This window comes from Mobiluncus holmesii ATCC 35242, from assembly GCF_000185445.1.
Classification (GTDB): Bacteria; Actinomycetota; Actinomycetes; order Actinomycetales; family Actinomycetaceae; genus Mobiluncus; species Mobiluncus curtisii.
Window position 1 is genome coordinate 1,000,731 of the sequence record NZ_GL622346.1, and the last position, 115,343, is coordinate 1,116,073.

Here is a 115,343-nt window from a genome sequence, read left to right on the forward strand (position 1 = left end):
GTAGTGTTCGTAGGCATCCATTTAGTTCACCTGCTCGTTGAATAGTTTGGCGATGGAGGCTTGGATTTCGGCTCCGAGGGTTTGGATTTCGGCCAGGGTTTGGGTGGGGTTGCCGAGTTCTTCGTACTGGTAGAAGTAGCGGGTGAAGGGGATCTCGTAGCCGATCTTGGTCTTGTCGGGGTCGACGTAGGCGTCAGCCGCGTAGGGGATGACTTCGCGTTGGATGTAGGCGTCGATGTCTTCGGCGAGCGGGATCTGTTCGGTGTCACGTAGCGCCGGGTCAGGTTCCGGGTTGCCCTTGGCGTCGCGGCAGATGTCTGCGGTCGGATCGGTTTCACCCAGGGCCGTCACGATTGCTTTTAGCAGCGGGGCACGCACAGCCAACCCAGCGCCCTTGAAGGCACTCTTGAGTACGGCCGTGAACTCGTCTCGGTTCTTCCACACCTGCTGCCCGTCGAGGGTTTCGAGGGTATCGATGATCGCCTGTTGGGTCTTCTTGCCGTCCTTGATCTCTTGGCTACGGGCGGGTTCGCTGCGTTTCTTCGAGGTGGCCAGATTCTTGAACGGGGTCTGCTCCCAGAGTCGCTCGATTCGTTCGGGTGTGGCGGTGAAGTTCAAACGTAGCGGACGTTCCACCGTGACTTCATGGAAGCCGAACTCGCAGGTGTCAAAGATCTTGGAGTGCTCGTCCTCGGTGAAGTCGCCGTAGATGCGCGCGATCTGGGCGATGTTGTCCTCGGTCAAGTATTTGCGTTTTTCGCCGAGCGGTTTGCGCATCCTGGCGAAGAGTCCGGTGGCGTCGATCAGTTGCACCTTGTTTTTGCGGATTGACGCTTTACGGTTGGAGAGCACCCAAACGTAGGTGAGGATACCGGTGTTGTAGAACATCTGGTCAGGCAGGGCGATGATGGCTTCCAGCCAGTCGTTTTCAAGAATCCAGCGGCGAATGTTCGACTCACCTTGCCCAGCCGAGCCGGTGAACAGCGGCGATCCATTGAACACGATCCCGATCCGAGTGCCCGGCGCGTTCTGGATATCAGCCGGATCGTAGGGCTTCATCTTCGAGATCATGTGTTGCAAGAACAGGAACGACCCGTCCGAAATACGCGGCAGACCGGCACCGAACCGGCCCTTCCACCCTCGCTTCTCGGCTTCGTCTTTGATCGGGTCGGCGTACTTCTTCCATTCCACGCCAAAGGGCGGGTTGCACAGCATGTAGTTGAACGTTCGTCCAGCTGTTCTGTCAGCGGTCAGCGAGTTGCCGAAGTAGATGCGTTCGGCGTCGTCACCTTTGATGAGGATGTCGGACTTTGCCACCGCGTAGGTTTGCGGGTTGAGTTCCTGCCCGTACACCTCAATCCGCGCCCCTTCGTTGAGCTCGTGGGCTCGTTCAATCGCGGCAGAAAGCATGCCACCGGTGCCGACCCCTGGGTCATACAGCGACGCCATGAAGCCGGGCTCGCAGATCGCGTTCATGTCTGGGTCGAACAGCACCTCGACCATGAGCTGGATGACTTCACGCGGGGTGAAGTGCTCACCTGCGGTTTCGTTCGACAGTTCGTTGAAGCGCCGGATCAGTTCTTCAAAGATCGAACCCATATCCTCGTTGGAGACCGCTGCAGGTGAGAAGTCTACGGCTGGGTCGGTGAAAGCATCGACGATTTGGTAGAGCAGATCGGAGCGATCCAGCCGATCGATCACGGTGTAGAAGTCGTAGGACTTCAGCACGTCGCGGGCGTTCCGCGAAAAGCCCTCCACGTAGGAGCGTAGGTTGCCCTCCAGGTTGTCAGGATCGTTCTTGAGCGTGTGCAGCGTGAACCTGGAGGCGTTCCAGAACGGATAGCCGGTAGCTCTCGCGTATTGGATGCGCTTGACCTCAGCCGGGACACCCTTCTGGTCACGGATTGCAAGCACGTCGGTCTTCGTGTCAACGAGCACGGAGTCGAGTCGGGTGAGCACCGTGAACGGCAAGATCACGTCTCCGTACTCGTGCTCCTTGTAGTCACCGCGCAGCAGGTTGGCGATCTTCCAAATGAAGCTGACATAGTTCGTTGTTTTCTCAGTGCTCATTCGGGTCAACTCCATCTTCCATCAATCGCTCGTAACGCTCATGCGACATGACCACCACGAGAGGCTTTCCGTAACGCAACACGTAGGCCACATCGTCACCATCAGCCACTTCCTTGAGCAGCTTCGATGCCTGACCACGTCCAAGGTCGCCGATGTTGATGTGCTTCATCGACTTCTTCGCCGTACGCTTCCGCACCATCGCCTCCTTCACCACGAGTTACCGTCAACGCCTCATTTTACCATAAATGCATGCAAAATATCTTCACAATATGCGCGAGATACTACATGTAATTTTGCATGTGATTCTTCGTGAAGATGGAGACATGCGCGCGAGCCAGGACGCCCCACAAGGTCGAAGGTGGGAACGGTCTTATCAATCACAATTGAGGGCACGCCCCCTCGCCAGATATCCGCTAACGCAAGCCCACCAGCAGACCCCCTCAACCAGAAATATGCACCAATCCAACGGGAAGATCGGGGACGAGCACCCGATTACTGAACCTCCAGCACGCCAGCGAACAACCCCAGAAACGACAAAACCCCTGCTCAACAGGGATTCAAGGGCTAAAGTGGTTTTTATCATTTTCGACGTCTAAGTATCTGTTGAAGATGCCGAGCTTTTGCTCGGCATCTTCAACATTTAGCGGACCACGACGGGAATCGAACGGGTTCGCTCAGCGGCAGCGACGCAGTCGCATGAGCCGCTGAGTAAAACGGTGGAGGCGTTAAAAAACGGCACCAATGTGCCGTTTTAGCCGAAACACCCTAAAAACCTCCGTCGCCCGCTCCACAAATATGCCCCAACGGGAATCAAACAAATTGCGCGACGGCATTGAGCGTAGCGAGAATGAGCCGTCGCGAAAACGGTGTAGGCGGCATAAAAGCAATGCCCAGTGGGCATTGCGCCGCCGAAACACCAAATAGAAAGCGGCAGCGATGCAGTCGCATGAGACACTGAGTAAAACTGTGCTGATACCAAATTTCTGCACTTAAAACCCCAGGTGAACCAACACTTTCAAATTTAACACGGTTAGGCTAACCTAATTAACGCTTTTTGTTATTTCATTGTCTGAGAAGGTTTTGTTAAGAGCTATGACTGAAAATATTGAGGAAACAACAGCAACGGTGCACACTTCATCCAGAAAGGGGTTGGCAAACTCCGTACTTGGAACCCGGAACTTGATGACCGTAGCTGCATTAGCAGTGGTTGGGCTAATTATTTTGCTCCCTCTGAACTACATTTCGCCACTGCTCGCCACTTCCCCGCGGGGCGTTTTGATTGGCTGTTCTATCATGGGGTTTTGGGTTATCCCCTATCTGTTGCCTTCGACTATTGTTCGCCGTCCGGGTGCCACCATGCTAGCCTCCCTCATTATCGGCGTAATTTGTATCTTCGTCACGCCTACCGGTCCCATGGCTATAATCGGAAATCTGATAGGGGGTCTGTACATCGAAGTTCCCCTCGCAGTAATGCTTTACCGCCAGTGGAAGACCTGGGCATTCATGATTTCTGCAGGAGTTTTTGGTCTGTTGAATGGATTCCTCTACTTGACCATGCTCAAGGAAGCTATAGGGATACCGTTTGGCACGGCATATGTGGTTACTTCTATCGTTTCAGCCCTGCTGGGCGGGCTGGTAACTGTAGGCATTACTCGCCTGTTGAACAAGGCAGGCGTGGGTGTGGCTAACCGTGCTTAATCAGACATGCAATCAGGTTAAAGAGAGCCTGAAAGTTCGGGGGCTTAGTGTCCACTATTACGGTCAAGAAAAGTGGGTTCTGTCTGATGTTGACCTGAGCTACCTGGAGGGACAAGTTTGCGCTGTCATTGGTCCCTCTGGCTGCGGTAAAACCACTTTGGTCAGGACCATCTGTGGATTGATACCGCATTGTTTACCGAGTGAATATTCAGGCTGTGTCGAGTTGCGTGGGACACAAATCGCCGATGCCAGTGTAGAGTTTATCGCCCGGCAGGTTGCCTATGTGGGGCAGAACCCCGATGCTGCCGTAATCACGCGTAGCGTGCATGATGACATCGCGTTTGCACTACAAAATCTCTGTCTGGATCCAGATACGATTGAATCGCGGGTAGTACAGGCTGCTGCGCAGGTCGGCTTGGGCGAAAAGCTGCATGATAGTCCTTGGACCTTATCCGGTGGACAACGTCAGCGTCTGGCAATAGCTGTGGTGCTGGCAATGCGTCCGAAGTTGCTGGTTCTAGATGAACCCACTTCAACTATTGACAGCCTTGGAAGTAGAGATTTTTATGACCTAATTGAACAGCTGGTTCACCAGGGCATCGGAGTCATCGTGATTGACCATGATTTAGATCCGTTGCTGCCAATCTGTGATTCCGTGCTTGCGTTGAACGAAAAAGGTGAAATCATCGCGGCGGGAACGCCACGCGAAGTGTTCTTAAACCACACCCAGGAATTAGCGCGTTGCGGAATCTGGTTGCCGCGAGCGATCCGTTCGGGGTGCAAGGAAGCGCTGACTTGCTCCGAAGCCGGCATTGAATTGCCACAGCTAAACGAGTTTTGTGACAGTCAAGTTAAATACTGGATGAGGGACGACTCGGGATGGCACGAGACCGGAGAGTCGGTATCCGCGCGACCGGAGGCACTGCTGAAGCTAAATGACTTTTCGGTACCGCGCCGCTGTCCAAGCATCAGCGCAGAGTTCGCTGCTGGCGATTTCGTCGCAGTAATCGGACAAAACGGTGCCGGAAAATCATCAATGCTCTCTGCCCTTGCCGGTCTGCTGCGTTTCGAGGGCAATGCTTCGGTTACGGGCATCCCCCTAAAAAAGGGCAATCACCAGGTGGGTTATGTGTTTCAGAATCCTGAACACCAGATGGTGGCAGCCACCGTACGCAAAGAACTGAGCGTCGGAAAGGTAACGGATTCCCAAATCAACGACCTTTTGAATCGTTTCCATCTGCAAGCAGTCAGCGAGCAACATCCACTAACGCTTTCTGGTGGTCAGCAACGGCGGCTTTCCGTAGCCACGATGGTGGCGGAGCAACGCAAAGTAATCGTTCTCGATGAGCCGACTTACGGACAAGACTGGGCAAACACTTGCGAGTTGATGGAGTTCATCCAGCAACTGTGCTCTACAGGGCACCTGGTCATTATGGCTACGCATGATTTGGAGCTCGCCAAAAAATACTGCTCACACATAATCGCACTGCCATTTTCCCCACAGGTTACGGCTCCGGCTGTCCTCCCGCAGCACGAAACTCGCGGTCTTTTCGACAGCTTCAATCCCCTGACTTTGTTTATCGCACTCGTGCCACTCATGGTGACGATATTCGTCCTCAAAAATCCGGTGGTTAATTTTTCGCTGCTCTCCGTGTCCAGCCTGGCGATGCTGCTGGCAGGAGCAAACCGGACACGTACCTGGGGAAGCATCCTCGGTTCGTGGCTGGTTGCTGCTTTTATGATTTGGATGTTCTCTGACAACGACGTTCTCTCTATGGCGTCAAGGCTAAACGATGTTGGCACGAACTATGCCGCCGGCAGCGGAATTGGAGCCCTGGTAGCTTTAGTTCTGCTTTCGGGCATCTATAGCGACCCGACAAAGATGCTGGTGAGCTTAAACCAGACTTTTAAAGTGCCCTACCGAATCACTTCCGCCGGTATCGCGGCGGTGAGTTTTATTACCCGCTTCCAGAACGACTTCAAAGTACTGCGAACCGCAAAAGCCCTGCGTGGAGTCGGGCAGCGCTACGGGATTTTTGCACCGGTAGTGCGTTGGGCAGGCTCGCTGGTTCCGTTGGCGATTCTCGCCGTTCAACACGGTGAGAGAGTCGCATTGTCGATGGATTCCCGTGGCTTCGGCGCTTTTCCTAAACGTACCGAATTAATTTCCGCCCCTTGGCGAGTACGCGACTGGGCGCTGGTGGTCGCAATCTGGATTGTGACCACCATATTGTGTCTATTTTTCTGAAAGGCTCTACATGAAAAAGATGTCTGTTGCAGACTTAATTAAACCCGCAAGAACGTCGATGATTGTCTCCGGTCTGCTCACCGCATGCGGGGCAATACTAGGCATAATGCCCTACATCTCGCTGCACCAAATGGCTCTAATCTGGCTACACGATGTTACTCGAGACGGTCTGACCGGAAACATCTGGTTCTGGGCTGCAAGTGCCTTCATCTCACTTTTTATCGGACAGTCTCTCTATGTAGCAGGTCTGGGCGTTACGCACCTCTCCGAAGCAAAACTTCGCCACAAGATGCGTCAACAAGTCGTCGACGCATTAGCCAATTTGCCCTTGGGTCAGGTAAACGCCTACTCGCGCGGGCAAATCAGAAAGATGGTTTGTGACGATACCGCGGCCGTGCACACTATGGTGGCGCACCTACCTGGAGATGCCACGAATGCGGTTATGTCTCTGGTCGCGGGGTTCGGCTACCTGCTGTGGGTGGATTGGCGATTGTGCCTGGTGCTGTTTGGTCTCTGGATTGCCGTAATTTCATTAATTTACGTACTCAATATGCGCGGGTACGGCGACTTAACCGCGCGTTTTGGGGAGGCGCAAACCGGTCTGGCTAATGCCACCGTGGAAATGCTGGAAGGCATCAAAGAGATTAAAAACTTTCAAGCCGTAGACGCCACAAAAACAAAGTTCAATGAGGCCAGAGAAAAATTTTCCAGCATCTCGTACAGCTGGGTTTCACAATCAGGTAAAGCCGTTTCTAGTATCGGTGCGCTGCTTCGTCCCGCAGTGATTTTTGTGACTGTGGCACTGTTGACAGTTATTTTCGTAAAGAACGGTTGGATGCAGATTGCCGATACTCTGCCGTTCTTTTTGATTGCACCGGGTGTTCCCGATGGCTTAGCCACGCTAATCAGTCTGTTACAGCATCTCTACGAAGCGAGACTCGCTGCGCAGAGTACTGTCAAATTACTTTCTCTGGAACCAATGAAATTCGGTAGCCAAACTACGGGTGATGCCTCTGACATGGGCAGAGTGGAGATGCGCGACGTCACTTTTTCGTATGAACCAGACACGCCAGCTGTCAAAGAGGTTTCCTTTACCGCCCAGCCGGGCACGGTTACCGCCCTGGTAGGTCCCTCAGGTGGCGGCAAGTCAACGTTGGCAAAACTGATTGCCCGGTTCTATGAAGCGGACAGCGGGACAGTTTTGGTCAATGGGGTTGACGTGCGCGATGCCAGTAATACTTTGTTGCTCGGTTCTGTGGCAATAATGCTGCAAGATGTGGCACTCGCTCATGACAGCGTATTTAATAACATTGCGCTAGCCAAACCTGACGCCAGCCTCTCGGAAGTAGAAGCAGCCGCGAAAGCCGCCTGTATTCACGAGCGCATCATGCAGCTACCGAATGGCTATGACACGATTCTGGGTGACGAGGGCGGGTTCCTCTCCGGTGGTGAAAAACAGCGTGTGGCTCTGGCACGGGCATATCTGCAGGATGCTTCGATTCTGATTCTTGACGAAGCGACAGCCCAAGCTGATCCCCGCTCCGAGCAGCAAATACATGAAGCTCTCGCGAAGTTAACCACGGGTAAAACGGTAATTGTTATTGCGCATCGTCTGGCGACAATCCGCAATGTGGATCAAATCTTGGTAATCGAAGACGGTCAGATTGTTGAGCGTGGTTGCCACGACGAATTAATGGAAAAAGACGGGCGATATGCCACTATGTGGCGGACTCAGATGGTGAGGTAGGTCAGGATATGTGGAAATCAATGACTAAAATCGCTGACGGTGCACAGCTTCGCACCATAATTTCGTGGTTCGTAGCCTCAGCAGTGCTGCAGGGGTTGACGCTTTCGGTCACAATCTGGTTCATGCAGAGTTTCTATTCCGGTTCAGACCAGACTGTGTTTTGGCTAATTGTGCTGACAGTTCTGGGTCTGGCAACGTTTATCGTCGACGCGGTTGCCATGTTTTCATCGTATCGAGTGAGTGTCTTTGTAGTTTGCGACACAATGATTTCTCGTATCGCTGAGCACGTACTGGGACTTCCGCTCGGTTGGTTCAACGCAAAGCGAGAGGCGGCAGTCGCCAATGCGACTTCCCGAGAGGTGAACACGCTGTCACACTTTGCCTCAATCGTGATTCCAACGCTTTGTAACTCATTCATCGTGCCGTTGGTGATGATTATTGCCACCGCATTCATTTCTTGGCCTCTGGCATTAATCATGACCGCGGTAATCATCCCGCTCTATCTCATCTGGCGAGGTATGCAAGCTGCTCTCACCAGGGCAAATGAGCTTGAAAATCGTTCTGCGCAGCAAGCCGCTGGTCGACTGATTGAATTTGCCCGGCTTCAGACCGTCCTACGAGCGACGGGCAGGTCCAGTTCTTGGGATCCGGTTACTATCGCACTGAAGGCAGATTCGAAAGCAACTCTCGACGGGCTGAGAATCAAAAGTCGACCGGGGCAGGCTTTTACCTTTGTGGTACACACCGCTTTTGCTGCCATAGTGTGCGTGGGAGTGTGCCTGGTGAACCAAACCGCCCTTACCCCCATCACGTTTTTAGCGATTATGGCGATTACCGCCCGGATGCTATACCCCTTGACGAAAGCTGCTTTGATTGCCTCTGAGCTGAATAACGTAAAGGTAGCCCTCGACTCCGTAACCGAGATTATAGATGCCAGACCACTTCCCGAGCCGAGCACAACTCAACAGAAGCTGCCTCAGGGCGAAGACATAGAGTTCGCGGGAGTTTCTTTCCGCTACGTGGATAATTGCCCGGTCTTGAATGACATCAGCCTGGTGGCGGAACAGGGACAGATTACGGCTCTGGTGGGTCCCTCGGGTGCTGGTAAATCAACCATTTTGCGTCTGGTGGGCAGGTTCTGGGATGCCAATTCCGGTTCCGTGAAAATCGGTGGCGCAGATGTACGGGATATTCCCACCAAAGACCTCATGGAAATGATTTCGTTCGTGTTCCAGGATGTCTATCTGTTCGATATGACTATTGCGGAAAACCTCAGGATAGCTAAACCCGATGCGAGTGACGCCGAACTTGAATCGGCTGCCAAACGTGCGCAACTGGACAAAGTCATCGAGGCTCTGCCCCATGGTTGGCAGACAAATGTCGGACCAGCTGGTCAAAGCCTTTCCGGTGGGGAGCGCCAGCGGGTGGCGATTGCTCGCGCTTTCTTGAAAGACGCCCCGATTTTGTTGCTAGACGAAATCACTTCCGCATTGGATAGCGAGAATGAATCAGCCATCACGAAAGTAATTAGTGACCTGGCTGTGGGGCGAACTGTAATTGTTGTCGCGCATCGACTTTCGACCATTCGCGATGCTGATAAGGTCGTATTTTTGCAGCCCGACGATTCTTCAGGGGCACAGGTCATACAAGCTGGTTCGGTAGACGAGCTAACGGCTGAGGAAGGTCCGTTCCGTGATTTCCTCGCAGCTTCTAACGCCGTTTCGAGCTGGCAAATTAGTTCCCACCAACAACAGTAATGACAATATCCGGTAAGTCACCATGACTTCTGGCTGATTGTTTCAGCGATTACATTTCCGGGCAGCGACGGCATATTCCGTGTATTCTTTATTGGTATGCGCGCTCAATCACTTTGGGCGCAGAAAGTCATGCCGGAGGCAAAGGGGATTCCGCTGACAGAAATCTCTAAAAACTAGGTGCGGAGTAGTAACCATGGCAAAGATGAATTCAACGGGAATGCCGGTACTGTGTTTAGGTGAAGCACTAATTGACGTCATTGAACGTGCCGGCGAGGTTGAAGAAAAAGTGGGCGGTAGCCCCTTGAATGTGGCGTGCGGTTTGACCAGTTTGGGACATCCCACCGCACTCGCGTCTTGGTGGGGTGATGATTCCCGGGGCAACCGCCTTGAAGCTCACTTGCTCTCTGCCGGGGTAGAGATTATCGCGGGCAGCGACCATGCTGAAAAAACCCCGATTGCTAACGCCCATATCGACTCCGCGGGTCGGGCGACCTACGACTTCGAGCTGGATTGGCAAGTGCCACCGCTGCCGGACGCAACTCAGATTAGCCATCTGCATACCGGCAGTTTCGCCGCAACGCTCGCGCCCGGCGCTGGTGCAGTGGTGGCAGCAGTAAAGTCGATGGCGATTCGGGGAACCGTCAGCTACGACCCAAATGTGCGTCCTTCACTGATGGGTACACCAGAGGAAGTCCGACCTCAGATTGAAGAAATCATCAGGCTCGCTGATGTGGTGAAAGCCAGTGATGAGGATATTGCCTGGCTCTACGGCGAGGGCGTGCCCCTCGAGTCGGTGCTGCACAAATGGAAAAGTATGGGACCTGGGCTGGTCATTGCCACTCGCGGACCGTGGGGTTCCTATGTGCTGTGCGCGAACGACCGGGACATGCTGGTAGTAGATCCGCTCAATATAGAGGTCGCGGACACTGTGGGCGCCGGAGATTCTTTTATGGCGGGGCTGATTTCTGGTTTGCTCGACGCGGGGTTGCTTGGCTCAGGAGCAGCTAAAGCCCGGCTACGGCAAGCGCGTCTGGGTGACGTGCAACCAGCTTTACACCGAGCCACTATCAGTTCGGGACTCACGGTCAGCAAAGTCGGAGCCTACTCCCCTACTCGCTCCGAGGTTGCCGAAGTCCTCGCTGCCGACCCCACGCTTTAAATCGTCGCCGTCTCCGGGCACAGTGGCAGGTTTAGCGTGTAGCGTGTGGCAGAACCCATGAAATTAGTCGAGTTGCGCTGCTGCTTCCAGCATCCGCTCTACCGGCTGGCGGTATTTGCCGTTCTCGTCACGAGTCTCGGCGCTGTCTCGCAAATAAGCATCCAGGAATTCCCGCAGCGCGCTGCCTACGCCCAGACCGGAAAGCTCACCGGTTTGATGGTCAATAGCGCCGTGTGCCCGACCGGCAAAACTCACTAGCCACATGTCCTCGCCCACCGGTACATTCGGGCTGAGTCGGGGCATCTCGAAAGGAAAGTCCAGATATTTGGCACCCAATCGTTGATAAAACGCCCACCGTCGACGCGGATCGCCATGCTGTTCAGAAGCTACGTGCAGATGAGGATTTTCCACTTCCCCCAAAATCAAGAGTGGGTTGTGGCACAATTCCCACTGCGAGATAGCCCGGTGAAACAGCTCAGAGCCGACGCCATGTCCGCGAGTCAAGGGACTAACCGCCAGCCAACTGAGCATGGTAATTTCCGGGGTGGCAAGCCAACCGATTGCCGCCCCTAATGGTCGTGAACCGTCCCATGCTGAGCATACCTGGAGTCCGCTGCCCGCTAGCTCTGTAATCAAATCATCAGGGTTTCCCAGTTCTTCGGGTCCAAAAGAGACTTCCAGCAGGTCACGAACCAAAATTTCGGCTTGACCGGGTTTTAAATCATTTTGATACTCAATGTGCACACTTACACCCTAGCCCAAGACCAGATTGAAGCCTATTCCCTCAAAGCGTGATCCGACCTTATGCCCCAGCCAGTAACTCGGCTGTGGATACCCCTAACGGGCTTTCCCGCGCAGCATTGCGCCAGGGGGAATAATCTGCGTGCATGGGAAAGAAAACTCGTGTGCCGGGTGATTAATTTCATTCACCATTTCCCCCGTTTCGTCACGTATCCCCGCAGAAGGTATCTGGAACGGAATTGGCTCAGCTCCTGGCATCAGGAACTCTACTTGCTGTCCTGGCACCATCTTATTGCGAGAAAGCACCGTCAGGCGCTGCGTAACCGTGTCATAATCTACCGCAGTGCCCAACCACAGCCAATCACTAATATACCCGCCTCGGGTAATGCTTTCGCCGACTGTTTTTTCGGGGTAAAAGAAGCCGGTACTGTACTCTCGGTGGGTTACTTTGTACGGTTCTTGCAAGACCCATTCAGGCAAGGCAAAAGTATCGTCACGTGCCAGGTCAGTCGCGTTTTCCTTTCCGTTCAGATACGTAGTGACCGCGGTTTTATAGGCATTGGTGAGAGCCGCGACGTAATACTCACCCTTGGCACGGCCTTCTATTTTCAAGCTGGTGACCCCAGCGGCAATAACCTCATCCAGGTGTGCCAGCATGTTCAGATCCTGAGAATTGAACAGGTAGGTGCCATTATCCGTCACCTCGACGGGAAAAAACTCACCGGGGCGTTTTTCCTCGACCACATGATATTTCCATCGACAGCTTTGGGCGCAGTCTCCATGATTGGCATCCCGTCCCGTGGTGTATTTTGAAATCAAACAGCGCCCGGAAAAAGCCATACACATGGAACCGTGTACGAATGCCTCAATCTCTAAGTCACCGGGAATTTTCGCACGCATTTCTCGAATCTCCGGCAAACTCATCTCCCGGGCTAAAACGACCCGTTTTGCGCCCAGCTCATGCAAAGCGGCTGCTGCCTGATAGTTCATCACCCCGGCTTGAGTGGAAATATGCAGCTCAGTATGCGGTGCAATCTGTCGAGCTGCCATCAAAACACCAATATCCGTAACAATGAGCGCATCCACTCCGATTTCCGCCAGTGCCCCCAAGTAAGCATTCATTCCCGCAACTTCTGCGTTGCCAGGAATGATATTCACGGTGGCATAGACCCGGACATCGTGAGCGTGGGCATAGTGAATACCCTGTTCAATATCCTCTAACGTGAAGTTTTTCGACGCTGCGCGCATCCCGAATTCTGCCCCGCCGCAGTACACCGCATCCGCGCCGTAATCCACCGCGGTCTTTAACACCCGCAAGTTTCCTGCTGGCGCTAACACTTCGGGACTGCGTCTCCGGGTAATCTTTGGTACTTTCACATTCACGAAGCGAGCCTTACTCTGAGAGATACTCCACTGAAATGTTCGCCCGACTTAACCGGCGACGCATAATCTCAATAGCTTCCGGGTTTTCATCTATTAATACGAAACGGCGCTCAAGAGTGCCCGCGACTGCCCCGGTCGTGCCGGAACCTGCAAAAAAATCTAATACCCAGTCCCCCGGACGGCTCGAAGCCTGGACGATGCGCCGCAAAATACCCTCGGGTTTTTGGGTGGCATATCCGGTCTTTTCCTTTCCGGTAGGGGAAACTATAGTGTGCCACCACACGTCAGTCGGAAGTTTGCCCCGTGCCGCCTTTTCCGGAGTGACCAAGCCGGGAACCATATAAGGTTCACGATCCACTGAATCGGAATCAAAATAATACTGTTTTTGGTCTTTAACATATACCAGGATATTGTCATGTTTGGCGGGCCATTTTCGCTTGGAACGCCCTCCGTAGTCATACGCCCAAATAATCTCATTCAGGAAACAATCCCGCCCAAACAGCGCATCCAACAACACTTTTGCGTAGTGAACCTCACGATAGTCCAAATGCAGGTATAACGTCCCGGTGGGAGCCAGTAAACGCCAGGCTTGCTCTAAGCGAGGCTCTAGGAAACCCCAATAATCAGAAAAACTATCATTATAGGCGGTAACTTTCCCGCGCACAGTCTCATAAGTTTGCCCCTGAAACCCCACCCGTGAACCAGCAACCGGGGCATCGGAACGCACGGTTTTAAGGGACTGACGCGACTGCACCTTTCCCGTATTAAACGGTGGATCTATATAAATGAGTTGAAAAGACTCGTCTGGTAGCTGCTCCAGTACGGGCAGGTTATCCCCCGCTACCACCAGATTTGATCCGGTGAAATTCCAAGAGCTGATAGACATCTGTTGAGTTGCCACGCCGGTTAGTTCTTTCCCGGATGGACGCCCAAAGCGCTCAGCAGCTCGGCAGGGGTCGAGACGACCTGGACAGCCCCGCGTTCTTCGCCTGGTTGAGTCGTATCGCCCCAGGTAGTCAGAATTGCCGAAATGCCATTAATCTGAGCACCCTCGATGTCATAGAACCGATCCCCAACCATCACAACACGCCGCTTGTCCTGTGGTTCCTCCACGCCAAATTGTTGCAAAGCCCAGGCAATTACCGCAGGTTTGTCCACCCGCGACGTGTCCGGGATCACCCCCGAAACGACCTCAAAGAAATCTGCTATGCCTAAGTGCTGGAGAATCTGCAAAGACATCTCTTGAGACTTGGTGGTAGCCAAGCCCAGGCGGTATCCCCGAGCGCGCAGCTTTTCCAGCATTTCCCGGATACCGGGATAAAGCGGCACATCAATAGCATTGGGCCAATACATTTCACGATACCGCGCGACCATGAAAGCCACTCGTTGCTCGTCAGCATCCGGTTCCATATCCCGCATCGAATCAGCGAGAGGCGGACCCACATATTTCTTGTAAGCGTCGGGCGAAAGCATCCGACCGTGCAGCTCCAAATCCAAAGCTGCAAAATACTCGGTAATACGAGACACGGAATCTGTCAAGGTGCCGTCCATATCCAACAAAACGATTTCGACTCTGCTCAAGTCCACCACGGTGCTGCCTCCATCTCCGAGCCTTACCCGGAAACCTGCCCGAAATAACTTTTGAGATGCTTAAACACGTAACGCCCAGCACCGGGGCCGGGCGTCGCGAATATCGACCTTGTTAGTCTTCGACGGTCAAACGGCCAGTCTGGTAAGCCTTCACCAGGCGACGCGGAATCGCGACTTCCTGACCCTGAACCTTAACGTTATCAAGCTGCGTCAACTTAGCCGTCCAAGCAGAACGACGTGCACGAGTGTTGGCGCGGGACATTTTGCGCTTGGGTACTGCCATTGCCCTGCGCTCCTTTCAGTTGGTGATTGTTCACAAGACATACAATGTTAGCAACAATTTTATATTTTTATCAAACTGAACCACCGTGAGGTAAAAGGATGAGGCATCGTTACGTGACCATCGCCGAGGACGCACCGGGATATTTCGAGCTGGAAATTAAACGGTCGCGTTTCCTGGGAGTGGCACAAGGTATCGTGGATGAACCCACCGCCCGTCAGGTAATCGAAACCGAACGGAAACAGTATCCCGATGCGCGCCATCACTGTTCAGCTTTTACTTATTTGCCTGCAGGATGGGAACACGGTGTGCAAGCGGTCCAGCATTCCAATGACGACGGGGAGCCCAGTGGAACCGCCGGGCGTCCCATGCTCGATGTGTTACTGGGCAGCGAAATGCAAAACGTTTGCGTGATAGTGACACGATATTTTGGCGGGATAAAGCTGGGAACTGGCGGCTTAGTGCGAGCCTACAGTGAGGCAGCGCAGGGCGCTATTGCGGCTGCGGGAAGAATTGAGGTCAAATCCGCACCTGTGGTGTCCTTTGACGTCGCCGCTAACCGCGCGGCTGCCCTGGAATCTTGGCTACACTCGCGAAACTGCAAACCCCTGAGTGTAACCTGGTCAAACCGGGTCACGTTTGAACTGGCGGTGGAAGGCTGCACCCAGGACGAACTCGCCGCGTCTCTCGCCGCCCAGCTCGGCGCGCCGGTAACTTTTGGCGAGGCGGGAATAAAAGTAGTGCGCTCACGGTTGTAATAGACTGCACTGTCAGGAAAACGAACAGAAATACCGAAAAAGAGATTTAAGGGATTAACAATGAGCTATGCGAACGACGTCACGGCAACTATCGGACACACTCCTCTGGTGAAGATTAATCGGATACTACCCGCGGGAACCGGCGCAAAGGTGCTGGCAAAAATGGAGTTCACGAACCCTGGTGGTTCGGTAAAAGACCGACCCGGCTTGGCGATTATTCGCGCTGCCGAAGCCTCGGGTGCGCTCCAGCCCGGTGGCACTATTGTGGAGGCTACCAGCGGTAACACCGGGGTTGCCCTGTGCATGGTGGGGGCTGCGCTGGGGTATCGGGTGGTCATCTCGATGCCATCCTCCATGAGCGTGGAGCGTCGACAGCTGATGAAGGCTTATGGGGCAGAGTTGCTGCTGACCGACCCCGCAGGGGGGATGGCAGCCGCAGTTAAAGCTGCCAAGGACTACTTAGCGAACCACCCCGAAGCTGTATTCGCTGGGCAGTTCGATAATCCTGCCAATCCTGAGATTCACTACCGCACCACCGGTCCCGAAATTTGGGAACAGACTGAGGGACACGTTGACGCGTTTGTGGCTGGAGTGGGATCCGGCGGCACGGTTTCCGGGGTTGGAAAGTTCCTCAAGGAACAGAACCCAGAAGTGTGGGTCGTGGCAGTAGAACCGGCAGAATCGGCTCTGCTGTCCACCGGTCAGGCAGGTGCCCATAAGATTCAGGGGATTGGCGCCAACTTTGTGCCCGATAACTACGACCGTGCAACCGTTGACGAAGTCATAACGGTGACCTCTAACGATGCCATCGAGACGGCGCGGAAAGCCGCCACGCAAGAAGGTCTTTTGGTTGGGATATCCTCCGGGGCGAACCTAGCGGCAGCCGCTGCCCTCGCCGCACGACCTGAATTTGCCGGCAAGACCGTGGTGACTTTGCTTCCCGACACCGGCGAACGCTACCTGTCCACGGTACTGTTCGCGCACTTGGGCGACTGAGGAACCGCGACAACCAGGCTGATTGAACCCACCGCCCTGGTGCAGTTTCGGCGAATGAACGGGGATGACCCGACCCTCCCGGGCTGGCTCGGACCGGCTCGGGCGGACTCAAGCAGAGCACTTTAACTTGCCGGACAAGCCGCCCGAAACGAGCCTCGGGAACGATAGCCTAGAATAGTTAGCGTCCGGTCGTTCAACCAACCAGAGGAAGTACCCGTCCTGATGACTTTCGTGAGACACACCACCCCGCCACGGCATCTGCCCGCCAATAAACTCGGCGTGCGGGACTTGCTGTTGGAGGACTTGGACACAGCTTTGAAACGTGACCCCGCCGCACGCGGACGCTTAGAAGTCGCGCTCACTTATCCGGGAGTTCACGCTCTGTGGGCACACCGGCTGTCCAATCGGTTTTGGGTCAATGGTTTTAAAATGATTGCGCGTCTGATTCAGGAATTCGCCCGCCTCATCACGGGAGTAGACATCCACCCGGCCGCGACCATCGGACGCCGACTCTTTATCGACCACGCAACCGGGGTGGTCATCGGAGAAACCGCGGTTGTTGGCGAGGACTGCCTAATTTTTCACGGGGTGACCCTGGGCGGGCAGTCCATGAACCGGGGCAAACGCCACCCGACCTTGGGTAATGAGGTCATGGTGGGTGCCGGCGCAAAAGTCCTGGGCGCCATCAACATCGGAGACGGCGCCAAAATCGGCGCCAACGCCGTAGTCGTCAAGGACGTTCCTGCCGGGCGTATCGCCCTGGGAGTGCCGGCGAAGCTGCGCAATCCCAAGAAACCGGTCAGTCCCGATATGAACATCGATCCCTCGCTGTTCATCTAGGCTGTTTATCTAGGCGCTGCGGGTTTACGCGAGTTTGGGCGCTGGCAAACCGATATAAATCGTCTCGAGGTATTCCGCAATCCCCTCGGTGGAGCCTTCACGCCCCAGCCCGGACTGTTTGACCCCGCCAAAAGGTGCTCCGGCGTTGGAAATCGTGGCGGAGTTGAATCCAATCATTCCAATTTCGATGCGCTGTGCCAGGCGCAAAATGCGCTCCCACGAGGAAGTATGTACGTATCCGCCCAAGCCCATCCGGTCGGCGTTGACCAGGCGCACCAGTTCCTCTTCCGTGCGGAAAGGCACCACGGGTGCGACCGGCCCGAAGATTTCCTCGGTGACGATTTCACTGTCGGGGCTGACGTTCGTGAGTACCGTGGGTGGGTAATAGAATCCCCCAGGGTCAACGGTTTGGTGGTCCAAGTTGCCGGTTCCACCGACTTTTTCCGCCCCTTGGGCGAGAGCCTTGTCAACCATGGCGCGAACTTTATCAAGTTGGCTGCGGTTGATGAGCGGACCGACATCCACACCCTCGCTCATCCCGTCGCCAACCTTTTGCGCCCGCATCGCGGCGGCGAACTTCGTGACGAACTCGTCATAAACTCCCTCTTGAATAAAGAAATGATCCGCCGCGTTGCAGGCCTCACCCATGTTGCGCATCTTGGTGATGAGGGCGGCGTCCACCGCTCGATCCACATCCGCGTCATCAAAGACCACAAACGGCGCATTACCCCCGAGCTCCATAGAGGTGCGCAACACGCTGTCCGCCGCGGTCTTCAGCAAAGCCTTACCAACTTCAGTCGAACCGGTGAACGAAAGTTTCCGCACCCGTGAGTCATGCAGCCAGGGGTCGCTGACTTCCCCGGAGTGCAGGGTGGGAACCACGGAAAGCACCCCGGCGGGCAGACCCGCCTCTTCCAAAATTCGCGCCAGGAACAGCGCCGTCAGCGGGGTATCTCGCGCTGGTTTCAACACGCAGACGCACCCGGCTGCTACAGCAGGACCAATCTTGCGAGTTCCCATCGCGAGCGGGAAATTCCACGGGGTGATAAACACGCAGGGTCCCACCGGGCGTTTGATGACCATCGCCTGCAGGCTACCTTCCGGTAAGCGGTAGTAATCCCCCCGAACCCGGCAGGCTTCTTCGGAAAACCAACGGAAAAACTCCGCGCCGTAGGTGACTTCCCCGTTGGCTTGGACCAGGGGTTTACCCATCTCCAGGGTAATCGTTACTGCCAGGGCGCGGCGATATTTGCTGTCCATTAGCTCAAAGGCTCGCCGGAGGATTTCGCCGCGTTCACGAGGCGGGGTCGCGGCCCATTCTTGCTGGATCGCGCAGGCTCTGTCTAAGGCGGCTTGGGCGTCCGCGGCGTTGCCGCTGGCGACCTGCGTTAAAGCGATGCCAGTTGCGGGGTTCAAGACCTCGAAGCGCTCGCCCGCCGCGCCGGGTTCCCAGTTACCGCCGATAAAGAGGTCTTTGGGCAGCCATTCCAGAAGTTTTTTCGGGTCGATGACACCGTCAGTTTCAAAAGGTAAAACGTCGTTGCTCATACTTTTACCTTACCGCTCGTTGGCGTTACCGTGCCGCGGTTAGGAGTCGGGAAAACCGGGGTTCAATCTGGGACAAGTTGTGCACGAACGACCGATTTCAGACCCGGTTTCCCAAATTCGGGGTTCGGCGGAAATTCATTACCGCAGGTTGAGGGCTTTTGAGAATGGTTCGCGCTTAAATTTCGCGTTGAAAACGGTCATTCGTGCAAGACCCACCCGTTGCACTTGGATTAATCGTCACTGCGGTCTATCAATCGCCCCGCCGAAGCGACGGTCGCGGTGCTGGTAGGCCAGCAAATCCCGCCACAGAGCCGCCCGACCGTACTCGGGCCACGGCTCGGGGGCGAAAACGAGCTCCGCATAAGCTGCCTGCCACGGCAAAAAGTTGGAAGTGCGCTGTTCCCCGGAAGTGCGAATGAGCAGGTCAACATCCGGTACATCCGGCAGATACAGTTCCCGAGCGAAAGTAGTCTCGGTGATACGCTCGGGATTTAGTGTTCCCGCTGCGACTCGCTGGGCAAGTTTCCGAGCCGCGTCAGCGAGTTCCGCACGCCCCCCGTAATTGAGACACATAATCAGCTGAGTGCCGGTGTTTCCCCTGGTCAAGGTCTCTGCCCTCCGCAGTTCGGTGAGGACCGATTTCCACAAGCGCCCCTCCCGCCCACTCCACCGCACGCGAACTCCCCAAGCATTCAGTTCATCGCGTCGATCTCGCAGCACCCGGCGTGAATATCCCATCAGGAACTTCACCTCTGCCGGACTGCGTTTCCAGTTTTCAGTAGAAAACGCGTACACACTTAAGAATTTCACCCCCGCCTCGACAGCTCCCGCAATGGTGTCCATCAGGGCGTATTCCCCTGCCTCGTGACCGGCAGTGCGGTTCAAGCCCTGTGCGTTCGCCCAGCGCCCATTCCCATCCATGATGATTGCCACGTGTGAGACAGCCCCGCGTGACAATCCAGACGGCAACTCAGGATTCTCCCGCGGCGGAGTGATGCTACGTACCCAGGATTTTTCCACGTCGTAGCCCTAAGCAAGTTCCAGCAGGGACATGGATTTCAGACGACGCTCCACGTGCCATTGCACGAAGGTCGAAACTAAAGCATGGGCCTCGGCACGTGCCTTCCATCCGCTTTCTTGGGCAATTTGCCAATCTCCGGTAGCCAACGCTGCCAACAAGCGCATCGTCTCAGAATCAACCGGGCGCGCCCCGGTTAGCTTGCAGTTTACGCACATCGCTCCGCCGCCACTGGGATTAAAGTACTCGTGCGGTCCCCTGGCTCCGCAGGATGCGCAATCCCAGCAGCTTGCCGCCCAGCCCGCCAATGACATGAGACGTAACAGGTAAGAATCCAGAATCAAAGACGGCTCATGACGCCCCGTCGCGAGAGCGTGCAAGGCCCCAATAGTTAGGTGGTAGTACCTCTCGTTAGTCCAAGAGTCTTCGGTGAGACGTTCCAGGGTTTCCACCATCAGGTTGGCAGCGGTGTAGCGAGCGTAATCGTTAGCGAGACTGCGACCGTAGGGTGCCAGGATTTCTACTTGTTCGATATGGTGCAAGTTGGACTTGCCCCAGCGAATCTGAATGTCGACCGTCCCAAAAGGTTCCAGTCGCGCGCCCAGGCGCGAAGTGGTCTTACGTACTCCCCGCCCCACGCAGCGCAAAAGCCCGTGTTTCTCAGTCAGCAGGGTCACGATGCGATCAGCTTCTCCCAAGTCCTGGGTACGCAAGACAACTGCCGCATCTCGAAACGTTCTCATCAAGAATCATTATGCCACGTCTGGCTTTAGAGATTAGCCAAAATTCGTGGAAATAGGGCATTACGCGGCGACAAGGAACAAAGCTAACAGCACCGTAACCGCCACCGTGCCAGTCGAAACTGAGACCTGTTCCGGGCATGTCGCAGCAGTCAGGGCGATGCTTAAAACAAAGCCTTACTCGTATTTGAACTGTTCCAGCTGAGACTTCAGACCTTCCCCTGCCTGTTTCATACGTAGGCTAGTGTTCGCCAATTCTTGGATTGGCTGTTGGGCATTAGCAGCTGACTCTGCATATTCATTAATCTTTGCCGCGATATCAGACGAGCCGGTAGCAGCCTCAGAAATAGACCTTGACATGTCATTGGTGACCGTAGTTTGTTCTTCTACTGCTGCCGCAATAGTAGTTTGATAATCATTGATCTCATTTACAATCTCGCTAATACGGCGAATCGCTTCAACTGCCGATTCAGTGTCAGCCTGAATCTTTTGAATCTTATGGGTGATTTCCTCGGCGTCTTTGGCAGTTTCGGAAGCTAAATCCTTAACTTCTCCTGCCACGACGGCAAATCCTTTTCCGGAATCTCCCGCTCTCGCAGCTTCGATGGTTGCGTTCAAAGCCAGCAAATTCGTTTGTCCGGCTATCTCGGTAATCGTGCGCACCACGTCGTCAATCTCTCGAGAAGACACACTGAGTTCTTCCACAGTCTTTCTGGTGCTATCAGCAATCTTGGTCGCCTCTTGAGCTACCTTTGCAGCTTCAATCGCGTTAGAGCTAATCTCGCGAATAGCGCTGCCCATTTCTTCAGCTCCTGCCGCAACCGTCTGCACGTTAAATGAAACCTGCTCGGCTGCGCCTCCCACCGCGTGCGCCTGCAAGTTCTTTTCCCCCACTACCTGGGCTGCTTTAGAGGTGCGACTCTCCACGTAAGATGCCTGTTGTGCAACGGTAACGGCAGTCTGATGCGCTTTACCAAATATTTCACGCAAACGTATCTGTGAAGCATTGAGCGAATTCACCATGTCAGAAATTTCGTCATCAGTGTGGCTCACGGCTGTTACCGTCAAGTCTCGCTTTGCCATTGCCTGAAGAGCATGTTGCATAGAATCTGTCGAAGCGCTCATCCGTTTGCGCAGCCTCGCCGTCAATATCACCACCAGGACGGCAATAATGACTACCATGACCAGCTGCGACAGAACTGTCAGCCAAGTGGTAGAGACTGCAGTCTCTTGAGCGTCAGCGCGCTCCTTGTGCAACAGGTCTCCTAGAGTAGAGATTTCTCTTTCACTAGAATCTAGGTTCTCCAATAATGCTGCTTTTAATCCGGATACATCTCGATCTTTATCAGCTTGCAACTGATTAACAATGTCTTTACCTATTTTGATGTTTTCAGATTGCAGCGCGCCGACCTTGTCAATTTGCGCATCAATCTGGCTACTTTGAGACAGTTTCTTAAACTCATCCAAGTATTCAGTAACCTTTTGAGCTGCAGTTTCACTATTTGCCTGAGACTCTTGGGGTGACCGTCCAGCTTCCAAATCATTTGCCGCTGCGAGCTGATATTTCGTCACTTGTTTAACTTCCGCGTGCATCACATTCAAATTGACGCTGACACTGGACAGCTCCATTGAGGTGTTGACTTTCCCATCGTAGAGGACGGAGATTGCAGCGGACATGAGCAGGATTACCAGCATTGCCACGATACCTCGCAGCGCCACAGCCAGGAATTCCTTCCTGAATGAGCTGCGCCGATTCTGGCGATCAGTCGGGGAATTATTGACTTGCGGAGATGCGGAGACAACGGAGTCTAGCGATTCTTTAGTATTCACTGTTTCTTGGCTTTCCATAGATTGTCACGTTCCCTCTAGTAAACGAAATTACTCATCTCCGCGTCCAGAGATGCGGTTTCTGCGGACACAGATTTGGCTCGTTTCACTGAATCTTCCAAATCATTTGTAGAATCCCTGGTTGCGGATGCGATGTCTTGGATATTGGAAGCAATCTCGGTGGAACCATTTGAGGCCTCCGTAATCGATTTAGACATTTCGTTTGCCGTGGCAGTTTGTTCTTCCACCGCTGCTGCGATAGTCGTCTGGAAGTCATTGAGTTGAGAGATAATATCGCTAATCTCCGTAATGGCTTTGATGGCTCTGTCCGTGTCTTGCTGAATCTTTTCAATCCTCGTGGCAACTTCAGCCGTTGCTCTGGAAGTTTCAGCAGCCAAGTCTTTGACTTCACTGGCGACCACGGCGAATCCTTTCCCCGCTTCTCCGGCACGGGACGCCTCAATCGTCGCGTTCAAAGCCAACAGATTGGTCTGTTCGGCTACTGCGGTAATAGTTTCAATAACTTCACCAATCTCTTTCGAGGACGACCCGAGCTGTACCATCGTTTCGTTCGTCGATTGAGCGACTTCAGTAGCTTCTGTCGCCACCTTCGATGCCTCAGCTGCGTTAGTGGAAATTTCTCTAATGGAACTGCTCATTTCCTCTGCGGCGGCCGCCACTGAAGAGATAGAAGCCGAGACTTGTTCAGCCGCGGCTGCCACTGAAATCACCGTTTCGGAAGCCTTCCGAGCTTCGCCAATAATCGCCGCTCCATCAGCGCTCATCTGCGCTGTAGTGGTGTTAACATCCCGAGTCGTGTTCACCACATCCGCGGTTACCTTGCGCAGCTGCCCCACCGCAACTGTGAATTGTTGAGTTAAATATCCCACTTCATCATTGCTGAAACGTTGTGGCTTTGCGGTTAAATCTTCACGTGCTAAAGCGTCAAGAGCCGCTACGTTTTGGGCTGCCGAACGACTCACTGCCTTTGACAAGAACAAGCCGAGCAAAATCATGACGATGAAACCCAAAGCGCTAACCACAATCGTGAAAGTACTGCTGAGAGTAGAGCTTAAGGCGATGGCTCGTTTATCAGACTGTTTATCTGTCGCAACTTGAGAAACCAACTGGTCCATAGCGGCATTCATGGATTCAGACGTGGCTGAAAGCTCTGCAGCGTGGTTGCGCATTGCGTCGGCTACTCCCCCAGGTAATTGAGGAGCCTCCTGTTGCATGGCAGCAACTAAATCATTGTGATTATCAGCCAGATTCTTAATCTCTTGATATAAGTGAAGCATTGCCCCACTCAGTTTCTCAGTCTTGACCTCTGAAACGCCTTTCGCGAATTGGTCATTAGCCTGGAGGTAGGTGTCAACTGTCTGTCCCAACTCGCCCGTTGACTCGTGGGTAAGGCGCGCTTCTAGAATCTCCAAGGTATTCCACTGATTAAGCAACGATGCCAGCGATTCATTTGCGTTTGCGCGCTCAATTGATTCGTTCATGGTTCGGTTACCCACAAACATTCCCGCCCAAGTGGCGCCTAATGCAAGCACTGCCACCACCGCTAACAGGACGTTTACTAGAGTCAACTTCGCACGTAGATTTACTGTCTTTTCCGTATTCTGCGACTTCATCATCTTCCTGAGGGAACAACTGTCAACTAACCACACTATGGTATCTGTTTAACCAGGCTAATGGCGTACATTGAAATTTTTTTCCCGCAAAAAGCCTCCAGCGCTGATTTCCGGTTTTCCCGCGAACTGACCCAAAGCAACAATGTTCATCGTTGCAAGAGCATCAGACCTCAGACGAAACAGATAAAGCCGGCAACAGGTTATTCCCCGCCACTGCACGAAATATGGAGTAGCTCAGTTAGTCTGCGGTATCAGCATCGCTAGCCAGCCTGCAACGTTAGTTAAACCAGTAACGAAAACCTCACCACGGTCGCCTTCTGACCCGTCATCACGATACGTTGCACTTTCAAGAACACGTAACCGAACCGTCCTCTTGGGATTGGCGCTGCGCCCGATTAATCGCCGAGATTACAGCCTTATAGGCAGCGCGGATGGTCGAGGAATCAATGCCGACCCCCCACAGCACCTCGCCGTCTACCACGGCCTCGACGTAAGCCGCAGCGGTCGCATCCCGGCCGGCGCTCAAAGCGTGCTCCACATAATCCAAAATTCGCACTTCCATGCCCATCTGTTCGAAAGCATGGACGAAAGCGTCAATAGGACCATTACCAAAAGACTCCAACTGCAGCTTCACACCACGGTCGTTGAGGGAGATCGAGACTTCCGTGTCCCCACCCGAAGGCGCCGGAACGGAGGAAACATGTGCCCCGTCAAGCAAGAAACGCCCCCAGTGACGCGAGTCAATCCCCGCTTCTGACGCCGGCAAGTATTCATCGGCAAAAATTTGCCACAGGTCGTTCGCCCCCAGTTCCCCACCGAAGCGGTCGGTAGTGCGCTGCACAATCTTTGAAAACTCGATTTGCAGGCGCCGTGGCAGGTCGAGGTGATGATTCTCTTTCATCAGGTAGGCGATACCGCCCTTGCCGGATTGCGAGTTTACGCGCACAATAGCTTCGTAGTTGCGCCCCACATCGTGAGGGTCAATAGGCAGGTAAGGTAGTTCCCAGATAACTTGCTTTTCGTCTCCGCCCGCGTCCCGGACCTTCTGTTCGCGTGCAGCGAAGCCTTTCTTAATCGCGTCTTGATGGGAGCCGGAGAAGGACGTATAGACCAGTTCCCCCACGTAGGGCAGCCGCGGCGGGGTGGTCATGCGTGTGCAGCTCTCGACGATAGCGCGAACTTCATCAAGATTGGACAGATCCAGTTGCGGGTCGATGCCCTGGCTAAAGAGGTTCATCGCCAGAGTGACCAGGTCAACGTTGCCAGTTCGTTCACCTTGACCTAACAGGCATCCTTCAATCCGGTCTGCCCCCGCCATCTGCGCCAGTTCAGCGGTCGCGATACCGGTGCCACGGTCGTTGTGGTTGTGGGCAGAAACGCAGACATGTTCCCGGTGCGAAATGTGGCGGCAGAAGTACTCAACTTGGTCGGCGTAAACGTTGGGGGTGCAGCGTTCCACAGTGGTAGGCAAGTTGAGGATGATTTCCCGCTCGCTGTCGGGCTGCCACACTTCCATGACAGCTTCGCAAACCTCCAGGGCAAAATCGATTTCCGTGTCTACGAAAATCTCCGGGGAATACTCGTATCCAAAAATCGTGTCCTCCCCCAGGATTTTTTCAGCTCCGGCGATGACCTCACGAGTACCGGACACTGCCATCTCGATGGTTTGCGCTTTATCGTTATGAAACACAATTTGGCGAAAGACCGGGGCGGTCGCATTGTAAAGATGTACGGTCGCGCGATGGTAGCCCATAATGGCTTGCAGGGTGCGTTCCAGCAGCTCCGGGCGGGATTGCGAGAGGACTGAACAGGTCACGTCCTCGGGTATAGCGTCGTCCTCGACCAAGGAACGTACAAAGTCAAAGTCGGTTTGGGATGCGGCCGGGAAACCAATTTCGATTTCTTTGAAGCCCAGACGCACCAGGAGGTCAAACATTTCGCGTTTACGCGCGGGATCCATCGGCTCGATGAGGGCTTGGTTGCCGTCTCGTAAGTCGGTGGATAACCAGCGTGGGGCTTTGGTGATTCGGTTGTTGGGCCAAGTCCGTTCCGGAAGTGAGATGGGGTTGGTGTCCAGGAACGGGCGATATTTGCCGTGAGGCATTCCGGAGGTTTGCTGACGATTGGTAAATCCAGAGGTACGCATGATGAAAATCCTTTGCTGTTGTTGCTGTTATCTGAGTCGCCAGGCGAGCAGAAAACTCCGCGCAGGGGGCCTGGCCGATTCAGAGCCCTACGCGGTTAGGCAACAGCAGCATGGTTTGCGACACAGTCTCATCGTACCACTGGTTTCAGTTTACGAAATTGCTGTCTCAATATGAGAAATTAGCGCAGTTCACGCAGGAAGTTGTGATCGAGGTACCAGCGCAGGGGCTTATCCAAAACCACTATTGCCCCGCCCCCCGGATTGCTGGCAGTTTTCGCGGTAAGCCCCTCTAAAACTGCCAGGGGCAGAGGTGCCATGACTTCAAAAACCCGGTAGGGCTTCTCGTTCTTTAAGCTAATTCCCCGCTGCGCCAAGGGGGTGCCCAGTGCAAACAAGAACTGGGCTTTGTCATCGTCAAAGCAATCCAAGAGATCACCGGGACGCAGCTCATTCGAGCCAGGTTTCCCCCCGCGGGAAATCGTGCGGGCATCAATTCCGATGGCGGTGCGGTGACCACGCTCGGCAGCGTTGACCGGCAATTCACCAGTTTCTGGTTTTTCCCGCACCAATCGAGCGACCAGGGATACTGCCGATTCCAAGTCAGGCAGCACTTCGTAGGCGGCGAACTCGGCACCACGCTGCGAACCTACCACGTATCCCTCTTCGCCCCAAGGAGCGACTACCCACGGCTCTTCTGGCGCCAGCGGTAATTGGGGGTCACGAGGATCAAACCCGCGCACGACTTCGTTCTCAGTCAGTCCGCGTTGCGCACACAGTTCGTCAAAATATGACTTGTAACGAGATACCTCGCCGTTCTCAGATTCAGCGTTTCCCGGCGGTTGAGGGACATCCCACGTGACCTCGGGACGCCCGGAATGCTTGCCGGCACGTTTTTCTGCCCGCTCGGTCCACGCCAGACTCGCCAACTGGGCAATTTCCTCGTTCGCATCTTTACGCAGTTCAGCAATGACTTTCAACGGTGTCAGTTCATTAGCGACCGCCGCCTTTTGCACCCGACTATCGCCGTCCTTGGCGAGTTTAGCGAGCACATAAGCGGGAGTGCGTTCCTGCATCGCGACCAGGTAACGAGCCCGCCACGGGGCAAATAGTGCAATCGTTTCAAACACGGTGTCGGGCAAATTCTGTGATTGCGCCACATACTCAGCCAAATCCGGGCGGGTGCGAATGATCTCCTCCCAGATGAAAGTCGGCGCCACGTCCGTCATTGCCCGCATGAAGTCCTCTTCATCATCCGAAGTACACAGGCGAGCGAACTCCTGGACCGAACCAATCACGTCGATGCCCTCCTTTGGCAACAAGAGAAGATATACATCTAAAGTTTAAGCCATAGGAGGGCACCAGCGTGAGCTTTCATCTCAGTATTGAGTTGTGTCGCGGATCGAGAGGACCATTCAGCCGCATTTATTCATATTTGAATTTGCCCAGTTCATCGCGTAAAGCCTCCGCTTTGGACTGCAAATCCGAAGCGGTCGTCGCTAGAGCATTCAACGGTTCTATCGCTTGGCTGGCGGCGCCGGCAAACTGACCTATGTTCGTGGCAATCGTGGAAGAACCGGAGGCTGCCTCCGTCACGGAACGCGCCATCTCATTAGTGGTGGCAGTCTGTTCCTCGACCGCAGCGGCAATGGTGGTTTGGAAGTCGTTAATTTGAGAAATAATCTCGGAGATGCGTCGGATGGCCCTCACGGCGGAATCCGTGTCCTCTTGAATCTTGGCAATCCGTCCCGTGACGTTGTCCGTGGCTTTAGCCGTTTCCGCAGCCAAATCCTTGACCTCGCCAGCGACTACCGCAAAGCCTTTGCCCGCTTCTCCGGCGCGCGCTGCCTCAATGGTGGCGTTGAGTGCCAGCAGGTTAGTTTGCTCCGCAATAGCGGTGATGGTGTGGATGACGTCATCAATTTCCTTCGATGATCTGCCCAGTTTTTCAACAGTCTGGGTGGTCGCCTCAGCGGCGGCGGTAGCCTCCTGGGCGACTCGCGCTGCCTCGTTGGCATTGGACGAAATCTCCCGGATAGCCGAGCCCATCTCTTCTGCGCCCGCGGCAACGGTCTGGACATTAAAGGAAACCTGTTCCGCCGCCCCCGCAACCGCATTGGCTTGTAATGCCGAATCAGCTGCTGCTTTGGCAGTCTGGGAAGTCAGGTTGACCACTGTTTCCGACTCGGAACGGACCGTCTCGGAAGTACGCGCCGCTGCCCCAAATGCCTCTTGCAAGGTGGTGTTGGAAAGGTTCACTGCCCGTGACATGTCTGCCAGCTCATCATTGGAATTAATGACTGCGCGACGCGTCAGGTCGCCTTGGGACAAGCCTTTCACCACGGTTTCCACAGATTCTACGGAATTCGTGATGGAATGGCGCACTCTACCCATGAATATTGCTGCCGTACCTGCCAAGAAAGCCAAAAATACTATCTGGAAAATCGACGCTTGGATGCGCTGTTCATGCATCTCTTTTTGAGACTGGTTCACTTCTTGGCTGAGTAGCGATGTCAATTTATCCTGCTGGGCAACCATATCGTTGACAGTTTGGGGAATGACCGTGTTCAGGATTTCGGAATTCTGTCCCTGATTGGATTGCAGTTCGGAAGTGGATTGGGCAATGACCTCGCGCAGGTTATCAGCAGATTTCATAATCTCCTGAGTCGCCTCTCGAACCTGATCGGAGTGCGTGGTGTCAATAATGTTTTGGAGGTTCTTTTCCAACACATCTTGGGCTGCTTCCAGCTTCTTAGCCTGTTCCTCATCCGGGTGGCCTTCCAAGATGGAACGGGCGTACGCGTACTGATGTTGACCAATCTCGAGAGTCTCGGCTTCCATCAAAGATAATGTTTCCGCATTAGCAGATGCGTTCAAATACCCTGTGGTGCTGTGGTTGGTCTGAACCACCGTAAAGAGGGCGGCAATCCCGATGATGAGCACTCCCACAAATCCTGGCAACGCTCCTCTAAACAGTCGCATCATCAGGGTGGTGCGCTTGTATACCTTTTCTGGTTTCGTCGTGGTATTCGATTGAGTCTTCATTTCCTGCTCCCCTAGCTGTGTGACCGGATTAGTCTGAGTCATACTTCTCACTGTCCTTCCCGGTAGGTAAATTCGCTAAGTTGCTGGTTCAGATCTTGTGTCTGGTCCACCACGCCTTCTGCCCTGCTGACGGAATCACGGAGGTTATCGGCGCTGGTGTTGGTAGTTTGGGCTATCTCGTTAATATTTGCTGCAATCTCGGTAGAACCGGAAGACGCTTCCGAAATAGACTTGGTCATTTCATTAGTGGTAGCGGTTTGCTCTTCCACTGCCGCCGCAATAGTCGCCTGGAAGTCGTTGATCTGAGCGATGACGTCACTAATCTGGCTGATAGCTTCCACCGCCTGACTGGTGTCAACTTGAATCTGTTCAATTCGCGCGGCCACATCAGCGGTAGCTGTAGTAGTTTCTGCCGCCAAGTCCTTCACTTCGCTAGCCACGACCGCGAATCCGCGACCGGCATCTCCGGCACGAGCGGCTTCAATAGTAGCGTTGAGAGCCAGCAGGTTGGTCTGTTCCGCCACCGCTGTAATCGTTTCGATAACCTCACCGATTTCTTGGCTAGATTCGCCCAGCTTAGTTACGGTTTCGTTTGTCTGAGACGCTACTTCGGTGGCTTCTTGTGCAACCCGGGCTGCCTCATTGGCGTTTGACGAAATTTCTCGAATCGAAGCTCCCATTTCTTCCGCAGCTGCCGCTACCGTGGCAATACTGGTAGAAACTTGCTCGGCGGCAGCCGCGACGGAGGTAATCACATTACTGGCTTGTTCAATAGTGCCGATGAGGTCATGACCGTCACCCACCATCTTTTGGGTAGTGGTGTGTACTTCTTCAGCTGTTGTCACGGTTTTACCGAAAATGTTACGCAACTTTTCGGCTGCAATCTCGAGCTTGTCCGCCAGACGCCCAATTTCATCATTTGTATATTTAACCGGGTGAATAACCAAGTCTTTGCGGGACAGTTGATTCAAAGCTGCGGAGCTTTCTTGAGCAGATTTCACAAAACCACGCGACATCTTTAGGTTCATCAGCAGCATAACGAACAAAATCACCACGCCGGCAACGATAATCGCTGCCACCATCAGAGGCTGAACAATTTTTATTTTGTCGCTGATGGCTTGGTTTTGAACGCCAAGATCCGCGCTCAACGTTCCGATGTTATCGCTAATCGATGTCGAAACATTATGAATATTTTCCGCATTAGCGCCCACGGCACCGCGCAGGCTATCCAGAGAAGTCGCGGACCCGCTGACCTGTGTCAACATGGAATTCAGCGATGCCGCATCTGATTTTATGTTATCGAAAGTGGCTTGATTCTGAGCTTTAAGCTGGTCCGTGGGGAAACTCTCCACATGCTGATTGAAAGCATCCAAATCCTGGAGATACTTCTCAAAAGTCTGCAACGCGTTCGGATCGTTGCGCAGAGCGGTATAGGTACCTTGCGACCAGAGGAATTCTGCGGAGTGCCATTCCTCTGCTAACTTGGTGATTTCCTGTGCCGTCTGCGAGTTAGAGGCTTTTTGGGAAACGTCTGCATTCGCAATGCCGAACCCAATCCATTCCACTATCAACAGCAAAACTGCTGCTACAGCGGCAAACGTATTTACAAGGACCATCTTTTTCCCGAGAGAGATTTTTTTGCCGCCAGTCTTCAGGCTCTCGCCGACCTGTACGGTAGCGCCAGTCTGTGCTGGTGCCGCCTTTTTCTTCGACATCTAAGAACGCCGCCTTCCATAAACGTATCCGTATCCGATAAACCGAATCATCCTACATAGAGCATAATCGCTGTTCATCGCTAACATTTTAGGCTTTTTCCCATTTTTTGTGTGCCATTGCAACGAATTTACCCAAAATAGGTTTCCCCAACCGGAAAACCCGGTCGGGGAAACTTGTGAAATATTGGGCAAAAAACCTCTCGAACTACACCTTCGGGCGCACCCCGAGATGCATCAAGCCCCAGGTCAGAGACTCGACGAGGGCTTCCCAGGATGCTTCAATCACGTCCTCACCCACCCCGACAGTGGTCCATTGGATGTCTCCGTTCGTGGTGGTAATCAGCACCCGCACGGTCGCGTCCGTTCCGGAAGTCGTGTCTAAAATCCGCACTTTGTAATCTACGAGTTCAAAATTCGTGATGTCCGGGTAGGTCTGGGACAATGCCTGACGCAGCGCGTGATCCAGCGCGTTGACCGGACCGTTGCCTTCCCCGGTGACAATTTTGCGACCGTCACGAGTCCGCAGCTTGACGGTGGCTTCGGCTTCCGCTTCCCCGTTTTCGCTGAGAGACGCTCGACCAGCCTGGACCAAAGTCCGCCACGTCTCGACCTCGAAATAGGTCGGTAAGTCCCCGCCTTGTGCCCGCACCAGTAACTCAAAGGAGGCGTCAGCCGCATCAAAGACGTAACCGTGGGACTCCTTTTCCTTCACTGCTTCTACAACACGACCGGTCAAGTAGGGTGTCCCGGATAGGTCAATGCCCAGCTCTTTGGCTTTCAGCTGCACTGATGCCCGTCCTGCCATCTCAGAAACCAACATCCGCATATCGTTGCCGACCGTCGTGGGATCAATGTGTTGATACAAGTCTGGATTCACGCGGATAGCCGAAGCGTGCAGACCTGCCTTGTGCGCAAACGAAGAATCCCCCACGTAAGGCAGTCGCTTAGACGGCTGTAGATTCGTGATTTCTGCTACGCGATGCGAAGTGCGTGTCAGCTCCGCGAGACCTTTTTCGTTCAGCAGGGCGGGGCGACCCAGTTTGATTTCAATGTTGCCGGCAAGGGTGAGGATGTCAGCGTTACCGGTGCGTTCCCCGTAGCCGTTCACACAGCCCTGGACCTGCGCCGCCCCGGCTTCAATGGCAGCCATAGCGTTCGCCACGGCACACCCCGTGTCATTGTGGGTATGAATCCCGATTTTTACCTGAGTCAAGCCGTTTTTATCCAGGTAGTCGCGGGCTTCCGTGACTTTCGCGCCGATGCTAGAGGGCAGATTGCCACCGTTGGTGTCGCACAGCACGACCGTTTCCGCACCCGCTTCACCGGCGGCTTTCAGCACTTTCAGCCCGTAGTCGGCATCGTGGGTCAAGCCGTCAAAGTAATGTTCGGCATCCAGGAACACACGCCGACCTTCCTTAACCAGGAATTGCACCGTATCGCGCACCATCGCTAAGTTCTCTTGACCGGTAGTTTTTAGAGCATCCGTAACATGGCGCAAATCGGATTTTGCCACCAGGGTAATCACCGGCGCCCCGGACTCTAGCAGTGCTAGCACCTGGGGATCCTCGCTGGCTTTAGTTCCCACCTTACGGGTGGCGCCGAAAACCGCCAGAGTCGCGTGGCGCAGCTGCAGTTTCGACAACGCCAGCGCAAAAAACTCGGTGTCTTTCGGGATCGCACCGGGCCAACCGCCCTCAATAAAGCTAACTCCTAAATCATCAAGGGCTTGGGCAATATTGAGCTTGTCCGCTACAGACAGCGAAATGCCCTCCATCTGGGCACCGTCACGCAAAGTTGTATCGTATATCTCTATCGGCTGAGTCGTCGTTTTCATGCACCCATGTTACAAAAGTCCCCCGCAAGAAATTAATTGAGCTCCATTTCCACTGCATTAATTTCATTGATTTAAATTACGTGTCCCTGAGAGAGTACTATTGCTACTACCATGCCGAAACCAATAGGTAATGAATCGCGCTATAACCCAGGCATCGATGGCTTGAGAACTCTCGCTGTCCTCGGCGTAATTTGCTATCACCTCGGCTTCAAATGGATGCCCGGAGGCTTGGCTGGTGTGGGCGTATTCTTTACCATCTCGGGTTACCTCATCACCGGTAACCTCATGCGTTCTTGGTATCACCACGGCAACCTGGGGCTAAAAACCTTTTGGCTGCGCCGCCTGCGCCGCTTAATGCCCGCAGTCATCCTCACGGTGCTGGTCATCTGGGCACTCACGCCGTTTTTTAAAGCTGAAAACTGGTCGGACTATCGTCTCGGCGGGCTTACCACCATTTTCTACGTCAATAACTGGGCCACTATTTTCTGGGGCGATTCTTATTTTGACCAGTTCGCCCAGAGCCCCTTTGAGCATATGTGGTCGCTGTCGGTCGAGGAACAGTTCTATCTGTTCTGGCCGCTGGTGCTGCTCTTGTTCTTGGTCATCAGCCGCGGTCGCCGTATCCCCCTCCTGGTCCTGACCTCAATACTCACTGTCGGTTCCTTCGCGTGGCTGGCATACGGATACTCTCTCGGCATGGATGCCACCCGCCTTTATGAAGGCACCGATACTCGCGCGGGCGGTCTGCTGGTGGGGGCTATCCTCGCCATTGCGATGATTCAGCCCACTGATCCCAGCGCGACACGCCCCCTCATCGGCAGGGTCATCTCTCGAAGGGATAACTACCCGGCGGAAGCTTTGGGATGGCTCGGTCTGGGCGCGGTGCTGGTCATTTATTTCTTTATTCCAGATTCTTCACCAGCCTTGTTCAACGGCTTACTGGTGGTTCTCTCGCTGGCTACCGCGGCATTGCTCTTTGCTGTCTCGAACCGCTACACGCAGATATATCAGCTCTTTGCGCTCCGCCCCCTCGCCTGGATTGGGGAGAGGTCTTACGCCATGTATCTGTGGCACATGCCACTTATTGCTTTCCTTTACACGCCTCTGCAGGTGATACCGGTCTTTGCCCGAGCCTTGATTATCATCGGAGCTACCATTGGTCTGGCTGCATTGTCTTGGACCCTGGTCGAGGATCCCATTCGTCGCAACGGCTTCTTTGTCCCTCTGTGGCGGTGGCTGGCTCGCAGAGGCTCCCTACCCCGCGCTCTGTGGTCTTTCCCTCTCGCTTTCCTCCTCATCTTTGCCCTGGTCGGCGTGCCAACCAATGCAGCTACGAGCTATCACAATCAGCTCGAGGCAAAACAGGCAGCCCTGGCAAAGGCTCAAGCGGAACGGGAACGTAAAGCGGCTCAGGCACGCGCCCTCGCGGCGACTCACACCCGATGCCACCAAATCATTCACGTGGGAGATTCCACCTCCCTGGCAATGTTCACCGATGCCGGAGTGCTCAATCCGGCTGACAATGCTGAGAAAACCTACGCGGACACCGGCGCCACGAAGGTTACCAACTCTAGCTTCGGGGCGCGTGCCACCAATCAGGGGTTTAAGGATTTTCCGTCCGGTAACGACTCTATCCGCGAAATCCTCGCCGGTGGGATTGATAAAGATTCATGCTTTGTGATTGCTTTGGGAACGAACGATGCCGCGAATATGAACGTCTATGGCGGCACCGACTACGACACTCATATTCGCACCACCATGGACATCATCGGACCGAACTACCCCGTGCTCTGGATTACGACTGTAGTAAACCCGAATGGGTCGCCCCGGTGGTACACCAAGGATGTTATGGACGCTTGGAATGCAGAGCTTTACCACCAGCAGCAACGCTACCCCAATATGTGGGTCTATCCGTGGGATCGGGATGTCCGCCCCGAGTGGTTCCTCACCGGTGACGGGGTACACTACAACACCATTGGAAACTCCGAACGTTCCCGGCGCTTTGCGCAAGCTGTGATCAACGCTTGGCCGCTGACCTTGGAAGGGGACAAAGCGCCGCTGCTACCCAAGAAACGGCTCACCCCGAAACAGCGTGTCGTGACGGGAACACCTCCCCAATAGACTGCCACCAGCAGGTTTTTCCTGGCGCCTAGCCCCAACCTCCGAATTATTTTTAAGGTGTCGGTGGGGAGATGATTCCGGATCAGAGAATCGGGTTTCCGGTTGCAGATAATCTCAGTGTCATGAAAAATAAATATGTGAAAGAAAATGAACGTATGTGGGCGATGTTCGCTCATCTCTCGGTAGTTATCGCTATGGCGGTTTCAGCAGGCTGGCTGTCCTTCCTCGGACCGCTCATCGTCTGGTTGGTGAAAAAGGACAGTTCCCCAGCCGTGCGCGTTGCCGCTGCCGGAGCGTTTAATTTCAACGTCACCATGTGGCTGGCCAGCATCGCCGGGTGGATTGCTTTCTTTACCATCATATTAATTCCGCTGTCTCTGATTCTGTGGCTGACGGTGTTCGTGCTGACCTTGTGGCACAGCATCCGTGGCGCTATAGCCGCCTCTAACCAGCAGGTCTACCTCTACCCCTGGCAGCTGCCCATTCTTAATTGATTGCTAACTTTGTGGTTTCCAGATAGACGTCGTTCTATCTGGAAACACTTCGTTACCATAAGCTCAGACACGAAAACATTAGTTGTAGCCTAGGGGCTAGCATTTTTCAATGGTCATGGTTAGAGGATACGAGATGTGAGCTAAGTGCAGGGCTTGGAAAATAATCCGCGTTAGCCTGCCGATTACTATGGGATTCCAAACGTCCACTTTGACCTGTCGTGAATCAGATTGTCTCGAATTCGGGCTGGTCTGACGTGGTGTGCTCGACGCCGCCTGATTGTATGAGGCGGTTTCGGAACCATAAAATATGTGCTTTTCCTGATGTTGGACAAGTTCGGAAAATATATCCCAAAATGGTATAACATTTTGGTCGGCATATTCGATGGTTACCGTCGCTTGTTGTGGCTTGCGGAAGTTCTCTGCAATGATTTCGAGATACGATTCTCCCCTGACATCTGGAAAAATCACCCGCGGAATAACCTCACCGACGAACCGCTGCAGCCGGGACATTGCTGAACTCGTCTCAACGGATGGTTGCCCATAGGACACGATTTGCTTGCCGAGGGAAAACTCAAACGAACCAACCCTTATGAATACTCCATCGACGGTGGCAGGCTTCACCAGCCGCACACAATGCGACATCGCCGCGAACAGCAGCGCGAACGGAGGCTTTTGCGATTCTGGGAAAGATACATAAACCCATGAAAGCAAGTTAGGAATGTCTCGTGGCCAAGGTTCCTCCGGATAGTAGTACCAAGCGGCACACCGGTTCTCCTCGAAGTCCAAGCATTCTTCACTCCAGCCAGTAAATAGCTCGACAAATTCCTGTCTCTCGGAATCGGACAGGATATTCCCCTGGCTGGCGCCAGAATGCGAAATAAATGCGACCTCTAAGGTACTGTCCATATCAACCTTTTAGGCTACGACACCCGGTAACACCAGCCGTGGGAGTCCTCGCGGCGTCCCCACTGAATGCCGGTGATGACATCGTGCAGGTGCTTGGTCATCGGACCGGTAGGAACCTCCAACTCAAAGTCTTTCCCGCCGAGTTTGCCAATCGGGGTCACGACCGCGGCCGTCCCGCAAGCCAGGAACTCGGCGACCTTACCGGCGCGAATATCATCCAACAGCTGGTGCAGGGCGATACGTTCCTCACTGACAGTAATGCCCTCGTCAGCCAGAACCTGAATAATCGCACCGCGGGTGCCGCCCTCCAAAATACACCCGTTGAGCTGCGGAGTTGCCACCTTGCTGTCACGGTACACCACAAAGACGTTCATGCCCCCCAGCTCGTCGATATAGGTGTTCGTTTCTCCGTCCAGGAAACACACCTGCGCGTAGCCCTTTTCTGCGGCAATCTCTTGAGGTTGCAGAGATGCCGCATAGTTACCGGAAGTCTTAGCTTCACCGGTACCGCCCGGTCCGGCACGATGGTAATCTTCCGATACATAAATCGACACCGGTGAAAAACCATTTTTAAAATAAGAGCCCGAAGGCGAACCGATATTGAGATAAGTCACCTCATGCGCCGGATGTACCCCCAGGAAAGACTCCGAGGCGTACATAAAGGGACGCAGGTACAGGGTGGCGCCGTCTTTGACGGGAACCCAGCGGGCGTCGGCGCGCACCAAATCCACACAAGACCCCACGAAGTCCTCAACCGGGATTTCCGGCAGCGCCATGCGGCGTGCGGATTGATTGAACCGGTTTGCGTTGAAAGCGGGACGGAACAGCCAAATCGTGCCATCAGCGCGGCGGTACGCCTTTAATCCCTCAAAAACCTCCTGACCGTAATGCAACACTGAGGTTCCCGGATACACGGGCAGTGGTCCATAAGGACGCAAGTCTTTTTCTTGCCAGCCGCCGTCCTTGGTCCACCGCGCGTGCGCCATATAATCACTAAAGGATTGACCGAAGGCAAGTTTTTCCATTACCTCTTGGTAGGTGGATTCAGTGGCCTTGTGGTCGTGTGGCTGGGCAGGGAAACGTCCCGCTAGTTCGTCAGCGTCAGGCAACGGTTTTTTAGCAAGTTCTTCGAGGTTACTCATGTCGTTCTTCTTTCTTTAGGTTATTGACAGGCAAAAGTCGGTTAGGGGACGTAATGTCCAGGATTTTCAGCGTTTACGGGGATTGGCAGTCACTAGACCTATAGATAGGCAGCTATGGCGTCGCCAATTTCGCTGGTAGTACGCGCTAGCGGAGTTCCTGTCGCAGAGGCTTCAGCACGATGAGCCATGTCCGCGTCAATAGCGCGTTGGATATGCGCTGCCAACTGGGGATAGTCCAGATGGTTCAGCATCAATACCAGGCTCGCAATAGTGGCGGTCGGGTCGGCTTTGCCTTGACCCGCGATGTCTGGGGCGGAACCGTGGACGGGTTCAAACATGGACGGGAAAGTTTTTTCCGGGTTGATGTTTCCCGATGCCGCCAAGCCAATACCGCCGGTGACTGCTCCCGCTTCGTCGGTCAAGATGTCACCGAACAGGTTGTCGGTCACAATCACGTCAAACCGGGATGGGTTCGTAACCAGGAAAATCGTGGCAGCATCGACGTGCAAATAATCGACTTTGACTTCTGGAAATTCCTTCCCGACTTCCTCCACGCAGCGGCGCCACAGGTGTCCGGCGTTAACCAGCACATTGTGCTTGTGGACGTAAGTCAGATGCTGGCGCCGGGACTGAGCCTGGGCAAAAGCGTAGCGCACGACACGTTCCACGCCGTGACGAGTGTTCACGGACACTTCGGTAGCAATCTCTTGTGGCGTGCCCTGACGCAACACCCCACCGTTGCCGCAGTACAGGCCTTCCGTGCCTTCGCGCACCACCACAAAATCAATGTTGCCTGGATTCGCCAACGGAGTCGGCACCCCCGGATAGTATTTGGAAGGGCGCAAATTCACATAGTGGTCAAAGTCGAAACGCAGCTTCAACAGCAGCCCGCGCTCTAACACCCCAGACTGTACGGAGGGATCACCGACTGCACCCAGCAAAATTGCGTCGTGCCCGCGCAAGGATTGTTCCGTGGCTTCATCCAAAACCACCCCATCGCGATGGTACCGTGCTGCCCCTAAATCGTAGAGGGTAGTTTTCAAGTCAACGCCTGCCCCGTCCAGGACCTTTTTGAGAACCTTCACGGCCTCGGGAACGACCTCGTGACCGATGCCATCCCCCGGAATCAGAGCCAAATCAATGCTCGTCATGATGTCATGCCAACTTTCTTTTTACTTCTAACTTTGTCAGTTTTTCCGGTCAGATTCGCAGTTTTTCGGGCAGCTTCGTGGTTTTTGACCGGAACTGGCTCAGCTTCGTCGGGATGAACCCCGCTCAGCTGAGCCGCCACTATAGCCACCATGATGAGGCTGCCACCCACCAGGAGCCGCCAGGTCAAGGCTTCGCCGCTAAACACCACCGAAAAGAGAGTGGCAAAAAGCGGTTCACACGCCATAATCAAAGCTGCCTCGGTAGAGGACATCCGCGCTTGTGCCCACGTTTGGACGAACAGAGTGCCCAGGGCACAAACCAGAGCCATATAAACCAAGTCAGCCCAGACGATAGCGTTGGGTGGCAAGGTAAGTTCCCCATCCGATAGCGCCGGAACCACGTTCACCACCGCGGGTCCTACCATCTGCATCGCCGCCAGTGCTCCTGCCGAGCGTCCCGGCGAAATCACACCGAGGGAGGCCACGTGAGCCGCAAAGAACACTGCTCCCAACAGGGTTATAAGCTCCCCCAGACCGAAGGACCATCCCCGCAAGGAAAGCGCCGCCAAACCGAGCGTAGCCAGCAACATCCAGAGCCAGGTAATCGGTTTGAAGTGTTCCCGGAACAGAATCATTGCCACAAAAGGTACCAGGACCACAGACATGGCAGTGATGAACCCTGAAGTCGCGGCGGTAGTCATGTTTAATCCCCACGTTTGTGACAGTTGCCCCAAACCGTGAAGAACCCCTGCCCCAAAGCCCAGCGCCAGAGTCTTCCAACCTGCCGTACGCAGTTCTCGAAACCACAGCAGACACGCCACTACAGACGCAAGCGCAAAGCGCACAGTCAGGAAGTCGGCTGCCGGAACCTCAGTCAACACATGATCCTTTACCATGAAAAAAGTTGACCCCCACGCAGCGCAAGCTAAAGCCAACGCAAAAATGGGGATTAATTTTTTCATCACGAGGTCCTTATCTGTGCTGGGCGATTAGCGGGCGGCGTGACCCTCCACATAATCGGTGTCTTTATTGGTATTCCAGGTAAACATCTGACGCAGCTGAGCACCAACTTTTTCAATCTGGTGACCTTCACCAGCGGCGCGCAGACGCTTAAAATCAGGAGCTCCGGCAGCTTGATCATCCATGAACCGCTTGGCGAAGCTGCCGTTTTGAATGTCTGCCAAGACGTCCTTCATGTGGGATTTAACATCAGGAGTAATGACGCGCGGACCGGAGACGTAATCGCCATACTCAGCCGTATCAGAGATAGACCAGCGCATCTTGGACAGACCGCCTTCGTTGATGAGGTCCACAATCAACTTCATCTCATGGCATACCTCGAAATAGGCGATTTCAGGCTGGTAACCGGACTCAACCAGAGTTTCAAAACCGTACTGGATGAGCTGGGAAATTCCGCCGCACAACACGTTTTGTTCGCCGAACAGGTCAGTTTCGGTTTCTTCGGTAAAGGTCGTCTTGATGACACCCGCACGGGTCCCTCCGATGCCTTTCGCGTAGGACTTCGTCAGCTCCCAAGCGTGACCGGAGGCGTCACGCTCCACGGCGATAACGTCGGGGACGCCCTGACCGGCAACGAAAGTACGGCGCACCACGTGACCCGGACCCTTGGGAGCCACCATGCATACGTCGTGACCGGGACCGGGCTGGATGTATCCGAAACGGATGTTGAACCCGTGAGCAAAGAACAGGGCAGCGTTTGGCTTCAAGTTCGGCTCAATTTCAGCTCGGTAGACAGCGCTTTGCACCTGATCCGGCAGCAAAATCATGACCACATCGGCGTCTTTCACCGCCTCTGCCACGGGCTTTACCGACAAGCCCTGTTCCTCAGCTTTCGCCCAGGACGAGGAACCTTCACGCAAGCCCACGACCACATCGACCCCGGAGTCACGCAGGTTCAGCGCGTGGGCATGCCCCTGCGAGCCGTAACCAATTACGGCTACCTTTTGAGACTGGATGAGCGACAGGTCAGCGTCGTCTTCGTAATAAATTTCTGCCATGATTATTCTCCTTAATAATTGTAGAGGTGTTTCATTGAAAAAGATATAGGGCTCAATCTGTGCAAATAATAAGCAAAATCCTGTTAATCTGCGCCTAAATTTGATCGGTGATAGATTTCGAGCCGCGCCCTATCGCGACATTGCCCGATTGGACGATTTCCCGAACTCCGTAAGGCTCCAATTCACGCAGCAGCGCCGCATGTTTCGCTGGGGAGCCAATAGATTCGATGACCAAGGTGCTTCGCGCCACGTCCACGACATGTGCCCGGAACAGTTCTACAATCTGGAGCACCGCGGTTCGATTCGTATCGTCAGCTGATACTTTAATCAGCACCAGTTCCCGCTCGACTGCCCGTTCGGGATCCAACTCCACGATTTTCAGCACGTTGACCAGCTTGTTCAGCTGTTTGGTGACCTGTTCCAGGGACACTTCGGACACATCAATCACGATGGTGATGCGCGAAATCTCCGGTTTCTCAGTTTCCCCCACCGCGAGGGATTGAATATTAAAGGCACGGCGGGCAAACAGTGCCGCCACGCGCGCCAAAACACCAGGCTTGTTTTCGACAAGCACCGACAGGGTATGCGTCATGTTCATGTTTAGTCCTCCCAGGTCACAGTCTTGTCAGGGGCATAAATGACTTTATCGTTGGTCTGCCCGGCGGGAACCATCGGGAATACCATAGCGTCGGGGCTGACCAGCACCTCAACCACGACCGGACGGTCGTTAATCTGGTGAGCCGTTTCCAGAGCTTTTCGCAAATCCTTCGGATTGGTTACTCGGATTCCCTCGGCTCCGTAGGCTTTCGCCAACAGCATGAAGTCGGGGATTCCCACCCGGTCAGCCTCGGCGAAGTTCCGGACCCCATCATGCAGATCAGTCTGAGAATAGCGCTGGTTATAGAACAAGGTCTGCCATTGACGCACCATCCCCAGCGAGGAATTATTAATCAGCATCACCTTTATCGGGATATTCAACTGTGTGCAGGTAGCCAGTTCCTGATTCGTCATCTGGAACGAGCCGTCCCCGTCGATGAGCCAGACTTCCCGATCCGGATTAGCGACTTTCGCGCCCATCGCGGCAGGAACCCCAAATCCCATCGTCCCCAGACCGCAGGATGAAATGTAGGTGCGCGGGTAACGGTAGGTCATGAACTGGGACGCCCACATCTGATGCTGTCCAACGCCGGTGACCACGATTGCGTCCTCGTCACTGACTTCGTCAAGCACCTTAATCGCCTTTTGGGGACTGACCAGTCCGTCCAAGGTATCGTCAAAGTAGACGGGATACTTGTCTTTGAGTTTAGTCAAGGACTTCATCCACGGAGTCAGGTCCGGTCTGCCGTACTGTTTGTAGGCTTGGGGCAAGGCTCGCAGCAGGGCTGCCATGACGTCTTTGAGGTTTCCCACGATGGGAACATCAGCGTGACGAATCTTTGAGATTTCCGCCGCATCAATATCAACGTGAATGACTTTGGCGTGCGGCGCAAAGCATTTCACATCCCCGGTAACCCGGTCATCAAACCGGGTACCCAGCGCAATCAACAGGTCAGCCTGTTGCATAGAGAGCACCGCGGACACGTGTCCGTGCATCCCCGGCATCCCCATATGCTGTGGGGAGTCATCCGGAAAAGCACCCCGCGCGGTCAGGGTGGTGACCACGGGCGCCCCCGTCGCATCCGCAAGTTCCCGCAGTTCCGGAGCGGCATTGGCGCCAATCACACCACCGCCGACATAAAGTACCGGACGATGCGCCACCGCGATTTCGGTCGCGGCTGCCACGATTTGCTGCTTGGAAGGTTTACCGGGCAGTTTATATCCGGGTAGTTCCATCGGCGGGGGCCAGGTGAAAGCCATTTTTTTGTTCTGGGCAGTCTTCGTGACATCCACCAGCACCGGTCCGGGACGACCGGAAGTTGCAATGAAAAAAGCCTCGGCGAGGCGCGAAGGAATGTCCTCGGGACGCGTGACCAGGAAACTGTGTTTGGTCAGGGGCATTGAGGCTCCCACAATGTCGGATTCCTGGAATGCGTCGGTACCGATTGATTCCGCTCCGACCTGACCAGTTATCGCCACCATCGGAACCGAGTCCATCATGGCGTCAGCCAGACCGGTCAGAAGGTTCGTGGCGGCAGGTCCCGAGGTCACCAAGCAGACCCCGGTTTTCCCGGTGGATTTCGCGTAGCCTTCCGCGGCGTGGGCTGCGCCCTGTTCGTGGCGGGCAAGTACGAAGTTTAGTTTCTGGGAGTCATACAGCGGATCAAAAGTGGAGAGAATCGCCCCACCGGGGAGTCCGAAAATATCGGTCACGCCCAGTTCCTCCAGGGTACGAATGATTGCTTTCGCACCGGTCATGACTTCCCCGCGAGCTGCGGGATCAACTTCATTGGGGGTCTCCTCCGGGCCATAGGCGCCCATGGATTTCTTTTCTGGTTCGCTCATGCCCTCAAATGTAACTCTGGGTCAAATGAGAGCGAAACTCGCAAGGGTAAAATCTCACTATGTGGATTTCCGACCGAATAGTGAGACGGATGAAGCCGGGGAAGATCCCGGTCCCCACCCCAAAAATATAGCTTCTATGTAGGTCCTAAAACCGGGGAAAACCAAATTATTTTCTCCAGCTGTGCCCTTAGTCCTGATTAATGGCGTCCACCAGATGGTTAAATCTTTTTGTGTCATTGAATCTAAATTTTCCCCGACGCGTGAAAGAGCAGACCGCAATGTTTCTGTCAAAGCACTTGGAACGACTGCGTGGCGAGCGCGACCACGCTTTTACCCCCAAGCCAAAATCGACCGACACCCCTATTGAAGTCAGTACGCAAAGTGTGGTGGAGTACGAAAAGATTCGTATCCAGCTCACAGAAGTGTCCCGCACAATTATGCGCTTAGGTCACATGCTGCAGTCCTGCGGAGCTTCTGCCTACCGCATTAAGATTTCGATGGCTCGCTTAGCTACCGCGTTGGGCGCCGATGAACACCATGTTCAAGTTACCTTTGGCGAAATCAGCTCCACCGTCTATCTGCGTCCCTTTTCCCGTACCGAAATCTCAGAGCAGAGGGACTTTGGAACCAACGCCGCGAAACTCGATCGGCTGCGGCTATTTATTCAAAACATCAAGCCGGATACCCCCGTCAGCGAAGCAAACCGGCTCATGGATCGCATTGAGTCCTACAAACCTGAATTCAATAAGATTGCTAATACATTGGCAGCAGGATTTGCCTGCGCCTGCTTCTGTTTCCTGAACCGCGGCGGGCTCATCGAGTGTATATTGGCAGGTTTAGCTGCGGGATTCGGGCAAAGCGTGCGCCGGATGATGATGGCAAAGAAAACGAACCATTTTGCAGTCTGGATGACTGCCGGTTTTGCCGCCTCAGTGGTTTATATTTGCTGCGCCGAGCTCCTGGAAACGTGCTTGAGGAGAGTCTATTCATCCGCGGTCCTGGCAACCATACCGCCTTGGGTTACTGCTGATCCTCTCGGATTCCGGGTGGGAGTGGTGTCTGCGGTTCTATTTTTAGTTCCCGGTTTCCCGCTCATTACCTCGATGCTCGATTTGGTGCGCATGGACCTTTCCGCCGGGATACCCCGCCTGGTATACACCTTGATGCTGATTATTTCCGCCGGCGTGAGCGTGTGGATCGTGTCCCTCACCTTCCATTGGGCAGTTGATCCCGCGGTGAACCCGCCTCTGGAGGGAAACTGGCTCTACTTGACTCGCACGGTCTGTTCATTTGTGGCCTCTGCCGGGTTCGCCATGCTGTTTAACTCGAACCGGCGCCTGTGCGTTTATGCCGGTCTGATATGCGCCCTGGTCAATCCGCTGCGTTTTTTCGTCGTGGAATCAGGGCTAAATTGGCAGTTTTCCGTAGGACTGGAGGCGCTGGCAATCGGGCTGCTGGCAGACTTTATCTCTCGCCTGTCAAACTTTAACTACTCACGAGTCTCGTTGTCCGTGCCGGCAGCGGTACTGATGGTTCCGGGGGTTCCCCTCTATTCAGCCTTGGTACACCTCAATGAGGGGAATTTTATGGGGGCTATTGCCTCCCTCACCGAGGTGTCTATAGTCATTTTGGCGATTGGTATCGGACTTTCCACAGCCCGGATGCTAACGGATCGAAACTGGCTGCAAGACAAGGAAATTGTTGATACCCACCCCGTCCTCCACGCCGACGCTGACGATTCTTTCAGTATGCGTTGATAGACTGACTTTGTTGGTTTTCCCGACCACAAAGTTGATTTATCACGATGTCTCTGGAGGGCATTTTGTTCGAATTTTTCGCAGCTCACCCCATTGTCCTTTTAGCTGCTTTATTGGGTATAGGCATGGCGTTTGGACACATCAAGGTCAAAGGTGTTTCCTTGGGCGCAGCAGCGGTACTGTTCCTCGCGATTGCCGTCTCGGCGTGGGCCAGTGCATCGGGCATAAAGCTCATGATTCCAAAAGAAATCGCGGTATTAGGGCTCTCACTGTTTGCGTTTTGTATTGGTTCAAACTCTGGTTCGAACTTTTTTGCAACCCTTCAGACTGCCTGGAAATCCATCCTCCTGCTGGTCGGTGTCTATGTGGGAGTCAGCGCTGTCGCGGTGGGTATCGGCACCCTTCTGGGAATGCCTGTCAGCCAAATTGTGGGTACCCTCTCGGGGGCACTGACTAACACTCCGATGCTCGAAGCAGGAGGGGAAACTTCTGGAGACAATGCCACCGCCACGGTCGGTTATTCTATTGCTTACCTGTACGGCGTCCTGGGAATGATTTTTTTTGCCTCGCTGGCACTGAAAAAAGGCAAAAATGACCGCGATGCGCCCAGCCCCGTCGTGTCCAAAACAATCCGAGTGGAAATCGACACCCAACCTCGCTTGGGAGAAATCTTCGAGCGTTTCGACGAAAAATTGGCTTTTTCACGTCTGCGCCGCGGTGAACAGGGACCCATCACCCGTCCCAACATGTCGGATACGCTCAACCCCGGTGACCTGATTACCATTGTGGGTGAAGCCTCAGCGGTCCACACCATCATTGAAGAATTGGGGCACTCGTCCTCCCATTCACTACAGACCGACCGCACCTACCTGGACTATCGACGCATTACCCTTTCCGATGCCACCAAAGCCGGCAAGACGATTGCAGAGCTAAACATGGGCGACCGCTTTGGTGCCACTGTCTCTCGCGTCCGTCGCGGCGATGTGGATATGGTAGCTTACCCGGATTTGACCTTGCAGTTAGGCGACCGGTTGCGCGTGGTAGCACCAAAATCTAATATCGCTACCATCACCAAATACTTGGGTGATTCCACCCGCGGACTCACTTCCCTTAACCCGGTGGCACTGGGAATTGGGATGACCCTGGGGTTCCTCATCGGCGAAATTCCCATCCCCAATCCCGGAGGCGGATATTTCAGCGTCGGGTATGCCGCTGGAACCATCATCATGGGACTGATTATGGGACGCATCGGACGTATCGGTCCCTTTGTCACCACCCTGCCCTACACGACGGGTCAAGTCTTGGGCGAAATCGGGCTGCTGCTGTTCCTAGCCCAAGCTGGCACAAACGCCGGAGGTTCCATCCAAACCGCGTTCACCGGTGGAGATTGGTGGAAGATTCTGCTTCTGGGCTTCATCATCACCAACATTTTTGGACTTGCCCTGTTTATCTTGATGCGTGTGGTAGCCAAGATGGGGGGCACGAAACTCTCCGGCTTCATGGGCGGCGCCCAAACCCAGCCGGCGGTGCTGGGATTCGCTAATGATCAAACTAACACCGACCCGCGGGTTTCCTTGGGCTATGCCATGGCTTATCCCGTCGCGATGATTACCAAGATTCTGTGCGGCACCTTCGTCGGGATGATTTAACGCGGCTCTTACTGATGGTAGCGGGAGACGAGCTTGCTGAGCTGGCTGGATGAGTCAGCGACCGCCTGACCGGCTTCCAGAGTCGTGCGGGCGCCCGCAGCGGACTTCTCAGCCTTAGCCGAAACCGTCTCAATCGTGCCCACGATGTCCTGAGTCGTCTGTGCGGCGCCACTAACGACACCAAACATCTCATTTGTCGTTGCCGTCTGTTCCTCTACCGCCGAAGCAATCGTCTGTTGGGAATCGTTGATTCGCGCGATGACCTCACTGATTTGCGCGATGGCCTCAGCTGCCTTCGTGGAATCCTCCTGGATAGAATTGACCCGCTCGGAAATATCTGCCGTCGCCACTGCGGTCTGCGCAGCCAAATCTTTTACCTCACCAGCAACAACCGCGAAGCCTTTACCGGCGTCTCCGGCTCGTGCTGCCTCAATCGTCGCGTTGAGCGCCAGCAGGTTCGTCTGTTCTGCAATCGAAGTAATCGAATTGGTAATCTCTCCGATAGACTGCGAAGACTCGCCCAGGGTATCGATAACTTTCGTCGCAGAACCGACCGACTCCACCGCTTCTTCTGAAATCCGCGAAGCCGATGTGGCAGACTCAGAAATCTGGCGGATAGCCGCCTGCATTTCTTCCATCGCCGTGCTCAAAGTATCCATATTGGTCGCCAGCAGCTGCGCCTGTTCAGCCGCGCCCGCTGCCTGAGAACGAGTGTCCTGAGCGGTTTGGTCTAGCTCAGCAGCCGTATCTGCCAGATTACCCGCATGTTCATGCAAGCCTTTGGACGTTCCGCTAACTTCCCCAATCAGCTCGTTGACCTGGTCATTTTGCCCATTGAAAGCCTTGGCCAAATCCCGAATCTCCGGCACTCCGGTATCGTCACGCAACCGGAAACTCAAATCATACTGGTCGTGATTCTGCAAAGCCTCAGTATGCCGTGACAGGGGCAGGCGAACAGTGCGCAACGCGGCGAGCAAGAACAGCAACACCGTCACTGCCAGAACAATGAATATCGCAATCAGAATATAGATGGTGACCTTTTGTAGGGAGGCCGCCCGCCCCATTTGCGTATCCGCGGCATTAGCAGAGCCGTTTTCGATTTGATTCAACCTGTTTAATGGCGACATTACAGACTTGTACGAATTGGAATAGATTTCCCCGAACACCATGTCTGTAGCAGTTTGCAGCTGTGTCTTGGGATCCATAGCCCGTTCCTCTGCAGAGAACTGGAAATTTTCCAAATCCGCAGGCAGCGTACTAAAGTCAGTGCCACGGCTCAGAGCTGCCAAAGCCATCGCGTGTATTTCAGTGTCTTGGGCAGCTTTTGCCGCTTCCAGAGACTGCTGCACCAGTTTGTTTTCATCTGCCGTACCGTCGTTATCGGCGATGAGATGGGCTCCGTACTCAGAATCACGATTCACATAAATCTGGTTGAAGTAATCCATCATGGCTTCTTCCAGACCGGAAACCACAAAGTCCCGCGCATTGTCAGCCAGGTTTGTCCGGGCATTCTTAATGTAGGTAATCCCGTTATTGCGCTGGTTCGATTCTTCTTGCGCCTGATTGACCTGACCGGTCGTGACAATGGTGCCGATTTGGGCGATGAGACCGAAAACTACCAACGCCATCACCACAATCATGGTGAATTTAATCATTGCTGAAAAACGCATTTTATTTCCTCCCTGACCTAGGCAATCGGCGGATTCAAGGTCGCATAGTTGAGTGCAATGAATTCCTCACCCCACGGCGCGAGGACTTCCTTGAGCATTCCCGTGTCCATCATTTTTTGCAGACCGGCCTGCACGGCTTTCGCCAATTTCGGGTTGTCTTTCGCGGTCGCCGGACCCTGCGGCGCCACCTGGAAAGCCTCACCTGCGGTGGCAAACTTTGGATTTCGCGACTCGGCATAAGCCATAATCGGGCTTTCCCCAATAATGGCGTCCAAAGTTCCCGCCGCGACCTGCTCTATCAACTTTTCCTGATCTTCGTCAGTAACAACCTGTATCGCCGGTTTTCCGGCTTTCACGCATGAATCACTGTTCGCCTGTAAAGTTTCAGCCTGTGTGGTGCCTGACTGGGCGGCAACTTTCAATCCGCAGGAATTGGCAGGATCAAAATTTTTAGGATTGCCCGCCTGGGTTCCATAGATGTACCCGGACTGAATGTAAGTAACCATATTGACCTGTGACATCCGCGCCTTCGTGGCGGTCATAGATGTCACACCGACATCATAGGTACCATCGTTAACCTTGGGAATAATCGCATCGAAGTCTTCATCACTAATTTTGAGTTCCGACACCCCCATCAGCTTTGACAAGGCTTTCATAACATCAACCTCGTAGCCGACAGGCTGTTTGTTACTATCCAGGAACTCCGCAGGGGAATAAGGAATATCCATCACTACCCGTAACGTCTCCCGGTTTGCCTGCGGAACCATCGCCACAATCTCAGGGTCAGGTTTAATGGAATCAAAATTATATGATTTAACGCCAGCTGCACTGGTCGAACCCGCACAGGATGCCAGCGTTCCTGCCAACAGAACAGCACCCGCTGCTGCCGAAATTTTTTTCAGCGAGGGCCACATTGCCTCTGCTCTCCTTCCCAGAGAGGAAACCACCTAAACTTTACTAGCCTATAGTATCCCAAAGTATGGAATATGAATTTGAATTCACGCAATTGGCGGGTTTAGCGTCGCATAGTGCAGTGCAATGGATTCTTCCCCCCACGTGGAAAGAACGTTATTTAACAACCCCGTATCAATCATCTTTTGCAGACCGGCCTGCACGGCTTTCGCCAGTTCTGGATTATCTTTCGCAATAGCCGGACCCTGGGGAGCCACGTGGAAAGCCTCGCCCACGGTGGCAAACTTTGGATTCCGCGACTCGGCATAAGCCATAATCGGACTCTCCCCAATAATGGCATCCAACGTTCCCGCCGCAACCTGCTGTATCAAATCTTCTTGATTATCACTTGAAACAATCTGTATAGCTGGTTTTCCAGCCTTTAAACATGATGCGCTTACATCTTGCAGTGCGTTTTCTTGGCTGGTTTCTGATTTAGCGGCTACCTTGAGTCCACAGGGATTCGCGGGATCGAAATTCTTAGGGTTTCCCCCCTGCGTGCCGTAAATAAATCCCGCCTGAATGTAGGAAATCATATTAACCTGAGCCATCCGGCTCTTCTTAATGGTGATGGATGCCATACCAAGGTCATAAGTTCCGTCATTAACTTTGGGAATAATCGCATCGAAGTCTTCATCACTAATTTTGAGTTCCGACACCCCCATCAGCCTTGACAAGGCTTTTAAGACATCTACCTCGTAACCCGTAGGCTGATTATTGTCGTCGAGAAACATAGCGGGGGAATAAGGAATATCCATCGCTACGCGTAACGTCTCCCGGTTTGCCTGCGGAACCATCGCCACAATCTCAGGGTCAGGTTTAATGGAATCAAAATTATATGATTTAACGCCAGCTGCACTGGTCGAACCCGCACAGGATGCCAGCGTTCCTGCCAACAGAACAGCACCCGCTGCTGCCGAAATTTTTTTCATTACAGACCTCATTATCTTTATTCTCCTCCCCAGGGGAAACAGTCTACGATGTTTACATTAACATGGTACCGCTGGGGTGGAAAGATAAGAATATTTTCAGGAATTTGTCCGGTCTAAAATCTCCAAGACATGCCCCAATACCGGTGTGAGGACCTCTATCGTGTCCCGCACCGCACCCGGAGAACCGGGGGCGCACACCACCAGTGCGGCTCCCGCCTGCCGCGTGGAAATCCCCACCACCGGACGAGACAGCATCCCCAGAGGCGCAGCCTGCCGATTACGTTCCAGTAGCGCGGCTTCGGCGCCGCTTAAACGTGCTACCACCAGGCTCTCCACAGCTTCAGGAGTGAGGTCACGCGGGCTAATCCCCGTCCCTCCCGTCGTAAAGACTAATCGCGCACCACTGTGGCACGCTGCCGCTACGGCCTGGTGCACAGAATCCACACCATCAGGAACCACCATCGGCCCGCTCACCACAAATCCCAGTTCAGACAACATTTCTACCGCCAACGGACCGGACCGATCCGAGTTCACACCCGCAGAAACGGAATCAGAAACCGTAATGACGTAAGCCGGTGTCTCCGGCGGTAACGATTGGGCAGCATGAGTCATGATTCTCGCTCCCAGGTCCCCGAACGACCGCCGGACTTATAAGTCACGAAGGCTTCCCGTAAAGTAATCTGGCGATCTACCCCTTTTAGCATGTCCACCAGCGCCAATGCTCCCACGGTTACCGCGGTCAGAGCCTCCATCTCAACTCCGGTACGTTCTACGCACTTCACCGTAGAACGCAGAATCACCTCGTTGCCTTCCGAGGTGATGTCTAGGGCAACATAGGTAATCCCCAAGGGGTGTGCCAGCGGGAGCAGCTCCGGGGTGCGTTTCACCGCCTGGATACCGGCGATGCGCGCCACCGCTAGGGCGTCTCCTTTCGGGACACGATTATCGCGTAAAGCCGCGGCTACCTGGGGCGACACGCTGACTATGGCTTGCGCACGCGCTTCGCGCAACGTTTCATTTTTCGCTGACACGTCCACCATCCGAGCCTCGCCGTGTTCGTTCAGGTGGTTCATGGGTAGGGTATTTTCCATCACAAGTCTCCCCGTAGACACCCCGGTTCGGGGTCTGTTTCCTCATCTGACCCTTTTAATATATGCAGGAAATTGTTTCCCTGACTAGAATTGTCACGTGGAATTTTTTGGGATAAGCGGTTCGGAGCTGCTGCTCATTTTAGTCGTAGGCGTCATCGTCATTGGTCCACGGAACGCGGCTCAGGCTCTGCTCTGGTTCAAAAAAGTCATCGAGTGGTTGCGGGAATGGTCCGCTCGGCTACGCGAAGAAGCAAATTTCACCAAGTCCGGCTTGAGCGTTGACTTAAGCAGCTTTGATCCACGAGAATACGACCCCCGCAAGATGATTAAAGACGCCGTCGCCGAAGAAATGCAGCTGTGGATGGAACAAGTCGCTGACATAGAAAAAGCCGCTAGCACCGAGAAAACCGTCACCACTGACCTTGTGACGAAAAAATCCACAGACACCCCCAAACCATCGATTGACTCTGCCCCCGGCGATTCCCCCACGGAGCCACCAGCTGCCCCCCGGCAAGAAAAGCCCGCGTAAACTGGTAAGCTGGTAATGATTTAGCCAGTTAAAAAGGAGAAACTTATGGTTCCGGCGCATGTGATGTTGTTCAGCGTAAGCCCCTTGGTGTGGATTACTGTCATCATTATTTTGGTCGTGGTTTTTGGTGCCTCGAAGCTGCCGGAGATTGCTCGCAACGTAGGCAAGTCTGCGAAAGTCCTGAAAGAAGAACTCAACGATTTGACCGAGGACACCAAATCTGACGGCAGAGTAATTGAGGGTCAGAATGACACCACTGCGGACAATTCCGCGAAAACTGACCCGACTTCTGGCAACGGTGCCGCTCAGTAATCCCGCGCGTGCCTGCTGAGAAATTACCTGACAAGAAACGTGATGCCCGCTCTGAAGGCGTCATGTCAGTCACCGCTCACCTCGCTGAGCTGCGCAGACGTCTGATTTGGTCATTTGTGGGCATCGCCCTGGCGACAATTGGGGGATGGTTTCTCTACGAATTCGCGCTGGCGCACATCACTGCCCCCATGAAAGACGTCGCTGGCGCGAACCTAAACTTTCAAACTATCGGCGCGGCGTTTGACCTGAAAATCCGCGTGTCCCTGTGGTTGGGGGTGCTGCTGGCTTCACCGTGGTGGATTTTTCAGCTAGTGGCTTTCATCTGGCCCGGTCTGCGACGCCGAGAACGCCTGTGGATGTTGATATTCGGTGTCGCTGGTGTCATCTTGTTCGCTGCCGGAGCAGTTTTCGGCGATTGGACCGCACCGCGAGCCGTGTCGATTCTGTCCTCGTTCACTCCCCCGGATTCGGCGATGCTGCTACAGGCAGATTCCTATATCAAGTTCTATATTCGCCTGGTTTTAGCGTTCGGGATTTCTTTCCTGATTCCCGAGATTTTGGTCATGCTGAACTTCCTGGGGGTGCTCAAAGCCCGCACCATGTTAAAGGGCTGGCGTTGGGCAACCATGGTGGCGTTTATTTTTTCGGCTATCGCCAACCCACTGCCAACTCCGTGGCCCGTCATTTTGCAGGCCTGCGCCCTGCTGGCACTGTATTTCCTGGCGGTTGGAATCGCGGCGCTCCACGATTGGCTCCGTTCCCGGAACGCTACCTAAGTCCCACGGTTCCACGCCTCTCCGAGGTTAAATTTCGATGACTTTCACAATCGACCACGGCGCCACAGACTCAACATCCCGGTCAATCAGCATCAAGGCGTTCGCTTTATGCAGCGAAGCCACCAAGTGAGACTTCGACCCCAAGCGGTGAGTACGCTGCACCGTGGGGGTTTCCCCCGGCTGTCCCGGCGTCAAACGGACGGGCACCACCTGGACTTTCCCACGTGGCGAAGTCCACTCCTCCACTACGGTCGCTTCCCGGCAGACATGCGCCTGGTCAGGATCCCGACCACTGAGTTTCGCCAGAACTGGCAGCACAAACAGATGCCAGGAAACAAAAACCGAAACCGGGTTTCCCGGCAGGGTCAACACCGGGACGCGGCGCCCCCCACTTACCTCGACGAAGCCGTAACCTTGAGGTTTGCCCGGTTGTAAAGCAACTCGTGCAAAATGGAATCCCCATTCACTGACGCCCTGTTTCACCACTTCATACGCGCCGGCAGAAACCCCTCCCGAAGTCACGACCAAGTCGCTCGTCTCTGCAACCTGGCGCAAGGTTTCTCTAAACTGTGCCACATCATCCCCGCATTGTCCTGCAAAGCTCACCTCCGCCTGGGCCACACGTGCCAAGGCTGCTGCCAGAGACGAGTTAGAATCCGGAATCATCGACCCTTCCAGCGATGCCCCCGCCCCTGCCAGTTCAGAACCGGTGGCAATAATTCCCACCCGCACTCGTGGGAACACCGTAACTTTGGCATAGCCTCCCGAGATAGCCGAAGCAATCGCCCCCGGACTCATGACCTCGCCAGCAGCCAGGACTTCGCTGCCCACCGGCAGGTCCTCACCTGCCCGACGCACGTTCGCCCCAGCTCGCGGAACACGATGAATAGTGACCTGTTCCGGTAGCGGAACCGGACCGGGCTTTTGATCCGTGTCCTCCACTTTCACCACCGTGTCCGCCCCCGCAGGCATTTTTGCGCCGGTCATAATCCGCCACGCCTGACCCGGCTGGCAATCCGCGCTCGGATCTGTGCCCGCCGGAATATCGCCCGCCACCGGCAATGTTACAGAACCGTCAACCGGCAGCCCCGCACTGTTGAAAGCGAAGCCGTCCATCGCCGAGTTCGTAAAGGGCGGAACCGACAGCCGGGAGATGACGGGTTCTGCCAAAGTCAGCCCCAAAGAGTCGCCCACGGGAAGCTCCCGCGGGGCTAGGGGAACGATTTCAGCCAGGAGACTCGCCAAAAAGTCTTGGTAATCAAGCAATTTTTCGGTGTTACTCATGATTTCTCTCCTTTACGGTCACCAGTCTCACCGGACAGGGTTTCGGAATAGTTTGGGTTCGGGAATTGGGCAGCAGCGCGAGTCGAATAATCCACCACGTTCCATTTGCCCCTGCGGGCATCCCCAATAACCAGGCGTCCGATGAGGGGCTCCCCCCAACCGGCAACCATTTTGAGGACTTCGGTAGCCATCAGCGACCCGGCTTGCCCGCAGACCGGGCCGAGAATACCCACTGTAGCCGAGTCTGGAGTACTCGCGGGCGGGGGCTGAGTCGGATACAACGTGCGCAAACACGTCCCGACCGCTGGGGAAAACACACTGACCTCGAAGTTTGTTCCGACTGCGGAGCCCCACACTAGGGGGCGGGATAACTTCGCGCAAGTGTCAGAAATCAGGTATTTCGAAGCAAACGTATCGGTGGCATCCACCACCAGGTCATATCGAGAGATAATCGCGGCGGCGTTCTGTGCATCCAACGAAGGCTCCGCACTGACATTCACTTCGGGATTCAACGCGCGGACGGTGGCAGCGGCAGAAGCCGTTTTTAGCTCGCCTTGGCGGTTAAACGGGTGAATGACTTGGCGCCCCAAGTTGCTCAAGCTCACCGTGTCACCGTCAGCAATCCCCAGGGCTCCCCCCGCTGCAGACAGGCCGACCCCGGCAGCAGCGAGGTAAGCAATGATGGGTGAACCCAGCCCGCCAGCGCCAACCACCAGGACTTTTGCACTCATAACACGATCCTGACCGGACGCCCCAAACCCCGGAATCGCACAGTGGGCAGCGTAGCGGCTCTGGGGCTGAAAGTCCGTATCGACGTTCGACCACACCGCATCACCCTCGGAAAAAACCTGTTTCTTCCAAACAGGAACCCGGTCTTTAACGGCATCAATCAGCCAAGACACCGTAGAAAAAGCAGCCCGTCGGTGCGCGGCAGAAACCCCCGCCAAAACAGCTACTTCACCAATCGACAGGTGCCCCACGCGATGCAGCACCGCCACCTCCTGGACACCAGGAACCGCGCTGGCCTCACTGGCGATCTGTTGCAATTCGCCGGCAGCATCCGGGTGAGCGCTATAGGTAATCGCCTCCACCCCGCGCCCCTGGTCATGGTTGCGCACCCGACCGATGAACACGAGCTGGCAGCCTGCGGTAGGCGCGGTGAAGTTCGCCTCGAACCGCGCTGGATCTAAAGGCTTATTGGTCAAGTCCGCTTGCAGTATGGTCGCCAAAGAGTCTCCTATGAATTGATTTTTGCGTTAGTTGGATGTGCGGTTCAGGGGCACTCCCTTTTTAAGGAACGCTCGCTGCGAATGCAAACCATTGCATTCGCACACCGCGAGCGACTCCAACGGCTAGCTCACGAGCGCTCCGCGCTCTGCTTTATATTTTATTAAGGAACGCTCGCTGCGAATGCAAACCATTGCATTCGCACACCGCGAGCGACTCCAACGGCTAGCTCACGAGCGCTCCGCGCTCTGCTAGCCGCCAGCAAACGGCGGTAAAACATCGATGGTGAGGTCGGTGAGATCATCGAGGTCCGCGAGGCGCTTCTGTCCCGATTCGCGCAGCCCCCCCACCAGGTATGACGAAATGGAAAGCACCCGATTCAAGTCACTGCCGCATCCGCCAGCCTGAGCCGCTGTCTCCGCCACACTCAAATCCCGCGCTACCTGTACCGTCGCCACATCAGTACCCGCCGCTTCCGCCGCGGCCGCGAAAAACCGCACTTGCACCCCAACCGTGTCACCGTCATTTTCCCGCATCTTTACCCCCCAATCTGAGCCATCGGAATCGTGGGAGAGTGAAAATCCTGCTGTCCCAAGCCGTGTCCGGAAGGTTTTTCCCAGGTCACCCCAGCCCACGCTTGAGCCAGTTCATCATCGCTAGCCCCGCTGCGCAGCAGCATCCCCAGGTCACAGCTCAAGTCAGAGAACAAACAGGGACGCACTACCCCGGTCGGGGAAAGTCGGGTTCGATTACAGTTTGCACAGAAAGGCGCCGAAACTGAGGAAATTATCCCCATCGTCCCCAAACGTTGGGTGCGGGCGGAGTTAAACACGACAAAACGAGTCGCCGGGGCGTGAATATCAACGTTGTCTCGCACCGGCTCCAGGTGAAACTCACGTTCCAAAGTCGGACGCAGTTGAGAAAAATCCAGCTGTTGCGTGGAGTCGACCCGAACCGCGTGTGGACCAAATGGCATGTATTCAATGGCGCGCCACTCGATACCCCGCTCCAAACAAAATCGCAGCAACTCCGGAGCTTCCCGCAGACTGACGCGGTCCAACATCACCGTGTTCATTTTCACCGTCTGAAAGCCGGCGGACAGGGCAGCATCTATCCCTGCCAGAGCCTTCGCGAGCTCATCGCGCCCGGCAATTTGGGCAAACCGGTTCGGGTCGAGCGTATCCAGAGAAATATTAATGCGCCGGATTCCTGTCGCCCGTAATGCCGCGGCCAGCGGCGCCAAGCTACGTGCATTCGTGGTCAGTGCCAACTGGGGATCCAGACCTGCTGAGACGAAAGACTCACGAACGCCAGCTGCAATCTCTAACAAATCCGGTCGCAACAGGGGCTCCCCACCGGTCAGACGAACCTGAGTAATCCCCAAACGGTGTATTGCTATACCCGCTAAACGCAAAATTTCCGAGGCGTCCAGCAGCTCCCGGCGTGGCACCCATTTCACACCCCCGCGCGGCAGGCAATACGAACAGCGCAAGTCGCAGCGATCAGTCACCGACAAGCGCAAGTCACGCGCCGTCCGTCCCCAGCTGTCTCGCAGTGGCACAGTCCGAGCAGAGGTCAGCGGAGCCACCTGGCTCACACGATTGACTCGCGTTAGCGTCTCCGTCAAACCTGCCTACTTCCTCAGCGATGGGTGTATCAGGTCATTCTATCGCGTCGCCATGATTATTCCAGTTCACTAGGCATTTTCGGTTCGTCCTCGCTCCCTGTTGCTTTTACCATTATGCTGAAAGGTGCGAGCCAAACGGCTCGGCATATTTTTAACCACATGAGTCGAGGAGCAGACATGGCAACAGAAAATCGCAAGGACGACCCAGAAAAAATGGCAAAAATGGCAGCGTGGCTACAAGCCGCCAGCCGAGAGCTCCAGCTGCCCGGAGAGACTATTGCCCCCGTCCAGGAGGAACTGCTGAATCTCATCAGCGAAGTCGCACATGGACCGTCTCGTCCGGGGGCTCCCCTGACGGCTTTCCTGGTCGGATATGCCGCGGGTGGAGATATAGAGAAAGCGGCTGTGAATGTAGCCAAACTTCGCGACCTGGTCGCCCAGTACCCCGCGGATTGAAACTACACAGACACTGTCAGCCACAAGGCGGTTTCCGCAAATTCTGGTCAAACCTCGGAAAATATCCGCAGAATTTAAGATAAGGTGGCAAGTATGTCTCAGTTACGGATTAAGGATGCCGCGAATTTACTGGGTGTCAGCGATGATACGCTGCGACGCTGGATAGACGCCGGTCATCTCAGTGCCGGAACCGATAGCGCGGGACGCAAGGTTGTAGACGGGGCTGAACTGGCGATACTAGCCCAGGATAAAGCCAAAGATTTCGGTGACACGGATTCCACGGGTTCCATCTCTGCCCGCAACCATTTCCGCGGTCTGGTCACCAAAGTTGTTTCGGACAAAGTCATGAGTCAGGTGGAACTGCAGTGCGGTCCCTTCCGCGTGGTGTCCCTCATTTCTACCGAGTCGGTGAAAGAACTCGGACTGGTGCCCGGCGCGGTCGCCACCGCCCGAGTCAAAGCCACGAATGTCGTAATTGATGCATCTTAGGGAAAACCTAACGACACCCTAGGCTCACCACGATGAAACTGCCGGAACCGGAGAATCGCCGAACCGGCTATTGCGAAAGGAAAAATGTTGAAAAAATTCGCACGTCTCGGAGCAGGCTTGGCAATCCTCACCCTGGCTGCAACCGGTCTCACGGCTTGCGGTTCGGACAACTCGAAACCTGCAGACTCCGAACCGAGTAAAACCGCCGACGCCAAGATGATTCAGGTGTTTGCTGCGGCTTCTCTCAAGGCCAGTTTTTCTGAGCTGGGGGAAGCCTTCGAAAAGGAAAACCCCGACATTACCGTAAAGTTCAACTTCGACGGCTCCTCCTCTCTGTTCGATCAGATGCAAGGTGGCGCCAAAGCGGACGTGTTCGCCTCCGCTGACGAAAAGAACATGAAGAAAGCCACCGACGCGGGTCTGAACGCCGGCGAGCCCAGCATTTTTGTGAACAATACCCTGACTCTGGCAGTCCCGAAAGGAAACCCAGCCGGGGTCACCGGTCTGAATGACTCTCTCAACGGCAAGAAGCTGGTAATTTGCGCTGACGGGGTTCCCTGTGGCAATGCTTACCGTGAACTGGCGCAAAAGGTCGGTTTCACCGGTCAAGCCGTGTCCGAAGAGACTTCGGTCAAGGACGTGATGGGTAAGGTCGTCAGCGGAGAAGCCGACGCGGGCGTGGTGTACCAGACCGACGCTTTGGCAGAAAAGGACTCGGTGAACACTATCGAGATTCCTGGCTCTGACACCGTGGTCAATGCTTACCCGATTATGGTCACCAAGATGGCTGCAGAAAATGGCAACGACGCTGCAGCGAAAGCGTTCGTGGACTTTGTGTTGTCTGATGCAGCGCAAAAGGTCTTTGCCAAGTACGGGTTCATGAGCCCCGCTAAGTAAGGTTTCGCGTTGAACGCTAATAACCACGGTTTTCCCCGCTGGCTGTATTTGCCAGCGGGGATAGCCTTACTGTTGGTCGTTTTGCCAATTTTGGGGCTCATGGTGCGGGTGCCGTGGATCCGTCTGGCAGAAATCCTGACCCGCGACGAGTCCCGTGATGCTCTGCTGTTGAGTCTGCGCACCTGCCTGGTGTCGCTGGTTCTGGTGCTGATTCTCGGCACGCCCCTGGCGTTGTTGATTTCGCGCACCGAGGGTTTTTGGGCGTATGTGTGGCGCACTTTTGCAGTCCTACCCATGGTGTTGCCACCGGTCGTAGCTGGTTTAGCGCTCTTGGTGACACTGGGACGGCGCGGTGTAGTAGGTCAATATCTGTCTCTAGCTGGTATTGAGATTGGGTTCACCACCATCGCCGTGGTGCTGGGACAAACATTCGTGGCAATGCCTTACTATGTGGTGTCCTTAGAGTCCGCGCTGCGCACTTTTGATTCCGGTTATGAGCGAATTGCGGCGACTTTGGGGGCGTCTCCGACTTATGTCTTGCGCCGCGTTACGTTGCCCTTGCTGACCCCTGCCATAGTCGGGGGCGCCACCATGGCTTTTGCCCGCGCCTTGGGCGAGTTCGGGGCGACCCTGACTTTCGCGGGCTCTCTGCAGGGGGTGACCCGCACCCTCCCCCAGGCAATCTATTTGTTGCGCGAGGACGACTCTGACCTGGCTTTAACGCTGTCTGTAGTGCTGGTACTGCTGGCTGCTACCATGATGGGATTGTCTGCCATTTTTACCACTCGCCGCACCAAACAGCTCACCATGCAACTGGAAAATGGTGATGACCAGTGATTTCTAGTTCTGAGACCGCAGCAAACTCTGCGAAGCACCCCGCTGCCCCCATGGCCGGAGGAGAAGTCCTGGTGAACGCGGGCATCACGGAACGCAATGTCACCGTACAGTGTGCTTTTCCGGCGGGGCTGATTACCGCCATCGTCGGACCGAACGGAGCCGGCAAGTCCACTATTTTAGGGATGATTTCCGGGCTGCTGACTCCCGATTCGGGCGAGGTTCGCAGCGGAGAAACGGTATTTGCTGATGCCACCCAATCTCTGCCGCCCCATCAGCGTCCCGTCGCGATGCTTACCCAAAAGCCTCTGTTGTTTCCTCACCTGAGCGTGCTGGAAAACGTGGCGTTTGGTCCCCGCGCCCGGCATCTGTCACGTTCTGAATCACGGCGTATCGCGCGCCAAGAGTTAGCGGCGGTAGGCGCTTTGGAACTGGCGGATCGTCCTGCCACGGCTCTGTCCGGAGGGCAGTCGCAGCGCGTGGCTTTGGCTCGTGCTCTGGCGACGCACCCGCAAGTCGTGCTGTTGGACGAACCATTTTCCGCCCTTGACGTTGAAACTTCTGCGAAAATGCGGGAAGTTTTGTCAAAGCGGCTGCGTCAAGAGCCGCGACCCACGGTGATTTTTGTGACCCACGATCCCCTCGATGTATGGATGCTGGCTGATCACGTAGTCGCCATTGAAAACGGGCATTTGATTGGGGAAGGCACCGTGGTAGAAATGCTGGGTCAGCCTGCCACGAAGTTCTTGGAAAATCTGTCCGGAATGAACCTGTTGGCTGGGGTCATTGAGGAATCCGACGAGGTCGCCACCGTTAATGCCAATGGGGTGGAACTGATCGGACTGTGGCAAGGAAACAGTCATCCGGGTCCCCAAACCCCAGCTCTCACCGCTTTTGCCCCGCAATCTGTGGCTCTGTTCGACACACCCGTTTCTGGCTCTCCGCGCAATACCTGGCAGGCGCGCGTCACGGACATCACGCCGCGATGTGCGGTGCAGTGGATCAGTTTGAATCTAGCAGGGGGGCAAAGCATTCAAGCCGTGTTGACCCCACAGGCAGTCAATGCTCTGCATCTGGCTCCCGGTTCACCCATTTATGCTGAGGTCAAAGCCACGCAAATTACGGTGTATCCGCGTTAAATTTTTGAGAAGCGGAAATATAAGGTGAAAATAGCGCGGTAGCTGTCATTATTGGCAGCTACCGCCCAAATCCCACCTTATAATCCCCAATCTCAGTTTGATATCTATGGAATTGGCTCCCGGGGGCACTCTTTCAGCACCCCCATCATGGCCTGTTTCTCTGCCGGGGTCACCCACAGTCCGTATTTCGCTTTCACCGCAATCTGACGCGCCACGTAAGCACAGCGGTAATCTCGCGCAGGTGGCAGCCATGCAGCCGCATCTTGAGATTGTTTATCCTGGTTTACCTGACCTTTTACTGCTTCCAAGTTCAGCGGGTCGTTGGCAATAGCCTCCCGTTCCTGCTGGCTGAGCTGCTGTCCGCCGGTACGCCACACGTTACCCAACGCCACCACGTGGTCAATCTGGACCGCGTCGGAGGTTTCCTGTGACCGCCTAAAATCAATAGTTTCCCCGGTGTACTTGTCGTGCAGGACGCCACTTTGCACCACGCAGTGCGCGGGGGTGGTGGGCGTAGCCGCCCGGTATTGCACATTCTCTAGGTCGCGAGCCAGCACCTCGTTGCGGGTATTACAATCGTTGCCGTCGAGGTCCAGCCACCCCTTGCCGAACAGTCGCTCGCGGTCAAAATCGTGGAAAGGATCTTTGTCACGTACTTCCAGTTTGTCCAACACGTCCCTGGCGAGGGTTCCCGTTGTTTTCCCGGCGGCGTCACGAGTTCGTTCTCCGGCGTTCCCGGATTGGCTGGTGGAATGGGTCCGGTCACCGCCGAGGAGCCCGAAGAACCAGCCGTCATCCCCGACAAACTGGGTACCCAAACCGGTCACTGCCACCACGGCGAACGCTACCAGAGCCAGGCTGCGTCCGCGCTGGTTACGGTTCGAGCTCTTGCCGAACCACCCGTCCCACGGTGCGACCTGCGGAGTTTCCGGTTCCAGACCGGGATTTTCCTCCGGGGTGAAGCCCTGACCGATTTTGTCCAATTTGCTCATGTTTCCAGCCTAACGAAGTAATCTTGTCCGGTCACATCTGCCACCAGCGCCACCCCACGAGCATTCTCCCCACAGTCGGCGAAATCGATGACCGCGTCTCGTGACGGCGCCATCACGGCGCGGGGAACGAAAACACCATCGGAAAAACCGGCAAAATTCGGGTCAATAGCTGCCCAATCCACCAGCTCTATCCAATCCAGTTGGTCGGAATTTCCGGTTGTTTCGACCTTAGCTGGGGGCTCTGTTACCGTGGTGGCGTCCAATTTTGCGACGCTGGTGGCAACTTCTCGCCCCAGCAATTCCAAGTTCTCTACGATTCGGTGCGCATTCCAGGACGCAGTTTCCCGCCAAACTCCAAAGCCAACCCCGGTTTGCACCAGGCGCCGCCGCGCCAAATGCACCCCCAAACTATTGCGTTCTATCCCCAGGAAACGTCGTCCCAGCTGAGCTGCTGCCACCAGGGTGGAACCGGAGCCGGCAAAGCAATCCATCACCAGTCCCCCCGGCGGACACGCCGCGTCAATAGCGCGTTGCATGACTTCCAGCGGTTTTTGAGTTGGATACCCTACCCAGGTATCAGAATGATTTGGCGGCCGGGGAATCTGCCAAACATCGGGTGCAACCATGCCCTGCGGATTAAACAGCTTGCGACGCTTGGGAGAAATGGCAGCGTTATACGCTACACGTACCGCATCGGGGTCAAAATAGTAGCGGCGCCGGTCGCGGGCATAAAACAGGATAGTGTCGTGTTTGTGACCGAAAGCCCGCCGCGACCCCCCGCCCGAAGCGTAAGCCCACACAATCTCATTAATGAGGTTGCTCCCCCCGAATACCTCATCCATGACCAAGCGCAGCGCAGCGGAGGAATGCCAATCGCAGTGGAGAAATATCGTCCCCGTTGGCGACATGAATTGGCGTAGCAATGTCAGTCTCTCGTAAAGATTTTGTATGTAATCTGCGGTTTGCCAACGGTCGCCGTATTGTTTCACGGTGATGGTGCGTTTCGAGTCACCTCGATGATGGGTCCGAATTCGTTGCACATAATCTGTCCCGGAGTTAAACGGTGGATCAATATAGATACAGTCAACGCTGCCCTCATATTGGGGCAGCAATCCACTCATGACCTGCAGGTTTTCCCCGACATAAATGCGATTTTCGTTCCCTGATACCGCCGTTTCAATCCCTAACATTTCCCGATACCGTTCGGCAGGGACGTAAGGTCGAGGTGTCACCAGTTCCACTTCGTGTTTTCCGCGCCATGTCAAAGCCAGTTCCGGGGATTTTTCCTGCACCATTCCATCCTACTGTGGGCAGGTCAGCCGGTAATAACCAGCCGAAATCGGGTGTCTCGGCGCTTTCACCTCCAGTGAAATTTCACGCCCGGACCTGGAGCAGTCGGCTAAAATGGAAGCTGCAGCCATACAGGAGGAGGCGAATCATGAGTGGGGATAGCGGGAATCTTTTCGATAATCCTTTCGAGTCTCCTTTCGACAGCGTGCCTTTTTCGGTTAATCGGCTGCCCAACCTGACCCGCGACCGGGTTAAAAAAGTCTTGGAAAGTCATAAGTGGAGCTACCAGGTCAATCATGACGGGGATGTGGGCGGAGCCTGGCAAAACGGTATCTATTATTTTCAAGTCACCGGCGAAAAAGACACCATCCTCTGTGTACGCGGCACTTGGCGCGGGGAACCGGAGCTGGACGACTTCATCCTGATTAACTCGATTTGTAACCGCTGGAACACCGAGTATTACTGGCCGAAAGCCTACGCACGGGTCACCGAAGACCGCGAAGTCTATGTGCATACGGAACTGCCAATCAGCTGGCGCAACGGCCTGACAGATGCGCAGCTGGACGAACAGGTTCGCTGTGCACTGGAGTCCAGCGAGGATTTCTTTGAACAGCTGGAACAGCAGCTACCCAACGCAATGCCTCAACCGGACGAAGATTCCGAATAAACGTTAGCTGGGCAACATCCACCATAGGGCGCGACCTTTCGCCCGGTAACGTTCCAAGAAACGTTCCGTCCGTACCGCCCAGTATGGTCCCAAGCCGTGACGCACTCGCAATACCTGTCGCGCCGCGTCACTGCTTTTCTTTGGGTAGGTCAGCTCGGCATAAAAGCCTCGCGAGGAAATCAACCCGTAATCCCAACATAAGCTCAACACCGTCTCGATTTCTTCCAGAGTTTCGGGCAAAACTTTGTTTTTTTGACCTGTCAGTTCTTCGATAATCAAGTCCGAAACCTGTCGGCTCATTAAATGCGCCATATCGCGGGTTTGCATGGGGACAGGTGTCGGGGCAGAATCTTTACCTTCCACAAGTTCGCGCGTGTCCATCGCAATAGCCGAACCAATTCCGAAAATATTGCGATGAGTAGGATTGCGGAAAGTCCGCGGCAGCAGAGTCACCACCTGGCCGGAACCGTTCTGCTGGGTTTTGGCATCCACCCGCAGCCGCCCCCAGCCATCGTACAAGTCACCACGCAAATCCGCTCCGTTGGCGTCATACACTGACAGGGGGGTGAGCACCCGCGCTGCCTCCACCGCCACCAAATCGCATTCCATTTCTCCGGGCTGACCCTCGCCATGCACCGGAACGAAACGCACCCTCCGCCCATTTATCGATGCTAGGCGCATATCTTGGTGCAGAATCAGGCGGTGAGACTCAATGAGATGCACCAGCGCGGTCTGCATGTCTTCTTCCATCTTCGGTTCATCGGTGTGACCGTACATCCAAGGTCGCCCAGCATCGAAAAAGTGCAGTTCCACCCGCGAACGCAGAAAAGCGGCTCGCAGCACCTCGTCCACGCACAGAGCATATTCCAGCGCCCCGTAAAACCCACCCATACCGCGGGCGGAACGACCGATAGCAATCACTTTCGGCTTGTCGTCCACCGGGGAATCCTGCAGTTCAAACAGCAAGCGGCGAAGCTCCGCTTCCCCCGCGATGGCGCTATCCAGACGATCCAGGACACAGGTCGGCACCGTGGTGGCTTCTGCAGGAATGCCTGCCACCCGATCAATGTCATGCCCGGTGGCAATGACCAGGTAATCGTAGGGCACGCGCGCGACCTGCCCCTCGAGGTGCGAGCCGGTAAAAGTCATCTGGACTTGAGGACGCGGGTCGTCCCGGTAGCCCTTGGGGTAGACCGCGGTAGCCATGCCTTGATGGAAGATGATACCTTTGCGCCGATAAAGCGGACCGAGCTGGACAGTTTGACGCTGCGCCAACTGCAAGCCGGAAGCAATCTGCGCCATGACATCGGGATTCGTCCAGGTTGAACTCGGACTGATAACGATGACGTCATGATCGTCTTTCAGGCGGTGTTTTAAGCCGAGGGCTGTCGAATGACCTGCCATTCCTGCGCCTATGACAACTATCCGCGCCATCTTAATATCCTTTTCTTTTCAGGAGTTCCGCCGAAAACGTTGCCCCGCAACGTTTTTTCATCGGCTCCACCCCACCACGCGCCGACACACACTCGCTACGCTCGCTGTCGGCACGCCAACCCGCGCCTATAACTACAATCCGCGCCATGGTTCACTTAGCCGGTTTTTCCAGTCGAACTTTGATAGTGCTGGTAGCTTGTTCCACAGGTTTGATTTTAAGCTGGTCGATATTCACGTGCGCGGGCAGGCTTAGGGTCCATTCAATAGCCTGGGCAATGTCCGCCCCCACCAGCGGATAATCCACTCCGCCGTACACCCCTGCAGCTTGTTCCCGGTCCTCCAGACGAGAGAGGGAAAATTCCGGGGTTTGTACCAACCCCGGCATAATCTCGATAATGCGAATCGGTTTCCCCACCAGCTCTAGGCGCAGCGTCTCGGGCAGCATCGCCTCGGCGTGTTTGGCGGCAGTATAGCCCGCCCCTCCCGGATATGTCTCGTGACCGGCAGTTGAAGTGACGAACACTAAATCCCCGCCCCCGTGAGCCAGCATGTGTGGCAGGAAAGCCTGCGTAACCTGCAGGGAAGACAAAACATTGATGCTGTACATGGTTTTCCACCGCTCCAGCTTTGCCTCCATCACGGTGTCAGTGCCCCTGGCTCCCCCGGCATTATTGACCACCGCGTCCACGACCTGTCCCTCTGCCGTAGCCCACGCAAACAGCGCCTGCACATGCTCAGGGACAGTTAGGTCGGCAGCAAAAGCCGCGCAACCCGTCTCATGAGACAGCGCTGCCAGCCTTTCGGCGCGCCGCGAGGTTGACAGGACGTCCCACCCAGAGGCGCACAGCCGCTTCACGGTTTCCCACCCGATTCCGGTAGAAGCCCCGGTCACCAGCACTCGTCCCGGCTGACGAGCCGGGCGGGTCTCGGGGAATGCGATTCCAAAACTTTGAGGGTCAAGAGTCTGTGCGGACGGCTTTACCGGTCCGGGTGTGAAGCTCATTTTCGCTCACCTTTCCAGAATTTTTGGCTACGGGGGCACGCTATAGACTTAGCCTATAAGAAAACGACACCAGCGGTTCCTTTCCAACGCGGGGAATAAACCGCGGACACCAGGAAAAGAGGCAAGATGAAACTCGGTTTTATTGGCATGGGTGCCATGGGCTCTGCAATTGCGGCGGGAGCCCTGCGGCGCGGCTTCGTCAAAGCCTGCGACCTGAGTTTTTCTGATGCCAGTGTGACTCCGGGATCGCATCCACTGACCAAAGAGTTTGGAGCCTCACAAGCGGCTTCTAACCGGGAACTGGTCGCGGCGGTTGACGCGGTGGTCGTCGCCGTGAAACCGAAACACATCGGCGCAGTCCTCACCGAAATTGCCCCGGAGCTGGGAGGAAAGCTGGTCATTTCCATCGCCGGAGGGGTCGGGCTGGACCATCTGGAGGGCCGGCTGTCCCCGGACACCCCCATTGTGCGGGTCATGCCAAACCTGAACGCCCAGGTCAACGCCGCCATGTCGGCCTTGTGCGCGAACGCGGCGGTAACCCCGGAACAAAAGCAGTACGCCCTGGGGCTGTTCAACGCGGTGGGCCGCACGGTCGAGCTGGAAGAATCCTTGTTCCCCGCATTTACCGCTATTGCTGGTTGCGCCCCCGCCTGGACTTATACCTACGTGGAAGCCTTGGCAAAAGCCGGTGTGGCGGCGGGTCTGACGAAAGCGGCGGCCATCGAATCCGCGACCCAGATGCTGTTAGGCTCTGCCCTCATGCTGCAAGATGGTCTGGAAAAGGGCGCTCACCCCGGTCAACTGATCGATAGAGTGTGCTCCCCTGGCGGCTCCACCATTGCCGGTCTGCTGGCAGGCGAAGACGCCGGATTCTCCCGGGCCGTAGCACACATGGTTGAGGGCGCGATGGCAGGAGATGCCAAAGCAACCCAGAAATAATCCCCACCCCGCCAAATGCGTTAGGGCAGCAGGAACGCAAGCGGGTAAACTATTGCAGGTAAATCACAACGATAAAAGGAAAACGATGACCGAGAGACTGAAAGCTCCGAGAGTACCTGAAAAGACAACCCTGGACGGCATTGAGGACAAATGGCGCGAGGTATGGACACAGAAACAAACCTACGCTTTTGATCCCGACACCAAGCGGGAAGCCGTTTATTCTATCGACACCCCGCCCCCCACTGTCTCTGGCTCGCTGCATGTCGGTCACGTGTTTTCCTATACACACACGGATGTGGTGGCGCGTTATCAGCGGATGCGCGGCAAGAACGTGTTTTACCCGATGGGCTGGGACGACAATGGTCTGCCCACCGAACGTCGGGTGCAAAACTATTTCGGGGTCCGCTGCGACCCATCCTTGCCCTATGTACCCAATTTCACCCCACCGTACGAGGGCGGGGAAGGCAAGTCCATTAAGAATGCTGACCAGGTGCCAATCAGCCGCAAAAACTTCGTGGAGCTGTGTGAACGCTTGACCTCTCAGGACGAAAAACAGTTCGAGGAGCTCTGGCGCACGCTGGGACTGTCAATCGACTGGTCCTACACGATGCAGACTATCGGCAAGCCTGCGCAAAAGGTGGCACAGACGTTTTTCCTGCGTAACTTTGCCCGTGGCGAGGTGTACGCTGCCGAAGCGCCAGGTCTGTGGGATGTCACGTTCCAGACCGCGGTGGCGCAAGCTGAGCTGGAGGCGCGTGACTATCCCGGTTCCTACCATTCTTTTGCGTTCCATCGCGAAGACGGCAAGGGCGACATCGTGATTGAAACGACCCGTCCGGAACTGCTGGGGGCGTGCTGTGCGCTGATTGCCCACCCTGATGACGAACGCTACACCGATTTGTTCGGCACCTACGTGACTTCACCAGGGTTTGATGTGCGGGTTCCCGTATTGGCTCACCCCGAGGCGGAGATGGACAAGGGTTCCGGTATCGCCATGTGCTGTACTTTCGGCGACCTGGTGGATGTGGATTGGTGGCGGGATTTGCAACTGCCGACCAGGGCTATCCTGCGCAAGGACGGTCGGATTATTCCTGACGTGCCAGACTGGATAACTTCCGAGCGCGGTCGGGCGCTGTATCAGGAAACTGCTGGAAAAACGACGTTCTCTGCCCGCAAAGCCATCGTTGAGGCGTTGCGGGAATCCGGGGAAATGCTGGGGGATCCGAAACCGACCCAGCGGATGACGAACTTTTACGAAAAAGGCGACAAGCCCCTGGAAATCGTGACTTCACGCCAGTGGTATATCCGTAATGGCGGTCGTCCCTATTCCCGCACCGCGGGGGGCACAGATTTGCGCGAGGAACTGTTGGCGCGCGGTCGTGAACTCGACTTTGTGCCTGATTTCATGCGGGTTCGCTACGAGAACTGGGTCAACGGTTTGAACACCGACTGGCTCATTTCCCGCCAACGTTTCTTCGGGGTGCCGCTGCCTCTGTGGTATCCCGTTAAGGATTCTGGCGAAACAGACTTTGACCACCCGATTTTGCCCAGCGAGGATATGCTGCCCATCGATCCCACCACGGATACCCCCACCGGATTTACTGAATCTCAGCGTGGCGTGCCGGGCGGTTTCGTGGCAGAAGTCGACATTATGGACACTTGGGCTACCTCCAGTCTGACTCCCGAAATCTATTCCGGTTTTGGACGCGATGAAAAGCTGTTTGCCGCGACTTTCCCGATGGATTTGCGTCCTCAAGGTCAAGACATCATTCGTACTTGGCTGTTCTCTACCGTGGTGCGGTCGCATCTGGAGTTTGATACTCTCCCGTGGCGTCAAGCCGCGATTTCGGGCTGGATTTTGGATCCTGACCACAAAAAGATGTCTAAGTCCAAAGGCAACGTGGTGACCCCGATGGCACTGCTGGAAAAACATTCTTCCGACGCGGTGCGTTATTGGGCAGCCTCAGCCCGGTTAGGGACGGACGCGGCCTTTGACGAAGGCGAGATGAAGGTCGGACGGCGTTTGGCTATCAAGCTGTTGAACGCGTCGAAGTTCGCGCTCTCCATGGGCGGGGACGCCGACCTGGTCTTGGATCCGGCGCTGGTAACCGTCGAGGTAGACCGGTCTTTAATTGCTACCTTAGCGGAAGTTATCGCGTCTGCTACCAAGGCTTTTGAAGAAATGAACCATGCTCGTGCCCTGGAGGTGACCGAGAGTTTCTTCTGGACCTTGTGTGATGATTACTTGGAGCTGGTAAAGGATCGCGCTTACGGCAAGGATCCGGCGGCCGACAGCGCCGCGGTCGCTTCCGCGCGCACGACCCTGGCACTGGCTATTGATAGCGTGGTGCGTCTGCTCGCACCGTTCTTGCCTTTCACGACGGAGGAAGTGTGGTCCTGGTATCGCACCGGATCGGTGCATCGAGCAGCTTGGCCCAGCACTGACGGCTTGGATAGCGTGAGTGGCAATCCCGAGGTGCTGCAGGCAGCCGGCGGGGCACTGTCGGTTCTCCGTAAGGTCAAGTCGGATGCCAAAGTGTCTCAACGCACCCCGTTCTTGCACGCTACAGTGACTTTCCCCGCCTCCGCAGTTGCCTGCGCCGAGGCGGCTCGAGCTGACCTTATGGCAGCCAACCACGTGGAGGGCAATCTGGAGTTAGTCGCTGGCGAGGTTGAATCCCCGCAAGTCAGCGCAGCTGAGCTGGGCGAGCCCCCGGCGAAACCGACAAAACCGGCGAAGTAACTGAGACCCGACCCCGCTGATGAAGTCACGACGCAGCGGCGCTATTGACCCTCCCTGCTGACCTCTGCAGGGAGGGTCAGCGGGTAGACTAAGCCCCGTAAGAGTGTGAATCTCGCGGTTGCGGGCGAGTCGTGACGGGTTTCCAGCCGCGCGGGGTCTTTGCTCCCCGTATCCCTTCCTTGCGGGAACGATAGACCACGTAGGGACGCGTTGGGTACATAACCGGAGCGGAAACTACGTGAACAAGCCTGGTGAACGGCCAAATCGCGAACAGCAGGAGCCCGGCGATAATGTGCATTTTGAAAGAGCCAGGTACCCCCGCAAGCAGCTCCGGCTGGGGTTGGAAAGTCAGGATTGAGCGCAACCAGGGGCTGATAGTTTCCCGGTAGTCGTAGCCATTCGCCCCGCCCAGCACCTGATTTTGCAAAGTGGCCCAGAAGCCCAAGACAATCGGGAGGCACAGCAGAATGTACATGAAAATGTCGTTCTTCGTGGTGGCGAAACGCACCGATTTATTGACGACACGCCGATAGAGCAACCCCAGCAGGCCAACGACCGCGGCTACCCCCGCCGCCATGCCGCCAATGGTGGCCATCAGGTGATATCCGTGCTCGGAAACCCCTAAGGCAGTGGTCCAAGACTTGGGGATAAGCAACCCCATCACGTGTCCCGCCCCCACGAACAAAATTCCGAAGTGGAACAACGGCGAAGCCCACCGCAGCAAAGCCGACTCGTGAAGCTGGGAGGAACGCGAGGTCCACCCAAACTTGTCGTAGCGGTAACGCCAAATCAGGCCTACAATCAGCAAGCCCAATGCTAGATACGGGAACCCTGCCCACAAGAAAAGCTCAAAGGGATTCATCAGCGTGCCTCCTGTTTCGGTGCCAAAAAGAACGGTTGTGACTGCACGCCGACCATCTCGGCGGGCGGACCTTGCAAGATAAGTTTACGGAACGCTGCTTTTGCCTTTTCGTCCAGCGGGTCTAGCGTCAAAATCAGCCCCGCAACGACAGAGGACCAGGGACTTTGCAAGGATTCCAAGGCTGCCCGGAGCACTTCCAGACCGTCGCGGTGGATATTGATCAGATGCTCAGCTAGCTCATCGCCGCTGCGGGCGGCTAACTCCAGCACAGCGGGCAAATAATCCGGCAGTTCTCCCCCACAGACTTTCCAGCCCATCGCCTCAAAGGCCTGTTGAAAAGCCAAAATAGCGGAGCCGCGCATCCGGGTGTCCCCGGTGGAATAGTAAGAAAGGTACAGATTGCATTTGCGTTTCTGGTCAAACGTTCGCACATACAAATCCTCGATTTCGCGCAGATTGTGCGAGTCTGCCCAATCCAGAAAGGCTTGGAACTCATCGGCAACTTCCGGCTCCACGTTGTCCAGCTCCAACCGAATGATGGACAGCTGATTATGGTAGTCCTCACTCGGATAGTCCAACAGGACAGAGGCTATCATCTGGGCGGTCCGCAACCGTCCCGCCTCCGTTGAATTTAGAGCCTCCCGGGGTGGCAGGTCCGACTGCACCTGGCTCATTTATGAACCTCCAGTGGGACGAATGTCTTGGTGGAGCCGGTTTTGCTGAAGGCAGGGATGCCCTCACCACCCCGACCAGGCCCACCCAGTACGTCGAGTGAGCAGCCCAATTCGCGCAAGCCTCGCGGGGTTTCCGCCCCGGCGGTAGGCACCACAAAACGGTCATCGTACTTGGCGATAGCCAGGAGCCGGTACATTTCCTCCATTTGTTCCCCGGTCATGCCCACGGCCTGTGCTCCCGTGGTATCGGGTTCTTCCCCGAGGTGGCGCCCACGCATATAACTGCGCATAGCCGCCAGGCGACGCAGGGACTTTTCAACCGGCACGGTGTCTCCCGCTGTAAACAACCCAGCCAGATATTCCAGGGGAATCCGCATGGTCGCGATAGAGGTCAGCAGGACTTTGGCGTCCTCACCATCGGCACCCGCAGCCGTCACCGCATCGACCACTGGGGACAGCGGAGGAATGTACCAAACCATCGGTAAAGTGCGATATTCCGGGTGGAGCGGCAGAGCCACCTCATATTCTGAAATGAGCTTATACACCGGCGATTCTTGAGCTGCCTGAATCCAGGAATGCGGCACCCCGTTTGCCTCCGCAGCGGTCCGCACCTCTGGGTCAAAAGGATCCAGCAGCAGGCTACGCTGGGAATGGTACAGGTCCTGGGGGTCTCGGACCGCGGCGACCTCGCCAACTCGGTCCGCATCGTAGAGCAAGACACCCAAGTAGCGCAGCCGCCCGACACAAGTTTCGGAACAAACCGTGGGCTCCCCCGCCTCCAAGCGAGGGTAGCAAAGGGTACATTTTTCTGCTTTTCCGGTTAGGTGGTTGAAATAGACTTTCTTGTACGGACAAGCTGAAACGCACATCCGCCAACCGCGACATTTATTTTGGTCTACCAGCACGATGCCGTCCTCAGTGCGCTTGTACATCGCGGTTCCCGGACAAGCCGAAACACAGGCTGGGTTAAGGCAATGTTCGCAAATCCGGGGCAGGTAAAACATGAAAGTATCTTGAATCTGGGTCTTAATCTGCACTGTCATTTGTTCCAAGATGGGATCCCGGGGCAAAATTTCCAGCGAACCAGCCAAATCATCGTCCCAGTTGGGACCCCAATTAGGCTGATTTATATGTTCACCTGTAATTTGTTTCACCGGACGGGCACTCGGTAAATATTTCGAGTCCTTGGGAGCCGCTAACAGCTTCTCATACTCGTAGGTCCAAGGCTCGTAATAATCATCTAGGGTGGGCATCTGTGGATTGGCGAAAATTTTGGTCAGTTCATGTAACCGACCACCGCCACGAAGGCGGAGCTTGCCAGAAGACGTGAGTTTCCAGCCACCGCGATACTTTCCTTGGTTCTCCCATTCTTTTGGGTATCCCACACCGGGCTTGGTCTCCACGTTGTTGAACCACACGTACTCCGTGCCTTCCCGGTTCGTCCACGCTTGTTTACAGGTGACTGAACAGGTATGACATCCGATGCATTTATCGAGATTCATCACCATTGCGATTTGGGCAAGTACCTTCATGAGAACTTCACCTCCGTGGTACGCCGACGAATCAACGTCACTTCGTCACGTTGATTGCCGGTGGGACCAATGTAGTTAAACCCGTAGGTCAGCTGGGCGTGCCCACCTGCCATATGGGTTGGTTTCAATAAAATTCGGGTCAGTGAGTTATGGATACCTCCGCGTAAACCCGACTTTTGTGAGATAGGTGTGCCGCTGACCCGCTCTTGTGCGTGATACATGTACACCGTTCCTGACGGCATCCGGTGGGACACCACCGCTCGCGCTGCCACAGCACCGTTACGGTTATAGGCTTCGACCCAGTCATTATCCTTGACCCCAATCTTGGCAGCGTCTTCGGGAGACATCCAGATAGTCTGTCCACCCCGTCCCAGAGTCAACATATATAGATTGTCGTAATACTGGGAGTGGATGGCCCACTTGTTGTGGGGGGTCAGGTAACGCACCGCAACTTGTGCCACGTCGTCATCTTTGGAAAGCTCGCCCACCACGGCATCTCCGTAAATCCGCGCCAAGTCCAACGGGGGGCGATACACCGGTAAAGACTCACCGATGTCAATCATCCAGTCGTGATCCAGATAGTAATGCATTCGCCCCGTAAAGGTGTGGAAAGGCTTGAGATGTTCAATGTTGATGACGAAAGAAGAATAGCGCCTTCCACCGTGTTCAGAACCGGACCATTCCGGTGAGGTGATGACCGAGCGGGGCTGAATGGTAATTTCTCTAAACGTCAGTCGTTTTTCTTCGTCACCAAGAGCCAACTGCGCTAGCTTTTGACCGGTTTGGGCTTCATATTGGCAAAAGCCTTGCACCGCGATACGCCCGTTTGTGGTGCCGGACATCTGCATCACCGCGTCCGCCGCTTTAATCGGAGTATCCAAGAGCGGACGCCCTTGCCCAATACCACTGGTAGCTACCCCGTTCATCCCTCGCAGCACTTCGACTTCCCGATCTGGTTTCAGAGTGATTCCCTTGATGGGCAAACCGAGTTTTTCCACGTTGGGACCTAAAGTGGTGAACTTTTCATAAATCATGGTGTAGTCACGCTCCACCGGGATGAACTTTGGCAAGGTTTTGCCGGGGATGAGTTCACGCGTCTGCAAGGGCTCCACGATTCCATGTGGCAAAGCCATCTCATCAGGACTGTCATGCGCAATCGGCGCCATGACCACATCTTGTTTGGTACCTAAGTGACGCTGCGCCATTTCAGACACCAGATATGCCAAATCCCGAAACACCTCAAAGTCAGAGCGAGCTTGCCACGGCGGCACTACCGCTTGGTTGAACGAATGCAGGAACGGATGCATATCGGTTGACGAAATATCGTATTTCTCATACCAGGTGGCTGCCGGCAGCACAATGTCTGAATACAGTGTGGTTGAAGTGTTCCGGAAATCAGCCGTGAACATGAGGTCAAGTTTGCCGATACCCGGGTCGTCCCGCCACTTCATCAGCTTCGGACGGCATTCTGGCGCGAGTTCATCAGCTGTAACTGCGTTGTCGGCTCCAATCATGTGACGCGCGAAGTACTCCGCACCTTTGGCTGAGGAACCCATCAGGTTCGTACGCCAGTTAGCGAGAATACGGGTAAAGTTTCGCGGGTTGTCGGGATCGGTGCAAGCAAAGTGCAGACGATCTGTCTGGAGCTCCTGCACCACGTATTCGCCAGGTTTCATCCCGGCTTCTTTGGCTGCTTCACCAATTTCCAATGCGGAACGGTCAAACTGCGGGTAGGAGGGCATCCAGCCGCGTTGGGAGGCTTCAACTAACGTGTCCGCATTCGTCAAGCCTTTCCAGTCAGCCAGTGGGGACCCCACTTGACCAGCCAGAGAACCGTCATAACGCCACTGGTCGGTCAACAGATACCAGAATCCCGTGGAAATCATTTGCCGAGGAGGACGGGACCAGTCCAGACCCATAGCGTATTGTTGCCAACCCGCAATCGGGCGGACCTTTTCTTGACCGACGTAGTGCGCCCAACCGCCGCCGTTCACCCCTTGGGTGGCACACATGGTTGTGAGAGCCAGGAAAGTGCGATATATCGTGTCGGAGTGGAAAAAGTGGTTCGTCCCCGCACCCATCACAATCATGGATCGACCTTTTGAATCGAGGGCATTCTGAGCAAACTCGCGGGCAATCCGGATGGCTGCGTGCATGGGTACGCCGGTATGTTCTTCCTGCCAGGCAGGAGTTCCGGGGGTAGAGCCGTCATCGTAACCGCGTGGCCATTCACCGGGCAGGTCACCGCGTTTCACCCCATATTCAGCCAGCAACAAATCGTAGACGGTCGTGACGTAATCCGAGCCAACTTTGAAAGCGGGAACTCCGCGTTTCACCAAACCGGCACCAATCGCTACCGTTTCGGATTGAGAGCTCGGCAGGTCAAAACGTGGCAATACAATTTCAATGCCTGTGGCATCAGGTCGGTCAAGCGCCGAAATCGCTGGTTGGACCCCGTCCAGAGCTAAATTCCAATGACCTTTGCCGCTGGATTCACCCCACCTGTCAGCCAGAGTCCCGCCGGGATCTTTGATGGTTCCATCCACGTCGAGCACCAGTCCGCGATGCTCCGGATTAGGCCGATTCTTCAAGTCTCCCGCCAGGTCAGCAGGCAAATCAGCAGCTGTGAGGAACTTGCCGGGCACCACTCCGTGTTCGGTTTCCTGTAGTTTGACCAGGAAAGGCGCATCCGTGTAGCGCGACATGTAATCCAGGAAAAATGGCTCCCGGCGTTTAACGTGGAACTCGCTCAAGATTACATGACCCATAGCTTGTGCCAGAGCCCCGTCTGTGCCGGGGTTTACCCGCAGCCACTCATCACCAAACTTGGTGTTATCAGCATAATCAGGCGAAATCGCCACGACTTTTTGCCCGTGATAGCGGGCTTCGGTCATGAAGTGAGCGTCTGGGGTACGGGTCAAGGGAATGTTCGAACCCCACATGATGAGGTACTGCGAGTTGAACCAGTCGCCAGACTCGGGAACATCGGTTTGATCGCCAAAAACTTGCGGCGAGGCGGGAGGAAGGTCAGCGTACCAGTCATAGAAAGACAGCATGACCCCGCCCAGCAATTCATAAAACCGCGATCCGGCGGCGTATGAAATCATCGACATAGCGGGAATCACCGAGAACCCAGCTAACCGGTCCGGACCGTATTCTTTGACGGTATAGACGTGGGCCGCGGCGATAATCTCATTGGCCTCATCCCAACCGATTCGCACCATGCCGCCTTTACCACGCTGGGATTTGTAGTCTTTGGCTTTTTGCGGATCCTCCACAATTGCTCCCCAAGCCTCTACCGGATCCTTGCCCGATTTTCGTTCCTCTCGGTATAAATCCAGCAGGACTCCTCGAATATGTGGGTAACGAATCCGGGTCGGAGAGTATTCATACCAAGAATAGGCGGCTCCACGGGGGCAACCGCGCGGTTCATAATCAGGCAGTTCCGACCCGGTGGAGGGATAATCAACGGCTTGGGATTCCCAGGTGATGATGCCGTCTTTTACATACACTTTCCACGAACAAGACCCGGTGCAGTTCACCCCGTGAGTCGAACGCACGACCTTGTCGTAGGACCAGCGTTGCCGATAGAAAGCGTCAGCGTCACGGCCACCTTCGATAAACAGCTGGCGGGAATCGCCAGACATTTCGCCGCGGCGCAGTTTTGAGCCCAGCGCGAATACTCCCGAGGGAACGTCTTTGTATCCCCCACCTTGGATTTTCGATTCACTCATCGTTTACTACCTCCACTTGGCAAGGTCTAACCGGGGAACGGAGCGTTCTTGCGGGCATAAAGTACCCAGCACAGAACCGAACAGAAAATGCAGTACGCGGTGGTACCAAAAAAGAACTGCGCCGCCGGGATAACAGCAAGACCCGCCCCGACCAGGAACGGTCCGAGCGCAGCTACCGAAGCCGTGAAACCGATGGCTCCGCCGGCTTGGCGTTTGGGCATAATCATGGGCATCTGTTTAAAGGTGCCAGCGTTTCCGATTCCTGCAAAGAAGAACATAATCAGCATCGTCCAGAGGAACCCGTTGAAGTCCGCAGTGGATTGGGGATTTATCAAGAAAAATCCAGAAATTCCCAGTGTGACAGCCATTCCGACACCGGAAACAAACGTCCAGATGCCGCCGCCAAACTTATCACACAGAGGTCCCCACAAAACCCGCACTATGGAGCCGATGAGCGGACCGAGGAAGGCATAGGTGGCACCCTGCACAGCTAGATGCAAGGTTGAATCTGGTCCATAGTTGTTGTTGATGAGCAAACCGAACTGAGCCGAGGCGCCCGAGAAAATCCCGAAAGTCATCACATAGAGCAGCGTCATGTACCAAGTGTTTTTGTTTGAAAAGATGTCCATCTGTTCCCGAATGTTGGCTTTCACCGGAACATCTTTGAGTAGCGTGAACGCGAGGATAGCTGCCACGAGGGACCACGGAACAAAGAAGATGGCAGGGTTGTGAACCCAGATATCGCCGTTGGGGCCGCTTTGCGGAGCTAGCCAGGACAAACCGAACAGGGAGAATCCCATGAGGATAGGCCCGACGATTTGAATGATGGACATACCCAAGTTTCCGATACCGGCTTGGAGGTTCAGCGCGGTTCCGGACAGACGCTTGGGGAAAAAGTAGCCGGTTGACGGCATATATCCCGAGAAAGAACCTCCGCCAATACCGCACATGAAAGCTAGAGCCAGCAGCCACCAGTAAGGTGTATCCGGATCTTGCACCGCGAAAAACCAACCGAACATGGGAATGGTGAACAGGATTGAAGAAATCCCCACCAACTTGCGCGTTCCAATCACCGGGGGGAGGAAAGTGTAGATGAAACGAATCAAGCCCCCAGACAGGCCTGGCATCGCTGCCAGCCAGTACAGCTGCGCTTTGCTGAGTCCGAAGCCGATTTCATTGAGTTTTGGCGCCAATGCCGACACCAAGAACCACACGCAGAACGCCATAATCATCGAGTAGGTGGAAACCACCAGGGTCGTCCAGGCAATTTTTGAGCTCCACTGCTGGGAATCTTCGGGATTCCAGTTTTTCAACAGTTTTCCGGAGGCATCTAGTTTCTGAGTCTCTGCGGTCATGTCTCTCCTTAATCCATAAACCACTCCGGCGATTATTGAACACCTGTCTAAAAGCTAACAGAGTTAAACGATTCTTAGGCAGATTTTAAAATCCAAGTCATGGAACCGCGTTTAACCAGGTAATCAACCTCGGTTCATCGATAAAATGTGCCAGAAACGTGACGTGAGCAGCTATAAACTGATGGTAATTTAGTTACGTAGCAGATGCGTAAATGGAGATTTCGTTCAGGAGGTCATTATGGCTGAGCATTCTCAGGTTACCGCAGCCATCATCACTGTCGATTCGCGAGTGGTCAGTGGCGACAAACCACCGAAGGGTGCTGCCAAAGCTCGTGAGCTGCTGAAAGACTTCGGAATTGCGGTAGTCCGTGAGGAGGTCATCGACGACCTCGCCGCTCCCCTGCGAGCCGAGTTTGAACGGGCACAACAGGTCGGTGCGCGCCTCATCGTGACTGTGGGCTCTACCGGGGTTTCTGCCCGAAATATCGTGCCCGAAACCACGCTGGCGGTGTGCGATGTGGAGTTGCCGGGGATTGCTGAACAGATTCGTGCCGTAGGGCTGAAAAACACGCCGCAATCGGTGTTGTCTCGCGCCGTAGTTGGAGTGACTTCCCGGACTTCTCGTGGGGCGGTCATCGTGAACTGCCCCAGTTCCTCGGGCGGGGTCGCTGATGCCTTGCAGGTGGTGCTCCCCCTGCTGCATTACATCATTGAACAGCTTGACCAGACCCAGGCATAAGGGTCAGCTGAGAGAGGACCGCCCGGGAGGACCGCCCGGGAGCGAGCCGTGGCGGGGACTATCATCAGAAAATGAACCATAGTTCATAAATCCATCGAAATTGGATAAAAAATGAACCGTACTTCAAAAATAGAAAGCGGTTTCTGAGAATCAAACCTCAACGGCGGGGGGAATTTCTAAGCGCGCTGCCAGTTCGCGCGCGTCTTCGGGCGTGTCGACGTCCATGCAATAATGCTGCGGGTCTGCCACTGCGACCACCTCCAGGCGGGAAAAACCGCTGCGGATTGACCGGTTCCGAACCTGGTTCAATCCCCGCAAAGTGCCCAGTCGATAGCATCCGTGCAGGTACTGAAGTCGCGTTTCACAATCGTCGGTCTGCGGTGCCGCCCCGGCACAGCCCTCCAGATGCGTGCACAGGTTCCCCCACAGCCTTGGAGTCAGTGGCGCGTCGCAGGGCATGACTGCCACCATCGCAGAATCCGGCAGGTCCCCCAATTGAGACACCCCAGCATTGAGACCCGCCAGTGGTCCGCCCAGAGGGGGATCTTCCAACGTCAGCACTACCCCGGAGGGAATCGACAGGCGCGCGGGAGCGACCACTACAAGGCGACCGGAGAACCTGGTGCGCTCGATTTCGGCAAAAACCCAGTCAATGAGCCTGGTGCCACCCACCAGATAATCAGGTTTGGACACCCCACCCAAACGTTTCGCGGTACCTCCTGCCAAAATCACCGCCGCGTCCGGCACCACCACCGGGTTTTCTGCACAGTCACACATTTATCGTTCAGTCCACTTCTTGTGTCTCTTGCCCCCCCTGGGGAATAGTTAGGTAAATTCTAGGTTCTATACGCAATTTTGGTTTAATTATCGGCGGGGGGCAAAAGTCGCCGCGGCACCAAGTCCGTGATGGCGTTAGGCTTTTGGCGTGTCGCTCAGTGGCAGTGGCTCGGGTAAATCTAGCGTGATGTGCAACTGTAGCGCGGGATCGGAAAACACTCTCCCGTTGGAAGTCATGGCGAGGGCACGATACGCCGCGCCCAAAACGCCCTTTTGAGTCAAATCGTGCAGCAGGGGGGTACCCCCCGCAATCAGCGCGGTAGAGAGGGCTTCACAGCTCATCGCGTCCGGTCCCGCCACGAGAGCCGCACATATATCAGTAAATGCCAGCTGTCCGTCCAGACCGCGAATGTGGCTGCGCACCAGGGTGGGGACAATTTCTGTTTGCGGTAGCGCCGAAAAAGAGAGGGACTCGTTTTCTATCTGCAAGTTTCCCAGGAATTCTGAGCCAATCCAGGGTGATTGCACTTTGATGGTTGCCTGTCGGTCAGGCGCCACAATGGACGAACCCCCGAAAGAAACCAAGATGTCGCTGCCCCCCGATTCTGCAATGAGGGAAGCCAGGTGCGTGGCAGCGTAACCTTTAGCGATGCCTCCTAAATCCAGACATCCCGCCCCCGCATGAACCGTGAGACGAGCCTGCTCGCCTCGCAGCTGTAACGTTTCGGCGCTCAAGCCCAGGCGCGGAAATAGTTTAAAGAACCCCCCGGTACGCTGCGACCAATCCTTTGCCGCGTGAAACACCGCAGCACAGTGCGGTCCGACATTAATCCACTCCGTATCCAGCCGGCTCACGGGGGAATCTGCCCGGAACCGCGACAAATCATCCTCCAGCTGCGCTACCCTTTGCGGCAGGCTCACCCGGAGCACTTCCGCGACCTGGGGAGTGCTGCGCCACGAGACCGTCACCAGCGTCCCCATCGCCGCAAAGGTAATCGTGGTTTCTTCTTGCGGAGCCGGCGTGAGGTGCACAACGCCTACTTTTGCGCGGTATCCATAGCCGCCTCTACCGCGTCGAGGAATAACCGATGCGACAGAGACGCCCCCGCCACCCTATCGACCTTATTTTGGTCTCCGGTTTTCTGGAACTGCTGCACATAGCGCTGTTCAGCACTGATAGCGTCTTGGGCGCGCTGATAGAACTCCGTGTCTACCGTGCCACTGGCGGTCTTGCCGTAATTTTCATCATGCGGCGTCCCGTCTTTGTCGTAGAGACGGAACTCGGCGTTAACTACCTGACCGCCTTTAATCGTGAAGCGAACTTTGCCAACGGTACCGTCTTCTTCGGGCTGTGAGCTTCCCGCGTATTGCCCATCGGGCAAAGTTGAGGCCGCCGGATAAGATGCACAGCCGCTCAGGGCGACCATGCCGATGGCGAGCAATGCCCCCGCGGTGGTTTTACGCATCTTTACCTCCTGTTTCCGGCGCCTCCGGCGTGCCTGCCGCGGAAGTTTGCGGCTTATTGTGGACTTCGCTGGTGATTTTGCCATGTTCCAAAATAATTTGGCGTTGACCTTGCCGGGCGACATTGGCATCGTGGGTGACGACCAGCAGCGTGGTACCTTCTCGGTGCAGCTGCGAAAAGAAATCAATCACGATGTTTTCGTTTGCCTCGTCGAGGTTACCGGTCGGTTCGTCTGCCAGGATGACGGAGGGGTGATTGATGAGGGCACGAGCCACGCACACGCGCTGCTGCTCCCCTCCGGACAGTTCATGAGGGAGGTGGGTGGCGCGAGCTGACATGCCCACACGGTCCAGAGCCTCCATTGCTTCGGTTTCATCGGGTAAGGAGTGGTAATACTGTGCCATCATCACGTTCTCCACCGCGGAAAGGTGCTTGACCAAGTGGAACTGTTGAAAGATGAGACCAATCTTGCGACGGCGGACAGCTGCCAATTCCAGCTCACCCATCTTGTCCAGGCGCTCCCCCTCCAGATAAACCAGTCCTTCGGTAGGAGAATCCAGGCATCCCAAGATATTCATCAAGGTTGACTTGCCTGAACCGGAAGGTCCCACCACGGAGAGCCACTCGCCTTTGGTCACGTCCAGACTAACGTTATCCAGCGCTGCCAACTCGCCATATTTACGTGACACATTCTCTACTCGATAAATCAGTTGTTTATCAACATTTTCTGCCATAGCATTCTCACTCTCCACCAAGAACGTTTATAGGATTAATCCGGGCAATGCGTTTAGCCGGCCAGAGAGAGCCGATAACCGCTACCGCTACCGAAAACACAATCGTGAGGATAATAATTATCCAGTTAATTTCTACTCGCGCCAGGAATACTTTTTGCAATATGTAATCAGCCAGTCCAATTCCCAGCAGCACTCCCAAGAAGCCTCCGAACAGCCCAAGCAGTATAGACTCTCCAATCAACTCCTCGAACACGTCCTTGCTCAAAGCACCCAAAGCCTTTTTCAGTCCAATTTCTCGAGAACGTTCCGACACAATCGAACTCAGTGTTGCGGATACCGCAATCAGCATTAGGGCGGAAATAATAATACTGACCACCCAAATCAGGTTACTGAGCGTATGGGCGATGCGCGTTTCGTTTTGCGTAGTCCGGCGCACCACCTCAGCGTCAATCCCGCTGACCTTTTTCTCAATGGTTTTCGCTAAGGTACTGAGCTGGGACGTGTCGCCTTTCAGGGAATATTCCACCAAACTGTAGTGGTCGGCGACACCACCCATGGCAGCGTAACTATCCGGGCTTAACACCGCCAAGTCGTCCTCGGGACCACCGGTGCGCAGCAGCCCGGAAATTTCCAACTGTTTGCCGGAATGGTTAGAGTCTCCTGAGTTCTCCGCATTGTTGCTTTCCCGCAGTTGCGCCACCTTGAGTCCAATCAGGTCACCAACGTGCAGACGGAACTTGTCTGCGAGGTTCACACCTAACAGAATCTGTTCGCTGCCCTGCGGCACTTTCCCCTCGATTGACCAGTAGGGACGAACCGAGCGAGCATCGGCGAATTTCGTCACCATGAGGGGCACAGGCTGTTGTCCATAGAGCAGGTTACCGTAGCTATATCCAGCCCGCCCCAACAGGCTCTCGCCACACTGCCGGTCTATGGCAGACACGGTTTCGGGGGTAATTACGTTGGAACCTTGCGGCAGCACCACCAGGTTTGCTCCAAAAGAGCGCAATTCCTTGGCAATATAGTCGGGAACCGTCACCGCCACCAGCCCCAGCCCGGAGAGGGTAGAGGCGCCCATGGCGATTGCTAGGGAAGCAATTAAAACTCGTGAGAAACGGTGCGCGAACGCTTTCCAGATGATGCGCACGAACATTCGTTTGTGTGAATTCATTCCCGCCTACTTTCTGTGCAGGACTCGTGCCGGCTGCAAAGTCACCAGCGCCCGGATGGAAGGTAAACAGCCCAGCAAAACAGTCATGCCTACGATGACCGCCATCAGGGGGAACACCACCGGGCGGATATTGATACTGACCCCAAATACGAGGTGACCGACCAGTTGTGCCAGCCCGATGCCGCCCAGACACCCGAAGGCGGCTCCAACCAGGCTCACGAGGAACGTTTCCGTCAAAATCATCAGCACCACGAACAGATTGCGCGCTCCTAGGGCTTTCATCAGTCCGATTTCGGCAGAACGTTCCATCACTGAAGCGGTCACCAGGTTAGCAATGCCCAGAGCGGATCCCGCCATGGCCAAGATTGCTACCAGAGTCATAATTAGCTGGGTTTTCTCCAGAATCGTGCCCTCACTGTCGGCGATTTGGTGGACGGGAGTGGCCACGGCATTGCTCATGACTTCCTCAATTTGATAGGCGATTGAGGAAGTATAAGCGGTGCAATACCACGTCTCCCAGTCATCCAGTGACAGCGAGCTCGGATCGCGGGCAGCTCGACGTGACAGGTCATTTTCTGGCGTGGTGATAGCCCGGACCTCAACCCTATCGACCTGCCCCGGACGATTGGACAGTGTCTGGGCTATGCTCAAATCAGCGAAAAGCTGCCGGTCTTCATTGGAACCGGAGGTAAAAATGCCGCTGATAGTCAGGGTGGGACTGGGCGCGGAGCCGGATATCCCGGGTGGCGGTTGCAACGTGAGTGAATCCCCCAAGTGCCAACCGTTTTGCTTTGCCAGTTTCGTTCCAACCATGACTTCGTCGGGAGCCTTCGGCCAGCTGCCTTTCACTTCCCACCAGTCGCGCATGTCTGCCATGCCGGTATCGACTTTTTCCCCCGTGGGAATAGCCAGCTTCTTGCGAAACCAAGTACCGACCACATCGACATCGTGACCGGAATACTCCGCCTTGGTCTCTAGGAACGGGGCAAAGTTTTCGATGTTGTACGCCCAAAATATGGTTTTCAGCTTTGCCAGTTCGGATTCCTGTAGCGCTCCGGACTGGGTATTTGCTGAACTATCCGTATCCTCGAAGTCATAGAGTTGGGAAACGACGGATTTTCCTTGCGGCAGGACTTGGATATTGGCACCGTAAGAACCGAGTTCCTGCTTGATTTTGTCCCCCACGTCCAGCATGACTGCCAGCATGGAAGTCGTGAGTCCCGCTCCTAAGAATATCGTCACCGCAATCATGAGGCGCTTGCCGACCTGCCGACGTAACGCCTTGAAAATCATCCTGAAAAAGAACATGGAAACTTTACCTTAGAGCCTTAGATTATTTTGGTTTTAAAGATTTTGGCGTGCCCGTTCAGCTCGTCAGCAAAAAACCGCAATTCTTTCGGGCCCACTTCATACTTAATCGGAATGGGATTGCAGCCACCGGGGAAACCAATAGTTTGAATGTTCATCATTACTCCGCAGCGTCGGCAAATGACTTTTCCGCCGTCTTCGTAGTAACCGGATTCGCCGCAGATTTCACATGCATCGAGACCGCAGCCATAAGCCACGGCGTTCTTTTTAATGACGATGAAACGTACCTGGGTGCCGTCTTTGGTCACGTAAGCAAACCGGTGCAGGTGTCCATCAGACACGAGTTCACGGCTCACGGAAACGATATTGCCCTTCACAGTGGACGGCTCTATCGGGGATAGCTCAGGCACGGCTTCTGCCACACGTTTACCGACAGTCAAAGCAGAAACGAAGACGACCGTACCCCCCAATGCCAGCTCCAAAAAGTGACGGCGAGAAATTCGATCCGCTTTTGCTAAACGTGCTTCCGGTCCGGAAACATTGACGGGTTTGGAGCTGAACCAAATGGCGATGATGCCGGGAATGGCGGTGAGTACCACCAGAGTCAGCAGCATGACGGTGTTGGCATTTTGAATCCACAACACGAGTTCAAAAATGGTCCGCGAGCGGGGCAGGAAACCACGAGCGGCGAGCTGCTGATAGAGCAGGATAGAGCGCGGACCGATGACTACCAAAAACACCGCGGTAGTAATTGCCAAACGCACCATCGCGGGAACCAGCTTGGTCGCGTGTACATACGCCCATCCAGCGATGACCACCAGCAAAGAACCAAACACAAAGCCGGCAAATCGTGCCAGCGATTCAGTTTCTAATGGGGAGGACCCCATCAGCACGATTTCATCGGTAGAAAATGCGTATTCAAAGCCGAAATTGATGATGATACTCACCGCAGTCAACAGCGAGACTACCAGCAGCGCCCGATGCTTAGCGCTTTGTTTAATGTCATAGAGGTCGGCCGCACCAAACCACCAAGACATCCCCAGGAAGCCCAGAGAGCAAATCAGCATTACTGGAACCAGATAGAAGTTCATGGTGGGAACATCTATCAGGTTCGTATTCAGTCGAAACCATGCCAAAATCGCCGCCGCTAGGGCTGCCACTACCAGCACGACGGTGGTAATCCGAGCAACAACTCGGCGTTCCATCGGCGTGTGCGGTCGTGTTGCCAGCAGAATTGCCAGCGGCACGAAGAGTGGCAGCCCATAGCGGAGGGCGACAACAAATAACTTGAGCAATGAAATCTACTTAGAGAATCTGCCCGTCCCACTGCCAGTTCTTGAACTCGAACTTCAGCGGTTCCTTCCAGAAGCGTCCCTTCACTGCAGAGGAGTCCTTACCGGTGTGCAGCATGAACTTGTCTGCCGGAGAGGGGATGGTGATGGTCACATCGTACAGACCGGGCTTGAGCTTGATGTTGTTACCGTAGTGGGGACCATCGACCGCAATCATCGGCATCATGGTGCCCAGGTCAGTTTCCTCACCGGTCTTTTGATCTTTAACCACGACCTTGAGGTCATCCAGGTAAGGCATGAAAGTATCTGCCGGGTAGCCGAATTCTTCGGCCTTTTCATTGGTCGAGACGTCAATTTCAAAGTGCATATCGGACTCGGAAGCCGGAGGCATCTTCATTGAGCCATGTTCCATATCGACAGCCTGGAAATAAACGACGTTTACATTCAGTGGCCCGTTGCTTTGCTCGCCAGAATCGCCGACCGGGATCTCCTTGATACCCACAACATTGGGATCGCTGGGGGTTTCCGGTTGTTCCTGCTCAGACGAGGCCGCCGGTTTGGAATCCTGAGGCTTAGCCTGGTTGTTTGCAGAGTTTCCGCCACAACCGCTGAGGCTCGCTCCCAACGCCAGGACGGCTGCCAGAGCCAGTAGCTTCTTCTTCATTATTTTTCCTTTCCGCTGTGCGCTTCGACAGCGTCTTGTGTGTGTTCCCTCGAAGAGTGTTCTTCGGGAGCTTTATCATTATTATCCGCGACCGAGGTGTCGGATTGAGTCTGGTCTGCACCCGTCGTGGATTTGTCAGCCTTTGCCTGGTGGCGTTGCAGCAGCGCCAAACCGACCAAAACTGCGGCGACGATAATCTGAGCGACGAGGGTTTCCGCGGTGGGATAGATTCCCAAGAACACCACGGTAGGAACGGAAGGCACCACGTGTGCCCCGACCAAAGCAGCTTCTTGCAGCTCTTTAATCGCCCCACCCACGATAGCTATAGCCAGCAACGCTAGCAATATCGACGTCCACTTAAAGAAAGGCTTGAGTGGCAAACGTACCCCGAACTGCCATACCAGCACAAATAGAATTGCCAGGATGACTACCGCGGTCAAGCCACCCGCAACGATATACCAATAATCGCTGTGGGTCTTCGCCCCGGCGACAATCGGGTAAAAGAACAGGATTGTTTCGGCGCCCTCCCTGGCTACGGTGAGGAAAGACACAAACGCCAGGGCAAAAACGCCTCCCGAGGCAGTCTTTTCACCCGCAGTCGCTTTAATGTATTCTTCCCAACGCTTGCCACTTGACTTGCTGAGAATCCAGTTGGACACGTAAATCAGCATGAGGGCTGCCGCCAGACCGGTGACGCCTTCGAGCAGTTCCTGCCCCATTCCGCTCTGTACGCTGGCGCTGAGTTGACCAAACAGGATAGCCAAACCGATAGAAAGGACCACGGCGATAATCACACCCACCAGGATTCCACGTAGCTGGTCACGCCGTCCCGCTTTCAACGCGTAAGTCACCAACGCTGCCACCACCAGCAGCGCCTCCGCGCCCTCACGCAACAGAATCAGGAAAGCAGCAAAGAAACCGGAAATCCCCAGCGGTCCGGTGTCCTGCGTTTTTTCATCCAGGAACTGTGCATCCTCAACGAGCTTCGAAATCAAATCCTTCCCGAGTTTCTCCTGTTGATCTTGGCTGCGACCGTCTTTGTAGCCCTGTCGCAAGTCGCTGAACATGCCTTCGATCTCGGTTACCCGGCTGAATCCTTTATGCACAATGGTGTTGTTTTCAAACCCGTCAGCCTCGTAATGCCCCAGATAGGCTTCGGTAGCCAGGGTGAAGGCTCGATTAGCCTGCCCCTTGACATAGGCGCTTTGCGCATCGGTGATAGTTTGCGCAATTGTTTCCGCTACCCTGCTCCATTGATCAGACACCTTCGGAGCTTTGATTAGCTTAGTTACCGTATCTTTCAGGGAGACGACGACTTTGTCGCTGGCTTCTCGGAGTTGCTCCGGGCTCGCCCCGTCACGGCTGAGATTCCGCAAGTTTAATAGTTCGGCGACGAACTGGTCGTCGACATCACGCCCCAATGCGTGTTTAACCTGGTCTTCCAAACCACTTGTCTGGTAGTTCTCATAGTAGGCTTGGCGAATCAGAGTCTGGACCGCACTCGGGTCTCCCGCTTCTGGAACCGCGTTCAGCTTTTCCTGCATTACTTCCACCACGTCAGCCCATTTACCTAGGTCGGAGTCTTGGGATGCGGCTGCGCTGGGCCAAATCAGACCCCCGAACGCCAGTGCCACTACCAGAGCAAAAAAGCCTAAAATAAACCGTAGTCCTCGTGCCCAAGGGGAGGGCAGATTTCTGGTTGCGTTCACGATTCCATCAACTTCTTTCCAAATCGAAACATGTCAAGGCTACAAAAAAATAATTAATCAGGCAAGCCTTGCCTTATTTATATAGCAACCTTGGACGGTGTAAAACAGATTTCCCTGCAGTCGCTCCTCGCGGTCTAACGTGACTCTTCCAAGCAGCCCTTAAGCATAGTAAATCTGCGGTTACAGTATTCATAAGCGGCGGTGTCGTGCGTGACCATGACAACCGCGTGCCCCTCCTGAGTCAGCTCCCGGAAAAGTCGCAATACCGCCGCGGTGGAAGCCTCATCCAAATCCCCGGTAGGTTCGTCTGCTAATAGAACCTCCGGTTGGGTCATAAGCGCACGAGCGATAGCGACTCGACGCATCTCTCCCCCGGACAGCTCCGCGGGCCAAGCGTGTGATAGGTCTGCAATGTCGAGCTTTTCCAGTAAATCTAACGCACGATTGACGGGCAACGACTCCACCGCTACGGGAGACTTTTTCCGCGTGGAACGCCCTTGTGCCGGCAAAGTCGCGGGCAGCACCACGTTATCCAACACGTTGAGGGAACTTACCAGGGTCTGCTGTTGCGTAACCATCCCCAAACGAAACCGGCGCAGTTGGGACAGCTCCCGATCCGAGAGGCGGGACAAGTCCTGCCCTGCCACCTGAACCGTTCCGGAACTGGGACGCAGCAAACCCATCATCAGGTTTAGCAGGGTCGTTTTCCCGTTACCCGATTTGCCTGAAATGACTACAAACTGATTGGCATCTATCTCCAGGCTGACCTGGTCTACCGCGTTAAAATCGCGTCCTCGCCGCGAAAACTTCTTCGTAACCGCACACAGTTCCAGCAGCATCTATTGACCCTCCCGCACAGCCTTGTAGGTTTCTTTTTGCAAGATGCGAATCGCTGAAACCGCGCTAGCCAGAGCCGCCCCCAGACACACTGTCACCAGGATGAGGACAGCCAGAGAACACTGACTCCACAGGTCACTTTGCAGATAGGGCTGTTTCAAAGCCTTTTGGATAGCGTTGCCGAAGGGGTGCATCAGCGCCGCGCTGAAGCCCAACCCCAGTATGCTGCCGCCCACGCTAATCAACAGATTTTCCTTGAGCAGCATTGTGGTGAGCATCCGCTTCGTCGCACCCATAATTCGCAGCGAACCCAGTTCTTTGCTCCGCGACATGACGCTGACCCAGTTGACAGTCACCAGCACTGCTAGGGAAACTGCCCAAAAGATAATCAGAAAAATCTGCAGCGCACCCACAATGTGTCCCACTCCTTCTTTGAGCCGGGAACTAATCCCGTTAGCGGACACAAAGCCCAGTCCCTCCAACTGCGGAGATTTGGAGATATACTGCGCCACTTCTTCCGGAGCGTAACCAGGCTTGACCTTTACCATCACGGCAGAAACCCGATGTCCAATCTCATCTGTGGGCAAGACCGGATGTCCCACCTTTTCGGCTTGGCGCGCCAAAATCTTTGTGGTCGCCAGATTGGCAAACACGGAAGAATCCAGGTTCGTGCCGGTCGGAGCCAGCCGCGCGCTCACGGGGAATTCATAGTTAAACAGGCGAATCTTGCCTTGGGCGTTGATTTGGACTTTGGACCCTGCGACCAGTTCCCCGTCCTGCAAACCACGAGAATAAGTGGCTTGAATCCAGGGCTTAATCACGAAGTCGGTGTCCGGATCGATGCCGATAATTTGCAGCCTCACTTCGCAGCAGCTTGCCATCAGAGAAGCAATATAGGTCTGCGTGGTTACCCGCTCTACACCGGCAACGTTAGCAACCAAATCAGCCACATCATCTTGCAGCAGGAATCCGCTCGGCTTGCCCCCGCAAAGGTAAATATCCTTTGCGGATTGCTCAAACTGAGAGGGCACGACCATTATGTCCGCCCCCAGGCGTTCTTTGACCGATGACAACCCCTGACTGAGGTTCAGCGAGACCATCCCCGCCGCAAACGTTATCCCGCTGAGCAGGACCGCTACCAAGAACAGTCCTAAGCTGCGATAACGGTAATATTTAAGATTGCGAAAAGGGAGTTTGCCCCAGGTGATTTGGCTGCTTTGCATGACGGATTAGGCCGCCGCTTTCTGAGCTACCGGGCGCTTCTTTTGATCCAGGAATATCGCCCCAGCAACTGCCAGGATGCCCACACAGCTCAACGCCAGCAGCGTCGGCTTGGCGTAAAGGCTGCAAGACATCTCTTCGTTCTTGCATACGCCAATCAGCACGGTGACAATCAAGATTTCCAGCACGTAGATGAGCGCCGCACTAATGTTCAGACCGGTACGAATCTGAGCGTTCACGAAAAACGCAATCAAACCGATGACCAACAGGAGGATTCCAATCCCTAAGCTGGCTTGAGCAGTCCAGTAGCACGCCATGTGGTCATGAGCTTCACCCATAGCCTTACCAGCCTGACCCATATGATCCATGTGTTCCATGTGATCCATATTTTCCATACCACCGGAGTCTTTCATCCCGGACATATGTTCCATGCCTGAATGATGCTTGGCAGCGAACTCGCAAACCGGTGCAAAAGTCCGGGGCGCGATGGCAATGAGCAGTCCCAACACAATGGTGGGCAGTGAACCAATGATTTTATCTTTCATGGGATTTTCTCCTTAACGATTTAATGACGCTGCCAATCATGACATAGCACAAAACAATTAGCAAGGCTCGCCTTACCTAATTACCGGGAAAACCGCCTTGACCAGCCAGAAAATCGCGTCCAAATATTAGCGGGAGGGTGTCTCCCGCACCGCTTCGTGGTGCCGGATGACCTCATCAACGATAAACCGCAGGAACTTCTTGGCAAACTCTGGATCCAATCCCGACGACACCGCCAAAGCCTGGAGCCGCGCCACCTGCTGTGCCTCGCGCTCAGGGTCAGCCGGCGGCAAATCCAGCCGTGCTTTTAGCTGTCCGACTTTTTGGGTGCAACGGAACCTCTCTGCCAGCAGATGCACCAGCGCCGCGTCGATGTTGTCGATGGTGGCGCGATATTCCTTAAGTTCAGCAGGGGTTTGCGGCGGGTTCGCGGCGATAGCTTCGGCTTGCGCAGTGTTCATTTTTGCCTCTTTACTAGGGTCCCTTCTCACTTTACTGGGTCACCACACCACAGGAAAATATCTCAAATCGCAAAACGAAGTCACCCCCGCGAAACCGCCACTTCCGCGAGAACCCGCCGAGGACCCTGGTGACCTAAACGTTAGGCAGTCTTTGCGACCGAGCCACCGGGAACATCCTGTAGCACGTAGGTAGGCTCTGCGCCCTCAAACACACACTCCGCTTCGATAATGACTTCTGCCACATCGTCACGCGAAGGCAGGTCAAACATGATTTGAGAGAGAGTATTTTCCATCAGGGTCGACAGCGAACGCGCCCCGGTACCGCGTTTCTCAGCCAGCTCGGCCACCGCGTGAATCGCCGCATCGGTGAAAGTCAACTTCACCCCGTCAAGCTCAAACAGATGCTGGTATTGCTTGAGGATGGCGTTCTTTGGCTCGGTCAAGACCCGTGATAAATCGTCAACATCCAGGGCTGACACATTGGTAATGACCGGCAGACGACCGATGAACTCCGGAATCAAACCGAACTTATGCAGGTCGTCGGGGGTCACTTTAGCAAACAGGTCGCCGTGTTCTTTTACGGACTTGAGGTCCGAGCCAAACCCGGTGGAGCGCTGCCCTAAGCGAGCTTTCACAATTTCATCGAGACCCGCAAACGCCCCGGCAGCAATGAACAGAATCGAGGAGGTATCAATCTCGATAAATTCCTGATGCGGATGCTTGCGCCCGCCCTGCGGCGGCACGGAGGCGGTCGTGCCCTCGATAATCTTTAGCAGAGCCTGCTGCACGCCCTCGCCGGACACGTCACGAGTGATGGAGGCGTTTTCGCCCTTACGGGAAATCTTGTCGATTTCATCGATATAGATGATGCCGCGTTCGGCCTTTTTCACGTCCCCATCGGCGGCTTGAATCAAGCGCAGCAGGATGTTTTCCACGTCCTCGCCCACGTAGCCGGCTTCGGTCAGGGCGGTAGCGTCCACGATACAGAACGGGACTTTCAACAGGCGTGCCAAAGACCTCGCCAGGTGCGTCTTTCCGGTTCCGGTGGGACCGAGCAACAGGATATTCGACTTCGTCAGCTCCATGCCCGTGTCTTCGCCGTGGCGTTGGGCGCGCACGCGCTTGTAGTGGTTATAGACCGCCACAGACAGGGCGCGTTTCGCGTTTTCCTGACCAATCACGTATTCCTGCAGGAAATCAAAGATTTCATGCGGAGTCGGCAAGACATCCAACCCGCCCGAGGGACTGCCTTCGAGCTCCTCGGCAATAATGTCATTGCACAGTTCGATGCATTCATCACAGATATATACGCCCGGACCGGCGATGAGCTTACGAACCTGACGCTGGGACTTTCCACAGAAAGAACACTTCAGCAGGTCGACCGATTCGGCAGTGCGTGACATGAGTTCCTCTCATAGACGAGTTCGGGCTGATTACGATTCTATGGTTTTAGAGGTTTTTATTCTCGTTAACACGCCTTTGAGGGTCAATCAGACGACTCTGGGGTGCCGCTCGGCGGGTTTTGGTGTTCAATAGAGCTTTTCAGGCAAGAATCTTGCGTCGGCACCGCGCGAGGTTTCTGGCGTCTGACGGGTAAGTCCCAGATTTACTCTCGTCGGTGGCTAAATACTGACGTTTAGGAGTGCATTTACTAACGCAAACATATCAAACTGAGAGATTCATTACGCAGCAGCAGCAGCAGCAAACTCGACCCAGCGGCGAGTCGACCGACTGATTAGTGATGCGCGCCCCCGCTAAAATAGCAGGGGCGCGCATAGCCAGATTTGAAATAACTTAGCTGTTTGCAGTACTCTTGCGCGGTTCCAGCACCTGGTCAATCAGACCATATTCCAGCGCCTGGGGAGCCGTGAGAATCTTGTCCCGGTCGATGTCCTCGTGCATTTGCTCCACGCTGCGCTTGGAATGCTTCGACAGCGTTTCCTCCAACCAAGCCCGCATCCGGTCGATTTCCTCAGCAATAATCGCCAAATCGGTAGCCTGACCCTGGGCGCCCTGAATGGCAGGCTGGTGAATTAGCACCCGCGCGTTGGGTAGCGCCAGGCGCTTGCCCGGAGCGCCCCCCGCCAGCAGCACCGCCGCCGCGGACGCTGCCTGACCCAAGCAAACCGTCTGAATCTCAGGCTTAATGTATTGCATCGTGTCATAAATCGCCGTCATCGCGGTAAAAGACCCGCCAGGAGAGTTGATGTACATGGTAATGAGTGAATCGGGATCTTGGCTCTCCAGCACCAGCAGCTGCGCCATCACATCGTCGGCAGAAGCATCGTCGACCTGGTTACCCAGGAACACGATCCGATCCTCAAACAGTTTTGCATAAGGGTCCTGGCGTTTGTATCCGTACGCCGTGCGTTCCTCGAAAGTCGGCAAGATATAGCGCGCACTGGGCATTGCCGGAGCCATCCCCGCGGGGACAGACGCATTCATGGGCGAAACCGCAGCAATCCCGGCTCCGGTCATTCCTAAATTACCTTGATAATGCCTCATTACTCCCCCTTATTTGAGCTTTGTACCGCAGCAGCGCTCTCTACCACCGCATCAATAAACCCATATTCCAGGGCTTCTTGAGCGGTAAACCAGTGGTCACGATCCGCGTCCCTGGTGATTTCTTCCAGGGTGTGACCGGTGCGTTCGGCAGTAATCTGTGCCAATTCGTGTTTCATCGCCAGAATCAAGTCAGCGTTAATCCGCACTTCAGAGGCAGTGCCTTGCACCCCACCGAGCGGCTGGTGCATGAGGATGCGTGCGTGGGGCGTCGCGAAACGCTTGCCTTTGGTTCCGGCAGTCAGCAAGAACTGTCCCATAGATGCCGCCATTCCCATCGCCACGGTCACCACGTCTGGCTTCACATACTGCATGGTGTCATAGATTGCCATGCCCGCGGTGACGGAGCCGCCGGGAGAATTGATGTATAGGTAGATGTCAGAATCCGGGTCCTCGGCCGCCAACAGCAACATCTGGGCGCAAATCGCATTGGCATTTTCCTGGCTGACCTCATCGCCCAGCCAAATAATGCGCTCTTTGAGCAGGCGCTTGTAAATAAACCCACCCGTGGGTACATCGGGCGTATCTTCGTCGCGATTAACTACGGTCACGTTTCCTCCTCGCTTGGTTCACTTAACCCTAACGGAAAATTGCGCGTCATTCGCGTTGCATTCACCCGGTTTCGCTATGGGCTAAGCCCAAGTTTGCCCGGATGCGCCCGGTCGGGGGGTTAGCCGATTTGATTCACTTTTTTGCACAAGTCTGGTCCCACAGTTTTTCCTTCAGTTTGCCTCTACGGGGGGCGACGGCGGGTATGGCAAAAGGCGGGTCCCAGTCTGTGCCGGGACCCGCCTTTTGCTCAAGATTTACTTTTCCTCGGTGTCCGTGTCTTCTTCCGCGTCCTCGTCCTCACCAACGAAGTCCTTCAAGTCCACGACCTCACCGTTCGTGTCTTTTACGGTGACCTCCCCGAGGGCCGCCGCGATGGACTTGTTCCGAGCGATTTCCTGAATAAATGCGGGAATCCGGTTGTTCTGTTCAGCACTTTGCAACAACATGGAGGGGTCCATGCCGTAAGCCTGCGCGGTCTGGAGCACAAACTCCAGCAGCTCCTGCTGCGACACGTTCATCTGGCGCTCTTCTGCCAGAGCGTCCAAGATAATCTGAACTTTCAAATCCTGCTCAACAGCTTCCTGAGCTTTCTTCTTGTCATCCTCGCTGGCGTCCTCTCCGAGCTGTGCCGCCACGGTTTCATCCAAAATCCCTTGGGGCAACGGGAATTCGAGCTCTTCGCGCAGCTTTTCCACCAGCTTGTCACGAGCTGCCATAGCCTGTGTTGCCCGAGCCTGTCGGTCCACGTTTTCCGCAAGTTCTTTCTTTAGATCAGCAATGGTGTCGTACTCGGAAACCATCATGGCGAATTCGTCGTCCGCTTCTGGCAGGACCTGTTCCTTTACGGAATCCACAGTCACCGTCACCTGGGCGGTTTCTCCCCCGTGCGGTCCAGACTTCAGCTGCGTCTCAAATGTCTTGGTTTCTCCAGCTTTCAGACCTTTCAAGGCCTCATCCAGACCTTCGACGAGCCCGCCAGCACCTACGTGATAGGAGGTTTGATTCAGGGAATCGACCTCTTTGCCGTCAATCTCGCTCTTCAGGTCCAGAGTGACGAAATCGTCCTGCTTAACGGCGCGTTCTACGGTCTTCAGAGTCGCGAAACGGCGACGCAGGTTCTCCAGCTCAGTTTCCAGGGCTTTCGGGTCGTCTTTAATCGCGTCAACTTCCAAGCTCAGCTGAGAAAAGTCCGGCAGCTTAACCTCGGGGCGTACTTCCACTTCCACCGTGAACTTCAAATCGCCACCGGCGGCGCCCTCTACGTTGGGGGTATCGGTCACGTCCACGTCAGGCTGACCCATCGGAGCGATCTTATGCTCCTGCACAGCTTGACCGTAATATTCCGGCAGCGCGTGATTGACCGCTTCCTCAATGACCGCACCGCGACCGATGTAGGATTCCAGCACCCGCGCCGGAACGTGTCCGCGGCGGAAACCGGGAATGTTGACCTGTTTGCCGTATTCCTTGAAAACCTTATCCATTTCGGGTTTGAATTCCTGATAAGGAACCTCGATTGCCAATTTGACCTTTGTGGGGTTGAGGTTTTCAACAGTGCTCTTCACTTTGTCTCCAAAATCGTTCGTTTATGCGGTCTGCCGGACAGTCCGACCCGCCTGGTTTTCATAAGCTTCTAAATCTTACGACATTAGCCCCTTTTTCCGAAACTTAAAACCAGGGTGGGGCAAGGATTTCGCAAAAGCGAATCTCAGCGGTTTGCACCGCGCGCCATGAGGCTGATTCCCAGCCAATCGGGGCTCACGTGAGAGGAAGACATGACCCGCAGACCTGCGGTTTTTGCAGCCTCCTCGACGAACTGGGTATCCACCGAATTCGGCTTGCCAGACACGGGAGACATGACCCAAATCAGCCCACCATCGTCGAGATTCCCAGACGCATCAACCAATAAATCTGCCAAATCATCAACTTCGCCGTCTTCGGCACGCCACCAAATCAGCGCCCCGTCCGAGACATCCCCGTAGTCCTCGTCTACCAACTCGTTTCCGAGGAAGTCCTCGATGGTATGACGCAGCCCCTCGTCAACGTCATCGTCATAATAAAATTCTTGGATAATCGCCCCTTTGGCGAAACCAAGACCTAGCTGAGATTTGTTTACGCGATCCTTTTGAGTTTGTTCCGCAGGGGCGGAAGCCTTGTTCGTCATAAGTTTAGGATATATGAAACCATGCCTCCGTGGGGAATTTACTTCAGACTATCCCCACCATGCCAAAGTTACTCTCCCGGAAACAGGCTCAAACGACCTTGTGCAGGTACTTCACCGGGGCACCGACCCCCGCCCAACGATAGGGCTCAAGTTCCTCGTCCCACGCGCGCCCCAAAGCTAAGTCCAGTTCACGGCGCATTTGCAGAGGATTATCCGCGTGTTCCAAAGCTGCCAAAATCCGTCCCTCGGGTACCACCACATTACCCACGCTGTCGGTTTGGGCATAAAAAATTCCCAATTCCGGAGTGTGAGACCAGCGTCCGCCGTCCGTGCCGGGAGCTGCGTCCTCGGTCACTTCGTAACGCAGGTGCTCCCAACCACGCAGAGCTGAAGCCAACTTAGCACCGGTGCCAACCATACCCACCCAGGAAAATTCGGCGCGGAAAAACGCAGGGTCGGCTTCTTGGACCGTCCAGTCCAAATTGACCTCGGTATTTAGTACCGTCCCCGCCGCCCATTCAATATGCGGGCACAGCGCCCTGGGCGCCGTGTGAATAAACAGGACACCCCGCGTGTATTGGTTCATGGTTACCTCCTGTTGTTTGGGAGTTGAGTCACAGCTCAACGGGCCGGTGTTGCGGCTTCCCCTCCGAACACCGAATCACAACGAGGTAACTTATGTTCCTATTATGCGCTAAACGCGCGACAGTTGCACGTCAATCTGGAATCTACAGACCCATTTTCCGGATTTGTTGCAACGCTTCCTTGCGGTATTTCCGCTCCAATTTGTCCAGGTAAAGGTGACCTTCCAGGTGATCACATTCATGCTGCAGGCAACGCCCCATCAGCTCTTCGCCCTCTACCACCAGTGGCTTTCCATCCAAGTCGATGCCCTCTACGCGGGCATACCAAGCGCGTTTTGTAGGGTAAAACAGCCCTGGCACGCTCAAGCAGCCCTCATCACCGTCCTGGTATTCATCTTCGCTCATAGCGACCAGTTTCGGATTCAAAACGTAGCCGATTTCCCCGTCAATATTCCAGGAAAATGCCCGCAGGCTGACCCCGATTTGGTTCGCTGCCAGCCCAGCGCGACCGTCCTCATCCACGTTCTCTAACAGGTCCTCGACCAGCTGTTTCACGCCGGGGTCACGCGGGTCCGTAATCCAGTCACAAGGGGTGCGCAGCACGGGATCTCCTACCACGCGAATCTCTCGAAATGCCATGTTGACCTCTCTTTGCCGTCGCCGGGGCGCCTAGTTTTGATCCTTTTCCCACTGATCAGGCTCGCCAATCAGCTCCATCGAAGTTAGGGAGAAAGCTGTTTTCGCCGCCTCTTTCTCGATGGCTTGCAAAAGTTCCTCCACGCAGCTTTCCGGGGTCGTTTCCTGAGTCGTGCCTTCGCGGCGCTGACGGATTTCGACCTTGCCTTCAGCCAAGCCCTTGCCCACGACCAGTGCATATGGCATCCCCAGCAGTTCCGCATCCTTGAACTTTACCCCAGCGGAAGCCTTGGGGCGGTCGTCATACAGCACCTGCAGACCCGCCGCGTCCAGTTGGCACGCGAGCTTTTCCGCGGTGGCAAAAATCTCTGGATCTTTGCCGGTGGCCAGCACGTGAACCTGGAACGGGGCGATATTGAGCGGCCACATCAGCCCCCGATCGTCGTGGTTTTCTTCGGCAATCGCCGCCACCAGACGCGACACACCAATACCGTACGACCCCATCGTCACGACTTGTGACTTCCCGTTTTCATCCAGCACACTCAGTCCCAGGGCTTTGGCATACTTGCGTCCCAACGCAAAGATGTGACCGATTTCGATGCCACGTTCCAATGTCAACGGTCCCGAGCCGTCGGGAGCCGGGTCGCCTTCCATGACTTCCGCCGCTTCTATAGTGGCATCTGCCGTAAAATCGCGCCCACACACCAGGTTGAACACGTGCATCCCCGGCTGGTTGGCTCCTGCCACCCAGCGTGTGCCCGGAACAATTCGCGGATCTATCAGATAGCGCGGGGAACCGACAGGATTACCGTCGGCATCCGTGGTGCGTTTCGACGAGTTCGGACCGATGACCTGCGGACCGATGTAACCGGGAACCAAATCCGGGTAGGCCTCCAGGTCTTTGGCTTCTGCCATACGCACGTCAGCGGGAGACAGGCTCGCCTCCAGGCGTTTCATATCAACTTCGCGGTTGCCGGGCACGCCGATGACCAGCACTTCTTTGCGTCCGTCAGGATAGTCAGCGACCACCACCACGTTCTTCAGGGTGTCACTGGCTTCCCAAGGTCGGTCCGAGCGCGGATAGAGCTTATTCGCCTGGTTAACCAACGCTTCAATCGTGGTGGCGTCAGGAGTCGGGCGCACTTCCGCGGCCGGGGCGTCGTCATAAGGGAGGGGCTCAGGAGCGATGGTGGTGACAGCTTCCGCGTTGGCGGCGTAACCTCCGGGAGACTTCACGAAGGTGTCCTCACCGATTGCGCAGGGAAACAGGAATTCTTCGGAGGCGGAACCGCCCATCGGACCGCTCATCGCGTGACAGATCACGAAATCCAGCCCGAGACGGGTAAAGACCCGGCGGTATGCCCCGCGGTGCAGGGCGTAGGAGTGTTCCAGTCCATCGTCCGTCAGGTCAAAGGAATAGGAGTCTTTCATCACGAACTCGCGACCCCGGATGATTCCCGCGCGCGGACGAGCCTCGTCACGGTACTTTTCTTTCATCTGGTACAGAATGACCGGCAGGTCTTTGTACGAGGTGTACATATCCTTTACTGCCAGGGTAAACATTTCTTCGTGGGTGGGAGCCAGCAGGTAATCCCCTTCTTTACGGTCCTTGAGCTTAAACAGTGAAGGACCGAACTCTTCCCAGCGGTTCGTCGCCACGTAAGGCTCGCTGGAGAGCAGCATCGGGAACTGCAATTCCTGTCCCCCAATGCGGTCCATCTCTTCACGCACGATGTTTTCCACGCGCCGCAGCGTTTTCAACCCCAGTGGCAGCCAGGTGTATATTCCTGGCGCGGCGCGGCGAATATAACCGGCTCGTACCAGTAACTTGTGGGAATCAACTTCGGCTTCGACCGGGTCTTCACGCAGGGTGCGGACAAAGAAAGAGGACATTTTTGTAAGCATTCCTCAACTTTACCGCGAAACCTGCTGAAAGATTAAACCATCCCGACCTCAGGATTTACGCACCAACGCGCGCGGTTAGAGTCGCGGGTAGCACGCTAGTGGCGCGATGTGTGCAAATCCCGGCGATGCCAGAACAGGTTTTCTTCCGTATCTCGATCGGTAGCGCGCAACAGGGCTTGCCACACCTCTAAGGGATCAGCGCCGCGTTCTAACGCCTGTTGCGCCGTCATGCCCCATTCGGTCAATACTTGATCGCTGACCAGGGTTTCACCCAATCCGTGCGGAAATACTTCTGCCAGTGCTTGCTTAAACTGGGAGCGCGTCATGCCGCGCTGCACCGGACCACCTTGGAATGCCGGCATCAGGAAATCGGGGCGCAGTCGATGCTGTCCAACAACTCATCGGGCACCAGCTCCGGAACCACTACGCCCTCAACCGCCGCGATACGATCCGCAACTTCATGCAACACAAAAGACACCGGCGCTTCCAACGCGTAACAGATGGACGCCAACAACTCGCTAGAGGCTTCCTTTTGACCGCGTTCCACCTCGGAAAGGTACCCCAAGGATACTCGCGCCTTTGCCGACACATCACGCAGAGTCAGACCGCGGGTTTGGCGCAGCTGACGCAAAACTTCTCCGAGCTCGTGACGCAATACGGGCGTAGAGGGTTTAGCAACTGGAGGAATCCGCATCATGGATTCAGAATACCGCTTTTTAGGCGCGTTTCGCACCCCCGCCCGATTCGCCGGTCTGACCGAACGCCCCAAGCTGGTCCCTGGACGCAGCGCGTAAGGCAACTTCATGTTGGAAAAGGTAGCTGTTTTGTTCATCACAATCAGTTTAACCAACTTTGTCAGGTATTTATTCCCCTGACCGACCCCTAACCGAGGCGACACCACAATTAGAAGTCTTCAGGGGCGCGGCTAGCGTTCCGCAGCCGGATGCATTGCCTGGCGCACATAGTCAACCCCGGTGAACACCGTAATGCACACGACCAGTACCGACAGGACTATTGCCACAATGCGCACCACCGACCACGCCGTGGGAACCAAGGCTTCCCACGGAATCAGCAGCAGCAAAATCAACGCTATCTGGGTCACGGTCTTCAACTTGCCGCCGCGGCTGGCAGGCATGACTCGCCCCCGACGCGCCAACACCAGACGCATCAGGGTAATCCCCAGCTCTCGCACCAACACCGGGATAGTGACCGCCCAAAACACCGACCAGTGCAGGCTGAGCAAGATAAACGCGCTGAGCACCAGGGCTTTATCCGCGATGGGATCGGCGAGTTTGCCGAAATCAGTGACCAAGTTCAGCCGCCGAGCCAGGGTCCCGTCTAACTTGTCGGTCGCGGAAGCCACGGCGAACACCGCAAAAGCCCACACTTGTGCCTTCACCCCTGGCAACAGCATCAACCAAATAAATACCGGGACCAAAATCAGGCGGATGACCGTGAGCACATTGGCGATGTTAAAGTTCGGGGGCGCGGGCGGCTGCGGCGCGCCCTGCAGGTTTGCGGTCATGAATCCATCCTAATCAGAAGGGCAAAGGCTCGGTGTCGTCTTTATCGTATAGCTCTTGGTGACCCACTTGCGGTGTCGCCGGTGGTGCCGGATACGGGAGGGTCGCCGGGTCGGGTCCATCGGAAAATGCCACCGTGGGGTCAAGGGGGTGTGAGTCGGTGTCACCAGCGTCTGACGGTAACTGTTCTGTAGCCTCCTCGTCATCAGCAGGTTCATCGAGAGTCTCCGAGGGAGTCGGGTCCGCTGCAGACGAACTGTCCGCGATGGAGTCGGTTTCGCCGCGCAGCATGGCGAGGACACCGGGCAGGTCCTCGTTCGTGACCAGGACTTCGCGTGGCTTGGAGCCTTCCGAGGGACCCACCACCCCGTATGTTTCGAGGATATCCATCAACCGACCAGCTTTGGCGAACCCCTTGCGCAGTTTACGTTGAATCATCGAAGTAGAGCCTAACTGAGTGGAAACCACCAACTCGGCGGCTGCCAACACATCGTCCAAGTCATCACCGATTTCTTCGGGGACCTTGGTTTCTTCACTGCTCTGTTCGCTGGTGACGTCTTCCCGATACACGGGTTCCATCTGTGCCTTGACGTGAGCCACGACGCGCATGATTTCTTCCTCCGAGACCCAGGCTCCCTGCACTCGTTGCGGCTTGGATTCACCACTGGGCAGGTAGAGAGCATCGCCCTGTCCGATGAGTTTTTCTGCCCCGGACTGATCCAAAATCACGCGAGAATCCTGGTTGGAGGAAGTCGCAAAAGCCAACCGAGAGGGCACATTCGCTTTGATAATGCCCGTGACCACATCCACGGAGGGACGCTGCGTCGCCAACACCAGGTGAATTCCTGCCGCGCGACCCAGCTGCGTGATGCGTTGAATGGAGGCTTCCACGTCCCGTGGTGCAACCATCATCAAATCTGCCAACTCGTCCACTACCACCAGCAGGTAGGGCATCCATTCTGGCTCAAAGCGTGACTCGGGCAGCTTTTGCACCTTGCCGGCACGCAGTGCCTGATTGAAATCATCAACGTGGCGGTATCCGTAGTTCGACAGGGTGTCGTAGCGCATATCCATCTCATTGACGCACCATTCCAGAGCTGTCGCGGCTTTCTTTGCTGAAGTAATAATGGGCGTGACCAGGTGGGGAATCCCGGCATAAGCGGTGAGCTCCACTCGTTTCGGATCGACCAGAATCAGCCGGACCTGTTCCGGGGTGGCTCGCATCATGATGGAAGTAATCATCGAGTTAATGAACGAAGATTTACCCGATCCGGTCGCGCCGGCGACCAGCAGGTGCAGGGTCTTGGCAATGTTGGTCAGGACGTAATCGCCCTCCACGTCTTTGCCGACCCCGGTGACCAGAGGATGTGTGAGGCGCGAGGCTGCTTCGGAACGCAGCACGTCGCCTAGGTAAACGTTTTCGCGGTCCGCGTTGGGAATTTCAATCCCAATCGCGGATTTTCCAGGAATGGGAGACAAAATCCGCACTTCCGGAGACGCTACCGCATAAGCAATGTCCTTGGACAGCCCCTCTACCTTAGAGACTTTTTCTCCCGGACCGAGCGTCACTTCGTACTGAGTCACCGTCGGTCCCCGTGAAAAGCCGGTGACCTCAGCTGCCACCCCGAACTGCTGAAATACGTTGGTCAGAGACTCGATGACACGGTCATTCGCTGGGGACCGTGTCACGTGCGCAGGTCCGATTTTTAACAGGTCTAAAGAGGGCAGGTGGTAGTCGATATCGTGTCCCAAGCCGGTGTGCACGCGTTCGGGCAGGCTGTCCTCAGCTTTGGCGGGGGGCTCAGGTGGAAGTACCGGCTCTGGGGGTCGGCTTTCTGCCTTGTGCCGCCCTGATTGTTTCCGTGCCGGCAGCAGTTCCGTGGCACCCGTAGCAGGTGACTCTGGCAAAGTCTGGGTCGCAGCAGGGACGGGGGGTTGCGCTGACGGAGCCACGTTCGGCTCGATAACCTTAGTTTCCTCCGGTCCAGACTGAGGGTGCGGTCGTTTCCAAGGCATCCGCGAAGGTGTCATGACTTCGGTGGCACCGGTGAGGTCGACCGTCTCCGGCTCCTCCTCGCTGGTGGCAGGTTCTGGGCTGAGCCAGGCAAAGCGTTGACGTATCAATGAAACCAGGGTGGCTGCCGGAATTCCCCCAGTGATGAGGATGCCAATCAGCATGATGATGACCAGCAGCGGGAACGCGCCCCACGGCGAAAATAACACGCCGATGGGGTGACCGAAAAACCACCCCAGCAGACCTCCTGCCGTCATGATTTCAGGAAAACCTGTAGAGGGCCAAGGCAAGCCCTTTGCCACGTGGACCATTCCCGACAGCGCCGCCAAGATGACGGAAAGCCCCACCAGAATTCGGGTTTCCCGCGCGCCGCGGGACCGGGTGACCTCCGCAGCTTCTGCCTCGGTCACGCCGTCATTGCCGGGGTCAGGAAAGAACCGTCCCCGCAGGAACAAACGTATGGCGAGGAAACCTAATCCAAAGGGCAGAATGACGGCGAACACCCCAAAAAGTCCCGCGACAGCCAGATGAATCACGTTCCCTGCCGTACCGGACAGTCCAAACCATTCCCGCAGCGCGACCAAAATCCCTAATGCAATCAGGCACAGCCCCAAAATGTCGCGTTTCACCTGGGGGTCCAAAGTGGATTGGGGCAGCTCGGGTTGATTGCTCGCGCTGGGTGATTTTTGGTTACCGCCAACAGACCCGCGCTTCGGAGAGTTAGTTTTCACTTGTTTTTTGGTCGCACTCATAGCGTTTCTAGACTATCCGCCGGCAGAGCTTTTTTGGCACTCCCACGCCGAAAAAAGCGGGATTAGAGCCGGGGATTCGTGGCCAGGAAGTTGTCGATTTGAGAAGCTGTGGGGATTCGGTAGTAGCCCCGCCGCCCCATCGCCAGCGCGGCTGCTGCGTTGGCTCTCGCACAAGCCTGTTCCAGCGACGACCCCATTATGAGCGAAGCCAGCAGCACCCCCGTATGGGCTTCTCCAGCTCCAGTAGTATCCATCAAATCGGTGGGATAAGCAGGGACTCCCCGTGGAGTCTGCCCGGCAGATTCCTGAATGATTGCCCCGTTTTGCCCGTCACGCAGCACTAACGCAGTTTCCGGTTTCACGTAACGGCGCAGTACCTCAGCAATAGGACCGCGCCCCAACCGCATCCGCATCGTATCTGCCTGGTGCTTATTTAGAGTCAATAAATCCGCCCGGGCCAGGACTTTCACCATCACATCTAAATCGACTTCCCCCACCAACGGACCCCCCGCCACCGCGAGGTACAGATTCTCCGGCAGTTGTTCAATCCAATTCGTGAGAATCTCGGCAAGCTGCGGATATGCCAGGTCGTTGAGGCTGACAAAGACATAGTCATTTCCCCGCAAAATTATCCCTGCCAGGTCACGCGGGTCAGGCTCGACTTCTACGCCAGGGGACGTAATCACACTGCGTACCCCTTCGGAGTCTATGGCGGCAATCCGCAACCCGATGTCCCCCACAATTTCGCGGGAGAGCACAGAAATTCCTTCTCGTCCCAAGGAGTGTCGGGCTTGAATCGAGTTCGGACCGGTTCCCAGTGGGGCGGTCACGCAGGCGGCGACACCTTGCCGCGCCACGGTGGCGACCACGTAGAAACCTCCTGCTACGACAGCCCCTTCCATGATGGAAGCACGGACTTCGGCACCCTGATCGGGCAGATGGTCAACCCGCAGGGGCAGCTCCAAGTTGATGGATTGGGTAGAGATAAAACGTGCCACAGCGATTCTCCCTGAGCTAGTCAGCTTCCAACACCAGGGGCACAATCATGGGCGCGCGCTTCAATCGCTTGGACACCCAGCGTCCCAAGGTCCGGCGCGCGACCCGTTCCATATCCCGCACGTTGGCTTGTCCGTCCGCAGCTGCTGCACTCAAAGCGTCAGCGATAGCCGGTTCAATGTCTCTAAACACGTCATCATTTTCTGCCACTCCTCGCGCGATAACGGTCGGACCAGCGAGGATAGTCCCGGTGCTCATCTCCATCACCACGTAAACCGCCACAAACCCCTCTTGTGCCAGGACGCGACGGTCATACAGTTCAGACTCCCCAATCTCACCAATGGACGTGCCATCCACATAGATAAAGTCACACGGCACCTGACCCACGATCTGTGCCTCACCGTTCTTAACCTCCACGCAGACCCCGTCCTCGGCGAGCATGACGCGACGCGGATCGACTCCGGTCTTTACGGCATGTTTCCCATTGGCGACCAAGTGGCGAATCTCGCCGTGAATGGGCATCACGTTCTTTGGCTTCACGATGTTATAGGCATAGAGCAGCTCACCCGTGGCGGCGTGACCGGACACGTGAACCCTCGAATTACCCTTGTGCACGACCTGCGCGCCCAGACGAATGAGCTGATTAATGACGCGCCCCACCGAGTTTTCATTACCGGGAATCAGGGAGGACGCCAACACCACCGTGTCGCCCTGACCGATAGAGATTGTCCGGTGCGAACGGTTGGCTATCCGCGACAGGGCTGCCATCGGTTCGCCCTGCGAGCCGGTAGCCATATACACGCGACGTTCGGGGGGCAGGGAATTGACGTCCTTAAGGTCAATCAGCACGCCATCCGGCACGGTCATGTAGCCAGCCTCCGCGGCGATGGTCATGTTGCGTTCCATGGACCGCCCCACCAGGGCGACCTTCCGGTTAGATTTCGCGGCAGCGTTCAAGACCTGCTGCACCCGGTGGACGTGAGAGGCAAACGAGGCAACCACAATCTGACCGGTAGCGTGGAGGAATACGTCCTCAAGCACCGGCCCAATCTCACGCTCCGAAGTGATAAAGCCGGGTACCTCGGCATTCGTAGAGTCAACGCAGAACAAGTCGACTCCGGCTTCACCCCAGCGCGCGAAAGCGCGCAGGTCGGTAATGCGCCCATCCAGGGGCAGTTGATCCATTTTAAAGTCCCCAGTAATCAGCGCGGAACCGGCTTTCGTGCGTACCATCACTGCCAAAGCATCTGGAATCGAGTGGTTCACAGCGCAAAACTCGAGGTGGAATGGTCCCAAATCGAGCCGCTCGCCCTCCGCTTTGACCCGCAGGTTTGTGGTCGGCAGGCGATGCTCCATAAGTTTCGGTTCCACGAACGCCAGTGTCAGGTGCGAACCGTAGACGGGAATGTCCTCGCGCAGTTTCAACAGGTAGGGCACCGCCCCGATGTGATCCTCGTGACCGTGGGTCAGCACCACGCCTACCACATCCGCCATCCGGTCTTGGATATAGGTGAAATCCGGCAAGATGAGGTCTACTCCCGGCTGGATTTCTTCGGGGAACAGCACCCCGCAATCCACAATGAGGATTTTGCCTTCAGTTTCCAAAACGGTCATGTTGCGACCGACTTCACCCAGACCGCCCAAGGGCACCACTCGCAAGACATCGGGCTGGGCAGGTCCGGGTTGGGGCAGCTGAAAAATATCTTCACTCACGCCCCTATCTTAGCGGTTTCGCCCTGCTCCAGGCTGACGCACCCGCCCGGCGTGCCTGTCACAGAACAAACCGAGTGCATTCACGGTCGCCTGTGGCACTGCGGGACATTTCGTCTACCTGACGGACCCCCTGTCCGCCCTGTGAACGTCGGTGTCTTGACGGAAATAACGGGGACGGTTTATTCCCCCGGTCCTAACCGCACTTCAATAGTGGCGCGTTTCGCCAGTTCAGCCGCCCAGTCCCGGACTTGTGCAGCGGTGACGGCGTGCATCTGTTCCAGCTTCTCCGCTAACGGGATATAAGCCCCGCGCAGGATTTCAGCATGAGCCAGACGATTGGCACGCACGGTATTGTCTTCCAGGCTCAGCAGGGTGGCTCCGCGCAGCTGCCCTTTGGCTCGAGCTAGCTCGTCCGCGGGGATTGGGTCGGTGGCAATTTCTTCCAGTTCGGCGCGCAGTAACGCCGCTACCTCGTCCGCATTCGCCGGATTGCAGGTCGCGGTTAACCCGAAACTACCTGCGTCCCGGTAAGACGAGTTAAACGCGTAGGTGGTGTATGCCAGACCGCGCTTTTCCCGGATATTTTGGAACAGGCGTGAGCTCATCCCTCCGCCCAGGACGGTATTCAGCACATTCATCACGGGCATATGTTCATCCGCCACTCCCGGTCCCGGTCCGCCGATGATGATGCGACTCTGTTCAAACTTGCCGTCGACGATGAAGACTCCAGACTCAGGTTTCCAAGCGCCCTGACCTGCTGCGTTGAGACTGTTCCCGCAACGGTCAGCGGAGCTGTTCAGCGGGACGGCTACCGCGGTGTTGAAATCTAAGGCGGGTTGGGCGGGGTCAGGCGCGGATTGCCATTGCGACCACGGAGAGTCGGGACGGTGCAGCGCCCGCGCCACCAGTTCACACACCTGATCGTGATTGACTTCTCCCGCAGCAGCCACCACCAGGCGATCCGGAGCATATCCGACCTGGTAGTGAGCCACTATCGCCTCCAAGGTATCGGCTTTTACCGATTCAATCGTGCCGCCAATGGGACGCCCCAACGGATGAGTCGCAAAGACTCGGCGGGTAAATTCGTCAAAAGCCTGTTCGCTGGGGTTATCCAGCGCCATCGTCAGCTCGTCGAGGATAATGCCACGTTCCATCTCAAAATCGGCAGCGTTGAGCAAGGGCGCACACACCATATCCATCAGGACGTCAACCGCCATCGGCACGTCCTCACCCAAGACTTCTGCGTAGTAGTGGGTGCATTCTCTGCCGGTGGCGGCGTTAGAGTCGCCTCCGACCGCATCAAATTCCATAGCTATCTGATGGGCGGTGCGCCGCGTGGTTCCTTTAAACAAGAGGTGTTCCAGAAAGTGTGTGGAGCCACGCGCTCCCTCGACCTCGTCACGAGAGCCGCGCGCGACCCACAACGCCACGGTAGCGGCGCGGGTGCCCAGCATCTGCTCGGTGATAACGCGCGTTCCCCCAGGCAAAATCGTCCGGCGAATCGCCCCGTCCTCCAGGGTCACGTCCGCGCCGGGAGCACCTGCGGGAAGCGCCGGAAGCGGATCGGCAACAGGTTTCAAATCAGTCATAGTGACCCAATTTTACTAGACTGGTACGCATGTCCCAGCACAACTTTGGTAAACAGGAAAAACCCGACGATTCCGACCAGTCCCCCGCGCACGCAAATCCGGAGGGAACCCCTCGGGCGGGGAAATTTCCTCCTCCCAAACCCGGAAAATCTGCGCTGCCGAAACAATCGCTGTGGCGCTCCGCGGCGGACGTGTGGCCTTTCGTGTTGGGATCTTTCGGATGTGCCCTAGCGTCGTATTTCTTGACCTATGCCGGCTCAGCCTATGAACAGCCGAATTCGCTGACCACCGGAGCGACCGTCATGTTGATGGCAGCGGGAGCTTGCGTGCTGGCTGCCACCGTCGGGCTGGTTCACCTGGCGTTTTCTGTTTCCGCAAAAGTGTTGTGGGCGATAGGTGTCGGTCTGGGGACAGCGCTGTCGGTGGCAGCTTTCGTTGTGGCAGGGATGCACGTCGCCCCCGGTTTTGTGTTTGGTGTGACGTTCCTGGTGCTGTGTGTGCCGGGGTATTTCCTGGGTCGGCGCGCTGATGACTACCGCGCCCAGTTCCCCAAACGCAGCCATTTCCTGGGTGACTGGGATTAGGAATTGAGTCAGCAGCCAAGCTCCCGGAGCCGGGGGCGGAGCCGCGAGTGTTCCCGACCGCCCTGGCGCAACCACCCCACGATGCTGACTCTAACGCGGGCTAAACCCGACCCGAGAAGCTGACCGGGGACGCTTTTGCGCACCACTTCAAAAGGACGTCCGCCCGCGCAAGGCGTCAAGCTGACGGCGTTCCTTTTTGGTGGGACGTCCAGTGCCACGCGGTCGATAGATAACGGCAGCATTAGCGGGGTTCGTCAAGCGTTCCGGAGTGACGTCTGTATAGCATTTCACGGCTTCGGGCGCTCCTACACGCTTGGGAATCAGGGCTATGACCTTCAGGACTCGGTCAAAACCCGCGACTCGTAGCCGCACTTCGTCCCCCACCCGCACCGCGCTGGAGGCTTTCGCGCTTACCCCGTTGATTTTCACGTGTCCAGCGCGCGCCGCCGCGGTCGCAAGTGATCGCGACTTCACTTGTCGCACCGCCCACAGCCACACGTCGACGCGCATTTTATCCATTCCCCCAGTCTACTCGCTGCTGGCAGGCAGCGGTTGACCGGGGCAATTGCTCAGGATACGTTCCATCGCATCGCGTTCTGACGGAGTCACCCACAGCCGATATTTCGCTTTGACCGCAATCTGGCGAGAGACGTAAGCACATCGGAAACCCTGGCGCGGTGGCAGCCACGTCGCCGCGTCGCTGTCTGATTTTTGCTGATTGAGCCGACCGTCCACAGCCAGTAGGTTCAACGGATCGTTCGCCAGGGTTTCGCGCTGCGCGGCGCTCAAGGCTTGGGCGCCTTTCTGCCAGGCGTCGGACAGGGCAACGACGTGGTCAATCTGGATAGCCGCCGCCTGTGACTTGTGGAAATACTTAGTTTCGCCGGAATATGGCTCTGTCAGGGTTCCGCTCAGTACCACGCATCCATGGGTGTTTGCTTTCCAGGTCTTGTTGGTCAAATCCCGGTTCAGAATGTCGTTGCGGGTGTCGCAGCCGTTGTGGTCAATATCGCGCCATCGCCGACCGAATTCAGCCCGCCGATATCCGGTTTTCGGCGCCCGTCCTTTCACGGGCAGGGACGCCAGCGCTGCCGCAGCGTCCCCTGAGGTTTCCGGGGTGGGCGTGGTCGGGCTGGGTTCAACAGTAATTTCTGGGGTCGGTGTGGGGGAAGAGTCAGAAGAGGTGGGGGTGGGCGCACCGGTGACGCGTGGCACTTTGGGGGAGGTGGCGGGACTGGTGGAAGTGGCGGAGTCGGGAGCTGAATCGTTGGGTTTATAGCCCATCCCGCTGCCTAGCACTACCAGAATAAGCAACACCCCGACGCCCACCAGCAGCTTCTTAGTTGAGCTGATCTGTCTGGTCGGGGCTTTGCCTGGCTTACTGGTTGGCATCTGGTTTTCTTTCACAGCCCCATTCTAGGGTGAGGGGGTAATATAAAAATTTCGACGGTTGAGTACCCGGTATTTACAGATTTCTATTTACGCTAGCAAGCGGTCATGATTACCCCGGAAAAACATCTCCATAGTCTTTGATGCGGAAATTTGACCAAATATTTAAGTTTTTGTTAGGCTAGCCTTACAACGTTATTATCAGGACAAAGGAAATGTAATGTCAGAAGATGTTCAAAAAGAAGACCTTCAAAAGCAAATTGATGAACGACGCACCAATTTTTGCATGAATCTTTGCCCTGGTTGCAAGGCTGCTCGCGCAAAACAAAAGGGTTTTTGGTATCACACTGTGAAAGTATGTGATGACAAACTGTGTCCCTGGTGTGCTGCATATTATCGCACCCAAGGGAAACGCGCTTACGAGCCTCTCGATTCGGTTGAATGATTATCATGACACACCTGGAAGAGTACTATCAAAACAAACCCTACCCTTTCTTCATTGTGCACATGATTGCAATTGTAGGTTTTGTAGCCCTTCTCATTACTTCTCTAATTATGCTAGTAGCCCATAATTCAGGAACAGCCGTAATCGTTATACATAAGTTGTCTTCCTGGCTCTTAATGATAGGTCTGGTTATCAGCGGGGTCGAAGCTCTGGTTGTAAAGCTCTTTGCTCCGAGCGCAAAACGTAAACCTTTTGGTTATAGAATTCCTGTCTTAAAAGAAATAACCACCAGGCAAGAAGTCGCCATATATACCGCCTATTGTGTGCTGTCTTGGGCGCTCCTCCCCATTGTATTTATATTCGCGTTCCTCAGCGGTATTGGCGCAGTGGGGATTTCATCACCAGTGCTGCCCTTCCACACCATGGATCCAGGGTTGTTGGCTCGCTTCCACCACATTAGCGGTGCCTTATTTGTCATCATGATTATCCTGCACGTCGCACTTTCAGTTCCGGCGCGCCGGGCCAGAGAGAAAGCAAATCAGGCGATTAGTTCGAATAATTAATCATCTCTGAGGTTATTAATTCGCCGTTTATTTTTCACACTTCCTAATTTTTAGGCAATCCCCGGCAACCTGCCCTCACGGTCCAGGGGTCGCCGGTGGTATTCTGGCTTAAGAATTTGAGGAGCTATCATGAGCAATTTGGATATTAACGCAGCGGTCACCGAACTAGGTTCTTGGCAGGACGAAACCTATCAATGGCTCCACCAACACCCCGAACTTTCGATGTCAGAGACAGAAACCTGTAATTTTATCGAGAAACAGCTGCAGGACTTTGGCTACCAGACCGAAATAATCGGTGGGGGCGTGGTCGGAATACTGCGCAATGGCACGGGTAAGACCACGCTTTTCCGCGCCGATATGGACGGTCTGCCGGTGAGAGAAGAAACCGGGTTGCCTTATGCCTCCACCATCACTCGACGCGACCGGGACGGAAACGAAGTGCCGGTGATGCACGCCTGCGGGCACGACGTACACATTACTGCGGGTCTGGGGGCAGCACGAGTGCTAGCTGCGCATCGTGATAGCTGGAGTGGCACCCATATCGCCCTATTTCAGCCCGGTGAAGAAACTGCCGAGGGCGCAAAATCCATGGTAGCAGCGGGTCTGGTCGATAAAATTCCTCGCCCCGACGTGGCTTTCGGTCAGCACGTCCTGACCGGTCCCATGCCCACCGGCGCGGTCGGCACCCATGTCGGAGCAATTTTGTCTACGGGCGCGTCCTTGAAAATTACGTTGCATGGCAAGGGCTCACATGGCTCTATGCCTCATATGGGCATTGATCCGGTGGTACTCGCCTCGACGATTGTGATGCGGTTGCAGACTATCGTCTCGCGCGAAATTGATCCTTTCCAAATGGCAGTAGTGACTGTGGGGTCGGTGCAAGCTGGCACAAAATCGAATATCATTCCCGAACGTGCCACCCTTTTGGTCAATATCCGCGCTTATGACGTAGCGGTGCGCGAACACTTACTGACAGCCATAAAGCGGATTGTTAACGCCGAGTGTGCCGCAGCAGGCAGTCCGGAACCTGCCGAGTTTGAGCTTTATGATTCCTATCCCCTGACCGCTAACGACCCGCAGGTTACGAAAAAAGTGACGGAGGCATTTCTTGCCCACTTTGGTGCTGAACGGGTAGGCGATTGCGGTGAGGTTCCCGCCTCCGAGGATTTCAGCACTATCCCGGACGCGTTCGGGATTCCCTATTGCTATTGGGGCTTGGGTGGCTTCCGTGACGATGACCCCAAGTTTCCTAACCATAACCCCAAGTTCGCACCGGTCATGCAACCCACGCTAGCCACGGGCATCGAAGCCGTTCTAGCCGCGGTGATGGCTTGGTTGGGGAAATCGGAACAGGAGTAATGCCCGTTCAGCTTGAGGCGTCCCGGTCTGCTTTACACCGTTGAGAGCGCATTCCTCTGACGCGGTTATACGCCTGCACCCAGTGCTGAGATAGGTACGGGGGAAAACGGCTCAAAAGACCTCGATGCACCGGATACAAAAAAGCTCCCGCGGCTGGATTCGAACCAGCAACCTGCCGATTACTTCTTTTCCCTGCTTGGGATGTGGTTAAGGCGGCTTCTATTAAATAGCACATGAGATCTAAAACATGGGAAAACTGCGCTAGTGCATATTTACAGCATCTAAAAGCTGCCGGGCGCGCCAAAGGCACGATTCGGATCCACCGTTATTACCTGCAAGTCATGCGTGGGTCGCCCCATACCCCGGGTTGGTATCCCGGGAAAGGCTTGAGGCATGGCTTGCTGAGCATGATTGGAAACCGGAAACAAGACGAAGCGCCCAAGGTGTAGCTCACCAATTCTTCAAGTTCTTGGTCGAAGATGGCATTTTGAAAGATTCGCCAGCTAAATTTCTTAAACTCGTCCATGTACCTGACGGAGTACCCCACCCCGCGCCGGAATCAGCCGTAAGGCACACGCTACAAAATGCGCCAAAGCGAACCGCGCTCATGGTTAGGTTCGCGGCGCTTTGCGGGCTTAGGGCGTGTGAGATTTGCACTTTGCGAGGAAACGCCTGGGATGGTGGACTGCTGAGAGTAAAGGGCAAAGGTGGAAGAGTTCGGGTTATTCCGTTGCAGGATTCCACGCTGATTTACAGCCTAGAGAATTGTCCAGGTTGGCTATTCCCCGGACGTATTGACGGGCATTTGAGCGCGCAATACACAGCAAAGCTACTGGGTAGCGTACTGCCTCCAGGCGTTACAGGGCACTCCCTACGCCACCGGTTCGGAACTGTCGCGTACCGGGCAACCCACGATTTGCTAGCGGTAGGAGCTGTTATGAGTCATGTGAAAACTGACACCACTAAGCGCTATATTAGGCTGGATTTGGATCCATTGGCACGGGCGGTACAGACCGCGCAACTTTGACATGACAAATTAAAAAGATCTGGGGTGTTCCAACTTGACTTTACAGGCATATTCATGTAGAGTGTTGAGTGTTAGGGCAACCGCCCTAGCAATAATAAAGCCCCAAGCTGCAACTTGGGGCTGAGAGGAAAGGAAGATTGAGATGATCGCATTCATCGAAATCCTGATTTCCCTTCCTGAAGCTATTCTAGCGCTGATTCTCATTTTTGAGAAGATGCACCGGAACAGCAAGGAAGATTAGGAAGTCGCCCCGTCCCCTCACCGGGGGGCGGGGCTTCCTCTGAAATTCACCAAGGGGGCTATCATGTTTCTTTCATTGCAGGGCGTGGCTGAGTATGCCGGGCTTGCCTATGGCACTATCAAGGCCTATTTCGCACGAGGCTATCTCCCTGAACCTGATGTTGCAATCGGTATGCGCGATAAAGTCACAGCCTACGGCTGGTCTACCGACACTATCGACCACTGGCTAGCCAATCGCCCTGGACGCGGGGCGCGTACCGACTTAAAGCGCGCTAAATAAGTCCGCGCTGGATTTTTTCGAGTTCTTTCCATAGGCGAGTGTGGTTTTCTCTCGCGTCTGCTGTAAGGTTTTGCAAATCGTCGTGTAATTCGCCTTGTCGGTGTCCTAGGCTTTTTATACGGTCGTCTAGCATGTTGATAGCGTCGCGCATGGAAGACCCATGATTTGGTTTCATTTCTTTTGCTGTTGATTTCACATAATACCGCTCAGGATAGCGCCGATGCCTTGCAGGTCGGTGAGTCAGGTCGGCATTTATTCCACCTCTTCATCAGGTTTTTGGTTGCGTGTGGGTCGGTAAGCTAGAGCGGTTCCAGACCCCGGCAATGCGCAAGCGCCTCCCGAGCCTCCACCAAAGCCGCCCTCAAATGCCGCCCCGCACGACCCACCGCAATAGATTCATACACAGGCGTTAAAGTGTTCGTTTCAATCATTATTAGGTGCCTTTCTCAGTAAAGTAGCCTCATGGGCATTTTTGATGGACTTCGCCAAGCCTGGGCTGAAGCGGGCGAAAAGGTAGAACAGGACGCGAAAGCCAAAGCTCGCCAGCGCGGCGCGCAACCGATTAACTGGGATACGTGGGACAAAGGCCGCTATGTCGCGGGCGTTACCTTCAGGCAAAAGCAGATTAAGCTCCTGCTTGCCAGTGAGGGCATGAGGGGCGATCCACAGCGCGGGCAAGCATTTTTCCTTAAAGGGATTATCAAGCCTGAGCCTACAAACCCCAAGGATTCTGGCGCGATTGCGTGCATATCCTCGGGAATCCAATTCGGGTACATCCCGAAGGAAGGTCAAGCCGCGATTCGAGCACGAGCACCCAAGGGAAACGGCTGGACTGCCAAAGCCACGTACGCCTTTTGGCCAAAAGAGGGCACCTGGGTAGCCAAATACTGGATTTAGCACTTCACACCATCCAGAGTGATAGGTACACCCGCGGCGCGTAGCCGTTCAACGTCTCTTAATGTCCAGGGCGTTTTACTAGGCGTTGGAAAGGCGTTAGCGCTTGGCAACTCGATGAACTCGACGCGGTAGCTACGTTGCTTAACCTGTCAATTCACGATTTGATAACTCCCCCGCGAGGTGGTCTTGGGTATGAAAAGCTCCCGCGGCTGGATTCGAACCAGCAACCTGCCGATTAACAGTCGGACGCTCTGCCGTTGAGCTACGCGGGATTGCGGATTAGATTCTAACAGAACTTTTTCACAAATGTCCACTCGCTGCGAGATTACCTGTTTTTAACTGGCACAGTCACGTTTTCCCTCCGCGATATTTCGCCGATTCTGGCCTCCGTAGCCGAAAAGTTTTAATTCCCGGCGTGCAGAAATACCACCTCAGCACGGGAACTTGTTAGGATGTTTACGCCCTGTTAGCTCAGTCGGTCAGAGCAGCGGACTCATAATCCGTTGGTCGTGGGTTCAAGCCCCACACAGGGCACCGCTCAAAACTTTGCAATAGCAATAAAAACGCTCATCAAGGTGTCGAGCAAAATCCCTCCGTGGGGTCTACGTGGGGTAAGCGAAAAAGTTTCGGCGTGTCTTAATGGTATTCCAACCCACCCACTAACCGGAAAGAAACAACAATGAACACACTCACCCCGCCGCACCCCACGCGACGTTTATCTCGCTTCACACTAGACTGAAAACCTAGCCGAAAGGGAACGA

Annotated in this window: 103 protein-coding genes, 2 tRNA genes and 1 pseudogene; 32 read left to right on the forward strand and 74 right to left on the reverse strand. The window is 55.3% G+C overall.

The genetic code is table 11. The features are described from left to right. Window positions 1-21: 21 nt before the first annotated feature. Window positions 22-2,070: a type I restriction-modification system subunit M gene (locus HMPREF0576_RS04315; RefSeq protein ID WP_004010842.1), complete on the reverse strand. Its 2,049-nt coding sequence runs from the start codon at window positions 2,068-2,070 to the stop codon at window positions 22-24. Continuing rightward, window positions 2,060-2,269 (reverse strand): type II toxin-antitoxin system Phd/YefM family antitoxin, encoded by a 210-nt coding sequence (locus HMPREF0576_RS04320; protein WP_006548061.1) that lies wholly within the window; start codon window positions 2,267-2,269, stop codon window positions 2,060-2,062. Before HMPREF0576_RS04320 ends, HMPREF0576_RS04315 begins: the two co-directional genes overlap by 11 nt. 893 nt (window positions 2,270-3,162) lie before the next feature. Here HMPREF0576_RS04320 and HMPREF0576_RS04330 point away from each other — a divergent pair. The 5 genes from HMPREF0576_RS04330 to HMPREF0576_RS04350 all read left to right on the forward strand — a co-directional run bounded on the left by HMPREF0576_RS04330 (window position 3,163) and on the right by HMPREF0576_RS04350 (window position 10,679). Continuing rightward, entirely contained in the window at window positions 3,163-3,768 is a 606-nt protein-coding gene (locus tag HMPREF0576_RS04330) for an ECF transporter S component (RefSeq protein WP_004010844.1), read from the forward strand. After that, window positions 3,761-6,016, forward strand: a complete 2,256-nt coding sequence (locus tag HMPREF0576_RS04335) for an ATP-binding cassette domain-containing protein (protein WP_004010845.1) — start codon at window positions 3,761-3,763, stop codon at window positions 6,014-6,016. Before HMPREF0576_RS04330 ends, HMPREF0576_RS04335 begins: the two co-directional genes overlap by 8 nt. A gap of 10 nt (window positions 6,017-6,026) precedes the next feature. Continuing rightward, window positions 6,027-7,763, forward strand: coding sequence for an ABC transporter ATP-binding protein (locus HMPREF0576_RS04340; protein WP_004010846.1), 1,737 nt, complete (start codon window positions 6,027-6,029; stop codon window positions 7,761-7,763). Further along, window positions 7,739-9,520, forward strand: a complete 1,782-nt coding sequence (locus HMPREF0576_RS04345; RefSeq protein ID WP_004010847.1) for an ABC transporter ATP-binding protein — start codon at window positions 7,739-7,741, stop codon at window positions 9,518-9,520. Before HMPREF0576_RS04340 ends, HMPREF0576_RS04345 begins: the two co-directional genes overlap by 25 nt. 193 nt (window positions 9,521-9,713) lie before the next feature. Next, window positions 9,714-10,679 carry a PfkB family carbohydrate kinase gene (locus HMPREF0576_RS04350; protein ID WP_004010848.1) on the forward strand — a complete coding sequence of 322 codons (966 nt, stop codon included), beginning with the start codon at window positions 9,714-9,716 and terminating at the stop codon, window positions 10,677-10,679. 63 nt (window positions 10,680-10,742) lie between these two features. Here HMPREF0576_RS04350 and HMPREF0576_RS04355 read toward each other — a convergent pair whose 3' ends face one another. The 5 genes from HMPREF0576_RS04355 to rpmF all read right to left on the reverse strand — a co-directional run bounded on the left by HMPREF0576_RS04355 (window position 10,743) and on the right by rpmF (window position 14,676). Then, window positions 10,743-11,423, reverse strand: coding sequence for a GNAT family N-acetyltransferase (locus HMPREF0576_RS04355; RefSeq protein ID WP_004010849.1), 681 nt, complete (start codon window positions 11,421-11,423; stop codon window positions 10,743-10,745). A 93-nt stretch (window positions 11,424-11,516) separates the two neighbouring features. After that, window positions 11,517-12,803 carry a peptidase U32 family protein gene (locus HMPREF0576_RS04360; protein WP_004010850.1) on the reverse strand — a complete coding sequence of 429 codons (1,287 nt, stop codon included), beginning with the start codon at window positions 12,801-12,803 and terminating at the stop codon, window positions 11,517-11,519. Between the two features lie 10 nt (window positions 12,804-12,813). Beyond that, window positions 12,814-13,689 carry a DNA-methyltransferase gene (locus HMPREF0576_RS04365; protein WP_004010851.1) on the reverse strand — a complete coding sequence of 292 codons (876 nt, stop codon included), beginning with the start codon at window positions 13,687-13,689 and terminating at the stop codon, window positions 12,814-12,816. Between the two features lie 20 nt (window positions 13,690-13,709). After that, complete coding sequence (locus HMPREF0576_RS04370) at window positions 13,710-14,393, reverse strand: HAD hydrolase-like protein (protein WP_004006991.1); 684 nt, start codon at window positions 14,391-14,393, stop codon at window positions 13,710-13,712. A gap of 112 nt (window positions 14,394-14,505) precedes the next feature. Then, on the reverse strand, window positions 14,506-14,676 hold the full coding sequence (gene rpmF / locus HMPREF0576_RS04375) for a 50S ribosomal protein L32 (RefSeq protein ID WP_004006992.1): 171 nt from the start codon (window positions 14,674-14,676) through the stop codon (window positions 14,506-14,508). A gap of 98 nt (window positions 14,677-14,774) precedes the next feature. Here rpmF and HMPREF0576_RS04380 point away from each other — a divergent pair, with 98 nt between their 5' ends. The 3 genes from HMPREF0576_RS04380 (at window position 14,775) to cysE (ending at window position 17,267) form a co-directional block, all read left to right on the forward strand. Beyond that, entirely contained in the window at window positions 14,775-15,431 is a 657-nt protein-coding gene (locus tag HMPREF0576_RS04380; protein ID WP_004010852.1) for an IMPACT family protein, read from the forward strand. A 60-nt stretch (window positions 15,432-15,491) separates the two neighbouring features. Beyond that, window positions 15,492-16,427 carry a cysteine synthase A gene (gene cysK, locus HMPREF0576_RS04385; protein ID WP_004010853.1) on the forward strand — a complete coding sequence of 312 codons (936 nt, stop codon included), beginning with the start codon at window positions 15,492-15,494 and terminating at the stop codon, window positions 16,425-16,427. A 222-nt stretch (window positions 16,428-16,649) separates the two neighbouring features. Further along, window positions 16,650-17,267, forward strand: coding sequence for a serine O-acetyltransferase (cysE, locus tag HMPREF0576_RS04390; RefSeq protein WP_004010854.1), 618 nt, complete (start codon window positions 16,650-16,652; stop codon window positions 17,265-17,267). 24 nt (window positions 17,268-17,291) lie between these two features. On the opposite strand, the gene HMPREF0576_RS04395 is transcribed toward cysE, so the two are convergent. The 10 genes from HMPREF0576_RS04395 to cimA all read right to left on the reverse strand — a co-directional run bounded on the left by HMPREF0576_RS04395 (window position 17,292) and on the right by cimA (window position 32,771). After that, on the reverse strand, window positions 17,292-18,815 hold the full coding sequence (locus tag HMPREF0576_RS04395) for an NAD-dependent succinate-semialdehyde dehydrogenase (RefSeq protein ID WP_004010855.1): 1,524 nt from the start codon (window positions 18,813-18,815) through the stop codon (window positions 17,292-17,294). A gap of 237 nt (window positions 18,816-19,052) precedes the next feature. Then, window positions 19,053-19,835 (reverse strand): polyprenyl diphosphate synthase, encoded by a 783-nt coding sequence (gene uppS, locus HMPREF0576_RS04400; protein WP_004010856.1) that lies wholly within the window; start codon window positions 19,833-19,835, stop codon window positions 19,053-19,055. Window positions 19,836-19,844: 9 nt separating this feature from the next. Further along, window positions 19,845-20,576: a DNA repair protein RecO gene (recO, locus tag HMPREF0576_RS04405; RefSeq protein WP_004006998.1), complete on the reverse strand. Its 732-nt coding sequence runs from the start codon at window positions 20,574-20,576 to the stop codon at window positions 19,845-19,847. 174 nt (window positions 20,577-20,750) lie between these two features. Then, window positions 20,751-22,421 carry a methyl-accepting chemotaxis protein gene (locus HMPREF0576_RS04410; RefSeq protein ID WP_004010857.1) on the reverse strand — a complete coding sequence of 557 codons (1,671 nt, stop codon included), beginning with the start codon at window positions 22,419-22,421 and terminating at the stop codon, window positions 20,751-20,753. Window positions 22,422-22,438: 17 nt separating this feature from the next. Continuing rightward, window positions 22,439-24,037, reverse strand: coding sequence for a methyl-accepting chemotaxis protein (locus tag HMPREF0576_RS04415; protein WP_004010858.1), 1,599 nt, complete (start codon window positions 24,035-24,037; stop codon window positions 22,439-22,441). Between the two features lie 343 nt (window positions 24,038-24,380). Next, window positions 24,381-26,180 carry a 2-isopropylmalate synthase gene (leuA, locus tag HMPREF0576_RS04420; protein ID WP_004010859.1) on the reverse strand — a complete coding sequence of 600 codons (1,800 nt, stop codon included), beginning with the start codon at window positions 26,178-26,180 and terminating at the stop codon, window positions 24,381-24,383. Between the two features lie 179 nt (window positions 26,181-26,359). Next, a complete protein-coding gene (locus HMPREF0576_RS04425) occupies window positions 26,360-27,499 on the reverse strand; it encodes a TNT domain-containing protein (protein ID WP_004010860.1) in 1,140 nt (379 codons plus the stop codon). Window positions 27,500-27,602: 103 nt separating this feature from the next. Then, window positions 27,603-29,264, reverse strand: a complete 1,662-nt coding sequence (locus HMPREF0576_RS04430; RefSeq protein WP_004010861.1) for a methyl-accepting chemotaxis protein — start codon at window positions 29,262-29,264, stop codon at window positions 27,603-27,605. Window positions 29,265-29,269: 5 nt separating this feature from the next. Continuing rightward, complete coding sequence (locus HMPREF0576_RS04435) at window positions 29,270-30,937, reverse strand: methyl-accepting chemotaxis protein (protein WP_004007004.1); 1,668 nt, start codon at window positions 30,935-30,937, stop codon at window positions 29,270-29,272. A 205-nt stretch (window positions 30,938-31,142) separates the two neighbouring features. Continuing rightward, window positions 31,143-32,771 carry a citramalate synthase gene (gene cimA, locus HMPREF0576_RS04440; RefSeq protein ID WP_004010862.1) on the reverse strand — a complete coding sequence of 543 codons (1,629 nt, stop codon included), beginning with the start codon at window positions 32,769-32,771 and terminating at the stop codon, window positions 31,143-31,145. 111 nt (window positions 32,772-32,882) lie between these two features. Here cimA and HMPREF0576_RS04445 point away from each other — a divergent pair, with 111 nt between their 5' ends. Together HMPREF0576_RS04445 and HMPREF0576_RS04450 are read left to right on the forward strand one after the other, a co-directional pair. After that, a complete protein-coding gene (locus HMPREF0576_RS04445; protein ID WP_004010863.1) occupies window positions 32,883-34,892 on the forward strand; it encodes an acyltransferase family protein in 2,010 nt (669 codons plus the stop codon). A 137-nt stretch (window positions 34,893-35,029) separates the two neighbouring features. After that, window positions 35,030-35,386, forward strand: a complete 357-nt coding sequence (locus tag HMPREF0576_RS04450) for a DUF4870 domain-containing protein (RefSeq protein ID WP_245527332.1) — start codon at window positions 35,030-35,032, stop codon at window positions 35,384-35,386. A gap of 96 nt (window positions 35,387-35,482) precedes the next feature. Here HMPREF0576_RS04450 and HMPREF0576_RS04455 read toward each other — a convergent pair whose 3' ends face one another. From HMPREF0576_RS04455 to HMPREF0576_RS04485, 7 genes are all read right to left on the reverse strand, one after another. Further along, window positions 35,483-36,292 (reverse strand): hypothetical protein, encoded by an 810-nt coding sequence (locus HMPREF0576_RS04455; protein ID WP_004010865.1) that lies wholly within the window; start codon window positions 36,290-36,292, stop codon window positions 35,483-35,485. Between the two features lie 14 nt (window positions 36,293-36,306). Continuing rightward, a complete protein-coding gene (locus HMPREF0576_RS04460) occupies window positions 36,307-37,434 on the reverse strand; it encodes a branched-chain amino acid aminotransferase (protein WP_004010866.1) in 1,128 nt (375 codons plus the stop codon). Window positions 37,435-37,532: 98 nt separating this feature from the next. Beyond that, the gene (locus HMPREF0576_RS04465) at window positions 37,533-38,585 is read right to left on the reverse strand and encodes a 3-isopropylmalate dehydrogenase (protein WP_004010867.1); all 1,053 of its coding nucleotides are present in this window, start codon (window positions 38,583-38,585) and stop codon (window positions 37,533-37,535) included. Next, entirely contained in the window at window positions 38,582-39,547 is a 966-nt protein-coding gene (locus HMPREF0576_RS04470; RefSeq protein WP_004010868.1) for a DMT family transporter, read from the reverse strand. Before HMPREF0576_RS04470 ends, HMPREF0576_RS04465 begins: the two co-directional genes overlap by 4 nt. 27 nt (window positions 39,548-39,574) lie before the next feature. Next, the gene (gene ilvC, locus HMPREF0576_RS04475; RefSeq protein ID WP_004010869.1) at window positions 39,575-40,603 is read right to left on the reverse strand and encodes a ketol-acid reductoisomerase; all 1,029 of its coding nucleotides are present in this window, start codon (window positions 40,601-40,603) and stop codon (window positions 39,575-39,577) included. Window positions 40,604-40,697: 94 nt separating this feature from the next. Beyond that, window positions 40,698-41,201 carry an acetolactate synthase small subunit gene (gene ilvN / locus HMPREF0576_RS04480; protein WP_004007013.1) on the reverse strand — a complete coding sequence of 168 codons (504 nt, stop codon included), beginning with the start codon at window positions 41,199-41,201 and terminating at the stop codon, window positions 40,698-40,700. 2 nt (window positions 41,202-41,203) lie between these two features. Then, window positions 41,204-43,045 carry an acetolactate synthase large subunit gene (locus HMPREF0576_RS04485; RefSeq protein WP_004010870.1) on the reverse strand — a complete coding sequence of 614 codons (1,842 nt, stop codon included), beginning with the start codon at window positions 43,043-43,045 and terminating at the stop codon, window positions 41,204-41,206. Between the two features lie 278 nt (window positions 43,046-43,323). Here HMPREF0576_RS04485 and HMPREF0576_RS04490 point away from each other — a divergent pair, with 278 nt between their 5' ends. Further along, a complete protein-coding gene (locus HMPREF0576_RS04490; protein WP_231294144.1) occupies window positions 43,324-44,802 on the forward strand; it encodes a threonine/serine exporter family protein in 1,479 nt (492 codons plus the stop codon). A 65-nt stretch (window positions 44,803-44,867) separates the two neighbouring features. Then, the gene (locus HMPREF0576_RS04495; RefSeq protein WP_036324527.1) at window positions 44,868-46,451 is read left to right on the forward strand and encodes an aspartate:alanine exchanger family transporter; all 1,584 of its coding nucleotides are present in this window, start codon (window positions 44,868-44,870) and stop codon (window positions 46,449-46,451) included. An 8-nt stretch (window positions 46,452-46,459) separates the two neighbouring features. Here the strand turns inward: HMPREF0576_RS04495 and HMPREF0576_RS04500 are convergent, their stop codons facing one another. From HMPREF0576_RS04500 to moaC, 5 genes are all read right to left on the reverse strand, one after another. Next, on the reverse strand, window positions 46,460-48,121 hold the full coding sequence (locus HMPREF0576_RS04500) for a methyl-accepting chemotaxis protein (protein WP_245527333.1): 1,662 nt from the start codon (window positions 48,119-48,121) through the stop codon (window positions 46,460-46,462). Window positions 48,122-48,138: 17 nt separating this feature from the next. Beyond that, window positions 48,139-49,035, reverse strand: coding sequence for an ABC transporter substrate-binding protein (locus HMPREF0576_RS04505; RefSeq protein ID WP_004010874.1), 897 nt, complete (start codon window positions 49,033-49,035; stop codon window positions 48,139-48,141). Between the two features lie 84 nt (window positions 49,036-49,119). After that, entirely contained in the window at window positions 49,120-50,016 is an 897-nt protein-coding gene (locus HMPREF0576_RS04510) for an ABC transporter substrate-binding protein (RefSeq protein WP_004010875.1), read from the reverse strand. Between the two features lie 84 nt (window positions 50,017-50,100). After that, window positions 50,101-50,616, reverse strand: coding sequence for a MogA/MoaB family molybdenum cofactor biosynthesis protein (locus tag HMPREF0576_RS04515; RefSeq protein WP_004010876.1), 516 nt, complete (start codon window positions 50,614-50,616; stop codon window positions 50,101-50,103). Further along, window positions 50,613-51,095, reverse strand: coding sequence for a cyclic pyranopterin monophosphate synthase MoaC (gene moaC, locus HMPREF0576_RS04520; RefSeq protein WP_004007021.1), 483 nt, complete (start codon window positions 51,093-51,095; stop codon window positions 50,613-50,615). Before moaC ends, HMPREF0576_RS04515 begins: the two co-directional genes overlap by 4 nt. A gap of 97 nt (window positions 51,096-51,192) precedes the next feature. On the opposite strand from moaC, the gene HMPREF0576_RS04525 reads away from it, so the two are divergent. The 3 genes from HMPREF0576_RS04525 to tatC are packed head-to-tail and all read left to right on the forward strand — an operon-like array spanning window position 51,193 to window position 52,712. Continuing rightward, window positions 51,193-51,624: a twin-arginine translocase TatA/TatE family subunit gene (locus tag HMPREF0576_RS04525; RefSeq protein WP_004007022.1), complete on the forward strand. Its 432-nt coding sequence runs from the start codon at window positions 51,193-51,195 to the stop codon at window positions 51,622-51,624. Between the two features lie 45 nt (window positions 51,625-51,669). Next, entirely contained in the window at window positions 51,670-51,936 is a 267-nt protein-coding gene (locus tag HMPREF0576_RS04530; RefSeq protein ID WP_004007023.1) for a Sec-independent protein translocase subunit TatA/TatB, read from the forward strand. A gap of 8 nt (window positions 51,937-51,944) precedes the next feature. Next, window positions 51,945-52,712, forward strand: a complete 768-nt coding sequence (gene tatC, locus HMPREF0576_RS04535) for a twin-arginine translocase subunit TatC (protein WP_004010877.1) — start codon at window positions 51,945-51,947, stop codon at window positions 52,710-52,712. Between the two features lie 27 nt (window positions 52,713-52,739). Here tatC and HMPREF0576_RS04540 read toward each other — a convergent pair whose 3' ends face one another. From HMPREF0576_RS04540 to moaA, 4 genes are all read right to left on the reverse strand, one after another. Next, the gene (locus HMPREF0576_RS04540; RefSeq protein WP_004010878.1) at window positions 52,740-53,996 is read right to left on the reverse strand and encodes a molybdopterin molybdotransferase MoeA; all 1,257 of its coding nucleotides are present in this window, start codon (window positions 53,994-53,996) and stop codon (window positions 52,740-52,742) included. Then, window positions 53,993-55,225, reverse strand: a complete 1,233-nt coding sequence (locus HMPREF0576_RS04545; RefSeq protein ID WP_004010879.1) for a ThiF family adenylyltransferase — start codon at window positions 55,223-55,225, stop codon at window positions 53,993-53,995. The genes HMPREF0576_RS04540 and HMPREF0576_RS04545 overlap by 4 nt, the downstream gene beginning before the upstream one ends. Window positions 55,226-55,474: 249 nt before the next feature. Next, a complete protein-coding gene (locus HMPREF0576_RS04550; protein WP_004007027.1) occupies window positions 55,475-55,759 on the reverse strand; it encodes a hypothetical protein in 285 nt (94 codons plus the stop codon). 2 nt (window positions 55,760-55,761) lie between these two features. Then, complete coding sequence (moaA, locus tag HMPREF0576_RS04555) at window positions 55,762-56,850, reverse strand: GTP 3',8-cyclase MoaA (RefSeq protein ID WP_004010881.1); 1,089 nt, start codon at window positions 56,848-56,850, stop codon at window positions 55,762-55,764. Window positions 56,851-57,027: 177 nt separating this feature from the next. On the opposite strand from moaA, the gene HMPREF0576_RS04560 reads away from it, so the two are divergent. The 5 genes from HMPREF0576_RS04560 (at window position 57,028) to HMPREF0576_RS04580 (ending at window position 60,665) form a co-directional block, all read left to right on the forward strand. Continuing rightward, a complete protein-coding gene (locus HMPREF0576_RS04560) occupies window positions 57,028-57,306 on the forward strand; it encodes a DUF6457 domain-containing protein (RefSeq protein WP_236585856.1) in 279 nt (92 codons plus the stop codon). A gap of 93 nt (window positions 57,307-57,399) precedes the next feature. Continuing rightward, window positions 57,400-57,795 carry a TOBE domain-containing protein gene (locus tag HMPREF0576_RS04565; RefSeq protein ID WP_004007030.1) on the forward strand — a complete coding sequence of 132 codons (396 nt, stop codon included), beginning with the start codon at window positions 57,400-57,402 and terminating at the stop codon, window positions 57,793-57,795. Window positions 57,796-57,879: 84 nt separating this feature from the next. Next, entirely contained in the window at window positions 57,880-58,692 is an 813-nt protein-coding gene (modA, locus tag HMPREF0576_RS04570) for a molybdate ABC transporter substrate-binding protein (RefSeq protein WP_004010882.1), read from the forward strand. Window positions 58,693-58,701: 9 nt separating this feature from the next. After that, window positions 58,702-59,529, forward strand: coding sequence for an ABC transporter permease (locus HMPREF0576_RS04575; protein WP_004010883.1), 828 nt, complete (start codon window positions 58,702-58,704; stop codon window positions 59,527-59,529). Next, a complete protein-coding gene (locus HMPREF0576_RS04580; protein WP_036324264.1) occupies window positions 59,526-60,665 on the forward strand; it encodes a sulfate/molybdate ABC transporter ATP-binding protein in 1,140 nt (379 codons plus the stop codon). Before HMPREF0576_RS04575 ends, HMPREF0576_RS04580 begins: the two co-directional genes overlap by 4 nt. 104 nt (window positions 60,666-60,769) lie before the next feature. On the opposite strand, the gene HMPREF0576_RS04585 is transcribed toward HMPREF0576_RS04580, so the two are convergent. Both HMPREF0576_RS04585 and HMPREF0576_RS04590 read right to left on the reverse strand, forming a co-directional pair. Then, complete coding sequence (locus HMPREF0576_RS04585; RefSeq protein WP_004010885.1) at window positions 60,770-61,657, reverse strand: HNH endonuclease family protein; 888 nt, start codon at window positions 61,655-61,657, stop codon at window positions 60,770-60,772. Continuing rightward, window positions 61,654-62,952: a DNA methyltransferase gene (locus tag HMPREF0576_RS04590; RefSeq protein ID WP_004010886.1), complete on the reverse strand. Its 1,299-nt coding sequence runs from the start codon at window positions 62,950-62,952 to the stop codon at window positions 61,654-61,656. Before HMPREF0576_RS04590 ends, HMPREF0576_RS04585 begins: the two co-directional genes overlap by 4 nt. 143 nt (window positions 62,953-63,095) lie before the next feature. Between HMPREF0576_RS04590 and HMPREF0576_RS04595 the strand changes: the two genes are divergently transcribed. Next, window positions 63,096-63,614 carry a YbjN domain-containing protein gene (locus HMPREF0576_RS04595; protein WP_004007037.1) on the forward strand — a complete coding sequence of 173 codons (519 nt, stop codon included), beginning with the start codon at window positions 63,096-63,098 and terminating at the stop codon, window positions 63,612-63,614. A gap of 3 nt (window positions 63,615-63,617) precedes the next feature. Here the strand turns inward: HMPREF0576_RS04595 and HMPREF0576_RS04600 are convergent, their stop codons facing one another. Next, window positions 63,618-65,048, reverse strand: coding sequence for an FAD-dependent oxidoreductase (locus HMPREF0576_RS04600; protein ID WP_004007038.1), 1,431 nt, complete (start codon window positions 65,046-65,048; stop codon window positions 63,618-63,620). Between the two features lie 151 nt (window positions 65,049-65,199). Continuing rightward, window positions 65,200-66,051, reverse strand: a complete 852-nt coding sequence (locus tag HMPREF0576_RS04605; protein WP_004010888.1) for an SDR family oxidoreductase — start codon at window positions 66,049-66,051, stop codon at window positions 65,200-65,202. A 126-nt stretch (window positions 66,052-66,177) separates the two neighbouring features. On the opposite strand from HMPREF0576_RS04605, the gene proC reads away from it, so the two are divergent. Further along, complete coding sequence (gene proC, locus HMPREF0576_RS04610) at window positions 66,178-66,990, forward strand: pyrroline-5-carboxylate reductase (protein ID WP_004010889.1); 813 nt, start codon at window positions 66,178-66,180, stop codon at window positions 66,988-66,990. 85 nt (window positions 66,991-67,075) lie between these two features. Then, window positions 67,076-69,733, forward strand: a complete 2,658-nt coding sequence (gene valS, locus HMPREF0576_RS04615) for a valine--tRNA ligase (protein WP_004010890.1) — start codon at window positions 67,076-67,078, stop codon at window positions 69,731-69,733. Between the two features lie 88 nt (window positions 69,734-69,821). Here the strand turns inward: valS and narI are convergent, their stop codons facing one another. From narI to HMPREF0576_RS04640, 5 genes are read right to left on the reverse strand one after another with little or no spacing between them, the layout of a single operon-like run. After that, window positions 69,822-70,595 carry a respiratory nitrate reductase subunit gamma gene (gene narI / locus HMPREF0576_RS04620; RefSeq protein ID WP_004010891.1) on the reverse strand — a complete coding sequence of 258 codons (774 nt, stop codon included), beginning with the start codon at window positions 70,593-70,595 and terminating at the stop codon, window positions 69,822-69,824. Next, window positions 70,595-71,269: a nitrate reductase molybdenum cofactor assembly chaperone gene (gene narJ, locus HMPREF0576_RS04625; RefSeq protein ID WP_004010892.1), complete on the reverse strand. Its 675-nt coding sequence runs from the start codon at window positions 71,267-71,269 to the stop codon at window positions 70,595-70,597. The genes narI and narJ overlap by 1 nt, the downstream gene beginning before the upstream one ends. After that, window positions 71,266-72,801, reverse strand: coding sequence for a nitrate reductase subunit beta (gene narH / locus HMPREF0576_RS04630; RefSeq protein ID WP_004010893.1), 1,536 nt, complete (start codon window positions 72,799-72,801; stop codon window positions 71,266-71,268). The genes narJ and narH overlap by 4 nt, the downstream gene beginning before the upstream one ends. Next, window positions 72,798-76,535: a nitrate reductase subunit alpha gene (locus HMPREF0576_RS04635; RefSeq protein WP_004010894.1), complete on the reverse strand. Its 3,738-nt coding sequence runs from the start codon at window positions 76,533-76,535 to the stop codon at window positions 72,798-72,800. Before HMPREF0576_RS04635 ends, narH begins: the two co-directional genes overlap by 4 nt. Window positions 76,536-76,561: 26 nt before the next feature. Continuing rightward, window positions 76,562-77,890 carry a nitrate/nitrite transporter gene (locus HMPREF0576_RS04640; RefSeq protein ID WP_004010895.1) on the reverse strand — a complete coding sequence of 443 codons (1,329 nt, stop codon included), beginning with the start codon at window positions 77,888-77,890 and terminating at the stop codon, window positions 76,562-76,564. A gap of 238 nt (window positions 77,891-78,128) precedes the next feature. Here HMPREF0576_RS04640 and HMPREF0576_RS04645 point away from each other — a divergent pair, with 238 nt between their 5' ends. Continuing rightward, on the forward strand, window positions 78,129-78,629 hold the full coding sequence (locus HMPREF0576_RS04645; RefSeq protein WP_004010896.1) for a MogA/MoaB family molybdenum cofactor biosynthesis protein: 501 nt from the start codon (window positions 78,129-78,131) through the stop codon (window positions 78,627-78,629). A 150-nt stretch (window positions 78,630-78,779) separates the two neighbouring features. Here HMPREF0576_RS04645 and mobA read toward each other — a convergent pair whose 3' ends face one another. From mobA to HMPREF0576_RS04785, 28 genes are all read right to left on the reverse strand, one after another. Continuing rightward, window positions 78,780-79,406 (reverse strand): molybdenum cofactor guanylyltransferase, encoded by a 627-nt coding sequence (gene mobA / locus HMPREF0576_RS04650; RefSeq protein ID WP_004010897.1) that lies wholly within the window; start codon window positions 79,404-79,406, stop codon window positions 78,780-78,782. A gap of 135 nt (window positions 79,407-79,541) precedes the next feature. Continuing rightward, entirely contained in the window at window positions 79,542-80,438 is an 897-nt protein-coding gene (locus HMPREF0576_RS04655; protein ID WP_004010898.1) for an FAD:protein FMN transferase, read from the reverse strand. Between the two features lie 5 nt (window positions 80,439-80,443). After that, window positions 80,444-80,872, reverse strand: coding sequence for an FMN-binding protein (locus HMPREF0576_RS04660; protein ID WP_004007045.1), 429 nt, complete (start codon window positions 80,870-80,872; stop codon window positions 80,444-80,446). Then, a complete protein-coding gene (locus HMPREF0576_RS04665) occupies window positions 80,865-81,623 on the reverse strand; it encodes an ABC transporter ATP-binding protein (protein ID WP_004010899.1) in 759 nt (252 codons plus the stop codon). The genes HMPREF0576_RS04660 and HMPREF0576_RS04665 overlap by 8 nt, the downstream gene beginning before the upstream one ends. Next, the gene (locus HMPREF0576_RS04670; protein WP_245527335.1) at window positions 81,613-82,776 is read right to left on the reverse strand and encodes an ABC transporter permease; all 1,164 of its coding nucleotides are present in this window, start codon (window positions 82,774-82,776) and stop codon (window positions 81,613-81,615) included. The genes HMPREF0576_RS04665 and HMPREF0576_RS04670 overlap by 11 nt, the downstream gene beginning before the upstream one ends. Window positions 82,777-82,782: 6 nt before the next feature. Beyond that, window positions 82,783-84,084: an ABC transporter permease gene (locus HMPREF0576_RS04675; RefSeq protein ID WP_004007048.1), complete on the reverse strand. Its 1,302-nt coding sequence runs from the start codon at window positions 84,082-84,084 to the stop codon at window positions 82,783-82,785. A gap of 20 nt (window positions 84,085-84,104) precedes the next feature. Continuing rightward, window positions 84,105-85,379 (reverse strand): DUF2318 domain-containing protein, encoded by a 1,275-nt coding sequence (locus tag HMPREF0576_RS04680; RefSeq protein WP_004007049.1) that lies wholly within the window; start codon window positions 85,377-85,379, stop codon window positions 84,105-84,107. 10 nt (window positions 85,380-85,389) lie between these two features. Further along, on the reverse strand, window positions 85,390-86,040 hold the full coding sequence (locus HMPREF0576_RS04685; protein ID WP_004007050.1) for an iron transporter: 651 nt from the start codon (window positions 86,038-86,040) through the stop codon (window positions 85,390-85,392). Next, window positions 86,040-87,749 carry an FTR1 family iron permease gene (locus HMPREF0576_RS04690; RefSeq protein ID WP_004010901.1) on the reverse strand — a complete coding sequence of 570 codons (1,710 nt, stop codon included), beginning with the start codon at window positions 87,747-87,749 and terminating at the stop codon, window positions 86,040-86,042. The genes HMPREF0576_RS04685 and HMPREF0576_RS04690 overlap by 1 nt, the downstream gene beginning before the upstream one ends. Window positions 87,750-87,883: 134 nt before the next feature. Further along, a complete protein-coding gene (locus HMPREF0576_RS04695) occupies window positions 87,884-88,588 on the reverse strand; it encodes an ABC transporter ATP-binding protein (protein ID WP_004010902.1) in 705 nt (234 codons plus the stop codon). Further along, entirely contained in the window at window positions 88,589-89,728 is a 1,140-nt protein-coding gene (locus tag HMPREF0576_RS04700) for an ABC transporter permease (RefSeq protein WP_245527336.1), read from the reverse strand. It abuts the gene before it with no gap. A gap of 87 nt (window positions 89,729-89,815) precedes the next feature. Continuing rightward, entirely contained in the window at window positions 89,816-90,352 is a 537-nt protein-coding gene (locus tag HMPREF0576_RS04705; protein ID WP_004007054.1) for a DUF4418 family protein, read from the reverse strand. A 126-nt stretch (window positions 90,353-90,478) separates the two neighbouring features. Beyond that, window positions 90,479-90,811, reverse strand: a complete 333-nt coding sequence (locus tag HMPREF0576_RS04710) for a chorismate mutase (protein ID WP_004010903.1) — start codon at window positions 90,809-90,811, stop codon at window positions 90,479-90,481. A gap of 140 nt (window positions 90,812-90,951) precedes the next feature. Further along, on the reverse strand, window positions 90,952-92,214 hold the full coding sequence (gene clpX, locus HMPREF0576_RS04715; protein WP_004010904.1) for an ATP-dependent Clp protease ATP-binding subunit ClpX: 1,263 nt from the start codon (window positions 92,212-92,214) through the stop codon (window positions 90,952-90,954). Between the two features lie 391 nt (window positions 92,215-92,605). Beyond that, window positions 92,606-93,256, reverse strand: coding sequence for an ATP-dependent Clp protease proteolytic subunit (locus HMPREF0576_RS04720; protein WP_036324536.1), 651 nt, complete (start codon window positions 93,254-93,256; stop codon window positions 92,606-92,608). Window positions 93,257-93,315: 59 nt separating this feature from the next. Continuing rightward, window positions 93,316-93,924, reverse strand: a complete 609-nt coding sequence (locus HMPREF0576_RS04725) for an ATP-dependent Clp protease proteolytic subunit (protein WP_004007059.1) — start codon at window positions 93,922-93,924, stop codon at window positions 93,316-93,318. 255 nt (window positions 93,925-94,179) lie between these two features. Further along, the gene (tig, locus tag HMPREF0576_RS04730; protein ID WP_004010905.1) at window positions 94,180-95,487 is read right to left on the reverse strand and encodes a trigger factor; all 1,308 of its coding nucleotides are present in this window, start codon (window positions 95,485-95,487) and stop codon (window positions 94,180-94,182) included. A 143-nt stretch (window positions 95,488-95,630) separates the two neighbouring features. Beyond that, window positions 95,631-96,086, reverse strand: coding sequence for a DUF3052 domain-containing protein (locus HMPREF0576_RS04735; RefSeq protein WP_004007061.1), 456 nt, complete (start codon window positions 96,084-96,086; stop codon window positions 95,631-95,633). A gap of 88 nt (window positions 96,087-96,174) precedes the next feature. After that, complete coding sequence (locus tag HMPREF0576_RS04740) at window positions 96,175-96,672, reverse strand: DUF3145 domain-containing protein (RefSeq protein ID WP_004010906.1); 498 nt, start codon at window positions 96,670-96,672, stop codon at window positions 96,175-96,177. Between the two features lie 142 nt (window positions 96,673-96,814). Then, window positions 96,815-97,309, reverse strand: coding sequence for a peptide deformylase (locus HMPREF0576_RS04745; RefSeq protein WP_004007063.1), 495 nt, complete (start codon window positions 97,307-97,309; stop codon window positions 96,815-96,817). A gap of 30 nt (window positions 97,310-97,339) precedes the next feature. After that, on the reverse strand, window positions 97,340-99,211 hold the full coding sequence (locus HMPREF0576_RS04750; protein ID WP_004010907.1) for a proline--tRNA ligase: 1,872 nt from the start codon (window positions 99,209-99,211) through the stop codon (window positions 97,340-97,342). Between the two features lie 95 nt (window positions 99,212-99,306). After that, window positions 99,307-99,573, reverse strand: coding sequence for a DUF3046 domain-containing protein (locus HMPREF0576_RS04755; RefSeq protein WP_004009325.1), 267 nt, complete (start codon window positions 99,571-99,573; stop codon window positions 99,307-99,309). Beyond that, window positions 99,573-100,112: a helix-turn-helix domain-containing protein gene (locus tag HMPREF0576_RS09645; protein WP_004010908.1), complete on the reverse strand. Its 540-nt coding sequence runs from the start codon at window positions 100,110-100,112 to the stop codon at window positions 99,573-99,575. Before HMPREF0576_RS09645 ends, HMPREF0576_RS04755 begins: the two co-directional genes overlap by 1 nt. A 24-nt stretch (window positions 100,113-100,136) precedes the next feature. Continuing rightward, window positions 100,137-100,736 carry a CDP-diacylglycerol--glycerol-3-phosphate 3-phosphatidyltransferase gene (pgsA, locus tag HMPREF0576_RS04765; protein ID WP_004010909.1) on the reverse strand — a complete coding sequence of 200 codons (600 nt, stop codon included), beginning with the start codon at window positions 100,734-100,736 and terminating at the stop codon, window positions 100,137-100,139. Between the two features lie 13 nt (window positions 100,737-100,749). Next, a complete protein-coding gene (locus tag HMPREF0576_RS04770) occupies window positions 100,750-103,500 on the reverse strand; it encodes an FtsK/SpoIIIE family DNA translocase (protein ID WP_004010910.1) in 2,751 nt (916 codons plus the stop codon). A 62-nt stretch (window positions 103,501-103,562) separates the two neighbouring features. After that, complete coding sequence (locus tag HMPREF0576_RS04775) at window positions 103,563-104,498, reverse strand: PfkB family carbohydrate kinase (protein WP_004010911.1); 936 nt, start codon at window positions 104,496-104,498, stop codon at window positions 103,563-103,565. 16 nt (window positions 104,499-104,514) lie between these two features. Then, the gene (locus tag HMPREF0576_RS04780; RefSeq protein ID WP_004009320.1) at window positions 104,515-106,209 is read right to left on the reverse strand and encodes a ribonuclease J; all 1,695 of its coding nucleotides are present in this window, start codon (window positions 106,207-106,209) and stop codon (window positions 104,515-104,517) included. 179 nt (window positions 106,210-106,388) lie between these two features. Next, entirely contained in the window at window positions 106,389-107,798 is a 1,410-nt protein-coding gene (locus HMPREF0576_RS04785; RefSeq protein ID WP_004010912.1) for a M16 family metallopeptidase, read from the reverse strand. A gap of 29 nt (window positions 107,799-107,827) precedes the next feature. Between HMPREF0576_RS04785 and HMPREF0576_RS04790 the strand changes: the two genes are divergently transcribed. Next, on the forward strand, window positions 107,828-108,382 hold the full coding sequence (locus HMPREF0576_RS04790) for a hypothetical protein (protein WP_004010913.1): 555 nt from the start codon (window positions 107,828-107,830) through the stop codon (window positions 108,380-108,382). Between the two features lie 147 nt (window positions 108,383-108,529). Here the strand turns inward: HMPREF0576_RS04790 and HMPREF0576_RS04795 are convergent, their stop codons facing one another. Both HMPREF0576_RS04795 and HMPREF0576_RS04800 read right to left on the reverse strand, forming a co-directional pair. Then, the gene (locus tag HMPREF0576_RS04795; protein ID WP_004010914.1) at window positions 108,530-108,901 is read right to left on the reverse strand and encodes an RNA-binding S4 domain-containing protein; all 372 of its coding nucleotides are present in this window, start codon (window positions 108,899-108,901) and stop codon (window positions 108,530-108,532) included. Between the two features lie 9 nt (window positions 108,902-108,910). Next, entirely contained in the window at window positions 108,911-109,789 is an 879-nt protein-coding gene (locus HMPREF0576_RS04800) for an HNH endonuclease family protein (RefSeq protein WP_392390503.1), read from the reverse strand. A gap of 202 nt (window positions 109,790-109,991) precedes the next feature. Here HMPREF0576_RS04800 and HMPREF0576_RS04805 point away from each other — a divergent pair, with 202 nt between their 5' ends. The 5 genes and pseudogenes from HMPREF0576_RS04805 to HMPREF0576_RS04820 all read left to right on the forward strand — a co-directional run bounded on the left by HMPREF0576_RS04805 (window position 109,992) and on the right by HMPREF0576_RS04820 (window position 113,685). Then, complete coding sequence (locus HMPREF0576_RS04805) at window positions 109,992-110,216, forward strand: hypothetical protein (RefSeq protein ID WP_004007075.1); 225 nt, start codon at window positions 109,992-109,994, stop codon at window positions 110,214-110,216. A 5-nt stretch (window positions 110,217-110,221) separates the two neighbouring features. Beyond that, the gene (locus HMPREF0576_RS04810; RefSeq protein WP_245527337.1) at window positions 110,222-110,779 is read left to right on the forward strand and encodes a hypothetical protein; all 558 of its coding nucleotides are present in this window, start codon (window positions 110,222-110,224) and stop codon (window positions 110,777-110,779) included. 129 nt (window positions 110,780-110,908) lie between these two features. Continuing rightward, window positions 110,909-112,138: an amidohydrolase gene (locus HMPREF0576_RS04815; protein WP_004010917.1), complete on the forward strand. Its 1,230-nt coding sequence runs from the start codon at window positions 110,909-110,911 to the stop codon at window positions 112,136-112,138. 607 nt (window positions 112,139-112,745) lie between these two features. Continuing rightward, window positions 112,746-113,063 (forward strand): annotated as a pseudogene (locus tag HMPREF0576_RS09540) (tyrosine-type recombinase/integrase); the annotation flags it as partial. Between the two features lie 406 nt (window positions 113,064-113,469). Continuing rightward, entirely contained in the window at window positions 113,470-113,685 is a 216-nt protein-coding gene (locus tag HMPREF0576_RS04820; RefSeq protein ID WP_004007079.1) for a helix-turn-helix transcriptional regulator, read from the forward strand. Between the two features lie 299 nt (window positions 113,686-113,984). Here the strand turns inward: HMPREF0576_RS04820 and HMPREF0576_RS04825 are convergent, their stop codons facing one another. Then, window positions 113,985-114,116, reverse strand: coding sequence for a hypothetical protein (locus tag HMPREF0576_RS04825; RefSeq protein WP_004010920.1), 132 nt, complete (start codon window positions 114,114-114,116; stop codon window positions 113,985-113,987). A gap of 31 nt (window positions 114,117-114,147) precedes the next feature. Between HMPREF0576_RS04825 and HMPREF0576_RS04830 the strand changes: the two genes are divergently transcribed. Beyond that, window positions 114,148-114,582 carry a hypothetical protein gene (locus tag HMPREF0576_RS04830; protein WP_004010921.1) on the forward strand — a complete coding sequence of 145 codons (435 nt, stop codon included), beginning with the start codon at window positions 114,148-114,150 and terminating at the stop codon, window positions 114,580-114,582. A 200-nt stretch (window positions 114,583-114,782) separates the two neighbouring features. Here the strand turns inward: HMPREF0576_RS04830 and HMPREF0576_RS04835 are convergent. Further along, window positions 114,783-114,854 (reverse strand) — tRNA-Asn (locus HMPREF0576_RS04835). Between the two features lie 188 nt (window positions 114,855-115,042). Here HMPREF0576_RS04835 and HMPREF0576_RS04840 point away from each other — a divergent pair. Then, window positions 115,043-115,116, forward strand: a tRNA-Ile gene (locus tag HMPREF0576_RS04840). The last annotated feature ends 227 nt before the right edge of the window (window positions 115,117-115,343 follow it).

Excerpts from the sequence above, each read along its gene's own strand:
- HMPREF0576_RS04315 (WP_004010842.1), bottom strand. The coding sequence starts at position 2,070 with ATGAGCACTGAGAAAACAACGAACTATGTCAGCTTCATTTGGAAGATC.
- HMPREF0576_RS04320 (WP_006548061.1), bottom strand. The coding sequence starts at position 2,269 with ATGGTGCGGAAGCGTACGGCGAAGAAGTCGATGAAGCACATCAACATC.
- HMPREF0576_RS04330 (WP_004010844.1), top strand. The coding sequence starts at position 3,163 with ATGACTGAAAATATTGAGGAAACAACAGCAACGGTGCACACTTCATCC.
- HMPREF0576_RS04340 (WP_004010846.1), top strand. The coding sequence starts at position 6,027 with ATGAAAAAGATGTCTGTTGCAGACTTAATTAAACCCGCAAGAACGTCG.
- HMPREF0576_RS04350 (WP_004010848.1), top strand. The coding sequence starts at position 9,714 with ATGGCAAAGATGAATTCAACGGGAATGCCGGTACTGTGTTTAGGTGAA.
- HMPREF0576_RS04365 (WP_004010851.1), bottom strand. The coding sequence starts at position 13,689 with ATGTCTATCAGCTCTTGGAATTTCACCGGATCAAATCTGGTGGTAGCG.
- rpmF (WP_004006992.1), bottom strand. The coding sequence starts at position 14,676 with ATGGCAGTACCCAAGCGCAAAATGTCCCGCGCCAACACTCGTGCACGT.
- HMPREF0576_RS04380 (WP_004010852.1), top strand. The coding sequence starts at position 14,775 with ATGAGGCATCGTTACGTGACCATCGCCGAGGACGCACCGGGATATTTC.
- cysK (WP_004010853.1), top strand. The coding sequence starts at position 15,492 with ATGAGCTATGCGAACGACGTCACGGCAACTATCGGACACACTCCTCTG.
- cysE (WP_004010854.1), top strand. The coding sequence starts at position 16,650 with ATGACTTTCGTGAGACACACCACCCCGCCACGGCATCTGCCCGCCAAT.
- HMPREF0576_RS04395 (WP_004010855.1), bottom strand. The coding sequence starts at position 18,815 with ATGAGCAACGACGTTTTACCTTTTGAAACTGACGGTGTCATCGACCCG.
- recO (WP_004006998.1), bottom strand. The coding sequence starts at position 20,576 with ATGAGAACGTTTCGAGATGCGGCAGTTGTCTTGCGTACCCAGGACTTG.
- HMPREF0576_RS04410 (WP_004010857.1), bottom strand. The coding sequence starts at position 22,421 with ATGGAAAGCCAAGAAACAGTGAATACTAAAGAATCGCTAGACTCCGTT.
- HMPREF0576_RS04415 (WP_004010858.1), bottom strand. The coding sequence starts at position 24,037 with ATGATGAAGTCGCAGAATACGGAAAAGACAGTAAATCTACGTGCGAAG.
- leuA (WP_004010859.1), bottom strand. The coding sequence starts at position 26,180 with ATGCGTACCTCTGGATTTACCAATCGTCAGCAAACCTCCGGAATGCCT.
- HMPREF0576_RS04430 (WP_004010861.1), bottom strand. The coding sequence starts at position 29,264 with ATGACTCAGACTAATCCGGTCACACAGCTAGGGGAGCAGGAAATGAAG.
- HMPREF0576_RS04435 (WP_004007004.1), bottom strand. The coding sequence starts at position 30,937 with ATGTCGAAGAAAAAGGCGGCACCAGCACAGACTGGCGCTACCGTACAG.
- cimA (WP_004010862.1), bottom strand. The coding sequence starts at position 32,771 with ATGAAAACGACGACTCAGCCGATAGAGATATACGATACAACTTTGCGT.
- HMPREF0576_RS04445 (WP_004010863.1), top strand. The coding sequence starts at position 32,883 with ATGCCGAAACCAATAGGTAATGAATCGCGCTATAACCCAGGCATCGAT.
- HMPREF0576_RS04455 (WP_004010865.1), bottom strand. The coding sequence starts at position 36,292 with ATGGACAGTACCTTAGAGGTCGCATTTATTTCGCATTCTGGCGCCAGC.
- HMPREF0576_RS04460 (WP_004010866.1), bottom strand. The coding sequence starts at position 37,434 with ATGAGTAACCTCGAAGAACTTGCTAAAAAACCGTTGCCTGACGCTGAC.
- HMPREF0576_RS04465 (WP_004010867.1), bottom strand. The coding sequence starts at position 38,585 with ATGACGAGCATTGATTTGGCTCTGATTCCGGGGGATGGCATCGGTCAC.
- HMPREF0576_RS04470 (WP_004010868.1), bottom strand. The coding sequence starts at position 39,547 with ATGAAAAAATTAATCCCCATTTTTGCGTTGGCTTTAGCTTGCGCTGCG.
- ilvC (WP_004010869.1), bottom strand. The coding sequence starts at position 40,603 with ATGGCAGAAATTTATTACGAAGACGACGCTGACCTGTCGCTCATCCAG.
- ilvN (WP_004007013.1), bottom strand. The coding sequence starts at position 41,201 with ATGAACATGACGCATACCCTGTCGGTGCTTGTCGAAAACAAGCCTGGT.
- HMPREF0576_RS04485 (WP_004010870.1), bottom strand. The coding sequence starts at position 43,045 with ATGAGCGAACCAGAAAAGAAATCCATGGGCGCCTATGGCCCGGAGGAG.
- HMPREF0576_RS04490 (WP_231294144.1), top strand. The coding sequence starts at position 43,324 with ATGTTTCTGTCAAAGCACTTGGAACGACTGCGTGGCGAGCGCGACCAC.
- HMPREF0576_RS04500 (WP_245527333.1), bottom strand. The coding sequence starts at position 48,121 with ATGCGTTTTTCAGCAATGATTAAATTCACCATGATTGTGGTGATGGCG.
- HMPREF0576_RS04505 (WP_004010874.1), bottom strand. The coding sequence starts at position 49,035 with ATGTGGCCCTCGCTGAAAAAAATTTCGGCAGCAGCGGGTGCTGTTCTG.
- HMPREF0576_RS04510 (WP_004010875.1), bottom strand. The coding sequence starts at position 50,016 with ATGAGGTCTGTAATGAAAAAAATTTCGGCAGCAGCGGGTGCTGTTCTG.
- HMPREF0576_RS04515 (WP_004010876.1), bottom strand. The coding sequence starts at position 50,616 with ATGACTCATGCTGCCCAATCGTTACCGCCGGAGACACCGGCTTACGTC.
- moaC (WP_004007021.1), bottom strand. The coding sequence starts at position 51,095 with ATGGAAAATACCCTACCCATGAACCACCTGAACGAACACGGCGAGGCT.
- HMPREF0576_RS04530 (WP_004007023.1), top strand. The coding sequence starts at position 51,670 with ATGGTTCCGGCGCATGTGATGTTGTTCAGCGTAAGCCCCTTGGTGTGG.
- HMPREF0576_RS04540 (WP_004010878.1), bottom strand. The coding sequence starts at position 53,996 with ATGAGTAACACCGAAAAATTGCTTGATTACCAAGACTTTTTGGCGAGT.
- HMPREF0576_RS04550 (WP_004007027.1), bottom strand. The coding sequence starts at position 55,759 with ATGCGGGAAAATGACGGTGACACGGTTGGGGTGCAAGTGCGGTTTTTC.
- HMPREF0576_RS04560 (WP_236585856.1), top strand. The coding sequence starts at position 57,028 with ATGGCAACAGAAAATCGCAAGGACGACCCAGAAAAAATGGCAAAAATG.
- HMPREF0576_RS04565 (WP_004007030.1), top strand. The coding sequence starts at position 57,400 with ATGTCTCAGTTACGGATTAAGGATGCCGCGAATTTACTGGGTGTCAGC.
- modA (WP_004010882.1), top strand. The coding sequence starts at position 57,880 with ATGTTGAAAAAATTCGCACGTCTCGGAGCAGGCTTGGCAATCCTCACC.
- HMPREF0576_RS04585 (WP_004010885.1), bottom strand. The coding sequence starts at position 61,657 with ATGAGCAAATTGGACAAAATCGGTCAGGGCTTCACCCCGGAGGAAAAT.
- HMPREF0576_RS04590 (WP_004010886.1), bottom strand. The coding sequence starts at position 62,952 with ATGGTGCAGGAAAAATCCCCGGAACTGGCTTTGACATGGCGCGGAAAA.
- HMPREF0576_RS04595 (WP_004007037.1), top strand. The coding sequence starts at position 63,096 with ATGAGTGGGGATAGCGGGAATCTTTTCGATAATCCTTTCGAGTCTCCT.
- HMPREF0576_RS04600 (WP_004007038.1), bottom strand. The coding sequence starts at position 65,048 with ATGGCGCGGATAGTTGTCATAGGCGCAGGAATGGCAGGTCATTCGACA.
- HMPREF0576_RS04605 (WP_004010888.1), bottom strand. The coding sequence starts at position 66,051 with ATGAGCTTCACACCCGGACCGGTAAAGCCGTCCGCACAGACTCTTGAC.
- proC (WP_004010889.1), top strand. The coding sequence starts at position 66,178 with ATGAAACTCGGTTTTATTGGCATGGGTGCCATGGGCTCTGCAATTGCG.
- valS (WP_004010890.1), top strand. The coding sequence starts at position 67,076 with ATGACCGAGAGACTGAAAGCTCCGAGAGTACCTGAAAAGACAACCCTG.
- narI (WP_004010891.1), bottom strand. The coding sequence starts at position 70,595 with ATGAATCCCTTTGAGCTTTTCTTGTGGGCAGGGTTCCCGTATCTAGCA.
- narJ (WP_004010892.1), bottom strand. The coding sequence starts at position 71,269 with ATGAGCCAGGTGCAGTCGGACCTGCCACCCCGGGAGGCTCTAAATTCA.
- narH (WP_004010893.1), bottom strand. The coding sequence starts at position 72,801 with ATGAAGGTACTTGCCCAAATCGCAATGGTGATGAATCTCGATAAATGC.
- HMPREF0576_RS04635 (WP_004010894.1), bottom strand. The coding sequence starts at position 76,535 with ATGAGTGAATCGAAAATCCAAGGTGGGGGATACAAAGACGTTCCCTCG.
- HMPREF0576_RS04640 (WP_004010895.1), bottom strand. The coding sequence starts at position 77,890 with ATGACCGCAGAGACTCAGAAACTAGATGCCTCCGGAAAACTGTTGAAA.
- HMPREF0576_RS04645 (WP_004010896.1), top strand. The coding sequence starts at position 78,129 with ATGGCTGAGCATTCTCAGGTTACCGCAGCCATCATCACTGTCGATTCG.
- mobA (WP_004010897.1), bottom strand. The coding sequence starts at position 79,406 with ATGTGTGACTGTGCAGAAAACCCGGTGGTGGTGCCGGACGCGGCGGTG.
- HMPREF0576_RS04660 (WP_004007045.1), bottom strand. The coding sequence starts at position 80,872 with ATGCGTAAAACCACCGCGGGGGCATTGCTCGCCATCGGCATGGTCGCC.
- HMPREF0576_RS04670 (WP_245527335.1), bottom strand. The coding sequence starts at position 82,776 with ATGAATTCACACAAACGAATGTTCGTGCGCATCATCTGGAAAGCGTTC.
- HMPREF0576_RS04675 (WP_004007048.1), bottom strand. The coding sequence starts at position 84,084 with ATGTTCTTTTTCAGGATGATTTTCAAGGCGTTACGTCGGCAGGTCGGC.
- HMPREF0576_RS04685 (WP_004007050.1), bottom strand. The coding sequence starts at position 86,040 with ATGAAGAAGAAGCTACTGGCTCTGGCAGCCGTCCTGGCGTTGGGAGCG.
- HMPREF0576_RS04695 (WP_004010902.1), bottom strand. The coding sequence starts at position 88,588 with ATGCTGCTGGAACTGTGTGCGGTTACGAAGAAGTTTTCGCGGCGAGGA.
- HMPREF0576_RS04705 (WP_004007054.1), bottom strand. The coding sequence starts at position 90,352 with ATGAAAGATAAAATCATTGGTTCACTGCCCACCATTGTGTTGGGACTG.
- HMPREF0576_RS04710 (WP_004010903.1), bottom strand. The coding sequence starts at position 90,811 with ATGAACACTGCGCAAGCCGAAGCTATCGCCGCGAACCCGCCGCAAACC.
- clpX (WP_004010904.1), bottom strand. The coding sequence starts at position 92,214 with ATGTCACGCACTGCCGAATCGGTCGACCTGCTGAAGTGTTCTTTCTGT.
- HMPREF0576_RS04720 (WP_036324536.1), bottom strand. The coding sequence starts at position 93,256 with ATGAATGCGTCTGTCCCCGCGGGGATGGCTCCGGCAATGCCCAGTGCG.
- HMPREF0576_RS04735 (WP_004007061.1), bottom strand. The coding sequence starts at position 96,086 with ATGACGAACAAGGCTTCCGCCCCTGCGGAACAAACTCAAAAGGATCGC.
- HMPREF0576_RS04740 (WP_004010906.1), bottom strand. The coding sequence starts at position 96,672 with ATGAACCAATACACGCGGGGTGTCCTGTTTATTCACACGGCGCCCAGG.
- HMPREF0576_RS04745 (WP_004007063.1), bottom strand. The coding sequence starts at position 97,309 with ATGGCATTTCGAGAGATTCGCGTGGTAGGAGATCCCGTGCTGCGCACC.
- HMPREF0576_RS04750 (WP_004010907.1), bottom strand. The coding sequence starts at position 99,211 with ATGCTTACAAAAATGTCCTCTTTCTTTGTCCGCACCCTGCGTGAAGAC.
- HMPREF0576_RS04755 (WP_004009325.1), bottom strand. The coding sequence starts at position 99,573 with ATGCCGGCATTCCAAGGTGGTCCGGTGCAGCGCGGCATGACGCGCTCC.
- pgsA (WP_004010909.1), bottom strand. The coding sequence starts at position 100,736 with ATGACCGCAAACCTGCAGGGCGCGCCGCAGCCGCCCGCGCCCCCGAAC.
- HMPREF0576_RS04770 (WP_004010910.1), bottom strand. The coding sequence starts at position 103,500 with ATGAGTGCGACCAAAAAACAAGTGAAAACTAACTCTCCGAAGCGCGGG.
- HMPREF0576_RS04785 (WP_004010912.1), bottom strand. The coding sequence starts at position 107,798 with ATGACTGATTTGAAACCTGTTGCCGATCCGCTTCCGGCGCTTCCCGCA.
- HMPREF0576_RS04790 (WP_004010913.1), top strand. The coding sequence starts at position 107,828 with ATGTCCCAGCACAACTTTGGTAAACAGGAAAAACCCGACGATTCCGAC.
- HMPREF0576_RS04795 (WP_004010914.1), bottom strand. The coding sequence starts at position 108,901 with ATGGATAAAATGCGCGTCGACGTGTGGCTGTGGGCGGTGCGACAAGTG.
- HMPREF0576_RS04805 (WP_004007075.1), top strand. The coding sequence starts at position 109,992 with ATGTCAGAAGATGTTCAAAAAGAAGACCTTCAAAAGCAAATTGATGAA.
- HMPREF0576_RS04810 (WP_245527337.1), top strand. The coding sequence starts at position 110,222 with ATGACACACCTGGAAGAGTACTATCAAAACAAACCCTACCCTTTCTTC.
- HMPREF0576_RS04815 (WP_004010917.1), top strand. The coding sequence starts at position 110,909 with ATGAGCAATTTGGATATTAACGCAGCGGTCACCGAACTAGGTTCTTGG.
- HMPREF0576_RS04820 (WP_004007079.1), top strand. The coding sequence starts at position 113,470 with ATGTTTCTTTCATTGCAGGGCGTGGCTGAGTATGCCGGGCTTGCCTAT.
- HMPREF0576_RS04825 (WP_004010920.1), bottom strand. The coding sequence starts at position 114,116 with ATGATTGAAACGAACACTTTAACGCCTGTGTATGAATCTATTGCGGTG.
- HMPREF0576_RS04830 (WP_004010921.1), top strand. The coding sequence starts at position 114,148 with ATGGGCATTTTTGATGGACTTCGCCAAGCCTGGGCTGAAGCGGGCGAA.